This is a genomic window from Winogradskya consettensis, assembly GCF_018332715.1.
GTDB classification, from domain to species: domain Bacteria; phylum Actinomycetota; class Actinomycetes; order Mycobacteriales; family Micromonosporaceae; genus Actinoplanes; species Actinoplanes consettensis.
Window position 1 is genome coordinate 1 of the sequence record NZ_BOQP01000046.1, and the last position, 111,257, is coordinate 111,257.

111 protein-coding genes and 1 pseudogene (1 of these 112 running past the window's edge) are annotated in these 111,257 nt (G+C 69.5%); 62 read left to right on the plus strand and 50 right to left on the minus strand.

The annotated features are described in order from the left end of the window. Positions 1-541 precede the first annotated feature (541 nt). On the plus strand, positions 542-1,540 hold the full coding sequence (locus Aco04nite_RS36945; protein ID WP_213001891.1) for a TerC family protein: 999 nt from the start codon (positions 542-544) through the stop codon (positions 1,538-1,540). A gap of 58 nt (positions 1,541-1,598) precedes the next feature. Here Aco04nite_RS36945 and typA read toward each other — a convergent pair whose 3' ends face one another. Further along, entirely contained in the window at positions 1,599-3,464 is a 1,866-nt protein-coding gene (gene typA / locus Aco04nite_RS36950; protein WP_213001892.1) for a translational GTPase TypA, read from the minus strand. Positions 3,465-3,636: 172 nt separating this feature from the next. Between typA and Aco04nite_RS36955 the strand changes: the two genes are divergently transcribed. Beyond that, complete coding sequence (locus Aco04nite_RS36955; RefSeq protein ID WP_213001893.1) at positions 3,637-4,443, plus strand: lytic transglycosylase domain-containing protein; 807 nt, start codon at positions 3,637-3,639, stop codon at positions 4,441-4,443. 285 nt (positions 4,444-4,728) lie between these two features. Next, entirely contained in the window at positions 4,729-5,151 is a 423-nt protein-coding gene (locus Aco04nite_RS36960) for an uL11 family ribosomal protein (protein ID WP_203834598.1), read from the plus strand. Between the two features lie 182 nt (positions 5,152-5,333). On the opposite strand, the gene Aco04nite_RS36965 is transcribed toward Aco04nite_RS36960, so the two are convergent. The 3 genes from Aco04nite_RS36965 to Aco04nite_RS36975 form a co-directional block, all read right to left on the minus strand. After that, positions 5,334-5,993 carry an ATP-dependent Clp protease proteolytic subunit gene (locus Aco04nite_RS36965; RefSeq protein WP_213001894.1) on the minus strand — a complete coding sequence of 220 codons (660 nt, stop codon included), beginning with the start codon at positions 5,991-5,993 and terminating at the stop codon, positions 5,334-5,336. A gap of 77 nt (positions 5,994-6,070) precedes the next feature. Next, positions 6,071-6,724, minus strand: coding sequence for an MBL fold metallo-hydrolase (locus Aco04nite_RS36970; protein WP_213001895.1), 654 nt, complete (start codon positions 6,722-6,724; stop codon positions 6,071-6,073). A 1-nt stretch (position 6,725) separates the two neighbouring features. Then, a complete protein-coding gene (locus tag Aco04nite_RS36975; protein WP_213001896.1) occupies positions 6,726-7,424 on the minus strand; it encodes a maleylpyruvate isomerase N-terminal domain-containing protein in 699 nt (232 codons plus the stop codon). Between the two features lie 167 nt (positions 7,425-7,591). Here Aco04nite_RS36975 and rsgA point away from each other — a divergent pair, with 167 nt between their 5' ends. From rsgA to whiA, 8 genes are all read left to right on the plus strand, one after another. Further along, on the plus strand, positions 7,592-8,623 hold the full coding sequence (gene rsgA / locus Aco04nite_RS36980; protein ID WP_213001897.1) for a ribosome small subunit-dependent GTPase A: 1,032 nt from the start codon (positions 7,592-7,594) through the stop codon (positions 8,621-8,623). 36 nt (positions 8,624-8,659) lie between these two features. After that, on the plus strand, positions 8,660-10,453 hold the full coding sequence (locus Aco04nite_RS36985; RefSeq protein WP_213001898.1) for a hypothetical protein: 1,794 nt from the start codon (positions 8,660-8,662) through the stop codon (positions 10,451-10,453). A gap of 134 nt (positions 10,454-10,587) precedes the next feature. Beyond that, complete coding sequence (gene uvrA, locus Aco04nite_RS36990; RefSeq protein ID WP_213001899.1) at positions 10,588-13,551, plus strand: excinuclease ABC subunit UvrA; 2,964 nt, start codon at positions 10,588-10,590, stop codon at positions 13,549-13,551. Between the two features lie 277 nt (positions 13,552-13,828). Beyond that, positions 13,829-14,374 (plus strand): Rieske (2Fe-2S) protein, encoded by a 546-nt coding sequence (locus Aco04nite_RS36995; protein ID WP_213001900.1) that lies wholly within the window; start codon positions 13,829-13,831, stop codon positions 14,372-14,374. A gap of 203 nt (positions 14,375-14,577) precedes the next feature. Next, a complete protein-coding gene (gene uvrC / locus Aco04nite_RS37000) occupies positions 14,578-16,743 on the plus strand; it encodes an excinuclease ABC subunit UvrC (RefSeq protein ID WP_244876575.1) in 2,166 nt (721 codons plus the stop codon). 779 nt (positions 16,744-17,522) lie between these two features. Beyond that, positions 17,523-18,419: an RNase adapter RapZ gene (gene rapZ / locus Aco04nite_RS37005; RefSeq protein ID WP_213002063.1), complete on the plus strand. Its 897-nt coding sequence runs from the start codon at positions 17,523-17,525 to the stop codon at positions 18,417-18,419. After that, on the plus strand, positions 18,416-19,426 hold the full coding sequence (locus Aco04nite_RS37010; protein WP_213001901.1) for a gluconeogenesis factor YvcK family protein: 1,011 nt from the start codon (positions 18,416-18,418) through the stop codon (positions 19,424-19,426). The genes rapZ and Aco04nite_RS37010 overlap by 4 nt, the downstream gene beginning before the upstream one ends. Before the next feature lie 42 nt (positions 19,427-19,468). Beyond that, complete coding sequence (whiA, locus tag Aco04nite_RS37015) at positions 19,469-20,449, plus strand: DNA-binding protein WhiA (RefSeq protein ID WP_203834589.1); 981 nt, start codon at positions 19,469-19,471, stop codon at positions 20,447-20,449. A gap of 4 nt (positions 20,450-20,453) precedes the next feature. Here the strand turns inward: whiA and Aco04nite_RS37020 are convergent, their stop codons facing one another. Next, positions 20,454-21,635 (minus strand): MFS transporter, encoded by a 1,182-nt coding sequence (locus Aco04nite_RS37020; RefSeq protein ID WP_213001902.1) that lies wholly within the window; start codon positions 21,633-21,635, stop codon positions 20,454-20,456. Further along, entirely contained in the window at positions 21,632-23,872 is a 2,241-nt protein-coding gene (locus Aco04nite_RS37025; protein ID WP_213001903.1) for a glycoside hydrolase family 3 C-terminal domain-containing protein, read from the minus strand. Before Aco04nite_RS37025 ends, Aco04nite_RS37020 begins: the two co-directional genes overlap by 4 nt. A gap of 59 nt (positions 23,873-23,931) precedes the next feature. Between Aco04nite_RS37025 and Aco04nite_RS37030 the strand changes: the two genes are divergently transcribed. The 6 genes from Aco04nite_RS37030 to Aco04nite_RS37055 all read left to right on the plus strand — a co-directional run bounded on the left by Aco04nite_RS37030 (position 23,932) and on the right by Aco04nite_RS37055 (position 28,670). Next, positions 23,932-24,534: a TetR/AcrR family transcriptional regulator gene (locus tag Aco04nite_RS37030; RefSeq protein ID WP_213001904.1), complete on the plus strand. Its 603-nt coding sequence runs from the start codon at positions 23,932-23,934 to the stop codon at positions 24,532-24,534. 209 nt (positions 24,535-24,743) lie between these two features. Further along, positions 24,744-25,739: a type I glyceraldehyde-3-phosphate dehydrogenase gene (gene gap, locus Aco04nite_RS37035; protein WP_203834585.1), complete on the plus strand. Its 996-nt coding sequence runs from the start codon at positions 24,744-24,746 to the stop codon at positions 25,737-25,739. 6 nt (positions 25,740-25,745) lie between these two features. After that, complete coding sequence (locus Aco04nite_RS37040; protein WP_213001905.1) at positions 25,746-26,942, plus strand: phosphoglycerate kinase; 1,197 nt, start codon at positions 25,746-25,748, stop codon at positions 26,940-26,942. A gap of 4 nt (positions 26,943-26,946) precedes the next feature. Then, positions 26,947-27,741 (plus strand): triose-phosphate isomerase, encoded by a 795-nt coding sequence (tpiA, locus tag Aco04nite_RS37045; protein WP_213001906.1) that lies wholly within the window; start codon positions 26,947-26,949, stop codon positions 27,739-27,741. A gap of 97 nt (positions 27,742-27,838) precedes the next feature. Next, entirely contained in the window at positions 27,839-28,093 is a 255-nt protein-coding gene (gene secG / locus Aco04nite_RS37050; RefSeq protein WP_203834582.1) for a preprotein translocase subunit SecG, read from the plus strand. Positions 28,094-28,325: 232 nt separating this feature from the next. Further along, on the plus strand, positions 28,326-28,670 hold the full coding sequence (locus Aco04nite_RS37055) for an RNA polymerase-binding protein RbpA (RefSeq protein ID WP_213001907.1): 345 nt from the start codon (positions 28,326-28,328) through the stop codon (positions 28,668-28,670). A 51-nt stretch (positions 28,671-28,721) separates the two neighbouring features. Here the strand turns inward: Aco04nite_RS37055 and Aco04nite_RS37060 are convergent, their stop codons facing one another. Together Aco04nite_RS37060 and Aco04nite_RS37065 are read right to left on the minus strand one after the other, a co-directional pair. Next, positions 28,722-29,339 (minus strand): GNAT family N-acetyltransferase, encoded by a 618-nt coding sequence (locus Aco04nite_RS37060; RefSeq protein WP_213001908.1) that lies wholly within the window; start codon positions 29,337-29,339, stop codon positions 28,722-28,724. A gap of 24 nt (positions 29,340-29,363) precedes the next feature. After that, positions 29,364-29,909 (minus strand): hypothetical protein, encoded by a 546-nt coding sequence (locus tag Aco04nite_RS37065; protein WP_213001909.1) that lies wholly within the window; start codon positions 29,907-29,909, stop codon positions 29,364-29,366. Between Aco04nite_RS37065 and Aco04nite_RS37070 the strand changes: the two genes are divergently transcribed. The 3 genes from Aco04nite_RS37070 (at position 29,904) to fliQ (ending at position 31,435) form a co-directional block, all read left to right on the plus strand. Next, on the plus strand, positions 29,904-30,497 hold the full coding sequence (locus Aco04nite_RS37070; RefSeq protein WP_213001910.1) for an RNA polymerase sigma factor: 594 nt from the start codon (positions 29,904-29,906) through the stop codon (positions 30,495-30,497). The two genes, Aco04nite_RS37065 and Aco04nite_RS37070, sit on opposite strands and share 6 nt — an antisense overlap. Further along, complete coding sequence (locus tag Aco04nite_RS37075; RefSeq protein ID WP_213001911.1) at positions 30,494-30,976, plus strand: hypothetical protein; 483 nt, start codon at positions 30,494-30,496, stop codon at positions 30,974-30,976. Before Aco04nite_RS37070 ends, Aco04nite_RS37075 begins: the two co-directional genes overlap by 4 nt. A 186-nt stretch (positions 30,977-31,162) precedes the next feature. Next, positions 31,163-31,435 carry a flagellar biosynthesis protein FliQ gene (gene fliQ / locus Aco04nite_RS37080; protein ID WP_203834576.1) on the plus strand — a complete coding sequence of 91 codons (273 nt, stop codon included), beginning with the start codon at positions 31,163-31,165 and terminating at the stop codon, positions 31,433-31,435. Here the strand turns inward: fliQ and Aco04nite_RS37085 are convergent. Then, positions 31,432-32,544 carry an FAD-dependent monooxygenase gene (locus Aco04nite_RS37085; protein WP_213001912.1) on the minus strand — a complete coding sequence of 371 codons (1,113 nt, stop codon included), beginning with the start codon at positions 32,542-32,544 and terminating at the stop codon, positions 31,432-31,434. The genes fliQ and Aco04nite_RS37085 overlap by 4 nt on opposite strands. Before the next feature lie 84 nt (positions 32,545-32,628). Here Aco04nite_RS37085 and Aco04nite_RS37090 point away from each other — a divergent pair, with 84 nt between their 5' ends. Then, on the plus strand, positions 32,629-32,931 hold the full coding sequence (locus Aco04nite_RS37090; protein ID WP_213001913.1) for a DUF1905 domain-containing protein: 303 nt from the start codon (positions 32,629-32,631) through the stop codon (positions 32,929-32,931). Positions 32,932-33,336: 405 nt separating this feature from the next. On the opposite strand, the gene Aco04nite_RS37095 is transcribed toward Aco04nite_RS37090, so the two are convergent. The 3 genes from Aco04nite_RS37095 to Aco04nite_RS37105 all read right to left on the minus strand — a co-directional run bounded on the left by Aco04nite_RS37095 (position 33,337) and on the right by Aco04nite_RS37105 (position 34,748). Further along, complete coding sequence (locus Aco04nite_RS37095) at positions 33,337-34,035, minus strand: helix-turn-helix transcriptional regulator (protein WP_213001914.1); 699 nt, start codon at positions 34,033-34,035, stop codon at positions 33,337-33,339. Between the two features lie 26 nt (positions 34,036-34,061). Then, entirely contained in the window at positions 34,062-34,463 is a 402-nt protein-coding gene (locus tag Aco04nite_RS37100) for a nuclear transport factor 2 family protein (protein ID WP_213001915.1), read from the minus strand. 78 nt (positions 34,464-34,541) lie between these two features. Continuing rightward, positions 34,542-34,748 carry an NUDIX domain-containing protein gene (locus Aco04nite_RS37105; RefSeq protein ID WP_213002064.1) on the minus strand — a complete coding sequence of 69 codons (207 nt, stop codon included), beginning with the start codon at positions 34,746-34,748 and terminating at the stop codon, positions 34,542-34,544. A gap of 55 nt (positions 34,749-34,803) precedes the next feature. Here Aco04nite_RS37105 and Aco04nite_RS37110 point away from each other — a divergent pair, with 55 nt between their 5' ends. Beyond that, positions 34,804-35,868, plus strand: a complete 1,065-nt coding sequence (locus Aco04nite_RS37110; protein ID WP_213001916.1) for a site-specific integrase — start codon at positions 34,804-34,806, stop codon at positions 35,866-35,868. 22 nt (positions 35,869-35,890) lie between these two features. On the opposite strand, the gene Aco04nite_RS37115 is transcribed toward Aco04nite_RS37110, so the two are convergent. Next, on the minus strand, positions 35,891-36,403 hold the full coding sequence (locus tag Aco04nite_RS37115) for an NUDIX domain-containing protein (protein ID WP_308161715.1): 513 nt from the start codon (positions 36,401-36,403) through the stop codon (positions 35,891-35,893). 318 nt (positions 36,404-36,721) lie between these two features. Between Aco04nite_RS37115 and Aco04nite_RS37120 the strand changes: the two genes are divergently transcribed. Both Aco04nite_RS37120 and Aco04nite_RS50110 read left to right on the plus strand, forming a co-directional pair. Next, the gene (locus tag Aco04nite_RS37120) at positions 36,722-37,927 is read left to right on the plus strand and encodes an MFS transporter (protein ID WP_213001917.1); all 1,206 of its coding nucleotides are present in this window, start codon (positions 36,722-36,724) and stop codon (positions 37,925-37,927) included. Between the two features lie 202 nt (positions 37,928-38,129). Next, positions 38,130-39,146 (plus strand): annotated as a pseudogene (locus Aco04nite_RS50110) (class I SAM-dependent methyltransferase). A 234-nt stretch (positions 39,147-39,380) separates the two neighbouring features. On the opposite strand, the gene pgl reads toward Aco04nite_RS50110, so the two are convergent. The 5 genes from pgl to tkt form a co-directional block, all read right to left on the minus strand. Further along, complete coding sequence (gene pgl / locus Aco04nite_RS37135) at positions 39,381-40,094, minus strand: 6-phosphogluconolactonase (protein WP_213001919.1); 714 nt, start codon at positions 40,092-40,094, stop codon at positions 39,381-39,383. Positions 40,095-40,181: 87 nt separating this feature from the next. Beyond that, on the minus strand, positions 40,182-41,195 hold the full coding sequence (locus Aco04nite_RS37140) for a glucose-6-phosphate dehydrogenase assembly protein OpcA (protein ID WP_213001920.1): 1,014 nt from the start codon (positions 41,193-41,195) through the stop codon (positions 40,182-40,184). Further along, entirely contained in the window at positions 41,192-42,709 is a 1,518-nt protein-coding gene (gene zwf, locus Aco04nite_RS37145) for a glucose-6-phosphate dehydrogenase (protein WP_203834602.1), read from the minus strand. Before zwf ends, Aco04nite_RS37140 begins: the two co-directional genes overlap by 4 nt. A gap of 156 nt (positions 42,710-42,865) precedes the next feature. Further along, a complete protein-coding gene (tal, locus tag Aco04nite_RS37150; RefSeq protein ID WP_213001921.1) occupies positions 42,866-44,005 on the minus strand; it encodes a transaldolase in 1,140 nt (379 codons plus the stop codon). 9 nt (positions 44,006-44,014) lie between these two features. Next, positions 44,015-46,066, minus strand: a complete 2,052-nt coding sequence (tkt, locus tag Aco04nite_RS37155; RefSeq protein ID WP_244876592.1) for a transketolase — start codon at positions 46,064-46,066, stop codon at positions 44,015-44,017. A gap of 338 nt (positions 46,067-46,404) precedes the next feature. Here tkt and Aco04nite_RS37160 point away from each other — a divergent pair, with 338 nt between their 5' ends. The 4 genes from Aco04nite_RS37160 (at position 46,405) to Aco04nite_RS37175 (ending at position 49,246) form a co-directional block, all read left to right on the plus strand. Beyond that, the gene (locus Aco04nite_RS37160; RefSeq protein ID WP_244876593.1) at positions 46,405-47,349 is read left to right on the plus strand and encodes a heme o synthase; all 945 of its coding nucleotides are present in this window, start codon (positions 46,405-46,407) and stop codon (positions 47,347-47,349) included. A 227-nt stretch (positions 47,350-47,576) separates the two neighbouring features. Then, the gene (locus Aco04nite_RS37165; RefSeq protein ID WP_203834567.1) at positions 47,577-47,873 is read left to right on the plus strand and encodes a hypothetical protein; all 297 of its coding nucleotides are present in this window, start codon (positions 47,577-47,579) and stop codon (positions 47,871-47,873) included. A gap of 330 nt (positions 47,874-48,203) precedes the next feature. Continuing rightward, entirely contained in the window at positions 48,204-48,755 is a 552-nt protein-coding gene (locus Aco04nite_RS37170; RefSeq protein WP_213001923.1) for a hypothetical protein, read from the plus strand. Next, positions 48,755-49,246, plus strand: a complete 492-nt coding sequence (locus Aco04nite_RS37175) for a hypothetical protein (RefSeq protein WP_213001924.1) — start codon at positions 48,755-48,757, stop codon at positions 49,244-49,246. The genes Aco04nite_RS37170 and Aco04nite_RS37175 overlap by 1 nt, the downstream gene beginning before the upstream one ends. Before the next feature lie 61 nt (positions 49,247-49,307). Here the strand turns inward: Aco04nite_RS37175 and Aco04nite_RS37180 are convergent, their stop codons facing one another. Next, the gene (locus Aco04nite_RS37180; RefSeq protein WP_213001925.1) at positions 49,308-50,273 is read right to left on the minus strand and encodes a COX15/CtaA family protein; all 966 of its coding nucleotides are present in this window, start codon (positions 50,271-50,273) and stop codon (positions 49,308-49,310) included. A gap of 116 nt (positions 50,274-50,389) precedes the next feature. On the opposite strand from Aco04nite_RS37180, the gene Aco04nite_RS37185 reads away from it, so the two are divergent. The 9 genes from Aco04nite_RS37185 to Aco04nite_RS37225 all read left to right on the plus strand — a co-directional run bounded on the left by Aco04nite_RS37185 (position 50,390) and on the right by Aco04nite_RS37225 (position 57,893). Beyond that, the gene (locus tag Aco04nite_RS37185) at positions 50,390-51,178 is read left to right on the plus strand and encodes a helix-turn-helix transcriptional regulator (RefSeq protein ID WP_438874976.1); all 789 of its coding nucleotides are present in this window, start codon (positions 50,390-50,392) and stop codon (positions 51,176-51,178) included. After that, positions 51,175-52,596, plus strand: coding sequence for a Fe-S cluster assembly protein SufB (gene sufB, locus Aco04nite_RS37190; RefSeq protein WP_213001926.1), 1,422 nt, complete (start codon positions 51,175-51,177; stop codon positions 52,594-52,596). The genes Aco04nite_RS37185 and sufB overlap by 4 nt, the downstream gene beginning before the upstream one ends. A gap of 56 nt (positions 52,597-52,652) precedes the next feature. Next, positions 52,653-53,786 (plus strand): Fe-S cluster assembly protein SufD, encoded by a 1,134-nt coding sequence (gene sufD / locus Aco04nite_RS37195; protein ID WP_213001927.1) that lies wholly within the window; start codon positions 52,653-52,655, stop codon positions 53,784-53,786. Between the two features lie 5 nt (positions 53,787-53,791). After that, positions 53,792-54,124, plus strand: coding sequence for a non-heme iron oxygenase ferredoxin subunit (locus tag Aco04nite_RS37200; protein WP_203834554.1), 333 nt, complete (start codon positions 53,792-53,794; stop codon positions 54,122-54,124). Continuing rightward, positions 54,121-54,885, plus strand: a complete 765-nt coding sequence (gene sufC / locus Aco04nite_RS37205; protein ID WP_203834553.1) for a Fe-S cluster assembly ATPase SufC — start codon at positions 54,121-54,123, stop codon at positions 54,883-54,885. The genes Aco04nite_RS37200 and sufC overlap by 4 nt, the downstream gene beginning before the upstream one ends. Before the next feature lie 25 nt (positions 54,886-54,910). Continuing rightward, complete coding sequence (locus tag Aco04nite_RS37210) at positions 54,911-56,140, plus strand: cysteine desulfurase (RefSeq protein ID WP_203834563.1); 1,230 nt, start codon at positions 54,911-54,913, stop codon at positions 56,138-56,140. After that, the gene (gene sufU / locus Aco04nite_RS37215) at positions 56,137-56,586 is read left to right on the plus strand and encodes a Fe-S cluster assembly sulfur transfer protein SufU (protein ID WP_213002069.1); all 450 of its coding nucleotides are present in this window, start codon (positions 56,137-56,139) and stop codon (positions 56,584-56,586) included. Before Aco04nite_RS37210 ends, sufU begins: the two co-directional genes overlap by 4 nt. Further along, positions 56,583-57,059 carry a metal-sulfur cluster assembly factor gene (locus Aco04nite_RS37220; RefSeq protein ID WP_213001928.1) on the plus strand — a complete coding sequence of 159 codons (477 nt, stop codon included), beginning with the start codon at positions 56,583-56,585 and terminating at the stop codon, positions 57,057-57,059. The genes sufU and Aco04nite_RS37220 overlap by 4 nt, the downstream gene beginning before the upstream one ends. A 90-nt stretch (positions 57,060-57,149) precedes the next feature. Next, positions 57,150-57,893 carry a maleylpyruvate isomerase family mycothiol-dependent enzyme gene (locus tag Aco04nite_RS37225; RefSeq protein WP_213001929.1) on the plus strand — a complete coding sequence of 248 codons (744 nt, stop codon included), beginning with the start codon at positions 57,150-57,152 and terminating at the stop codon, positions 57,891-57,893. Here the strand turns inward: Aco04nite_RS37225 and Aco04nite_RS37230 are convergent. Then, a complete protein-coding gene (locus Aco04nite_RS37230) occupies positions 57,888-58,571 on the minus strand; it encodes a DNA alkylation repair protein (protein ID WP_213001930.1) in 684 nt (227 codons plus the stop codon). The two genes, Aco04nite_RS37225 and Aco04nite_RS37230, sit on opposite strands and share 6 nt — an antisense overlap. Before the next feature lie 30 nt (positions 58,572-58,601). Here Aco04nite_RS37230 and Aco04nite_RS37235 point away from each other — a divergent pair, with 30 nt between their 5' ends. Continuing rightward, a complete protein-coding gene (locus tag Aco04nite_RS37235; RefSeq protein WP_213001931.1) occupies positions 58,602-59,240 on the plus strand; it encodes an acVLRF1 family peptidyl-tRNA hydrolase in 639 nt (212 codons plus the stop codon). A gap of 9 nt (positions 59,241-59,249) precedes the next feature. After that, complete coding sequence (locus Aco04nite_RS37240) at positions 59,250-59,942, plus strand: histidine phosphatase family protein (protein ID WP_213001932.1); 693 nt, start codon at positions 59,250-59,252, stop codon at positions 59,940-59,942. On the opposite strand, the gene Aco04nite_RS37245 is transcribed toward Aco04nite_RS37240, so the two are convergent. The 4 genes from Aco04nite_RS37245 to ypfJ all read right to left on the minus strand — a co-directional run bounded on the left by Aco04nite_RS37245 (position 59,920) and on the right by ypfJ (position 63,785). Next, positions 59,920-61,236: an MFS transporter gene (locus Aco04nite_RS37245; protein WP_213001933.1), complete on the minus strand. Its 1,317-nt coding sequence runs from the start codon at positions 61,234-61,236 to the stop codon at positions 59,920-59,922. The genes Aco04nite_RS37240 and Aco04nite_RS37245 overlap by 23 nt on opposite strands. After that, on the minus strand, positions 61,233-61,793 hold the full coding sequence (locus Aco04nite_RS37250; RefSeq protein WP_213001934.1) for a helix-turn-helix domain-containing protein: 561 nt from the start codon (positions 61,791-61,793) through the stop codon (positions 61,233-61,235). Before Aco04nite_RS37250 ends, Aco04nite_RS37245 begins: the two co-directional genes overlap by 4 nt. A gap of 88 nt (positions 61,794-61,881) precedes the next feature. After that, positions 61,882-62,475 carry a LysE family transporter gene (locus tag Aco04nite_RS37255; RefSeq protein WP_213002070.1) on the minus strand — a complete coding sequence of 198 codons (594 nt, stop codon included), beginning with the start codon at positions 62,473-62,475 and terminating at the stop codon, positions 61,882-61,884. Between the two features lie 422 nt (positions 62,476-62,897). Then, positions 62,898-63,785 carry a KPN_02809 family neutral zinc metallopeptidase gene (ypfJ, locus tag Aco04nite_RS37260; protein WP_213001935.1) on the minus strand — a complete coding sequence of 296 codons (888 nt, stop codon included), beginning with the start codon at positions 63,783-63,785 and terminating at the stop codon, positions 62,898-62,900. Between the two features lie 205 nt (positions 63,786-63,990). Between ypfJ and Aco04nite_RS37265 the strand changes: the two genes are divergently transcribed. From Aco04nite_RS37265 to Aco04nite_RS37280, 4 genes are all read left to right on the plus strand, one after another. Further along, entirely contained in the window at positions 63,991-65,595 is a 1,605-nt protein-coding gene (locus Aco04nite_RS37265) for an ABC-F family ATP-binding cassette domain-containing protein (protein ID WP_203834542.1), read from the plus strand. Positions 65,596-66,125: 530 nt separating this feature from the next. Continuing rightward, entirely contained in the window at positions 66,126-66,353 is a 228-nt protein-coding gene (locus Aco04nite_RS37270) for a helix-turn-helix domain-containing protein (RefSeq protein ID WP_015620263.1), read from the plus strand. Continuing rightward, positions 66,350-67,129 (plus strand): enoyl-CoA hydratase/isomerase family protein, encoded by a 780-nt coding sequence (locus Aco04nite_RS37275; protein ID WP_213001936.1) that lies wholly within the window; start codon positions 66,350-66,352, stop codon positions 67,127-67,129. The genes Aco04nite_RS37270 and Aco04nite_RS37275 overlap by 4 nt, the downstream gene beginning before the upstream one ends. A gap of 92 nt (positions 67,130-67,221) precedes the next feature. Beyond that, positions 67,222-69,153, plus strand: coding sequence for an ABC transporter ATP-binding protein (locus Aco04nite_RS37280; RefSeq protein WP_213001937.1), 1,932 nt, complete (start codon positions 67,222-67,224; stop codon positions 69,151-69,153). Positions 69,154-70,027: 874 nt separating this feature from the next. On the opposite strand, the gene Aco04nite_RS37285 is transcribed toward Aco04nite_RS37280, so the two are convergent. Continuing rightward, positions 70,028-70,606: a TetR/AcrR family transcriptional regulator gene (locus Aco04nite_RS37285; protein WP_213001938.1), complete on the minus strand. Its 579-nt coding sequence runs from the start codon at positions 70,604-70,606 to the stop codon at positions 70,028-70,030. Between the two features lie 85 nt (positions 70,607-70,691). Between Aco04nite_RS37285 and Aco04nite_RS37290 the strand changes: the two genes are divergently transcribed. The 3 genes from Aco04nite_RS37290 (at position 70,692) to Aco04nite_RS37300 (ending at position 72,829) form a co-directional block, all read left to right on the plus strand. Beyond that, positions 70,692-71,129, plus strand: a complete 438-nt coding sequence (locus tag Aco04nite_RS37290) for a nuclear transport factor 2 family protein (RefSeq protein WP_213001939.1) — start codon at positions 70,692-70,694, stop codon at positions 71,127-71,129. Positions 71,130-71,225: 96 nt separating this feature from the next. After that, positions 71,226-71,744 (plus strand): polyketide cyclase, encoded by a 519-nt coding sequence (locus Aco04nite_RS37295; protein WP_213001940.1) that lies wholly within the window; start codon positions 71,226-71,228, stop codon positions 71,742-71,744. Next, entirely contained in the window at positions 71,741-72,829 is a 1,089-nt protein-coding gene (locus tag Aco04nite_RS37300; protein WP_213001941.1) for a barstar family protein, read from the plus strand. The genes Aco04nite_RS37295 and Aco04nite_RS37300 overlap by 4 nt, the downstream gene beginning before the upstream one ends. An 8-nt stretch (positions 72,830-72,837) precedes the next feature. Here Aco04nite_RS37300 and Aco04nite_RS37305 read toward each other — a convergent pair whose 3' ends face one another. From Aco04nite_RS37305 to Aco04nite_RS37320, 4 genes are read right to left on the minus strand one after another with little or no spacing between them, the layout of a single operon-like run. Further along, positions 72,838-75,453 carry a family 78 glycoside hydrolase catalytic domain gene (locus Aco04nite_RS37305; protein WP_213001942.1) on the minus strand — a complete coding sequence of 872 codons (2,616 nt, stop codon included), beginning with the start codon at positions 75,451-75,453 and terminating at the stop codon, positions 72,838-72,840. A 34-nt stretch (positions 75,454-75,487) separates the two neighbouring features. Next, the gene (gene mug / locus Aco04nite_RS37310; RefSeq protein ID WP_213001943.1) at positions 75,488-76,036 is read right to left on the minus strand and encodes a G/U mismatch-specific DNA glycosylase; all 549 of its coding nucleotides are present in this window, start codon (positions 76,034-76,036) and stop codon (positions 75,488-75,490) included. A gap of 3 nt (positions 76,037-76,039) precedes the next feature. Continuing rightward, the gene (locus Aco04nite_RS37315) at positions 76,040-76,795 is read right to left on the minus strand and encodes an SDR family oxidoreductase (protein ID WP_213001944.1); all 756 of its coding nucleotides are present in this window, start codon (positions 76,793-76,795) and stop codon (positions 76,040-76,042) included. A gap of 16 nt (positions 76,796-76,811) precedes the next feature. Further along, positions 76,812-77,567, minus strand: a complete 756-nt coding sequence (locus tag Aco04nite_RS37320; protein ID WP_213001945.1) for a helix-turn-helix domain-containing protein — start codon at positions 77,565-77,567, stop codon at positions 76,812-76,814. 74 nt (positions 77,568-77,641) lie between these two features. Between Aco04nite_RS37320 and Aco04nite_RS37325 the strand changes: the two genes are divergently transcribed. Continuing rightward, positions 77,642-78,025 carry a nuclear transport factor 2 family protein gene (locus Aco04nite_RS37325; protein WP_213001946.1) on the plus strand — a complete coding sequence of 128 codons (384 nt, stop codon included), beginning with the start codon at positions 77,642-77,644 and terminating at the stop codon, positions 78,023-78,025. Between the two features lie 27 nt (positions 78,026-78,052). Here the strand turns inward: Aco04nite_RS37325 and Aco04nite_RS37330 are convergent, their stop codons facing one another. Further along, positions 78,053-78,904: an alpha/beta fold hydrolase gene (locus Aco04nite_RS37330; protein ID WP_213001947.1), complete on the minus strand. Its 852-nt coding sequence runs from the start codon at positions 78,902-78,904 to the stop codon at positions 78,053-78,055. Positions 78,905-78,987: 83 nt separating this feature from the next. Here Aco04nite_RS37330 and Aco04nite_RS37335 point away from each other — a divergent pair, with 83 nt between their 5' ends. Continuing rightward, the gene (locus Aco04nite_RS37335) at positions 78,988-79,467 is read left to right on the plus strand and encodes a MarR family winged helix-turn-helix transcriptional regulator (RefSeq protein WP_213001948.1); all 480 of its coding nucleotides are present in this window, start codon (positions 78,988-78,990) and stop codon (positions 79,465-79,467) included. Here the strand turns inward: Aco04nite_RS37335 and Aco04nite_RS37340 are convergent. Further along, positions 79,464-79,940 carry a cupin domain-containing protein gene (locus tag Aco04nite_RS37340; RefSeq protein WP_213001949.1) on the minus strand — a complete coding sequence of 159 codons (477 nt, stop codon included), beginning with the start codon at positions 79,938-79,940 and terminating at the stop codon, positions 79,464-79,466. The genes Aco04nite_RS37335 and Aco04nite_RS37340 overlap by 4 nt on opposite strands. A 195-nt stretch (positions 79,941-80,135) precedes the next feature. Between Aco04nite_RS37340 and Aco04nite_RS37345 the strand changes: the two genes are divergently transcribed. Then, the gene (locus Aco04nite_RS37345) at positions 80,136-80,462 is read left to right on the plus strand and encodes a hypothetical protein (protein WP_213001950.1); all 327 of its coding nucleotides are present in this window, start codon (positions 80,136-80,138) and stop codon (positions 80,460-80,462) included. 62 nt (positions 80,463-80,524) lie between these two features. On the opposite strand, the gene Aco04nite_RS37350 is transcribed toward Aco04nite_RS37345, so the two are convergent. From Aco04nite_RS37350 to Aco04nite_RS37365, 4 genes are read right to left on the minus strand one after another with little or no spacing between them, the layout of a single operon-like run. After that, complete coding sequence (locus Aco04nite_RS37350; RefSeq protein ID WP_213001951.1) at positions 80,525-80,962, minus strand: SCO6045 C-terminal-like domain-containing protein; 438 nt, start codon at positions 80,960-80,962, stop codon at positions 80,525-80,527. Continuing rightward, positions 80,959-81,777, minus strand: coding sequence for an MbnB/TglH/ChrH family RiPP precursor modification enzyme (locus tag Aco04nite_RS37355; RefSeq protein WP_213001952.1), 819 nt, complete (start codon positions 81,775-81,777; stop codon positions 80,959-80,961). The genes Aco04nite_RS37350 and Aco04nite_RS37355 overlap by 4 nt, the downstream gene beginning before the upstream one ends. Beyond that, positions 81,774-82,679 carry a TIGR04222 domain-containing membrane protein gene (locus tag Aco04nite_RS37360; protein ID WP_213001953.1) on the minus strand — a complete coding sequence of 302 codons (906 nt, stop codon included), beginning with the start codon at positions 82,677-82,679 and terminating at the stop codon, positions 81,774-81,776. The genes Aco04nite_RS37355 and Aco04nite_RS37360 overlap by 4 nt, the downstream gene beginning before the upstream one ends. Positions 82,680-82,712: 33 nt before the next feature. Beyond that, positions 82,713-83,288: a TetR/AcrR family transcriptional regulator gene (locus Aco04nite_RS37365; RefSeq protein ID WP_203834522.1), complete on the minus strand. Its 576-nt coding sequence runs from the start codon at positions 83,286-83,288 to the stop codon at positions 82,713-82,715. A 174-nt stretch (positions 83,289-83,462) separates the two neighbouring features. Here Aco04nite_RS37365 and Aco04nite_RS37370 point away from each other — a divergent pair, with 174 nt between their 5' ends. Together Aco04nite_RS37370 and Aco04nite_RS37375 are read left to right on the plus strand one after the other, a co-directional pair. Beyond that, on the plus strand, positions 83,463-84,110 hold the full coding sequence (locus tag Aco04nite_RS37370; RefSeq protein WP_203834521.1) for an HAD family hydrolase: 648 nt from the start codon (positions 83,463-83,465) through the stop codon (positions 84,108-84,110). 154 nt (positions 84,111-84,264) lie between these two features. Continuing rightward, a complete protein-coding gene (locus Aco04nite_RS37375; protein ID WP_213001954.1) occupies positions 84,265-85,173 on the plus strand; it encodes a serine protein kinase RIO in 909 nt (302 codons plus the stop codon). 46 nt (positions 85,174-85,219) lie between these two features. Here Aco04nite_RS37375 and Aco04nite_RS37380 read toward each other — a convergent pair whose 3' ends face one another. Further along, positions 85,220-85,465, minus strand: a complete 246-nt coding sequence (locus tag Aco04nite_RS37380; protein WP_213001955.1) for a DUF2630 family protein — start codon at positions 85,463-85,465, stop codon at positions 85,220-85,222. Between the two features lie 57 nt (positions 85,466-85,522). Beyond that, the gene (locus Aco04nite_RS37385; RefSeq protein ID WP_213001956.1) at positions 85,523-86,137 is read right to left on the minus strand and encodes a DUF4190 domain-containing protein; all 615 of its coding nucleotides are present in this window, start codon (positions 86,135-86,137) and stop codon (positions 85,523-85,525) included. A gap of 580 nt (positions 86,138-86,717) precedes the next feature. Here Aco04nite_RS37385 and Aco04nite_RS37390 point away from each other — a divergent pair. Then, a complete protein-coding gene (locus Aco04nite_RS37390; RefSeq protein ID WP_213001957.1) occupies positions 86,718-87,341 on the plus strand; it encodes a maleylpyruvate isomerase N-terminal domain-containing protein in 624 nt (207 codons plus the stop codon). A gap of 32 nt (positions 87,342-87,373) precedes the next feature. Here the strand turns inward: Aco04nite_RS37390 and Aco04nite_RS37395 are convergent, their stop codons facing one another. After that, complete coding sequence (locus tag Aco04nite_RS37395; RefSeq protein ID WP_438874975.1) at positions 87,374-87,961, minus strand: TetR/AcrR family transcriptional regulator; 588 nt, start codon at positions 87,959-87,961, stop codon at positions 87,374-87,376. A gap of 140 nt (positions 87,962-88,101) precedes the next feature. Between Aco04nite_RS37395 and Aco04nite_RS37400 the strand changes: the two genes are divergently transcribed. Beyond that, on the plus strand, positions 88,102-88,437 hold the full coding sequence (locus Aco04nite_RS37400) for a hypothetical protein (protein ID WP_213001959.1): 336 nt from the start codon (positions 88,102-88,104) through the stop codon (positions 88,435-88,437). On the opposite strand, the gene Aco04nite_RS37405 is transcribed toward Aco04nite_RS37400, so the two are convergent. The 3 genes from Aco04nite_RS37405 to acnA form a co-directional block, all read right to left on the minus strand. Beyond that, complete coding sequence (locus Aco04nite_RS37405) at positions 88,430-88,705, minus strand: NUDIX domain-containing protein (protein ID WP_213001960.1); 276 nt, start codon at positions 88,703-88,705, stop codon at positions 88,430-88,432. The two genes, Aco04nite_RS37400 and Aco04nite_RS37405, sit on opposite strands and share 8 nt — an antisense overlap. A 143-nt stretch (positions 88,706-88,848) precedes the next feature. Then, positions 88,849-89,550, minus strand: a complete 702-nt coding sequence (locus Aco04nite_RS37410) for a DUF4190 domain-containing protein (RefSeq protein ID WP_213001961.1) — start codon at positions 89,548-89,550, stop codon at positions 88,849-88,851. A 91-nt stretch (positions 89,551-89,641) separates the two neighbouring features. Continuing rightward, on the minus strand, positions 89,642-92,413 hold the full coding sequence (acnA, locus tag Aco04nite_RS37415) for an aconitate hydratase AcnA (protein WP_213001962.1): 2,772 nt from the start codon (positions 92,411-92,413) through the stop codon (positions 89,642-89,644). Between the two features lie 190 nt (positions 92,414-92,603). Between acnA and Aco04nite_RS37420 the strand changes: the two genes are divergently transcribed. Genes Aco04nite_RS37420 through Aco04nite_RS37435 form a run of 4 tightly spaced genes read left to right on the plus strand, consistent with a single transcriptional unit; the run spans position 92,604 to position 97,534 of the window. Next, positions 92,604-92,993: a DUF6841 family protein gene (locus Aco04nite_RS37420; RefSeq protein WP_213001963.1), complete on the plus strand. Its 390-nt coding sequence runs from the start codon at positions 92,604-92,606 to the stop codon at positions 92,991-92,993. 35 nt (positions 92,994-93,028) lie between these two features. Further along, complete coding sequence (pulA, locus tag Aco04nite_RS37425; RefSeq protein WP_244876579.1) at positions 93,029-96,229, plus strand: pullulanase-type alpha-1,6-glucosidase; 3,201 nt, start codon at positions 93,029-93,031, stop codon at positions 96,227-96,229. Then, positions 96,226-96,615 carry a VOC family protein gene (locus Aco04nite_RS37430; RefSeq protein ID WP_213001965.1) on the plus strand — a complete coding sequence of 130 codons (390 nt, stop codon included), beginning with the start codon at positions 96,226-96,228 and terminating at the stop codon, positions 96,613-96,615. Before pulA ends, Aco04nite_RS37430 begins: the two co-directional genes overlap by 4 nt. Positions 96,616-96,670: 55 nt before the next feature. Next, positions 96,671-97,534, plus strand: a complete 864-nt coding sequence (locus tag Aco04nite_RS37435; protein ID WP_213001966.1) for an alkaline phosphatase D family protein — start codon at positions 96,671-96,673, stop codon at positions 97,532-97,534. Between the two features lie 714 nt (positions 97,535-98,248). On the opposite strand, the gene Aco04nite_RS37440 is transcribed toward Aco04nite_RS37435, so the two are convergent. From Aco04nite_RS37440 to Aco04nite_RS37450, 3 genes are read right to left on the minus strand one after another with little or no spacing between them, the layout of a single operon-like run. Next, entirely contained in the window at positions 98,249-98,746 is a 498-nt protein-coding gene (locus tag Aco04nite_RS37440; protein ID WP_213001967.1) for an FBP domain-containing protein, read from the minus strand. Between the two features lie 10 nt (positions 98,747-98,756). Next, on the minus strand, positions 98,757-99,158 hold the full coding sequence (locus Aco04nite_RS37445) for an SseB family protein (RefSeq protein ID WP_213001968.1): 402 nt from the start codon (positions 99,156-99,158) through the stop codon (positions 98,757-98,759). Between the two features lie 26 nt (positions 99,159-99,184). Then, positions 99,185-102,265 (minus strand): MXAN_6230/SCO0854 family RING domain-containing protein, encoded by a 3,081-nt coding sequence (locus Aco04nite_RS37450; protein WP_213001969.1) that lies wholly within the window; start codon positions 102,263-102,265, stop codon positions 99,185-99,187. Between the two features lie 151 nt (positions 102,266-102,416). Here Aco04nite_RS37450 and Aco04nite_RS37455 point away from each other — a divergent pair, with 151 nt between their 5' ends. Beyond that, positions 102,417-102,929 (plus strand): hypothetical protein, encoded by a 513-nt coding sequence (locus tag Aco04nite_RS37455; protein WP_213001970.1) that lies wholly within the window; start codon positions 102,417-102,419, stop codon positions 102,927-102,929. Here Aco04nite_RS37455 and Aco04nite_RS37460 read toward each other — a convergent pair. Both Aco04nite_RS37460 and Aco04nite_RS37465 read right to left on the minus strand, forming a co-directional pair. Continuing rightward, on the minus strand, positions 102,883-103,347 hold the full coding sequence (locus Aco04nite_RS37460) for a hypothetical protein (protein ID WP_213001971.1): 465 nt from the start codon (positions 103,345-103,347) through the stop codon (positions 102,883-102,885). The two genes, Aco04nite_RS37455 and Aco04nite_RS37460, sit on opposite strands and share 47 nt — an antisense overlap. Positions 103,348-103,415: 68 nt before the next feature. Next, positions 103,416-105,056, minus strand: coding sequence for an NAD(P)/FAD-dependent oxidoreductase (locus tag Aco04nite_RS37465; protein ID WP_213001972.1), 1,641 nt, complete (start codon positions 105,054-105,056; stop codon positions 103,416-103,418). Positions 105,057-105,333: 277 nt separating this feature from the next. On the opposite strand from Aco04nite_RS37465, the gene Aco04nite_RS37470 reads away from it, so the two are divergent. Next, positions 105,334-106,002, plus strand: coding sequence for a class I SAM-dependent DNA methyltransferase (locus Aco04nite_RS37470; protein WP_213001973.1), 669 nt, complete (start codon positions 105,334-105,336; stop codon positions 106,000-106,002). Here Aco04nite_RS37470 and Aco04nite_RS37475 read toward each other — a convergent pair. Both Aco04nite_RS37475 and Aco04nite_RS37480 read right to left on the minus strand, forming a co-directional pair. Next, positions 105,999-106,625: an HAD family hydrolase gene (locus Aco04nite_RS37475; protein ID WP_213001974.1), complete on the minus strand. Its 627-nt coding sequence runs from the start codon at positions 106,623-106,625 to the stop codon at positions 105,999-106,001. The two genes, Aco04nite_RS37470 and Aco04nite_RS37475, sit on opposite strands and share 4 nt — an antisense overlap. Further along, positions 106,622-107,773 (minus strand): FAD-dependent monooxygenase, encoded by a 1,152-nt coding sequence (locus tag Aco04nite_RS37480; protein ID WP_213001975.1) that lies wholly within the window; start codon positions 107,771-107,773, stop codon positions 106,622-106,624. Before Aco04nite_RS37480 ends, Aco04nite_RS37475 begins: the two co-directional genes overlap by 4 nt. Positions 107,774-107,832: 59 nt before the next feature. Between Aco04nite_RS37480 and Aco04nite_RS50300 the strand changes: the two genes are divergently transcribed. Beyond that, entirely contained in the window at positions 107,833-108,357 is a 525-nt protein-coding gene (locus Aco04nite_RS50300; protein WP_244876580.1) for a TetR/AcrR family transcriptional regulator, read from the plus strand. A gap of 3 nt (positions 108,358-108,360) precedes the next feature. On the opposite strand, the gene Aco04nite_RS37490 is transcribed toward Aco04nite_RS50300, so the two are convergent. Beyond that, positions 108,361-109,461 (minus strand): glycosyltransferase, encoded by a 1,101-nt coding sequence (locus Aco04nite_RS37490; RefSeq protein WP_213001977.1) that lies wholly within the window; start codon positions 109,459-109,461, stop codon positions 108,361-108,363. A 110-nt stretch (positions 109,462-109,571) separates the two neighbouring features. Here Aco04nite_RS37490 and Aco04nite_RS37495 point away from each other — a divergent pair, with 110 nt between their 5' ends. Continuing rightward, entirely contained in the window at positions 109,572-110,231 is a 660-nt protein-coding gene (locus Aco04nite_RS37495; RefSeq protein ID WP_213001978.1) for a TetR/AcrR family transcriptional regulator, read from the plus strand. Here the strand turns inward: Aco04nite_RS37495 and Aco04nite_RS37500 are convergent. Beyond that, positions 110,206-110,670, minus strand: a complete 465-nt coding sequence (locus Aco04nite_RS37500) for a DUF6174 domain-containing protein (RefSeq protein WP_213001979.1) — start codon at positions 110,668-110,670, stop codon at positions 110,206-110,208. The genes Aco04nite_RS37495 and Aco04nite_RS37500 overlap by 26 nt on opposite strands. A gap of 318 nt (positions 110,671-110,988) precedes the next feature. Between Aco04nite_RS37500 and Aco04nite_RS37505 the strand changes: the two genes are divergently transcribed. Then, a protein-coding gene (locus Aco04nite_RS37505) for a nitroreductase family deazaflavin-dependent oxidoreductase (protein ID WP_213001980.1) crosses the window boundary here: on the plus strand, positions 110,989-111,257 show its 5' portion. Its footprint extends 154 nt past the window's final position; 269 of the gene's 423 nt are visible here — the first part of the coding sequence; the start codon lies at positions 110,989-110,991; its stop codon lies off the right edge, out of view.

Sequence of the window (111,257 nt, forward strand, 5' to 3'; positions counted from 1 at the left end):
CCTGCCGCGCCGTCCTTGGCCCGCCATGCAGTCCCGGGCCCGCACCGCACCCGGTCAGCGTCGGGGCGCGGTGGTGGGGGTGGAATGGGGTGAGGGCGCGGGGCCGGGGGCTCGAGGGTGTGCTGGTCAGGGAGGCCAGGCTTGATTGAGTGTCGATAATCCGGCCGTGGAGCTTGATCGGCGGCTGGGATTTGAGCATCGGGGACGGCGGGCTCGATCCCGGGTGGTCTGATGCTGTGGGGGAGTATGCGGTCGGGCGGAGGGTGTGTCCGGTTTGGGAAGTGCTGGCGGGGAGAGTCTGGACACGGTTGGCTGGGGTCATGTGTCACTACGGGCGGGGATGGGACACAATGGCTTCCGTAGGAGGGGAGTATTCCCTCGCACCGGTGTCGTCAGCACGGTCAGCGTCCGCCAGGATGGGCCCGGGGCCGGTGGTTCTCACGATCGTGGTGAGAGCGGAAGAGACCTCCGACAGTTGCACGTCGCCGTGCCGGACCCCTTATCCGGTGTGGCGATGCCCCGTGCCTGCCGGAGGTTCTCGTTGAATATTTCTGCTTGGGTCTGGTTTGCGACCCTTGGTGCTTTGGTCGTCATGCTCGCCGTTGATCTGCTGATCGTCGGGCGGCGACCCCATGAGCCTTCGATGAAGGAGGCCGGTGGATGGGTTGCCTTCTACATCGGCCTGGCCATCGTTTTCGGGCTCGGGTTGTGGTTGACCGCCGGGTGGACGCCGGCCGCGGAGTTCTACACCGGCTGGCTGACCGAGTATTCGCTCAGCGTCGACAACCTCTTCGTCTTCATGATCATCATGGCTCGGTTCAGCGTGCCGCGGCGGTTCCAGCAGAAGGTGCTGCTCATCGGCATCGTGCTGGCGCTCGTCATGCGAGGTGCCTTCATTGCTGCCGGTGCCGCGCTGATCGAGCAGTTCTCGTGGGTGTTCTACATCTTCGGCATTTTCCTCGTCTACACCGCGGCCACGCTGCTGAAGAACGGTGACGAGGAGGAGGAGTTCAAGGAAAATCTGCTGATCCGCTGGGCGAAGCGGGTCTTCCCGCTGTCCAGCTCGTTCGACAGCGGCAAGATGACGGTGGTCACGGAGACGGGGAAGCGGCTGTTCACGCCGCTGCTGATCGTGATGATCGCGATCGGGACCACGGACCTGATCTTCGCGCTCGACTCGATCCCGGCGATCTTCGGCATCACCAAGGAGCCCTACCTGGTCTTCACCGCGAACGTGTTCGCGCTGATGGGGCTCCGGCAGCTGTACTTCCTGCTCGGCGGGCTGCTCGAGCGTCTCGTCTACCTCAACATCGGGCTGGCGTTCGTGCTCGCGTTCATCGGGGTCAAGTTGTTCCTCGAGGCGTTGCACACCAACACGCTGGCCTTCATCAACGATGGGCACGGCGTGCACTGGGCGCCGGAGATCCCGATCTGGCTCTCGCTGGTCGTGATTCTCGGCACGCTCGGCATCGCGACGGCGGCGAGCCTCGTGAAGTCCTCCCGGGATGCCAAACGAGAGCTGACCGACACCACGGTCTGAGGACAACAAAAACCGCCGGCTCGGGTACGCGTACCCGAGCCGGCGGTTTTTTGGTTTGTCAGCCCTGGTTCTTGCGGCGGGAAGCAGCGCGCCCACGGGTCTGCTGGTCGAGGACGACCTTGCGGATGCGGATCGCGGTCGGCGTGACCTCGACGCATTCGTCCTCGCGGCAGAACTCGAGGGACTGCTCCAGCGACAGCTTGCGCGGCGGGATCACCTTTTCGGTGTTGTCCGCGCTCGCGGCACGCATGTTGGTGAGCTTCTTCTCCTTGGTGATGTTGACGTCCATGTCGTCTTCGCGGCTGTTCTCGCCGACGATCATGCCCTCGTACACCTCGGTGGTGGGCTCGACGAACAGCGAGCCGCGCTCCTGGATGTTGATCATGGCGAACGGGGTGACCACACCGGCGCGGTCGGCGACCAGGGAGCCGTTCTGGCGGGTGCGCAACTCGCCGAACCAGGGCTCGTAGGCCTCGAACAGGTGGTGCATGATGCCCGTGCCGCGGGTCTCGGTGAGGAACTCGGTGCGGAAGCCGATCAGGCCGCGCGCCGGGACCAGCCACTCCATGCGGAGCCAGCCGGTGCCGTGGTTGATCAGCTCCTCCATGCGGCCCTTGCGGGTGGAGAGCAGGGTGGTGATGGCGCCCATGTACTCGTCGGGGGCGTCGATGGTGAGACGCTCGACCGGCTCGTGGAGCTTGCCGTCGATGGTCTTGGTGACCACCTGGGGCTTGCCGACGGTCAGCTCGTAGGACTCGCGGCGCATCTGCTCGACCAGGATGGCGAGGGCGAGCTCACCGCGGCCCTGGACCTCCCAGGCGTCGGGGCGCTCGGTGTTGAGGATGCGGAGCGAGACGTTACCGATCAGCTCCTTGTCGAGGCGGTCCTTGACCATGCGGGCGGTGACCTTGGCGCCCTTGACCTTGCCGACCAGCGGCGAGGTGTTGGTGCCCAGGACCATCGAGATGGCCGGCTCGTCGACGCTGATCAGCGGCAGGGGGATCGGGTTCTCGGCGTCGGCGAGGGTCTCACCGATCATGATGTCGGCGATGCCGGCGACGGCCATGATGTCGCCGGGGCCGGCGCTCTCGGCGGGCTTGCGGTCGAGGCCCTCGGTGATCAGCAGCTCGGAGATGCGCACGTTGCTGATCGTGCCGTCGGTCTTGCACCAGGCCACGGTCTGGCCCTTGCGGATCGTGCCCTCGTGGACGCGGCAGAGCGCGAGCCGGCCGAGGAAGTTGGACGCGTCGAGGTTGACGACGTGTGCCTGCAGGGGGGCGCCCTCGGTGTAGGTCGGGGCGGGGATGGTCTCGAGGATCGTGCTGAACAGCACCTCGAGGTCGGTCGCGTCCTCGGGGACGGTGCCGTCCTTGGGCTGGGTCAGCGAGGCGATGCCGTCGCGCGCGCACGCGTAGACGATCGGGAACTCGATCTGGTGCTCATCGGCGTCGAGGTCGAGGAAGAGCTCGTAGGTCTCGTCGACGACCTCCTTGATCCGGGCGTCGGGGCGGTCGACCTTGTTGATGATCAGGATGATCGGCAGCTTGGCCGCCAGCGCCTTGCGGAGCACGAACCGGGTCTGCGGCAGCGGGCCCTCGCTGGCGTCGACCAGCAGGGCGACGCCGTCGACCATGGTGAGGCCGCGCTCGACCTCACCACCGAAGTCGGCGTGGCCGGGGGTGTCGATGATGTTGATCGTGACAGGCTCGCCGTCGGCGGGCTTGTAGCTGATCGCCGTGTTCTTGGCGAGAATGGTGATGCCCTTTTCCCGCTCCAGGTCCATGGAGTCCATGGCGCGGTCGGCCATCTCGCCCCGTGCGTGGGACTGGCTCCCCTGGCGCAGCATGGCGTCGACCAGGGTTGTTTTGCCATGGTCGACGTGGGCGATGATGGCGACGTTGCGTAGGTCGGTGCGGGTCTGCATAGAGCTATTGTCCCCGGTCTGGGTTGCGATTGTCGCCCCGGGGTCGATCCCTGTGGGATAGCCGGAACCGGTTGCGGCACCTGTTCTTTATGTCCCGTTTGTCGGGCAGCGACGAGACCCCTCCGCTGTTAGCGTTCAGCCGTCGGATCGGCACCGCGGAAGGACCCCGTCGATGGATCGCAAGCTCTCGTGGGTTGCCGCCGGAATTGCCGCGATAGTGATGGTCGGCGGCTGTGGGCTGTTCCGCGACGACAGCGGGCCGGCCTCCTCGCTCGCCGGTCCCGTGGCCGAGACCGCGTCGATCGCAACGGCCTCGCCGACCGAGTCGATCTCGCCGGAACCGAAACCGAAACCGTCGCAGTCGCCGTCGAAATCCAAGAAGCCGAAGCCCAAGCCGTCGAAGACCTCGGCCACGCCGACCGAGGACCCCAACAACTTCCAGCTCCCGGCCTGTGCGAAGCACGAGGGCAAGCTGGTCTCCAAGAGCAAGGCCAAGACGGCGCTCAGGACAGCCGCGGCCAAGACCTACTGGCCGACCTCGGCGCCCGAGCTCAAGGTCCCCAGCCGGCTGGTGATCGCCACTGCCTGGCACGAGAGCGGCTGGCAGTCCGACGTCGTCAACTGTGACGGCGGCCGGGGCCTGATGCAGGTGATGCCCGATACGGAAGCCTTCATCAACAACCGCTTCGCGCAGACGTACGACAGTCACGACTACAAGCAGAACGCCGTGCTCGGCGCCAACTACCTGGCGTGGCTCACCAAGGTCTTCGGCGAGCTCTACTTCAAGAACACCTATGACCTGAGCCCGGCCAAGTGCAGATCGAAATCCGACATGTGCCTGCTCAACATGGTCATCTCCGGCTACAACGTGGGCCGGGGCCCGGTCGAGGAGGCGTACGCGTCCAAGAAGCTCCCCAACCCCGAATATGTCAGCACCGTCCGCTATCTGATGCTGTCCTGTTACTGCGACAAGTACTGACGGGCGCGGGCCGGAGCGCCTGCTCGCAGGACCGGGTCGGTGGGCCTGCCGGGGTCGGCGTATGATGTCAAGTGAACCCGAGGCTGTGCGCCGCTGCTCTTTGCGTCAGGACCGTTCTGTATTTCTGGACCGGTTCGTGTGTCAAGACCGGTTCGTGTGTCAGGACCGATGTGCGTTTTGACCTGTGAACGAGCGCAGTAGTAAAGTCTCGGGGTTGTCGTGCGTCGAGATGCTGGCGAGCTCCTGAATTTGGCCCGTGCAGCACACACTAAGGAGCTTTGCGTAATGCCGCCCAAGAAAAAGACCCATGAGGTAACCCTCGCGCTTGAGGCGGGTAACGCCGCGATGGTGGACCTCGGTAAGATGCTTGGCCCGACCGGTGCCAACATGCGTGCCGTCAAGCTGGAGTACGACGAGGCGACGTCGAAGAACCGTGGCGAGATCATCCCGGTCATCGTCAGCGTCTTCGAGGACCGCAGCCACCAGCTCGCCTACAAGACGCCGCCGACGAGCTTCCTGATCCGCAAGGCTCTGGGCATCCAGTCGGGCGCGTCCAACCCGCTGACGCAGACGGTGGGCACGCTGAGCAACGACCAGATCAAGGCGATCGCGGAGCGCAAGCTCCCCGACCTCAACGCCAACGACCTGGACGCCGCGATCAAGGTCGTGGCCGGCACCGCGCGCTCCATGGGCGTCAAGGTTCCGTGAGCACGCTCGCCTGAGCAGTAAAGCTTCGCCCGACGGCGCGGTTCCCTCCGGGGAGCCGCGCCGTCGGCGTTTCCGCACCCGGAGCACAAGGGCGCCGAGGGCCGACCTCGCCGTTCGACGACCCGCTGTGATGCTGGTCGTCCGTGCCTGCCCGCCTGACCAGGTGAAGCGTCCCTGGGCGGTCACTCTTCGACTGCGCCGCCTTTGCCGACGATGGTGTCGATGAGGCCGTAGGCCTTGGCCTCCTCGGCGGACAGGATGCGGCCCGCGGAGAGGTCGTCCTCGATCCGGCTGCGGGTCTGACCGGTCACCTCGACCAGGCGCAGGACGACTTCTTCCAGCTCTCTGAGGTGCTGACCGGCCGCCGCGGCGACCTCGTCGGCGGTGCCCATCACTCCGGCCGCGCGGGGCTCGGCCAGCCGGAAGCGCGCGTGTCTGTAGGCGGAGCGCTGCTGCGCGGCAGCCAGAACGGCGAGGACCGCGCCGCCGGCCTCGGACGTGACCACGGCGTGCACGGGAGCCGTCATCGCGTCGATCACGTCGATCACCGCGTGGGCCGCGTTGAGGTCGCCCGCGCCGCTGGCCACGTGGAGCTGGATCGGCTCCGGGCCGGAGGCGTCCAGGGTGAGCAGGGCGGCGGCGGTGCTGGAGGCCGTGTGCCCGGTCAACGAGCCTCTGATCATGACGATGCGCTGGTCGAAGAGGCGTTCCTCGAGCCAGCCGGGGATGCCGGGGCCCGCGCCGCCGGGGCTGCCGTTCGGCCACGGGCCGGGTGTCTGCCAGGGCTCGGGGGTGGCGGGCTGGGACGGCTGCCAGCGCACCCTGTCGTAGCGAGGATCCATCGCGACCTCCGGAGGGCTCGGGGTCCTCCGACTCTACGTTCGCCCCCACCGCCCCCAGCAACCGTTTCGCCGAAGGCTTACCAGCCCCGGGCGCGCCACTCCGGCAGGCTGGGACGTTCGGCGCCGAGGGTGGAGTCGTTGCCGTGACCGGGGTAGAACCAGGTGTCGTCGGGGAGCCGGTCGAACAGCTTGGTGGACACGTCGTTGATGAGCGACGTGAACTTGTCCTTGTCCCCGCCCGTGGCGCCGACGCCGCCGGGGAACAGGCTGTCCCCGGTCCACAGGTGAGCGATGCCGCCCGGCTCGCGGTAGAGCAGCACGATCGAGCCGGGGGTGTGCCCCACCACGTGGATCACTTCGAGGGTGCAGTCGCCGACGGTGATCGTGTCGCCGTCGTTGACCGTCTCGGTGACCACCGGGATCGCGGCCGCGTCGTCCGTGCCGGCGATGGAGCGGGCGCCCGTCGCGGAGACGATCTCCTTGAGCGCGCCGTGGTGGTCCCAGTGCTGGTGGGTGGTCACCACCGTGGTCAGGCCGGCGTCACCGATCAGGCGGAGCAGGACCGGGGCCTCGCTCGCTGCGTCGATCAGCAGCTGGCTGCCGTCGGACGCACAGCGCAGCAGATAGGCGTTGTTGTTGTGGGTGCCGACGGCGACCTTGGTGACCGTCAGGCCGGTCAGCTCGCGGATCGCCGGGGCCGAGCCCACGGTCACGTCTCCGGTGTAAGTCATGTCACTTCCATCTTCCTGGTACGGGCAGTTCTCCGTCGGGGGCGACCGTCAGGTCCGCGCCGTCGCCGCGGCCGGCCAGCCAGGCGGTGATCGAGCGGGTCGGGCCGCCGATCACCGGGGTCGTGCCGGTGGCCTCGCCGATGGTCAGCGCGTGGTCGGTGCCCTGCGGGCGCAGGATCATCGGGGTGCTCGCATGGGCGCCGCCGGTGACGATCTCGCGGAGCAGGCGCAGCGCGAATGCGTCGGACCAGTCCTGCGGGGTGTAGTCGCCGCCGAGGTCGACGTGGTGCACGGCGACCTCGCGCAGCCGGGCCCACGGGACCGCCGCCGCGGACTGGCCGGTGGAGGGCAGGACGAACGTCCACGCCTCGGCGGGCATCGCGGCGGCCGCGTCCGCGAACCGTTCGTGGGCTTCGCGGATGTCGTCGAGCTGCTCGGCGAGCGGGCGCCGGCGGCCCGCCTCGATTCCTTCGTCACGCGCGGTCGGCGACGCGTACTGGGGTGTCTCCACGCCGGTCCGCGCCCAGGTCAACAGGTTGGTGTAGGAGTCGGCGTTGCGGGCGACGTGGGTGAGCACGTGGCCGACCGTCCAGCCCGGCAGCAGGGCGGGTGCTCCCGGGTCGAGCTGCTCCGCGGTGCCGAGCAGCAGCTCGGTCGCCTGATCGACATCGGTCATGAGGACCAAGGGATCCATCGTCACGCCACGACCCTAGCGTCCGCGGCGGCCGGAATTCGCTTTCGCGGCGGTGGCGTCGTCCGTACCGTCGGAGCAGACGCGTCGAGAACAACCCGTGGAGGAGGTGGGATCCCGTGCTTGTCCGTGCGTCCCCTCTTCGATCCGGTATTTTTCGACACTAAGGGTTAACCATGTCCGACCTGCCCGCACTGGGTTGGGACGCGACTCTCGCGTCCGCATATCGTCCCTTCGACCGCTCCGACACGTGCGCGGGACGGGTTCTGCGCGCCGACCGTGGCGTCTGCACCGTGCTCACCGACGACGGCGTCGAGCGCGCCAGCCTGGCCGGCAATCTGCTGCTCAGCGCCGTGGGTGATCCCGCCGATCTGCCCTGCGCCGGTGACTGGGTGGTGCTGCGGCGCTGGCCCGACCGGCGAACCACCGTCGAGCTGGTGTTGCCGCGACGGACCGTGCTCATCCGGCGTACGGCTGACAAAGACTCCCGTGGCCAGGTCCTGGCCGCCAACATGGACACGGTCGCGGTTGTCGAACCACTGCACCCGATGCCGGACGACGCACGTGTCGAACGTCTCCTCGCTCTCGCGTTCGAGTCGGGGGCGCAACCACTGATCGTGCTTTCCAAGAGCGACACGTCGGGGGATCCGCAGGCGGTCGCGCGTCAGCTTTCCAAGATCGCTTCTGGGGTACGCGTCCAGCCCGTCAGCACCCGCACCGGCGCCGGCATCGCCGAGCTGCGCGAATACGTCACCGCGGGCCGGACCCTGGCGCTGCTGGGGCGCTCCGGCGCGGGCAAGTCGACGCTCGTCAACGCTCTCGCGGGGACGGACGTGATGGGCGTCCAGGAGATCCGTCGGGCGGACGGCAAGGGCCGGCACACCACCGCGTACAGAAATCTGGTCCTGATCCCTGGTGGGGGAGCCGTGCTGGACACACCCGGCATCCGTGGGGTCGGCCTGCTCGACACGGCCGGAGGTCTTGACCGGGCCTTCGCGGATGTCGCTGAGCTCGCCGAGCACTGCCGTTTCAGTGACTGTGGTCACGACGGCGAGCCGGGGTGCGCGATCCAGGACGCCCTCGCGGACGGCGATCTGACGCCCCGGCGATGGGAGAGCTGGCGCAAACTGCACCGCGAGGTCGCCGTCGAGAGCGGTCGCCGGGCCGTCCGGCTGGCCGGTGCCAACCGCCGTCGCCCGAGACGGTGACGCTGAGGAAACCCGGTCCTCTGGCAAGATGCCGGGATGCCCACGATCGAGGAAGAGGTCAGCCCGGCCCCCGCTGAGCAGCTGACACCCGAGCCACGCACCCGCCGTGGCCTCGGGAGTCTCTGGGCGCTGCTCAGCTATCCGGTGCTCGCTGTGGTCGTCATGATCCAGCTGTGGATCAGCCCATCGGGGCGGGTCCTCGCGTCGAACGACGACGACCACGGCTTCTTCCTGTTCGTGCTGGCGCACGGCGAGCGGGTCGTCTTCCACGGCGACAACCCGTTCTTCACCGACCGGATGAACGTGCCGGACGGCGTCAACCTGATGGCCAACACATCGGTGCTGGCACTGACCGTGCCTTTTGCCCCGATAACCCACTTCTTCGGCCCGGGGCTCTCGCTGGTCCTGCTGCTCACTCTCGGTCTGGCGGGCACGGCGGCGGCCTGGTGGTGGGTCTTCACCCGCCATCTCGTACGGTCCCGGCGCGCAGCCTGGATCGGCGGTTTGTGGTGTGGCTTCGCGCCCGCGATGGTGTCGCACGCCAACGGCCACCTCAACTTCGTGGCCCAGTTCGTCGTGCCCTTCATCGTGTGGCAGGTGCTGCGGCTGCGTGAGCCCGGGCGGATCGTGCGCGGCGGTGTCACCCTCGGGCTGCTGGTCGTGGTCCAGGTCTTCCTCAACGAAGAGGTCCTGCTCTTCACCGCGATGGCGCTGCTCGTCTTCGTCGTCGCCTACGCGTGCTTCAACCTGGCGCAGGCCCGCGACGTCGCGCGGCGGTTCCTGCTCGGGCTCGGTGTGGCGGGTGTCACCGCGCTGGCGCTCCTCGCGTACCCGTTGTGGTGGCAGTTCTCCGGGCCGCAGAGCTACAGCGGGCAGCCGTTCGAGCCGGGCAAGTTCGTCACCGACCTGTTCGCGATCGGTGCTTACGCGCGGCAGTCGCTGGCCGGCAACGGGGCCATCGCCCGGACCCTGAGCGTCAGCCCGACCGAGGACGACTCGTTCTGGGGCGTGCCGATGCTGGTCATGCTCGTGGTCTGCGGGGTGATGCTGTGGCGCAACCTCGCCGCCCGCGCCGCGATGATCGCGGGCTTCGTGCTGCTGATCGCCTCGCTCGGCCCGCGGTTGCGGGTAGGCGGCGTCGACACCGGCATCCCGATGCCGTTCGCGCTGGTCCAGCACGTCCCGATCATCGACCTGGTCAGCGTCACCCGGTTCGCGATGGTGCCCACCACGCTCATCGGCGTGCTGCTCGCGCTGGCCTGCGACCGGGTGCCCGCCCTCGGGCCGAGGCGCCAGGTCGCGTTCTGGCTCGGCATGGTCGCCGCCGTCGTCCCCGTGCTGCCCAAGCCGTTGCCGGTGGTCGACGCACCGCCGCTGCCGCCGTTCGTCGCGCAGGGCATCTGGCGGGAGTACGTCGACCAGGACGAGACCATCGTCACGGTGCCGCTGCCCGAGGTGACCACCGGGCGCACGGGGATGCGCTGGTTCGCGCTCACCGGCCTCGACTACCCCGTGCCGCGCGGATACTTCATGGGTCCGGCGAACTCGTCCGACCGCACCGGTTCGTGGAACGCCGCCCCGCGCCCCACCGCCGACCTGCTACGCATCGCGGGGGCGTACGGTCGGAGGCCGGTCATCAGCGAAGCCGACCGTTCGGCGGCGTTCGAGGACCTCGCCTACTGGCGTGCCTCCGTGGTGGTCCTCACCCCGGACGCGCCGAACCGTGAACTGATGGCCTCGATCCTCACCGAGCTGCTCGGGTTCGCGCCCAAGGAGGTCGGCGGCGTCCAGCTCTGGGACCTGCGGGGGATGCTTCACCCCACGGGATGACGATCGTTTACCCGACGGGGTGACGGGAATGACCGGCAGACCCGCGACGCTGTACCTCGCTGGCGGAAAAAATGTCGTACCCCGAACGTAGGGTGGCGGCGCCCATCGTCTTCACATAAACGGAGTGGCTGGCTGTGGCCGACCGACTGATTATTCGTGGCGCGCGCGAGCACAACCTGCGCGACGTCAACCTTGACCTGCCCCGTGACGCCATGATCGTGTTCACCGGGCTCAGCGGCTCGGGCAAGTCCAGCCTCGCCTTCGACACGATCTTCGCGGAGGGCCAGCGGCGCTACGTCGAGTCGCTCTCGTCGTACGCGAGGCAGTTCCTCGGGCAGATGGACAAGCCCGACGTCGACTTCATCGAGGGCCTCTCCCCGGCCGTCTCGATCGACCAGAAGTCGACCTCCCGCAACCCGCGGTCGACCGTCGGCACCATCACCGAGGTCTACGACTACCTGCGGCTGCTCTTCGCGCGCACGGGCATCCCGCACTGTCCGGTCTGTGGCGAGCTGATCAGCAAGCAGAGCCCGCAGCAGATCGTCGACCGGGTCATGGCGATGCCCGACGGCACCAAGTTCATGGTGCTCGCCCCGGTCGTGCGCGGCCGCAAGGGTGAGTACGTCGACCTCTTCGCCGAACTGCAGGCCAAGGGTTACGCGCGGGCCCGGGTCGACGGGGTGGTCCACCCGCTGACCGAGGTGCCGAAGCTCAAGAAGCAGGAGAAGCACACCATCGAGGTGGTGGTCGACCGGCTCAGCGTCAAGGCGTCCAGCAAGCAGCGCCTGACCGACTCGGTGGAGTCCGCGCTCGGCCTGGCCGGCGGCATCCTGCTGCTCGACTTCGTCGACCTGCCCGAGGACGACGCCAACCGCGAGCGGCTCTTCTCCGAGCACCTGGCCTGCCCCAACGAGCACCCCCTCGCGATCGAGGATCTCGAGCCGCGGGTCTTCTCCTTCAACGCGCCCTACGGCGCCTGCCCGGAATGCACCGGCCTGGGCACCAAGAAGGAGGTCGACCCCGAGCTGATCATCCCGGACGAGGAGCGCAGCCTGCGCGAGGGCGCGATCCAGCCCTGGTCCGGCGGTACGACGCTCGAATACTTCCTGCGCCTGCTCGAGGCGCTGGGCAAGGCCGAGGGCTTCAGCGTCGACACCCCGTGGCGGGCACTGCCCACCCGGGCGCAGAAGACCATCCTGTACGGCTCCGACGACCAGGTCCACGTCCGATACCGCAACAAGTACGGGCGCGAGCGCTCCTACTACACCGGTTTCGAAGGCGTCATGCAGTGGATCGAACGCCGGCACAACGACACCGAGAGTGACTGGTCGCGCGACAAGTACGAGGGCTACATGCGCGACATCCCCTGCCCGACCTGCGGCGGCACCCGCCTCAAGCCCGAGGTGCTGGCCGTCACGATCGACGGCAAGAGCATCGCCGAGGTCACCAACATGTCGATCGGCGACTGCGCCGAGCTGCTGTCCTCGATCGAGCTGGACGACCGGCAGAAGATGATCGCCGAGCGGGTGCTCAAGGAGATCAACGCGCGGCTGCAGTTCCTCGTCGACGTCGGCCTCGACTACCTGTCGCTCGACCGCGGCGCCGGCACGCTCTCGGGCGGCGAGGCGCAGCGCATCCGGCTCGCGACCCAGATCGGTTCCGGCCTGGTCGGCGTGCTCTACGTGCTGGACGAGCCGTCTATCGGCCTGCACCAGCGGGACAACCACCGGCTGATCGAGACGCTCGTGCGGCTCAAGAAGCTCGGCAACACCCTGATCGTGGTCGAGCACGACGAGGACACGATCCGCACCGCCGACTGGATCGTCGACATCGGGCCCGGCGCGGGCGAGCACGGCGGGCACATCGTGCACTCCGGCTCGGTGAAGGGGCTGCTGGCCAACAAGGAGTCGCCGACCGGGGCGTACCTCTCGGGTCGTAAGAAGATCCCGATGCCGCTCGTCCGCCGTCCGCAGGACCCGGGCCGGGAGCTGGTGGTGCAGGGCGCCCGCGAGCACAACCTGCGCAACCTCACCGTGCCGTTCCCGCTCGGGCAGTTCATCGCGGTGACCGGGGTCAGCGGCTCGGGCAAGTCCACACTGGTCAACGACATCCTCTACACCGTGCTGGCCAACCAGGTCAACGGCGCCCGGATGGTCCCCGGCCGGCACCTGCGCATCAGTGGCCTCGAGAACGTCGACAAGGTCGTCGGGGTGGACCAGTCCCCGATCGGCCGGACCCCGCGCTCCAACCCCGCTACCTACACCGGCGTCTTCGACCACGTCCGCAAGCTGTTCGCCGAGACGCCCGAGGCGAAGGTCCGCGGCTACGGCCCCGGCCGGTTCTCGTTCAACGTCAAGGGCGGCCGCTGCGAGAACTGCTCCGGCGACGGCACGATCAAGATCGAGATGAACTTCCTGCCCGACGTGTACGTGCCCTGCGAGGTCTGCAAGGGGGCGCGCTACAACCGGGAGACCCTCGAGGTCCACTACAAGGGCAAGACGATCTCCGAGGTGCTGGAGATGCCGATCGAGGAGGCCGCCGGGTTCTTCGAGGCCATCACGGGCATCCACCGGCACCTCAAGACGCTGGTCGACGTCGGCCTCGGCTACGTGCGGCTGGGGCAGAGCGCCCCGACGCTCTCCGGCGGCGAGGCGCAGCGCGTCAAGCTCGCCTCCGAGCTGCAGAAACGCTCCACCGGCCGGACCGTCTACGTCCTCGACGAGCCGACCACGGGCCTGCACTTCGAGGACATCCGCAAGCTGCTGCTCGTCCTCAACGGACTGGTCGACAAGGGCAACACGGTCATCACGATCGAGCACAACCTCGATGTGATCAAGAACGCCGACTGGCTGATCGACATGGGCCCCGAGGGCGGCAACAAGGGTGGCCTCGTGCTCGCCACCGGCACCCCCGAGGAGATCGCCGAGGTTCCCGGCAGTCACACCGGGCAGTACCTCCGCCCGATGCTGGAGCTCAAGGGCGAACCGGCCGGCTCCCCGGCGGCCGTCGCGCGGGCTGCCAAGGCCAACGGCGAGAAAGCCCCGGCCAAGGCGACGAAGCCACGGGCGCCCCGGGCGCGTACCAAAGCCGCGGTCTGATTTTTTCTTTGCGGCACGTCTGATTTTCTTTAAGACACAGGTAACTCACAGCAACAACGCACGTTCCTCCTCGCGAGGGACGTGCGTTGCTGCTTTCGGCCTGGTTCGGTGCGCTTGACCGCTCCTCACCGGGGAAACGTGCCGGAAATCTGCGGATCCGGACCGATAATTTCCTCGGTGGAGCATGAACCACATCGCCGGAGCGCGCGTATATCCAAGCAACGCCGTGTGACGTCATCACGCGGAACAGCGGGTAATCGAAGGGTTTGGCGAACAGATGACTGACGTGCAGACGAGGCCCGACACCGAGATCACGGGCACCGACGAGAAGGCCGCAGGCACCTCGACGGCCACCTCCCGGCGCGTCGTGCTCGTGGGCGCCGGAGCGCTCGGCGCCGGGTGCCTCCTCGCCGCCTGCGGCACCGACACCAGCACCAGCTCCGGGACCACCGGCTCCAACGGCGGCGACTTCAGCAACAACCCGGCCCCGGCCGGCAGCGCGACCGCGGACCCGGCCACCGGGGGCGACTCCTCGGGTGGCGGCGAGACTCTCGCGGCGGTCGCCGACGTGCCCGAGGGCGGCGGCATCATCAAGGGTGACTACGTCATCACGCAGCCCACGGCCGGCGAGTTCAAGGCCTTCAGCAAGATCTGCACGCACCAGGGCTGCCCGGTCAACAAGGTCGACGGCGGCCAGATCGCCTGCCCGTGCCACGGCAGCTTCTTCTCCATCAAAGACGGCTCGCCGACGGCCGGACCGGCCAAGAAGGCGCTGCCCGAGACCAAGGTCAAGGTGGACGGCGACAACATCGTCGCGGCGTAAGGATCATCGTCGCCGCGGGATGACCATCGTCACGGCGTGAGGACCTGGGACCGGCCATGACCCCTGCCGAGGTGGCCGGTCCCAATTTCTTCGTGCCTTCGGCGCTCTCGCGATCGCCGGGTGGCCGGAGGCCCGACGCCGTGGCGGCGGCAACGGGCCTCCGGTCCGGAAATCATGTCAGAGGGTCGCACTAGTGTGGAGTGGTGCCTGACCCGTCCAGCTACCGTCCGGCGCCCGGGACCATTCCGGACGCTCCCGGTGTCTACCGCTTCCGTGATCCGACCGGCCGCGTCATCTACGTCGGCAAGGCCAAGAGCCTGCGCAGCCGGCTGAATTCCTACTTCGCCGACACGTGGACCCTGCACGCGCGCACCCAGCAGATGGTCACCACGGCCTCCGCGGTGGACTGGGTGACCGTCGCCAGCGAGGTCGAAGCGCTGCAGCTCGAGTTCTCGTGGATCAAGGAGTTCGACCCCCGCTTCAACGTCAAGTACCGCGACGACAAGTCCTACCCGTTCCTCGCCGTCACGCTGAACGAGGAATACCCGCGCCTGCAGGTCATGCGGGGCGCCAAGCGCAAGGGCGTCCGTTACTTCGGGCCGTACAGTCATGCCTGGGCGATCCGGGAAACCCTGGATCTCCTCCTGCGGGTCTTCCCGGCCCGCACCTGCTCGGCCGGCGTCTTCAAGCGGTCCGGCCAGATCGGCCGCCCCTGCCTGCTCGGCTATATCGGCAAATGCTCCGCACCCTGCGTCGGCACGGTCAGCGCCGAGCAGCACCGCGCCATCGTCGACGACTTCTGCGACTTCATGGCCGGGCGCACCGACGCCTTCGTCAAACGCCTCGAGCGCGACATGCTCGACGCCTCCGAGCAGCTCGAATTCGAAAAAGCGGCCCGCCTGCGCGACGACATCGCCGCCCTGCGCAAAGCCATGGAGAAGCAGACCGTCGTCCTCGGCGACGGCACCGACGCCGACGTGGTCGCCTTCGCCGAGGACCCCCTCGAAGCCGCCGTCCAGGTCTTCCACGTCCGCGACGGCCGGGTCCGGGGCCAGCGCGGCTGGGTCGTCGACAAGGTCGAGGATCTCACCACCGGCGACCTCGTCCACCACTTCTGCACCCAGGTCTACGGCGACGAGCACGGCGAGAACGACGTCCCCCGCGAGCTGCTCGTCCCCGAGCTCCCCCCGGACCACGTCGCCCTGGAGAACTGGCTCTCCGAGCACCGCGGCAGCCGCGTCTCCCTGCGCGTCCCGCAACGCGGCGACAAACGCTCCCTGCTCGAAACGGTCGCCCGCAACGCCGCCGAGTCCCTCCAGCGCCACAAACTGCGCCGCGCCGGCGACCTCACCACCCGCAGCAAGGCCCTCGACGAGATCGCCGAAGCCCTCGCCATGGACTCCGCCCCGCTGCGCATCGAATGCTTCGACGTCTCCCACATCCAGGGCACCGACGTCGTCGCCAGCATGGTCGTCTTCGAGGACGGCCTGCCCCGCAAGAGTGAATACCGCCGCTTCTCGGTCCGCGGCAACCCCGACGGCACCGGCCTCGACGACCTCGCCGCCATGAGCGAGGTCATGCGCCGCCGCTTCGGCCGCTACAAAGCCCAGCCCGATCTTGTTGGCCAGCCCGATCTTGTTGCCCCGGCCCCTTCCGGTGACGACGAGGAGATCGCCACCAACGAGCTGCCCGGCATCGACCCGCTCACCGGCAAGCCACGCCGCTTCGCCTACCCGCCACAGCTCGTCGTGGTCGACGGCGGGCAGCCGCAGGTCAACGCGGTGGCCGCGGTGCTGTCCGACCTGGGGATCACCGACGTCGCGCTGTGCGGGCTGGCCAAGCGGCTCGAGGAGGTGTGGGTCCCGGGCGAGGACTTCCCGGTCATCCTCCCGCGCACATCAGAATCCCTCTACCTGCTCCAACGGGTACGCGACGAGGCGCACCGCTTCGCCATCACCTTCCACCGGGAGCGGCGCTCCAAGCGGATGACTGCTTCCGCGCTCGACAACGTCCCCGGGCTGGGGGAGACGCGGCGCAAGGCGCTGCTCCGGCACTTCGGCTCCCTCAAGAAGCTCGGCCAGGCCACGCCGGAGGAGATCACCGAGGTCCCCGGCATCGGCCGCCGGACCGCCGAGGCCGTTCTCGCCTCGCTCGCGGGCGACGCGCCCAAGCCGGGCTCTGACATGCCATCGGCCGGGGAGGCGACGAACGGCGACGACGGTGCGGTGGGTGGCGCCGGGCGGACGAAGGCTGGGGCCAACAGAACGAGGGTTGCCCGGCCATCGGTGCCACCACCGGCACCCGTCCCCGTCATTGCCGAGGACCAACCGGTCCCGCACGCCGTCGAGGCCGCCGACGGTGAGAGCTGAGGGTCGCTGCGGGCGTGAGCTGAGGATCGTTGACGGTGAGGGTTGAAGGTCGTCGCGGGCGATGAGGTGACCGCCGTCGACCGCTAGGGCCGAAGGCCGCTGACGGTGAGGGTCGAGGGCCGCCGCGGGCGGGGGTGACCGTTGCCGACCGCGAGGGCTGAGAGCTGACGCGGGCGCCGTCCAGGCTATCGGCTGAGGGTGCCGGGTTCCGGGGTGGCGTGGGCCCGATGGTGGGGGCGGGGCCGTTGCTGTGGTTGCTGTGTGGCGTTGGTTCGATACGGGTGGTGAGCTGGGCGTACGGAATAGGGATGTCGGGTTTTGCCGTTGAGGCGGTGGGTGGGAAACGCGGCGGTGTGATCTCGGGCGGGCGGTTTGGTCGATCGGGTAGCGGACATCATGTCCGGCGGCCAAGGGTGGTCGCTTCGGCCTAGGATGCAGTGTCCACCCGCGGCGGGTGACCTTCTCGGGTGGCTCAAGCTCAGGGTGGATCACGCTGAGGGTGGCTCATGCTCAGGGTGGCTCACGCTCCGGGTGGGTGGCTCACAGCGAATGCGCGCCCGGGTAGCAAGGCCTGGGTAGCAAGGCCTGGGTAGCAAGGCCTGGGTAGCAAGGCCTGGGTAGCAAGGCCCGGGTCGCAAGGCTGCGGTGAGTAACGCCCGGGTGAGCAAGGCGCGGGTGAGTAACGCTGCGGTGAGTAACGCCGGGGTGGGTAGGGCCGGGTGGGCCGGCAGTCATAGCGGGTAGCAGTTTCGTCCAGGAGGAAGTGCGTGACCGAGTCGATGCCGGAGTTCGCTCCGGAGCCGGCGCCGGACGAGGAGAGTGTCGACCTCGTGGTGGTGACCGGGGTTTCCGGTGGTGGCCGTAGTACGGTCGCCCGTGCCCTGGAGAACGTCGGCTTCTATGTCGTCGACAATCTGCCCCAGGCGTTGATGCTGGACATGGCCCAGTTGGCGTTCGCCGCCGGTGGGGCTGCCCGGCGTACGGCCATGGTGCTGGATGTGCGGAGCCGGGCGTTCTCGACCGACCTGGCCGGGGCCGTGCGGGTGCTCAAGGAGCGCGGTTTCCTGCCCCGGGTCGTGTTCGTCGACGCCGATGACGAGGTGCTGATCCGCCGGTTCGAGTCGGTGCGCCGGTCGCATCCGTTGCAGGGTGACGGACGGTTGTCGGACGGTATCGCCGCGGAACGGAAGTTGCTCGAGGAGGCGCGCGAGCAGGCTGACGTGATCATTGACACCAGCCACCTGAACGTGAACCAGCTCCGGCGGCGGGTGGAGGAGTTGTTCGGCGGGGAGGATGCGCGCCGGCTGCGGATCACCGTGCTGTCGTTCGGCTTCAAGTACGGGCTGCCGCCGGACGCCGATTATGTGCTGGACGCCCGGTTCCTCCCGAACCCGTTCTGGGTGCCGGAGTTGCGGGAGCACACCGGTCTGGAGGAGGGCGTCAGCAACTACGTCCTCGGCCAGGAGGGCGCCAACGACTTCGTGGGCACCTACGCGGGCCTGATCGCCGCCACCGCGCCGGGGTTCGAGCGGGAGGGTAAGCGCTACCTGACCGTCGCCGTGGGCTGCACCGGCGGGAAGCACCGCAGCGTCGCTATCGCCGAGGAGTTGACCTCCCGCCTGCGCGACATCCGCCTGTCCGCCCACTCGTCCCACCGCGACCTGGGCCGCGAATGAGGCCCATCAAGGTGGTCGCGTTCGGCGGCGGGCACGGGCTGGCGGCGTCGCTGCGAGGGCTTCGTCACTGCGAGCCGGCGCTCGACCTCGACATTACCGCCGTTGTCACGGTGGGTGACAACGGTGGTTCCAGCGGGCGGCTGCGTGCCGAGCGGGACGCCCAGCTCCCACCGGGTGATCTGCGGATGGCGCTGGCGGCGCTCGCCGACGAGGAGCCGGGGCATCAGAGCACCGTCAAGCTGATGCAGCACCGGTTCGCCCCGATAAACAACCCGGACCGCCGGCAGAGCGACGTGGATCGCCGGACCGGCTCGTACGACCCGCTCGCGGGTCACGCCGTCGGGAACCTGCTGCTGCTCGGGCTGATGGAGCTCACCGGCGATCCGGTCGAGGCACTGCAGCACGCCGGGTGGATGGTCGGTGCCAGGGGGAAGGTCCTGCCCATGGCCTGCCACGCGGTCGGGATCGAGGCCGACGTCCGTGGGGGAGACCCCGCGCTGCCCGACGATGTGGTCACGGTGAGTGGTCAGCATGCGGTCGCCGTCACGAACGGTCACGTGGAGAACGTACGCATAGTGCCTGCTTCTCCGCCTGCCTGCCCCGACGCGCTGGACGCCATCCGTGACGCCGACTGGCTGATCTTCGGACCGGGGAGCTGGTACACGAGCGTGCTCCCGCATCTCCTCGTGCCCGAGCTGGCGGAGGCGATCGTGGCGAGCCCGGCGCGGCGGCTGGTGACCCTGAACCTCGCGGCCGACAACGAGACGGCCGGGTTGTCGGTGGCCGATCACCTGGCGGCGCTGCACTGGTACCTTCCGGCGCTGCGGGTGGACACCGTGCTCGCCGACGCCAAGTGGGTGGGGGAGCCGGATCCGGTGCACCGCGCGGCCGAGGCACTGGGGGCCCGGTTGGTCCTCGCGCCACTCGCCGTGGCCGATGGCAGTCCCAAGCATGATCCTGAGTCGTTGGGCACAGCACTGGTGCCGGTACTCGGAGTCGATCGTTAAAGCAACTGGCGTACCGCGATACAAGCAAGAGGTGACTTCGAGATGGCGATGACGGCAGCGGTCAAGGACGAGCTGAGCCGGGTCGACGTACCCAAGCCGTGCTGCCGCCGTGCGGAGATGGCCGCCCTGCTGCGTTTCGCCGGCGGGCTGCACATCGTCTCCGGCCGGGTGGTCGTCGAGGCGGAGCTGGACACCGGCGCGGTCGCGCGGCGCCTGCGGCGGGAGATCGCCGACGTGTACGGCTACCCGAGCGAGGTGCACGTCCTCGCATCGGGCGGCCTGCGCAAGGGCAGCCACTACATCGTCCGCATCGTGAAGGACGGCGAGGCGCTGGCACGTCAGACGGGCCTGCTCGACGTCCGCGGCCGCCCGGTGCGGGGCCTGCCCCCGCACGTGGTCTCGGCGAACGTCTGCTGCGCGGTCGCCGCGTGGCGGGGCGCGTTCATGGCCCACGGCTCGCTCACGGAGCCCGGCCGCTCCAGCGCGCTGGAGATCACCTGCCCGGGTCCCGAAGCGGCGCTGGCCCTGCGCGGCGCCGCCCGCCGCATCGGCATCACCGCCAAGGAGCGCGAGGTCCGCGGCGTCGACCGGGTGGTGATCAAGGACGGAGACGCGATCGCGGCGCTCCTCACCCGCATAGGAGCGCACTCCAGCGTGCTCGCCTGGGAGGAGCGACGGGTACGCCGTGAGGTCCGCGCCACCGCGAACCGCCTCGCCAACTTCGACGACGCCAACCTCCGCCGCTCCGCGCGGGCCGCCGTGGCCGCCGCCGCCCGGGTCACCCGGGCCCTGGAGATCCTCGCCGAGGAGGCCCCGAACCACCTGACGTCCGCCGGGCAGCTGCGCCTCGAGCACCGCCAGGCGAGCCTGGAGGAGCTGGGCGCCCTCGCCGACCCGCCGCTGACGAAGGACGCGATCGCCGGGCGCATCCGCCGGCTGCTCGCCCTCGCCGACAAGCGCGCCCGCGACCTGGGCATCCCCGACACCGAGGCCGCGGTCACCCCCGAGATGATGGCCTGCTGACGGCTCAGCCGGTGCGGCGGTTGAGCAGGACGCGGCCGAGCAGCAGGGTGCCCACGCCCGCGATGACGACGCTGAGCAGGCCGACGCGCAGGCTGGAGTGATCGGCGACCAGGCCGACCAGTGGGGGTGAGGCCAGGAAGCCGATCCGCAGCACCCAGCTCACCACCGTCAGCCCCAGCCCGGACGGCAGCCCCGGCAGCTCGTCAGCGGTGTGCATCGCGGCCGGGACCAGCGTCGCCGTGCCCAGCCCCGCCAGGGCGAACCCCACCAGCGCCGACCCCACCGACGGGAAGGCGAGCGCGAACCCCATCCCCGCTGCCGCCACCGCACCGCCGATCCGGGTGACGGTGCGCTGGCCGAAGCGGTCCACGAGACGGTCACCGAGCAGGCGCCCGGCGGTCATGGCGACCTGCAGGGCCACGAACGCGAGACCCGCCACGGCCGCGGTGGCCCCGATGTCCTCCGTCATGAACAGCGCGCCCCAGGATGCCCCGGCGTCCTCCACCAGCGCGCCGAAGAGCGCCAGCAGCCCGAGAGCCGCCAGCATCCAGACCGCGGCCCGGGCGAAGGACCTACCCGCAGCGGCTGCCGGCCGTTCCGCCTCGTCGGGCCCACGCAGCAGATATCGGTACGCCGCGAGCGCCACGATGCTGAACAGCACTCCCGCCACGACCAGGTGGATCAGCAACGGGACGTGCAGACCCGCGGCCGCCGAGCCCATCAGGCCGCCGAGCACGGCGCCGATGCTCCACACGCCGTGGAAGGAGTTGACGATCGAGCGGCCGTAGATGCGCTGGACGCGCAGGCCGTGGGCGTTCTGGGCGACGTCCACGACGGCGTCCGCGGCGCCCGAGCAGAACAGGACCACGGCCAGCAGCCACCAGCTGGGGGCGACGGCGACCAGCAGGAACGCCGTCGCGATCAGCGGGATGCCGAACGACGCCGTGCGTGCCGAGCCGAGCACCCGGATCGCCAGCGGCGCGAACAGACCGCCGGTGAGCGCGCCCAGCGGTCCGGCCGCGAGGGCCGTGCCGAACAGCGCGTTGCTGAGGTCCAGGTGCTCCTTGACCTCGGGATAGCGAGGGACGACGTTGGCGAACAGCGCGCCGTTGGTGAGGAAGACGGCGGCGACGGCCGCCCGGGCGCGCCGGGCCCCGAGCGGCACAGCGACAGCGGCAGTGGTCATGAGAAGCGGGACACCGCGTCGCGGACCTGCGGCTCCGTGACCGGGCAGCCGGGGAAGCGGGAGAGCCGCAGCAGGGGGATGGCCCGCATCATCTGGCCGTTCTTCGGGTCGAACAGCATGGCGTTGAACGGGCCGTCGCCGAGCTGGTCGCGCAGCCACGCGCCCGCCGAAGGGTGGGCGAGCCAGCCGTCGACCGTCGACTCGGCGGTCAGCGGGGTGGTCACCTCGTCACCTGTGAGGGTGATCGTGGCCCGCAGGCGGATGTCGCGGGACGAGGAGCCGACCCGGATGCCGAACTCGCCGCCCTCGACCGTCCAGTCGCGCAGCGCCGGGTGCCAGAACGCGAACGCGCGCCGGTCCAGCTCCACGGTGACCTGCCTGCTCTCCCCGGGCGCGAGGCTGACCTGGGCGAACCCGCGCAGCTCCTGCTCGGGCCGGTAGACGCTGGCCTGCGGGTCGGTGACGTAGACCTGAACGGTCTCGGTGCCGGGCCGGGCTCCGCTGTTGGTCACCGTGAGGGAGACCCGCGCGGTGTCGCTCCCGGTCGTCACTTCCAGATCTGCGTACGCGAACGAGGTGTACGAGAGCCCGTGCCCGAACGGGTACGCGACCTCGAGCCGGTGCGCGTCGTACCAGCGGTAGCCGATGAGCAGCCCTTCGCCGTACCGGACGTGGCCCGCCTCGCCGGGGAACGCGCCGACGGTCGGGTTGTCCTCGTAGCGCACGGGGACCGTCTCGGCGAGCTTCCCGGCAGGGTTGGTCACGCCGAGCAGCAGGTCCGCGGTGGCGCTGCCGCCGGCCTGGCCGAGCAGCCAGCCCTCGAGGATCGCGCCGGCCCGGTCCTGCCAGGGCGCGACGGTGACGACCGAGCCGTTGGAGAGCACCACGACCACGTTGTCGTTGACGTCGGCCACGGCGTTCAGCAGGTCGGTCTGGTGCTGCGGCAGGTCCATGTGGTCGCGGTCGTAGCCCTCCGACTCGTACGACGGCGGCAGCCCCAGGAACACCACGGCGACGCCGGCGTCACGGGCGGCGGCGGCGGCCTCCTCGACCAGCGCCGGGTCGGCCTCCTCGGACTCGATGACGAAGCCGGGCGCGAACACGACGTCGCGGGCGGCCCGGAGCGCGTCCAGGGCGGAGTCGACGCGGGTCGGGTTGACCTGCGACGAGCCGGCGCCCTGGAAACGCGGCGACCGGGCGAACTCCCCGATCACCGCGATCGTGCCGGTGGCGGCCAGGGGGAGCAGGTCGCCGTCGTTCTTGAGCAGCACGGCGCTCGCGGCGGCGGCCTCGCGGGCGAGTTCGTGGTGCGCGTCGGCGTCGAAGGTCTGACCGGGGGTGAGCGCGGGCAGGGACTTGTTCACCAGCTCGAGCACGCGGGTCACGGCGAGGTCGACGTCCTTCTCGCTGAGCGTGCCCGCCTTGACCGCGGCGAGGATCGTCGCCGTGCCGCCACCACCGGAGGAGGGCATCTCCAGGTCGAGCCCGGCATGGACACCCGCGTCGCGCTGGTTGACCGCGCCCCAGTCGGAGACGACCAGGCCCCGGTACCCCCACTCGTCGCGGAGCACGTCGGTCAGCAGCCAGCGGTCCTCGCTCGCGTACACCCCGTTGATCCGGTTGTAGGAGCACATGACGGTCCACGGCTGGGCGCCGGTGACGACCCGCTCGAACGCGGGCAGGTAGATCTCGCGCAGCGTGCGCTCGTCGACGTCGGCGGAGACCGTCATCCGGTCGGTCTCCTGGTTGTTGGCGGCGAAGTGCTTCAGCGACGTGCCGACGCCCTCGCTCTGCACGCCGTTGACCAGCGCTGTCCCGAGAACACCGGCGAGCGCCGGGTCCTCGGAGAAATACTCGAAGTTGCGGCCGCAGAGCGGGGAGCGCTTCATGTTGATGCCGGGGCCGAGCAGCACCGCGACCTCCTCCGCGCGGCACTCGCGGCCCAGCGCGGCGCCGATGCGCTCCAGCAGCTCCGGGTTCCAGGTGGAGGCGAGGCCCGCGGCGGGCGGGAAGCAGGTGGCCGGCACGCTGCCGTGCAGCCCGAGATGGTCGCCCTCGCCGGACTGCTTGCGCAGCCCGTGGGGACCGTCGGTGACCATCACCGCGGGGATGCCGAGCCGCTCGACCCCCTGCGTGTGCCAGAAGTCGGAGCCGTCGAGCAGACCGGCTTTCTCCTCCGGCGTGAGAGCGGTCAACAGGGTCGGGATGTCCAGCTGCGGGACGGCATCAGCACTCATGTTTCCAAGGTAACGCCGAAAACCTCCGTGCGGAAGTTTTTGAGAACTACGATGACCGCGTGACCCAAGAACTTCAGCGCCGCGGCTCGTACGAGAAGGGCGTCCGGCGCCGGCAGGAGATCCTGGACCGGGCCATCGAGGTCTTCGCCGAGCGTGGCGCCCAGGGCACGTCGCTGCGCGCGATCGGGGAGGCGATCGGGGTCTCGCACGCGGCGCTCAAGCACTACTTCGACTCCCGCGAGGAGCTGCTGATCGAGGTCTACCGGGCCGCCGAGGAGCGCTCCACGCTCGGTGATCCCCCGGTGGGCACGACCGGCCCGGTCGGCCTGATGACCCATGCGGCGCGGCGCAACCACGGGGTGCCGGGGCTGGTGCAGCTCTATTCGACCCTGGTGGCCGGTGCCCTGGAGAACGGGCATGACGCTGCCCGCTCCTTCTTCTCGGCCCGCTTCCGCGACCTGCGTGGTCTTCTGGCGGATCGCGTACGCGAGGAGCAGCGCGACGGTCACATCCGCGCCGATATCACCCCGGACGCCGCAGCCGCATTGATCATCGCGGCGTCGGACGGTCTGCAGACCCAGTGGCTCCTCGACCCCTCCGTCGACATCGAGGAGTCGTTGTCCTTGCTGGAGTCCCTACTGCAAGGGCCGGTGCGGTCGTAAAACCGTATGTGCGTACCGTAGGGATATTTTTTTGATGTCACCCTGAAGTAACGATCAGGTAGCGCCCCAGCAGCGACGTCTCGATCCTCCTCGGCTAGGGTCTTGGTGACGGCGACGGAGCCGGGCAGGACGGCCGACGCGGGTTTCTGGGGTCGGCACGAAGACCTCCGCCGGTCGCTTCCGGCGGACCGAAATGAGGAGATCCACCTGTGACCATCCGGGTTGGCATCAACGGCTTCGGCCGAATCGGCCGCAACTTCTTCCGCGCTGTGCAGGCCTCCGGCGCCGACATCGAGATCGTCGGCGTCAACGACCTGACCGACAACGCGACGCTTGCCCACCTGTTGAAGTACGACAGCATCCTGGGCCGCCTCCCCTACGAGGTGAAGGCCACCGCCGACGAGATCACCGTCGCGGGCAAGACCTTCAAGGCGTTCGCCGAGCGCGACCCGGCCAACCTGCACTGGGGCGACCTGGGCGCCGACGTCGTCATCGAGTCGACCGGCTTCTTCACCGACGCCACCAAGGCGAAGGCGCACGTCGACAACGGCGCGAAGAAGGTCATCATCTCGGCCCCGGCCAAGAACGAGGACATCACCATCGTCATCGGTGTCAACGATGACAAGTACGACGCCGCGAAGCACACGATCATCTCCAACGCGTCGTGCACCACGAACTGCCTCGCGCCGATGGCGAAGGTCCTGAACGACACGATCGGCATCGAGCGTGGCCTGATGACCACGATCCACGCCTACACCCAGGACCAGAACCTGCAGGACGGCCCGCACAAGGACCTGCGCCGCGCCCGCGCCGCCGCCCTCAACGTGGTCCCGACCTCGACCGGTGCCGCCAAGGCCGTCAGCCTGGTGCTGCCGGAGCTCAAGGGCCGCCTCGACGGCTTCGCGATGCGCGTGCCGATCCCGACCGGCTCCGCCACCGACCTGACCTTCCAGGCCAAGAAGGAGACCTCGGTCGACGAGGTCAACGCCGCCATCAAGGCCGCGGCCGAGGGCCCCCTCAAGGGCATCCTGGTCTACACCGAGGACGAGATCGTCTCCTCGGACATCGTCACCGACCCGGCCTCCTGCATCTTCGACGCCGGCCTGACCAAGGTCATCGGCAACCAGGTCAAGGTCGTCGGCTGGTACGACAACGAGTGGGGCTACTCGAACCGCCTCGTCGACCTGGTCAAGCTGGTCGGCTGAGCTGACGTGAAGACTCTCGACGACCTGCTCGGCGAGGGTGTCTCGGGTCGGCGCGTGTTCGTACGCGCCGACCTGAACGTCCCGTTCGACAAGAGCGACCCCACAGTCATCAGCGACGACGGCCGCATCCGGGCGGTGCTGCCGACCCTCGTCGCCCTGCGCGACGCGGGCGCGAAGGTGATCGTCGCCTCCCACCTCGGCCGTCCCAAGGGCGCGCCGGACCCCAAGTTCACGCTCGCACCGGTCGCCACGCGGCTCGGTGAGCTGCTCGGCACGCCCGTCGTGTTCGCTGAGGACACCGTGGGCTCATCGGCGACCGAAGCCGCGGGCAAGCTGACCGGCGGCCAGGTGCTGCTGCTGGAGAACCTGCGCTTCAACGCCGGCGAGACCTCGAAGGACGACGCCGAGCGCGGCGCTTTCGCGGACCAGCTCGCCGCGCTGGCCGATTCGTACGTCGACGACGCGTTCGGCGCCGTGCACCGCAAGCACGCCTCGGTGTTCGACGTGCCGGCCCGGCTCCCGCACTACGCGGGCGGCCTGGTCGTTCGCGAGGTCGAGGTGCTGCGCAAGGTCACCGAGACGCCCGAGAAGCCGTACGTCGTGGTTCTCGGCGGTTCGAAGGTCTCCGACAAGCTCGCCGTCATCAAGGCGCTGCTGCCGAAGGTCGACAAGCTGCTCGTCGGTGGCGGCATGTGCTTCACCTTCCTCAAGGCCCAGGGCCACGAGGTCGGCAAGTCGCTGCTCGAAGCCGAGATGATCGACACCTGCGCTTCGCTGCTGGCGGAAGCGGACGGCCGCATCGTGCTGCCCGTCGACGTGGTCGCCGCGACCGAGTTCTCCGCGGACGCCGACCACGAGATCGTCGGCGTGGCGGACATCCCTGCCGAGCAGCTGGGTCTCGACATCGGCCCGCAGTCGGTGGCGCTGTTCGCGGAGGCGATCGGCACGGCGAAGACGGTGTTCTGGAACGGGCCCATGGGCGTGTTCGAGCTCGCCCCGTTCGCCGCCGGCACCCGCGGCGTCGCCGAGGCGATCACCAAGATCGACGGCTTCTCGGTCGTCGGCGGCGGCGACTCCGCGGCGGCGGTCCGCACACTCGGCATCGACGAGTCCGGCTTCGGCCACATCTCGACCGGTGGCGGCGCGTCCCTGGAATACCTCGAGGGCAAGACCCTGCCGGGTCTGGCCGCGCTGGAGAGCTGAGACCATGGCCGGGGCGACTCCCCGCACCCCGATCATGGCCGGCAACTGGAAGATGCACCTCGATCACCGCGAGGCGAATCTTCTGGTCCAGAAACTGGCAGCCAGCCTCACCCCGAAGCAGCTCACCGATGTCGAGACGGTGGTCCTGCCGCCGTTCACCGACCTGCGCACCGTGCAGACCGCGATCGACGGCGACAAGCTGCTGATCAAGTACGGCGCGCAGGACCTGTCGCCGCACAAGAACGGCGCGTACACCGGCGACGTCTCCGGCGTGATGCTGGCCAAGCTCGGCTGCTCGTACGTAGTCGTCGGGCACTCCGAACGCCGCCAGCACCACCACGAGGACGACGCCCTGGTCAACGCCAAGGCGAAAGCCGCCCTGGCGAACGGCCTGACCCCGATCGTCTGCGTGGGCGAGGGCCCGGACGTGCGCGAGGCCGGCGAGCAGGTGGCGCACTGCGTCGCCCAGCTGACCGGTGCGCTCGACGGGCTCAAGGCCGAGCAGGTCAGCAAGATCGTCGTGGCCTACGAACCGATCTGGGCCATCGGCACGGGTAAGACCGCGACCCCCGAGGACGCCCAGGAGGTGTGCGGCGCCCTGCGCGCCGCGATCTCCGGCAAACACGGCGCCGAGGTGGCCGATGTGATCCGCATCCAGTACGGCGGCTCGGTCAAGGCGGGCAACATCGCCGCCATCATGGCCCAGCCGGACGTCGACGGTGCCCTCGTCGGCGGCGCCAGCCTGGTCGCGGAGGAGTTCGTGTCGATCGTCCGGTTCCAGGAGCATGTCAAGCGTTGATCTATTGTGAAGAACCGGTCGCCCTGGGGCGGCCGGTTCTTGGCGCGCCCGCTATTGTGGGGGCGCTGCCGTGCCCTTCGAGAGGATTGACCCGACCATGCCGATCGCGTTCGCCTACACGTTGATCGTGTTGCTGCTCATCACCAGCATTCTGCTGACCCTGCTCATCCTGCTGCACCGCGGCAAGGGTGGCGGCATGTCCAGCATGTTCGGTGGCGGCGTCACCTCCAGCCTGGCCGGTTCCTCGGTGGCGGAGAAGAACCTCGACCGTTACACGGTGCTCGTGGGCATCGTCTGGTTCGCCTGCATCGTCGGGCTCGGTCTCTGGCTGAAGCTGGCCCAGAGCTCCTGAACCAGAGCTCGTGAACCCGTAACCGCTATTTTTCGTGATTCAGGTGTCCTGAAACACATTGTTAACGCACGGTTCCGTACCGTGTGTCGGTAACTCTTCCTGAGTCGCCCTGCGAGTCGTAGACTCTCCCGCGCGGTCCGGTCCCTCCGGGCCGCGCGGCTGTTTTTCACCGCCTACGACCGCCGGACCTTTCCCTCGGCGAAGACGCCCCTGACAGGCAGGAGTGACATCCGTGTCCAGTGGCAGCGCGATCCGCGGCAGCCGCATCGGGTCCAGCCCGATGCGCCCCGACGAGCGCAGCGAACCCGCACCGCGGCGGGAGGTGACGTACTGGTGCGCTGCCGGGCACGAGGTCGAGGTCCGGTTCGCCGCCGACGTCGTCCCCCCGGAGACCTGGGACTGCATCCGCTGCGGTCAGCCCGCCGGTCTCGACCGGGCCAACCCGCCCGGCAAGTCGCGCAACGAGCCCTACAAGTCGCACCTCGCCTACGTGAAGGAGCGCCGCTCCGAGGCCGACGGCGAGGCCATCCTCGCCGAAGCCCTCGCCAAGATCCGTCGCCGCCGCGGCGGAGCCTGATCCTCCTCGCAGCGGCGGTGGCCTCACGGCTGCCGCCGCTGTGGTTCGGGCCTACAGCGGGTCGGTGGTCCGGCCGAGGAAGGTCACCTGGCCGACGTCGGGCACGCTGAGCTCCCGGAAGCCGAGCCGGTCGTAGAAAGCGCGTGCCCCCGTGTTCGACGGCGACATGCCGAGGTGCACCTTGGCCACGCCCGCCTCGCGCAGCCCGGTCAGGAACGCGCCGATCAGACCCCGCCCCTGCCCCTTGCCCTGCCACTCCGGCAGCAGGTCGATGTGCAGATGCGCCGGATAATCGGCCAGCGCGGGCAGCACCATGCGCTCCGGGTGGTGGTGCAGCAGCAACCACCGGTCGTCGGCGGTGACGGGCGGGTCCTGCGGCTCCGGATATCGTCCCGCGGTCGCCGGCAGCCACTCGTCCCGGTAGCGCTGGGCGAAACGCGCCGTGTCGGCGGTGCCGAGCACGTAGCCGACCGCCGCGCCGGTGCCGTCGTCGAGGACGTGGGCGTGCTCCGGTTCGAGGGTCACGTAGGGCACCGCGAAGATGTCGCCCACGAGGCGGTCGGAGGACGTCGTCCCGCGGGAGTCACCGCCGCTGTCGGCGGTCCGTACGCAGATGTCGTAAACGGCGTCGAGGTCGGCAGGGCGGTAGGGGCGGATCACGGGTTGCACGGCCGTGAGTCTAGGTCGTCGCCGCTATGTGACCGGCGTCACTCTCCGGCTGCCAACCTTTCTGGCCGTCACGCGTCCCTCCATGCGAGAGTCCGACATCGACCCCGCAGGAGACCCCCCGATGCGCAAGACCGTCACCGCAGCAGTCGGCACCGCCGCGTTCCTCGTCATCGGCGGCATCTCCGCCGCCGCGTACGCGAGCACGACCTCCGGCTCGACCCCGAAGCCGGTACCGTCCCCGACGGCCGCGACCGCCACCGCGTCCCCCGTGCCCGCATCCACCGCATCTCCCGTGCCCGGGGCCACCAGCACGGCCTCCCCGGTGCCGATCTCGCCCGGAGCCACCGCGGCACCCACGGCCGCACCCGCCTCCCCGGTGCCGAACTCGACCCGCCCCGCGACGGGCGTTCCCAGCCCGTCCCGGTCCGCGACGGCGGCTCCCAGCCCGACCCGCATGGGCACTGCCACTCCCAGCCCCTCCCGGTCGGCGACGGCGGCCCCGAGCCCGACCCGCTCCGCGACAGCGGCTCCCACCCCCAGCCGTTCCACCGAGCCCACGCGCTGATGCACTTCGTCGGGGTCCTGCCGCAACCGCTCATCCGGTGGCTGCGCTCGGTCATGTCCGGATCCGGCACCCCGGTGCGGGACACGGCAGGCCCCGGCGGTTCGGGCCCACCCGCGATCAACGAGCTGTACCAGGCCCGGCGGCTGGGCCTCGTACGCCTGGCGGTGCTCATGGTCGACGACCTGGCCACGGCGGAGGACCTCGTCCAGGACGTCTTCGCCGCTCTCTACCGCCGCCACGGTGCCGAACTGCACACCGTCGCGGACCCGGACGCGTACCTCACCTCCGGCGTGATGAATGCCGCCCGCTCGGCCCTGCGCCGCCGCAAGACCGCCCGCGCCTACGTCCCGCCCCCGCCGATGACCGCCCCGGCGGCCGAGGACCAGGTGCTGCTGGGCGAGGGCGACCGCGCCGTCCTGGACGCGCTCGGCAGGCTGACCACCCGCCAGCGTCAGGTGATGGTCCTGCGCTACTGGTCAGACCTGTCCGAACAAGAGATTGCCGAAGCGCTGCACGTGTCGCGCGGCACGGTCAAGTCGACCGCCAGCCGCGCCCTCACGATCCTGCGCGATCAGCTGGGGGACCGACGATGAGCGCTCTCGAGGCACGCCTCCGCGGTGCCCTGTCCGCCCGCGCGATGCAGGTGACAGCCACCCAGCTGCAGCCGGCCCGCCCGCCGACGATGCAACCTGCCCGCCCGATCCGGCGCCGCTGGCTGTTCGCGCTGGCGGGGGCCGCCCTCACGGCGGTCACCCTGGTGGCAGCGGTCACCCATTTCCTCCCCGTACGCCCTGAGCGTCCCGACACCCCCGGAGTGACCGTCCCCTCCGCCCCACCGTCCCCGTCCCCATCAACACCCCCGAGCCCGTCGCCGGCCGCGATACCCAGATCGCCCTCGCCATCGCGGTTCAGCGTCTCGCCCACCAGAACGTCGCCCACCGTCTCCTCGCAGGCAGGGTCGGAACCGGCCGGGACAGCGTCACCAACCGCGATCCCCGGTGCGAGCCGGGCACCTCGGTCGACGGAAGCCCCCGAACCCACCGTCACCCCGGCACCGAACTCGCCCGGCTGAGAACCCCGGCGAGTCGGCAGGAGCCAGCCTCGCCTGGCCGGGACGGATGACACGATGAGCTGGTGAACGGGACCCTTGAGGTAGTGCAGCAGATCTCGTCGCGCGGACTTTAGGATTCTGGCGTCGCGAACCCGATTGCACCCGTTCTGCACTCGGCGCGGGCGGTCGCCGGCCGAACGGTAGGGCATGACCGATGTGCAGATCGTTGAGCTGGGCATGCAGGCGATGACCATCGCGGCGAAGATGTGCGCGCCGGTGCTGCTGACCGCGCTGGCGATCGGGTTCGCGATCTCGCTGTTCCAGTCCGTGACGCAGATCCAGGAGGCGACGCTGTCGTTCGTCCCGAAGGCGGCGGGCGTCGGCGCGGCCATTCTGTTCAGCGGCAACTGGATGCTGCACGAGATGGTCACCTTCACCACGCAGCTCTTCGAGCGGATCCCCCAGCTGATCGGGAGCTAGATCGGCGCGGCCATGCCGCCGTGGCCCTGGCGCTGCAGGGCGTGCATCTCGTCGCGGCGGCCCTCGCGTTCGGCGCGGCCCAGTGCCACCGAGGTCTCGACCAGGGCCCGGGCGCGGTCGTGGCGGCGGGTGCCGTACGCCGCGAGGGCCTTCTCCACATCGTCAGCGACCGCCATTTCCTCGGCCAGGACCACCGCGTCCTCGATCGCCAGTGCCGCGCCGCTCACCAGCTGGGGCGAGGGGGAGTGGGCGGCGTCACCGGCGAGCACACCCCGGCCCGCGTGCCACGGTCCGTCGACGAACAGGGCGTGCACCGGGCGGCGTACCACCTGGCCCGGTTCGGTGATGGTGTCCCGGACCTCCGCGAGGCGGCCGCTGAACGGTGCCAGCAGCTCGCGCATCCGGTCGGCCAGCAGGTCGCCGGCGAGCGGTTCCGGGTCGTCGAGGCCCTCGGTCAGGAAGACGTAGCCCTTGTCCGCGGAGATCGGGATCAGGCCCGCGGTGAACGTGGGGCCGCCGAACGTGTGGATGTCCGTGGCCCACTCCGGGCGGTCCACCAGCGCCCGCCACACCATCTGACCGGTGTAGCGGGGCTCACCGGTCAGGCCCAGCTGCTCGCGGGTGCGGGAGCGGACCCCGTCGGCGCCGAGGAGATAGTCGGTGGTGCGCGTGGTGCCGTCGTCCAGGCGTACCGAAATCTGATCGCCGTTGGTCTCAGCGGCCCGGACCGAAAGTCCGGTTCTGAGGGTCGCGCCCAGCTCGGCGGCCCGCGCCCGGAGGATCTCGTGCAGCACGGGACGGCCCATGCCGGCCTCGGCGGGCCGGCCGGGACCGAGCACGCTGGGCAGCTCCATGACGTTGTGCACGGTGCCGGTGACATCGCAGTTGAGCGTACGGGAAATGGGGTAGCCCGCCGCGAGACAGACGTCCTCGAGATCGACGGACCGCAGCGCCCGCAGCGCGGGACCGGTGAGGCTGAGACCCCACCCGGCCACGGCCCAGTCGGGGCGGACCTCGACGACCTCGACGTCGAAACCTGCCCGCCGTGCGGCGATCGCGTGGGTGAGCCCCGCGATCCCGCCTCCCACAATGAGCACCGAACGTCGCACGTCAACCACTCCCCGTGTCCTCGCGTCAATGCGATCCAGTGTGGAGGGTGCCGGCCCGTTTGGCCAGGGCGCGATAATCGAGGCGTGATCGTGGACTTCGAGTCTGAGCTGTGGCTCTGGGATGCCCGGCGGATGGACACCTGGACGTTTGTCAGCCTGCCCGCGGACGCCGGCGACGAGATCCGGGAACGGGCCTCGGGGCTGCGCCGGGGGTTCGGCTCGGTGCGCGTGCGGGCCACCGTGGGCACCAGCACCTGGAAGACGTCGATCTTCCCGGACAAGGCCCGCGGCAGTTACGTGCTGCCGATCAAGCGCGCCGTCCGCACCGCCGAACACCTCGACCCGGGCGACACGGTGAACGCCACGGTCGAGCTCATCGACCTCTAGCGTCCTTTCGCGGTCAGGCTCTGGTCGGGACCGGCGGCAACAGACCCGGGTGGTTGCTGTGCGGGCAGGCAGGTTCCCCAGGCTGCAGACCCTGGGCATCCACCGGAAACGATCACCCGGAAGCGTCACGGCAGATCAGGACCAGACCTTCACCGCGAAAGGTCTCCAGTGTCCCGAGTTCGGCACGGGCACGAAGTTGCGCCGAAACCGGCGATGCCGCAATCTTCTGCGGCGTTGGTATCAAGCGTCGGCCAATGACGTCTGGCCAGGAACACAGGTTATGCCGTCAGACATGATTCGCCAGTTTTGGAGAGATAAACCGCAGAAAGTTGTCGGATTCCGGTCTTCAGCGCAACATTCGACCAGGCGGTGCGGACTAGTCACGACCCGCGCCCTGAGGCCGGTTCACGCGAGACGTCGCGTCGGCCACCGCGCGAGGTCCGCCTCGAGGAGCGCCGGGTCGCGGGGTGGTGGGACCTCGTCGAGGATCTCGAGCCGGGTGATCCGCTCGATGCGGAAGCCGCGGATCGCAGCGCGCAGCCGGCACCATCCGGTGAGCAGCCACGCATCGCCCGCGCGGAGAAGTCCCATCGTCTCGACGTCACGGACGGTGCTGGTGGCGTGATCCTCGCCCAGGTAGGTGAGCCGCACCACGCGCCGGGCGGCGATCGCGTCGGAGAGCATCCCGAGCGGCACGGCGCCGTCCGCCGGGGCGACAGCGTCGATGACCTGCATCATCCCGAGCATCTCCTGGACGGGCGCGCGATACTCCTCCGGCATGACGGCAGCGATCTTGGCGTGTGCGCGGCGGGCGGCCCCCTGGTACGGCGAGGACCCGAGCAGCGCGAGCCCGGCCAGCACCGCCAAGGACTCGGCGGCGGACAGGTTCAGCGGCGGCAGCGAATACTCACGCAGGATCGAGTAGCCGCCCGCCGCCCCGTGGTCCGCGTAGATGGGGACCCCGGCGAGCTGGAGTGATCCGATGTCGCGCTCGATGGTGCGCGAGGACACCCCGAACTCGCCGGCGAGCCGAGCGGCGGACCACGGCCGGCGCGCTCCGCGGAGCAGGTCGACGAGGGCGTACTGCCGCTCGGCTCGCTTCATACCTCAAGTCTGGCAGAGACCGTCGGTCACGAGCTCCGCATGCTCCGCTGTCCGCCCACCGACCAGACCCGCCGGATCCGGCCGTCCCCGGCGAAGTCGAACACGTCAACGCCACCCGCGCGCCGGCCGTCCGCCTCCATGTCCCAGAGCAGCCGCCCGTGGTCGCCGTCGATGGCATCGGCGACGCTCGTGAAGACGACACCCGGGTGCTGCTCGTGCCACCCGCCGAGATACCGCGCGAAGTCCTCGGCGGTGCGGATGGCGTCCGCGGGGGCCGACCCGTCGGACTCGGCCATGCTGAAGTGGATCCGGAAGTCGTCGGCGCAGATCCGCCGCGCGATGTCGCCGTCGGTGTTCCACATCGTCAGCCACAGGTCGAGCGAGTGACGGGCGGTGGAACTGGTCGTGGGGTTCGTGTTCGTGGTCATGCATCCACTCTCGGACGCCCGCGCGACAACGGTGTGTCGGTGTTCCCGCCAGGATCGACGTCCATCCGCGCTACCGGGTCACGGGGAACCCGTTCTCCAGGTAGGCCGTGATGCCCTCGGCCCTGGCTCGCACGGCGTGCGGTCCGGTCGTGGCGGCACCCAGTCGGTGACCAGCAGGAGGCCGGGCCTCACCGGCAGGGCGAGCTCCTCCTGGAGCTCCCGCACCACCGCGGCGTACGGCGACTCGCCGGCCTCGACCCCGCCGCCGGGGATCTCCCACTTTATGTTGGCACTTCAGCGGTGTCGCAGATCATGACCGTCCCGGGCGTCGTTGAATCCGGTGTCTTCACCTTCAACCCCTGGATTTGAGGTTGGCTTACTGCTGTTCAAAACGTCCGCGAAGGGTCTCCAAGATCTCGGGGGCCTGCGGCACTCAGGTGTCGGCGGAATCTTCGATCGGGAAGGGATCTCGGACGGGCAGCCCTTCCTCTTGGGTCCGGACGGTTTCTACGATCTGGAGCTGAACCGCTTCGGGCGTGAGCTCGACGGTTGGGGCGTGCGATCGATGCACACCGTCAACGCCTACATGCGGGACCTCGCTCTGTATTGCCGGTACCTTCACGTGTGCCGCAGCGGGCGAACGATCTGGGAGTCCGGTCAAGCGGATCTACGCGGCTATAAGCGTGCTCGACGCCGTACTGATGGGCCGGAGCGGGTATCGGGCGCGACCTGGAATCGGTTCCTCGCTGCCCTCGACAAATGGGCCCGGTGGGCGGTGTCCGAGGGACTGTTGCCGGCGGTGCCCTTTCGCATGGTGGAGCGGACCGTCCGGACGCCGGCTGGCGTGGCGACCGTCCTGGTCAACATCGAGCGCGAGCCGGATGAGGAGGATCAGCGCATCCGCGTCATGCCGTACGAGGAGTATCTGCTGTGGCGCGACGTGGGGCTGCGCGGCCAGCTGCCGGGAGGCGGTCCCGATCCACACTGGCGGGGCCGTCACGGCGAACGCAACGCCGTCTTCGCCGACGTGCTGATCGGTACGGGGATGCGCCTGACGGAGGCGGCGAGCCTGCCCGTCACCGAGTTGCCGACCATCGGTGCCCCTCAAGCGGCGAGCCCGTTGCATCTGCCCGCGACCATCACGAAGCGCAACCGAGCTCGCACGGTCTTCGTGCCGGCGCGGGTGATGAAGCGACTGCACCAGTACGTGCTCAAGCGGACCACGAAGGACGCAAACCACGACACCGCCAAGCGCACCCGGGAACTGGAGGACACGATTCGCGTCTACGCCAACCATATCCAGGTGCTCACACTGCGTAACCACCGCCTAGAGGAAGAGATTCAGCGCCTGCAAGAACAACTCACGCGATCCGACCCGAGCCTCCGGGTCCTTCGACTGCGCTGACACTCGCCAGCAGGGAATGAGGTCAACCCGTAAGCGAGCCGTTCTCCAGGTAGACCGTGGTCGCCGCTTCCTGGGCCTCCAGGCACGACAACAGTCGCCGCGCCAACAAGTCAGGCAAGGCCTGCGCGGCCTCGGCCGCAGGGAGAAACGCATACGAGCGAAGCTCGTCGGCCGGCAGACGAATACCGGCAATCTCCTCCACCGTCAGGCGGCCACCATCGAACACCACGATGAGGCCTTCACTGCGGCCAGGCCGCGGCGGAACCCAATCTATGGCCAACAAGCGGCCGGGGTCCCGATCAAGCCCGAATTCCTCCTTGACCTCCCGAATCGCCGCCTGCCGAGGCGACTCGTCGAGATCAACCGAGCCACCAGGCAGCTCCATAAAATCGACGTACGTCGGTTCCACTACCAGCACCCGATCCAAGTCGTCGAAGAGCAGGACCGTGGACGCCATGCGCTTGCGCGGCAACGCCAAATCGAACGCTGCCACAGGAACGCCCGGACCGGCGTGGGGAGTCGCCTCGGAGGTCATACCGGGCACGCTAGCCGAGCCCCACCCACGCGGGCGGTTCTACCTCGAACGAGCAACACCCGATCGAGCGCGAGGGGCAGGGCAAGCACCGAGCAGGAATTGTCAGCAGGGTCGGTTCCTTCCGGCTATCCTGCCTCGATAGTTGATCCACAGTTGGGAGTTGGCATGCGCCTCTTCAAGGTCACGGTCACCGCTTCGCCGCGAGAGCACACCGCGCGTTAGTCGGTCCACCGTCGGGCTCTGGCCCACGGTGTGGTGCTCCTCGCCGCGAAGCGGTCGCTCACGCGACGACCGTTTCCCCTTGCTCGAGGAGCTATTTTGCGTGCCCTTCTTACCGCGCGTCTCGGCGCGGACTTCGCCAAACTCTGGACCGCCTCGGCCGTCTCCAACATCGGTGACGGCATCACCATGGCGGCCGGCCCGCTGCTGATCGCCTCCATCACCACCGACCCGGCCCTCGTCGGCGGCGCTGTCTTCGTCCAGCAACTGCCCTGGCTCCTGTTCGCCCTGATCAGCGGCGCCTACGTCGATCGCCTCGACCGTCGCATGTTGGTCATCGCCGTCAACATCCTGCGTGCGCTGCCCCTGGCCGCGCTGACCATCGCCGTCGCCACCGACACCGCCACGGTCGCCGTGGTCTACGCCGTGTTCTTCCTCCTCGGTACCGGGGAGACGTTGGCCGACACCGCCTCCGGCGCGTTCCTGCCTGCCATCGTGGCACCGGACCGGCTGGCCGCCGCCAACGCCCGGCTGATGGCGACCTTCACCATCGCCAACCAGTTCGTCGCCAAACCGCTGGGCGCGTGGCTGTTCGTGATCGCCGCCGCCGTGCCGTTCGGCGTCAACGCGTTGACCTTCGCCGTGGCCGCGGCACTGGTGGCGACGATCAAACCGATCCCCACGCCGCCGTCCCCACCACGTCGGGCCCTGCACGCGGAGATCGCCGACGGTGTCCGCTGGCTCTGGGAACACCGCCTGCTGCGCACGCTCGCCGTGAGCATGGGACTGGCGAACGTGGCGTTCTGCGCCGCCTTCGCCACCCTGGTCCTCTACGCCCGGCAACGACTGGGCCTGTCCGACGTCGGCTACGGCTTCCTGCTGACCACCTTCGCCGTCGGTGGGCTACTCGGCACCGTCCTCGCGCCGCGACTGCAGCGAGTATTCGGGGCCGGCACCCTGCTCCGCGCAGGCCTCGTTGTCGAGGTCATCACCCACACCACCCTGGCGATCACCACGACGCCGCTCGTCGCCGCCGCCATCCTGATCGTTTTCGGGATACACACCATGGTCTGGGGCGTCATCGTGGTGACCCTGCGCCAACGCGTCGTGCCTCAGAACCTGCTCGGCCGGGTCGGCAGCGTCTATACGCTGCTCGATGTCGGCGGCGCCGCCCTCGGCTCACTCCTCGGCGGCGCCCTCGCCCACGTCTGGGGCCTCACCACACCGTTCTGGATCGCCGCCGCCATGATGACGCTCATCGCCACCGCCGCCTGGCGACCGCTGCGTCAGGCATCAGCCGCCTGACATATCTGACGGGTTTCGCCTGGCCAAGCGCCTACCCGCCAGGCGGAACCCGGCCTCACGGCAACGCGATCGGTGATTCGCACCCATTGACCTATCGCGGCGGACAGCGGAGGGCCTCGCTCCTTGCTGTCGACGCGACCAACCGAGAACGGGCACACCTATGGCAGGCTTCACGGCCATGGCGAACCTCATCCGTCATGCAATGAACCACAACGAACTCCAGCGTGCCGTCCTCAGCGGAGCGGCGCATGGCACGCAGAATCCCTGGCGGCGCGTCATCGTGCGGAAAGTCGCCCTCCAAGACGCAGTGCAAACGCAGGTCACCTGGCACACCGAGACAACCGCGGTGACACGCAACTACCCGGCCTCCGGCGCGGTCGCCGACGAACTGGCCGACGTCCCGTTCCGCGACTCCCACGTCGACCTACGTTCGGCCACCATCGAAGCTTGCGTCACCAAACGCGGCAAGCTGCTGGTCTCCCAACGCAACGCAACGAACGTCCAACCCCTCTCCCACGACCGCGTCCGAGACCGACCCATCCCGGAAGACGCGCCGTTCCTCGAAGCCCTCGGCGTCAGCCACGACGGCATCGTCAAACCGACCGCGCAACGCAAGTACCGCCAGATCAACGAGTTCGTCCGGATCCTCGACGCCGCCCTCAAAGGCCGCCCCGGATCGGCCGGGACGCTGCGCGTGCTGGATCTTGGCTGCGTCAACGCGTACCTGACGTTCGCCACCGTTCACTACCTATGGCAGAACGGCGTCCGTTGCACCGTCACCGGAGTCGACTGAGACGCCCAAGTCATCACCCGGAACAACGAACGTGCGCAGCGACTCGGCTGGCAGGACCGGCTCACGTTCACCACCTCGGCGATCGAGCGATACACACCCACCGAGAACCCGGACCTGGTGATCGCATTGCACGCCTGTGACACCGCCACCGACGACGTCCTCGCGTTCGCGGTCAACCACGACGTGAACTACGTACTCGCATCACCGTGCTGCCACCACGACCTGCAGCAACAGCTACGGCCCCGAACGATGCCGACGGCTTTCCGTGACCTCGCTCGCGGCGGGATCCTCAAGGAACAGTTGGGCGATGTCATCACCGACGCGCTCGTGAGTCCGCGCCTCGCCACGCTGCTGCGAAACCGGCTCCCTCAAGGACTGCTAGCCCACGGCCCGAAGCTAGCCGAACCGTCCAACGAGATTCGGTAGAACGCGACTTCGCCCCAGAACAGGATCGCATCCCGCAGCTTCGCTTCGGGCATGGGTTTGCGAGTCGAACCCGGCTTGGCCGCTGGTCGCCCATCGGCCAAGCCGGGACACTCGTCCGCACTCCAGCCGGCTCGACCAGCAGGACCCGGCCGGCGTCGTCCGTCAGCAGCAACCCGGCAGCCAGTCGTCGGTCACCGCGACAGGATAAGGGGGCCGCCGGGAGCGCTGCTGGTCCTAACGCTTGGCGGCTGCTGCCGTGTCGAGCAGCCAGAGCGTGCGGGACGTGCCCGTCGCGCGGGCGGCCGGGAGGGACTGGTCGCCACCGAGGGCCGCGCCGACCGAGACCGCCTTGTCGGGGCCGGCCGCGACGAGCCAGACCTCCTTGGCCGACCGGATCGTCGCCAGGCTCAGCGAGATGCGCGTCGGCGGGGGCTTCGGGCTGTTGTGGACCGCGATCGCCGTGCCGGTCTTCGCGGCGTCCGGGTGGCCGGGGAAGAGCGACGCGACGTGGCCGTCCTCGCCGACTCCCAGCATGAGCACGTCGAACTGGGGGGTGCCGGCCTCGGCGCTGTAACGGGCGGCCGCGGCCTCCGCGTCGTCGCCGTCCGGGCCGTCCGAGGCGGGCATCGCGTGCACGCGGGCCGGGTCGAGCGGGAGCGCGTCGAGCAGGGCCTCGCGGGCCTGGGTCTCGTTGCGGTCCGGGTCGCCGGCCGGCAGGAAACGCTCGTCGCCCCACCACAGGTCCACCCGGGACCAGTCGATCGCGGCCGAGGCGGGCAGCTCCTTGACGGCGCGCAGCACCTTCGCCGCCACCCGGCCGCCGGTCAGGACGACGTCGGCACGGCCCCGGACCGCCTGCGCGTCGATGATGGAAGTGACCAGACGGGCGGCCACGGACGACGCCAGCACGTCGGCGTCGGGAACCACCACGACAACGGTCTCGCTCATGAAAAATCCTCCGGAACGTTGAAAGGGCCGCCCCGCCCAGGCGGAACGGCCCCATCGATCTTAGTTATCGCTGAATGCGGCGGTGCGTCAGGCGGCAGAACCGCCGGGGCCGGCCATCGCGGCCTCGTCGCCCGCGCGGGCGGCCAGGGCCGGGTCCTTCCACACGTGTACGCGCATCGGCGGCTTCGCGTCGAGGTTGCGGATGCCCGCCATCGCACCCAGGGCCTCGCCGTAGATCTGGTCGGCGTCGAGGCGGCGCAGCTCCTCCGCGAGCTCGTCACCGACCGGGCGCTTCGGCAGCGGCATGTAGCGCGGCTCCTGGCCCGTCCGGCTGAACAGCGCCGTGCCCTCGTCGCGGGTGACCGAGACGCAGTCGCCGTTGGCGCACCTGAGCTCGACCGAGTGCATCCGCGGCGCGCGGTCGGTCTGCTCCCAGACCGGCTCGATGCCCAGGCGGGACTTGAGCCAGCCGCACATCAGGGCGGCCGTCGGGTCGTCCTTGGGGGCGGTGACGGTGGCGCCGACAACCCGCTCGTCGGTGGTGTCGAACGCGCCGGCGACCAGGGTGCGCCACAGGGTGATCCGGGTCCAGGTGAGGTCCGTGTCGCCGGGGGCGTAGTCGAGGGCACGCTGCTTCAGGGCCGCGACCGGGTCCTTGGCGAGCTTGCTGTCGGTGATGCGGCGGTCGGCGACGACGCCGAGGAAGTCGTTGGCGATGACGTCCGGCGGGGCGCTGTGCCACCAGGTGACCACCGGGACGTCCGGGGCCAGCAGCGGCATGACGACCGACTCGGCGTGCAGGGCCAGCCGGCCGTACATGCGCATCACGACGGCCTCGGCCGGGCCGAGCCGGCCACCGACGACGATCTCCGCGTCGAGGCGGCTGCGGCCCTCCAGGTCGGAGCGGACCACGATGAGCAGCCGGCACGGGTGGGCCGAGGCGGCGATGGTGGCCGCTGCCTCCGCCTCGCGGACCTGCTTCTCCTCGACCACGGCGACCAGCGTGAGGGCGAGCCCGGAGGCCACACCGCCCGCACTGCGCCGTTCGGCGGCGAGGGCCTTGACGACCTCGTTGCCGGTGGTGTCCCACAAGCCGATCATGCTCGCCTCCAAGCACGGCCCTCGCGGGCCAGCATCTCGTCCGCGGCGCGCGGACCCCACTCGCCCGAACGGTACGGCTCGGGTTTGGTGCCGGCCCACGCCGCTTCGAGCGGGTCGATGACCTTCCAGCTCTGTTCGATCTCGGCGGCGTCCGGGAACAGCGACCGGTCGCCGACCAGCACGTCCAGGACGAGTCGCTCGTACGCCTCGGGGCTCGACTCGGTGAACGCCTCGCCGTACTGGAAGTCCATCGCGATGTCGCGGACCTCCATGGTGGTGCCCGGCACCTTGGAACCGAACTTGAGCACGACGCCCTCGTCCGGCTGCACGCGGATGACGAGCTGGTTGTTGCCCAGCATCTCCACGTCGGCCGGGTCGAACGGCAGGTGCGGCGCCTGCTTGAACAGGATCGCGATCTCCGTCACCCGGCGCGGCATGCGCTTGCCCACGCGGACGTAGAACGGGACCCCGGCCCAGCGGCGGTTCTGGATGCCCAGCCGGACCGCGACGTACGTCTCGGTCTTGGAGTCGGCCGGAATGTCCTTCTCCTCGAGGTAGCCCACGGCGCGCTCGCCGGCGACCCACCCGGGGAGGTACTGCCCGCGAACCGAGCCCTCGTGGATGTCGGCGGGCAGGCTGATGGCCTTGAGGACCTTCAGCTTCTCGGCGCCGATGTCGATGGAGTCGAAGCTCGTGGGCTCCTCCATGCCGACCAGGGCGAGCAGCTGCAGCAGGTGGTTCTGCAGCACGTCGCGGGCGGCACCGGAGGCGTCGTAGAACGCGGCCCGGGTGCCGATGCCGACGTCCTCGGCCATGGTGATCTGCACGGAGTCGACGTACTTGGAATTCCAGACCGGCTCGAACAGGCTGTTGGCGAAGCGCAGCGCCAGAATGTTCTGGACCGTCTCCTTGCCGAGGTAGTGGTCGATCCGGAAGACGTCCTCCGGGGTGAACACCTCGTCGACGAGCTGGTTCAGCGACTTGGCGGTGGCGAGGTCGTTGCCGAACGGCTTCTCGACCACGACCCGTCGCCAGCCGCCGGATTTCGCGTTGTCGGCCATCCCGGTGCGGTTCAGCTGGTTGAGCACCAGCGGGAACGCGGCCGGCGGGATGGAGAAGTAGAAGGCGACGTTGCCCGCGATGCCGTTGCGCTCGCGCAGGTCGTCGAGGGTCTCCGCGAGGTGGTCGAACGCCTCGTCGTCGTCGAACGAGCCGGGGACGAACTGGAACTGGCTCGCGAGCCGCTGCCAGACATCCTCCCGCCACGGCGTCCGGGCGCCCTTCTTGGCGGCGGCGTAGGCGAGCGACTCGAAGTCGCCGTCACCCCAGTCGCGCCGGGCGAAGCCGAGCACGACGAAGCCCGGCGGCAACAGACCCCGGTTCGCGAGGTCGTACACGGCCGGGATCAGTTTCTTTCGTGACAGGTCACCGGTGACTCCGAAGATCACCAGAGCGCACGGCTCCGGGATCCTGGGCAGCCGTCGGTCCTGTGCTGTGCGCAGCGGATTACCCACGTGTCCCATCCTGCCAGCTTTTTGTCGTCCCGAAGGGTTACAAGCAAGGGTCGGGTCCGCAACTTGTTGGGGACCGCCCCGTCGAAGTGGTGCGGCCGCCGGGTGGAGCATGACCTGCCCGCGGCCGGGGTGAACCGGCCGCGGGCAGGTCAGTGATCACTTAGCGGCGTCGCTCGGGTTGCTCGCACCCTTGGCGGCGGCCTCGAGGGACTTCTTGACGTCCTCGAGCAGCTCGGACCAGCTGGCCTCGAACTTCTGCACGCCCTCGTCCTCGAGGACCTTGAAGACGTCCTCGAGGTCGACACCGATGGCGGCGACGTCGTCCATGACCTTCTGGGCCGTGGCGTAGGAGCCGGTGACGGTGTCGCCCCGGGTGTCGCCGTGGTCCTCGTACGCGCGGATGACCGCTTCCGGCATGGTGTTGACCACACCGGGAGCGATGAGCTCCTCGACGTAGATGGTGTCCTTGTAGGCCGGGTTCTTGGTCCCGGTCGACGCCCACAGCGGACGCTGCGGGAGGGCACCGGCGGCGGCCAGCGTCTTCCAGCGGTCGGTCGCGAAGACCTCCTCGTACGCCTGGTACGCGAGCTGCGCGTTGGCGACGGCGGCCTTGCCCTTGAGCGCCTTGGCCTCGTCCGAGCCGATCTTGTCGAGGCGCTTGTCGATCTCGGTGTCCACGCGGGAGACGAAGAACGAGGCGACCGAGCCGATCTTGCTCAGGTCGTGACCGTTCGCCTTGGCCTGCTCGATGCCGGCCAGGAACGCGTCCATGACGGCCCTGTAGCGCTCGAGCGAGAAGATCAGCGTGACGTTGACGCTGATGCCCTCGGCCAGGGTCGCGGTGATCGCCGGCAGACCCGCCTTGGTGGCCGGGATCTTGATGTAGACGTTCGGCCGGTCGACGAGCCACCAGAGCGTCTTCGCCTCGGCCTGCGTCTTCTCGGTCAGGTGCGCGCTGCGCGGGTCCACCTCGATGGAGACCCGGCCGTCGACGCCGTTGGTCGCGTCGTACTGCGGGCGCAGCACCTCGGCGGCCCAGCGGACGTCGTACGAGGTGAGCAGGCGCACGGCCTCCTCGACCGTGACGCCCTGCGCGGCGAGGTCCTTGAGCTGGTCGTCGTACGCGGAGGCGTCAGCCAGCGCGGACGCGAAGATGCTCGGGTTGGTGGTTACACCGGCCACGTGCTGCTCGTTGAGCAGCTTGGCGAGCGAACCGGTCTGCAGCCGGACGCGGGAGAGGTCGTCGAGCCACACCGCTACACCCGCGGCGGAGAGCTCAGCCAGCCTGTCAGTCATCGGTACTCCTCAGTTTCCGGTCGTGTGACCGGTGATCTCGCCGACCTTGGCCAGGGCGGCGTTGGCCTTGGCCACCACGTTGTCCGCGGTGAAGCCGAACTGCTCGAAAAGAATCTTGGCGGGGGCGCTCGCGCCGTAGTGCTCGATGCTGACTGCCTCGCCGGCCTCGCCGAGGATACGGTCCCAGCTCATCCGGATACCGGCCTCGACGGTTACCCGGGCCTTGACACCACGCGGCAGGACTTCCTGCTGGTACGCGGTGTCCTGCTCGTAGAACCACTCGAGACACGGCATCGACACGACCCGGGTCGGGGTGCCCTCGGCCTCGAGCCGCTCCTGCGCGGTGAAGCAGAGCTGCAGCTCTGAGCCGGTGCCGATCAGGATGACCTTCGGCTCACCGCCGGTCGCCTCGGACACGATGTAGCCACCCTTGAGGGTGCCCTCCGCCGACGCGTACTTCTCGCGGTCGATGGTGGGGAGGTTCTGCCGGGACAGCGCCAGGGCGGTCGGGCGGTCGTTGTGCTCCATCGCGCCACGCCAGGCCCACGCGGTCTCGTTGGCGTCCGCCGGGCGCACCACGTCGAGGCCGACGATCGCGCGCAGCGCGGTCAGCGTCTCGATCGGCTGGTGGGTCGGGCCGTCCTCGCCGAGGCCGATCGAGTCGTGCGTCCACACGAACGTGACCGGGAGCTTCATCAGCGCGGACAGCCGGACCGAGCCGCGCATGTAGTCGCTGAAGACGAGGAACGTGCCACCGTACGGGCGGGTGCCGCCGTGCACGGTGATGCCGTTCAGGATCGAGCCCATGCCGTGCTCACGGATGCCGAAGTGCAGCGTGCGGCCGTACTCGTTGCCGGGGAACGCCTTCGTGGCGTACTCGGCGGGGATGAAGGACGGCTCGCCCTTCATCGTGGTGTTGTTGCTCTCCGCGAGGTCGGCCGAGCCGCCCCACAGCTCCGGCAGCACCGGCGCGAGCGCGTCGAGCACCTTGCCGGAGGCGGCGCGGGTCGCGATGCCCTTGGCGTCGGCCGGGAAGACCGGCAGCGCCTCGGTCCAGTTCTCGGGCAGCTTCTTCGCGGCGAGCCGGTCGAAGAGCGCCTTGCCCTCGGCGTTGCCCGCTGCCCAGGACTCGAACGCCTTGGTCCACTCGGTGTGCGCCGCGCGGCCCCGCTCGACGACCGTGCGGGCGTGCTCGAGCACCTCGGGAGCGACGTCGAACGTCTTCTCGACGTCGAAGCCGAGGATCTCCTTGGTGGCCTTGACCTCGTCGGCGCCGAGCGCGGAGCCGTGGATCTTGCCGGTGTTCTGCTTGTTGGGCGCCGGGTAGCCGATGATCGTGCGGAGCACGATGAACGACGGCTTGTCCGTCACGGCCTTGGCGGCCTCGATCGCGGCCCACAGCTCGGGGACGTCCTCGGTGTATTCGCCCTTCTCCGGGTCGCCCTTGCGCCAGTCGACGGTCTGGACGTGCCAGCCGTAGGCCGCGTAGCGCGCGCCGACGTCCTCGTTCTTGGCGATCCGGGTGTCGTCCTCGATGGAGATCTCGTTGTCGTCGTAGATCACCGTGAGGTTGCCGAGCTTCTGCACGGCGGCGACCGCGCTCGACTCGTGGCTGACGCCCTCTTCGATGTCACCATCGGAGCACAGCGCGAAGATCTGGTGGTCGAAGAGCGAGTCGCCCTCGGCCGTCGGGTCGAACAGGCCACGCTCGCGGCGGGCGGCCATGGCCATGCCAACGGCGTTGCCGATGCCCTGGCCCAGCGGGCCGGTGGTGATCTCGACACCGGGGGTGTGGCCGTACTCGGGGTGACCCGGGGTGAGCGAGTCCCACTGGCGCAGCGACGCCAGGTCGTCCAGCTGCAGGCCGAAGCCGTTCAGGAACAGCTGGATGTAGAGGGTGAGGCTGGAGTGGCCACAGGACAGCACGAAGCGGTCCCGGCCGGCCCAGTGCGGGTCCGTGGGGTCGTGCCGCATCACCTTGTTGAACAGCAGGTAAGCGGCGGGGGCGAGGCTCATGGCGGTACCGGGGTGGCCGTTCCCGGCCTTCTCCACGGCGTCCATAGCCAGGACCCTTACGGTGTCGACCGCACGGCGGTCGAGATCAGTCCAGTTGAAGTCGTCTTTGGCCACGTCGGCTGTGCTCCTCGGGGCATGGTGTGGGAACCCTTTTGAGGTTGACCCTATCCAGTCCGCGTAAACCCCCGTCAGCGGAACGGTGCAGGCCCATACGCTGAGAGCGGACATCCCCCGCTCCGCGCTGTGACGGCGTGCACCCTCGACGGGGCGACCGAAGAGCTGCCCAGGCTGCGCGTAGTCTGTCCCGACGTACCGCCCGGTCGCACCGGCAACGGTTTACGCAATACCCCCTCGCCGATGCCGGAAGGTGGCTGTCCGTGAGCATGATCACCGAGCGACTCGCCCAGGAGCAGCCGCCGGGCCCGGATGAGGCGAGGCCGCGTCCCGGTTTCCGCGCCCTCTTCGCGGGCTACCTCTCGCTGACCAAGCCGCAGATCGTCGAGCTGATCCTCGTGACGACCATCCCGGCGATGATGTTCGCCGCGGGTGGCTGGCCGGATCTCGGCCTGATGGCGGTCGTCCTCATCGGTGGCGGTCTCGCCGCCGGCGCGGCCAGCACGTTCAACTGCTACATCGATCGCGACATCGACCAGCTCATGCGCCGCACCAAGCGCCGCCCGCTGCCGTCGCACACGATCACCCCGCGCGCGGTCCTGATCTTCGGCACGATCCTCACGGTGGTGTCGCTCACTCTCATGGCGACGTTCACCAACTGGCTCGCCACCGGACTGACCGCGGCCTCCATCTTCTACTACGACGTGATCTACACCATCTGGCTGAAGCGCCGCACCCCCACGAACACGTTCTGGGGCGGCATCTGCGGCGCGGCCCCCGTGCTGATCGCCTGGGCAGCCGTCACCGGCACCGTCGGCCCGGTCGCCTGGGCCCTCTTCGCGGTCGTCTTCTTCTGGCAGATGCCGCACTTCTACCCGCTGGCCATCAAGTACAAGGACGACTACGCCCGCGCCGGCATCCCCATGCTGCCCGTGGTCCGCTCGGCCCGCCGGGTGAACACCGAGATCCTGCTCTTCACCGTCCTCACCCTGGTGTCGTCCCTGGCCGCCTGGCCGCTGGGCGCGAAGGACGGCATGGGCCCGATCTACGGCATCACCGCCATCGTCTCGGGCGCCTTCTTCCTCCTCGAGGCCCTCCGGCTGGCCGGTCGCTCCCGCCGCGGCGAGCCCCTCAAAGCAATGCGCCTGTTCCACTGGTCCATCACATACCTGACGATTCTTTTCATCGCAGTGGCAGTCGACGCCCTGATCTGAGATCTACATTGAGTGACGACAATGGAGTGACGTCGCACACGGTGCCCGTTTTTGAACCCCGTAGCGGTAACGCATCGTCACTCGATAGACGGAAAGCGTGACCGGGTCGAAACCGGACAATATCGGGTCATAACAATGCTTCGTCGAGGTAAACCCGCAGGTAATAGCCATCACAAAAGCGCCCGGTCACTGCTTGCTACGGCCAAAAGCGTGCCTACGCTTCAGTCATGGCAGAAGGTTCCGATACGACACTGAGCGCGGGCATCAAGTCTTTCGCCACCGGTCACGGCGGCGCCAAGGCGGTCATCGAGTACGTCGGCAAGCGCGGAGCCCGCATCGTCCTCGTGGGCGAGGACGGTGAATGGACCGACCAGTTCGCCGCCGGCGGCACGGACGTGGCCCGCAAGGCCTGCGACGCAGCCGGCGTCCAGGTGGAGAACGAATGGGAGCGCGAGCTCCTCGAGCAGATGCGCCCCAGCAACGACCTCTGGCGGTCGATGTCCCGCCGCAGCATGGCGCGCTGACTTTGCCGACCTGACTTTGCCAACCTGGCTCTCGCACCCTTTCCCACCCGCCGCGGCCCGGACCATCTCCGGGCCGCCCCCATATCCGGCGGCAGGGAAAGATCAACATCAATACCCGGCTGTCGTAGCCGGGTGGTGTGTACAGACCGCCGCTCCCGCCGAGGTCGGACCCGGCGACCCCAGGCGCCTGGCGGCGCCAGACCGGGCTCCCCAGGCCCTCGGCCTGCGTAAATGGTCACCCCGTCAAACCCAACGGCAACTGCTCACCCCGAGGCACGCGCCCCGGCAAACCCGGATGCGCCCCGGCCCGCGACCCGCCACGATGATCCCGTGACCCCTGGCCAGACCCGCGACACCGTTCTCCGGCGCATCCGGCTGACCGAGACAGCCATCGTGACCGGCTACGGCTTCCGCACGGATCAGCTGATCAACTCGGCTCAGCTGATCGAGCTGGGCCTCGACGCGCTGCTCGCCGGAGTCGACACGCCGTCCCTGGCCGAGCTGGCGGGTCTCACCCGTGCCGAGGAACCCGAGGCCACCGAGCTGTTCCGCCGCGTGGCCGACGAGCTGGGTCTGGCGGTGAGCCTTCCGGTGACCTCGGAGGGGCGCGACCGGGCCCTTCTGCTCCTCTGGGCGCAGCTGCTGCTGGACGGGACGCTCGACACAGTTGACGCCGCCGCCCGTCTGTACTGGGCCATCTCAGCCCTGGGGCACCCCGAGTCGCTCAGCGATCTGCTGACGGCCGTCGTCCGCTACGAGGACCGGGTGTCGTCGTTCGACATCATGGACGCGGACCGCACCCGCGACCTGGCCGAACTCGCAGGCCACCTCGTCGCGGAGGCCCGCACACTCCTGCGGGCCGAGGATCGCGGGCCGGGCTGATGACCGGCCCGGAGAGGCGCGACGAGGTGCTCACCCGGATCCGCCTGGCCGAGCTCGCTGTGATCACCGGGCACGCGCCCGGTTCGGATCAGCTCATCCGGCTGGGTGTCGAGGCGCTGCTCGCCGGGGTCGACTCACCCACGCTGGCCGAGCTCGCCGGTCTCACCCGCGCGGAGGAGCCGGAAGCCACCGCCCTGTTCCGCCGGGTGACCGACGAGCTGGGTCTGAACTGGGATCTCCCCGACGATCCCGCCGAGCGGAACCGGGCTCTCCTGCGTCTCTGGTCCGGCATGCTGCTCGACGGCACGCTCACCCCGGACGACGCCGCCGAACGCCTCTACTGGCCCCTCTACGACCTCGGCCCCGTCGACGCGCTCACCCCGCTGCTGACCGCCGTGCTCCTCCACGAGGACGGCCAGTCGGCGTCGCCGCACGAGCTCACCAGGGATCTGGTCACCCAGGCCCGGAAGTTCCTCGACTCCGCTGCTTAGGGGACGGGAGCGCGTTGCTCAGCGACGGGCGCGCGCTGCTCAGGCGACGGGCGCGCGCTGCTCAGGCGACGGGCGCGCCGGTCGGGGGCTGGGCCGGGACGGTCGTGCTGTGAGCCGGTGTTTCCGATGAGCCGTTCGCTGCGGTGAGGGCCGGGCGTTCGCGGAGTTTCCAGAGCATGTTGAGCGTGGCCGTCCAGACGAGGGCGGCGCCGAGGAGGTGGGCGCCGACGAGGAGGACGGGGAGGTGGGTGAAGTACTGGACGAAGCCGATCAGGCCCTGGGCCAGCTCCACCACGATCAGCAACCCGGCCGCCCGCACAGCCGCAGCGGGGGCGTTCGCCGCGCGCAGGGCGAACCACAGCGCGACCGACAGGCCGATGAGCAGCATGACCAGGTCGGCGTGGGCCTGGGCGATGGTCTGCGGGTCGAGGCCGTTGCGTTTCGCGCCGGCGTCGCCCGCGTGGGGGCCGCTGCCGGTGACGATCACGCCGACCAGGATCACGGCGATGCTGGCCAGGGCGGTGAGGCCGGCCAGGTGGCGCAGGGGGCGGACCACGAGGGGCCGCGGGTCGCCATCGCCCTCCTTGGTGCGCTGCCAGAGGGCGTACGTGTAGGCGATCAGGGCCATGGAGAGCAGGAAGTGCAGGCCGACCACCCACGGGTTGAGGTCCGTGAGGACCGTGATGCCGCCGATGACGCCCTGGCCGGGGATGCCGAGACCCGCGATCAGGGACAGCGTGACCAGCGAGCGGCGGCGCGGTTTCCGCAGCATCGCCGCGATGAAGGTGGCGAGCGCGATCACGCCGAGCAGGATGCCGAGGACGCGGTTGCCGAATTCGATGACGCCGTAGACGCCCATCTCCGGGGTTGTCACATATGACTCGTCGGTGCACTTCGGCCACGTGGGGCACCCCAGCCCCGAGCTGGTCAGCCGGACCGCCGCACCCGTGACGACCAGGGCGATGTTGGCGATCAGGGACGCTAGGGCCAGCCGGCGCAGAAGGGTGGTCTTGCTCACCCCGGGCATGCTACGCCGGAATTTGATCGTCGAATCGGGCGGCTCCGGAGCGCTATGTCCTGGATCACCGGGGTGCCGGTTTGCGGGGGCGCGCGGAAATACGTAACGTTGCCGTAGTGAAATACATGGTGGGGTCGGGGAGCAGTCAGGTGGCCGACACGGCTGCCGGCTTCCGCACACCCACCACACCCTTGACGCGGCTCGTGCCCGTCGACGGTAAGGCAGCTGACGGGCGTACCCGTGATCGGGTGGCGCAGTTGCTCTTCGATTGTGGCGGTGCCACCGCCGCGGAGCTCGGTGCGCAGCTGAGCCTGAGCCCCGCCGCGATCCGCAAGCACCTCGACGCCATGCTCGCCGACCACCTGGTCGAGGCGCGGGAGACGCCGCAGCGCGGCCCGCGCGGCCGGGGCCGGCCCGCGAAGGTCTTCGTGCTCACCGCCGCCGCCCGCGAGGGATTTCCGCACTTCTATGACGGCATCGCCACCGCGGCACTGCGCTGGATCGCCGAGACCGGCGGTCCCGAGGCTGTCGACGCGTTCGCCGCGGCCCAGGTCGCGGCCCTGGAGGAGCGCTGCCGCACGGCCATGCTCGAGGCCGGCGACGATCCGCTCGCGCGGGCCGAGGCACTCGCCGAGGCCCTCTCCGCCGAGGGTTACGCTGCCAACGCGACCACGATCGCGTCCGGCGGGCAGCTGTGCCAGCACCACTGCCCGGTGGCACACGTGGCCGCCGAGTTCCCTCAGCTGTGCGACGCCGAGACCGCGGTCATCTCGCGGCTCATCGGCACCCACGTGCAGCGCCTCGCCACGATCGCGCACGGCGACGGGGTGTGCACCACGCACATCCCCGCGCCGCAATGCGTTACCAGCCCCACCACCGCTCCAATCGCAATCACGGTTAGGACAGATACATGACTGACCAGATCGTCACCCAGGAAGAGCATCTGGCCGCCCTCGGTAAGTACGAGTACGGCTGGTCCGACGCCGACGCCGCGGGCTCGATCGCGCAGCGTGGTCTGTCCGAGGACGTCGTGCGCAACATCTCCGCGCTCAAGAACGAGCCGCAGTGGATGCTCGACCTGCGCCTGAAGGGCCTGCGCCTGTTCGGCCGCAAGCCCATGCCCAACTGGGGCGCCGACCTCACCGGGATCGACTTCCAGAACATCAAGTACTTCGTGCGGTCGACCGAGAAGCAGGCCGCGACGTGGGAAGACCTGCCGGCCGACATCAAGGCGACGTACGACAGGCTCGGCATCCCCGAGGCGGAGAAGCAGCGCCTCGTCTCCGGTGTCGCGGCCCAGTACGAGTCCGAGGTCGTCTACCACAAGATCCGTGAGGACCTCGAGGAGCAGGGCGTCCTGTTCCTCGACACCGACACGGCGCTGCGCGAGCACGAGGACATCTTCAAGGAGTACTTCGGCACGGTGATCCCGGTCGGCGACAACAAGTTCGCCGCGCTGAACACCTCCGTGTGGTCCGGCGGCTCGTTCATCTACGTGCCCAAGGGCGTCCACGTGGACATCCCGCTGCAGGCCTACTTCCGGATCAACACCGAGAACATGGGCCAGTTCGAGCGGACGCTGATCATCGCCGACGAGGGCAGCTACATCCACTACGTGGAGGGCTGCACCGCGCCGATCTACTCCTCGGACTCGCTGCACAGCGCGGTCGTGGAGATCGTCGTCAAGAAGAACGCCCGGGTGCGTTACACGACCATCCAGAACTGGTCGAACAACGTCTACAACCTGGTCACCAAGCGCGCCACCTGCGAAGAGGGCGCGACCATGGAGTGGGTCGACGGCAACATCGGCTCCAAGGTGACCATGAAGTACCCGGCCGTCTACATGACCGGCCCGCACGCCAAGGGCGAGGTCCTCTCGATCGCCATGGCCGGCGCGGGTCAGCACCAGGACTCGGGCGCCAAGATGGTGCACGCCGCCCCGCACACCTCCAGCACGATCATCAGCAAGTCGATCGCGCGCGCCGGTGGCCGCACGTCCTACCGCGGCCTCGTGCAGGTGCTCGACGGCTCGCACCACAGCGCCAGCACGGTCAAGTGCGACGCGCTGCTGGTCGACACGATCTCCCGCTCGGACACCTACCCGTACGTCGACATCCGCGAGGACGACGTCAACATGGGTCACGAGGCGACCGTCTCCAAGGTCAGCGACGACCAGCTCTTCTACCTGATGAGCCGGGGCCTGACCGAGGACGAGGCCATGGCGATGATCGTGCGCGGCTTCATCGAGCCGATCGCCAAGGAGCTCCCCATGGAGTACGCCCTGGAGCTCAACCGCCTCATCGAGCTGCAGATGGAGGGAGCAGTCGGCTGACCTGCCGCTGCTCTCGCTTCTCGCTCACCCATACGCCCGCGAAGAACTAGGAAGACATGACTACCGAGGCACTGGCCCCGCCGAGCACCAAGTCGCAGGTGCTGCGCTCCTTCGACGTCACCGAGTTCCCGGCCGTCAACGGCCTGGAGGAGGAGTGGCGCTTCACCCCGATCAAGCGGCTCGGCTCGCTGATCACGGCCACCACGCTGACCGGCGCGGCACCGGGGTTCACCCCCGGTGACCTGCCTGCCGGCGTCTCGGTGACGCAGGTCGACGCGGGCAAGGTCGATCCGGTGCTGACCCCGTTCGACCGGGTCAGCGCCCTGGCGTTCGGTTCCGCGGCGGCGGTCACCCTGATCGACGTCGCGGCGGACACCGTCTCCGACGTCCCCGCCGTCATCAAGGTGGTCGGTCAGGGCGGCGAGGCGGCTGCCGCGCGTACCTATGTGCGGGTCGGGAATTTCGCCCGCGTCACGATCGTGCTGGAGCAGTCGGGCACGGCCACCCTCGCGGACAACATCGAGGTCGTGATCGGGGACAGCGCCAACCTGACCTTCGTCACGACCACCGAGTGGGACGCCGAGTCCGTGCAGGCCCAGCACCTCAAGTTCCGGGTCGGCAAGGATGCGCGGGTCCAGCACGTGCAGGTCTCCCTGGGCGGCTCGCTGGTGCGCCAGTTCGCCTCGGTCGAATACGCGGGCCGCGGCGGCGACGCCGAGCTGTGGGGCCTCTACTTCGCCGACGCCGGTCAGCACATCGAGCACCGCCAGCTCGTCGACCACTCCGTTTCGGATTGCCGCAGCTACGTCGGTTACCGCGGCGCGCTGCAGGGCGACTCCGCGCACACCGTGTGGGTCGGCGACGTGCTCATCCGGGCCACGGCGACCGGCACGGAGACGTACGAGATCAACCGCAACCTGGTGCTCAGCGACGGTGCGCGCGCCGACTCGGTGCCCAACCTGGAGATCGAGACCGGCGAGATCGTCGGCGCCGGTCACGCCAGCGCCACCGGCCGCTTCGACGAGGAGCAGCTGTTCTACCTCATGGCCCGGGGCATCCCGGAGTCCGAGGCGCGCAAGCTCGTGGTCCGCGGCTTCTTCGCCGAGCTGATCAACAAGATCCCCGTCGAGGAGCTGCGCGAACGGCTCGGCGACGCGATCGAGGGCAGGCTCGCCGAGGCAGGAGCCTGATCGTCATGGGCTTCGAGCTGGTCGGTGCCGTGGCCGACGTCGCGAAGGGCACCGCGATCTCGATCGAGGTCGAGGGTGTCGACGTCGCCGTCGTGCACGCGGACGACGACAACTTCTACGCCGTGCGCGACGAGTGCAGTCACGCGGCCGTGGCCCTCTCCGAGGGTGAGGTCGACGGCTGCACGCTCGAATGCTGGCTGCACGGCTCCCGGTTCGACCTGCGCACCGGTGAGCCCTCCGGCCTGCCCGCCACCGAGCCGGTGGCGACCTTCCCCGTCGAGATCCGCGACGGCGACATCTACGTTTCGACGACACCGAGTAATGGAGTAAAGCCGTGAGCACCCTGGAGATCCGCGACCTGCAGGTTTCGGTCAAGCTGCCCGAGGGCGAGCTGAAGCCGATCCTGGCCGGGGTCGACCTCACCGTGAAGTCGGGCGAGACCCACGCCATCATGGGCCCCAACGGCTCCGGCAAGTCGACCCTGGCGTACTCCATCGCCGGTCACCCGAAGTACCAGATCACCGGCGGCCAGGTCACCCTCGACGGCGACGACGTCCTCGCGATGACCGTGGACGAGCGCGCGCGGGCCGGCCTGTTCCTGGCCATGCAGTACCCCGTCGAGGTTCCCGGCGTATCCGTGGCCAACTTCCTGCGCACCGCGAAGACCGCGATCGACGGCGAGGCGCCGAAGCTGCGCACCTGGGCCGCCGAGCTGCGGACCGCGATGGAGCGCATCCAGATGGACCCGGCGTTCGCCCAGCGCAACGTCAACGAGGGCTTCTCCGGCGGTGAGAAGAAGCGCCACGAGATCATGCAGCTCGAGCTGCTCAAGCCGAAGATGGCGATCCTCGACGAGACCGACTCCGGCCTCGACATCGACGCGCTGCGCGTCGTCAGCGAGGGCGTCAACCGGGTCCGCGAGACCGGCGAGACCGGCCTGCTGCTGATCACCCACTACACCCGCATCCTGCGCTACATCAAGCCGGACCACGTGCACGTCTTCGTCGCCGGCAAGATCGTCGAAGAGGGCGGCCCGGAGCTGGCCGAGCAGCTCGAAGCCGAGGGTTACGAGCGGTACGTCGCCGGCGCCCGCGCCTGATTCCCCCTCTTTCTTGGAGCGCATGATGACTCTCGATCTGGTCCAGGTTCGCGCGGACTTCCCGATCCTGACCCGGGAGATCAACGGGCACCCGCTGGTCTACCTCGACAGCGCCAACACGTCGCAGAAACCGCGGCAGGTGCTCGAAGCCATGCAGGACCACCAGGAACGGCACAACGGCAACGTGTCCCGCTCCGTGCACACGCTCGGCACCGAGGCGACGGCCGCATACGAGGGCGCCCGCGAGAAGATCGCGGCGTTCATCGGTGCGGCCCGCCCCGAGGAAGTGGTCTTCACCAAGAACTCCACCGAGGCGATCAACCTCGTCGCATGGACGGCGAGCGACTTCCTGTCGCTCGGCCCCGGCGACGAGATCGTCGTCTCGGAGATGGAACACCACTCCAACCTCGTCCCGTGGCAGCTGCTCTGTCAGCGCACCGGGGCGACGCTGCGCTGGTTCGGCGTCACCGACGAGGGCCGGCTCGACGAGTCCCAGCTCGACGAGCTGGTCAACGAACGCACCAAGCTGGTCTCGGTCGTGCACATGTCCAACATCCTGGGCACGATCAACGACCCGGCCCGCATCGTGGCCCGCGCCCACGAGGTCGGTGCGCTGGTGATGCTCGACTGCTCCCAGTCGGTGCCGCACTTCCCGGTGAACGTCGCCGACCTGGGCGTCGACTTCATCGCGTTCACCGGCCACAAGATGCTCGGCCCGACCGGCATCGGCGCGCTGTGGGGGCGCTACGAGCTGCTCGAACGGATGCCCCCGTTCCTGGCCGGCGGTTCCACGATCGAGACCGTCACCATGGCGGGCACGACGTTCGCCCCGCCGCCCGCGCGCTTCGAGGGTGGCACCCCGCCGATCACCGAGGCGATCGGGCTCGGCGCGGCCGTCGACTACCTGAACAAGCTCGGCATGGAGAACATCCACCGCCACGAGCAGGAGATCACCGCGTACGCGCTCAAGGCGCTGGCCGACGTACCCGGAGTGACGATCTTCGGTCCCGGCACCCCCGAGGGCCGTGGCGGCACGGTGTCCTTCGCCGTCGACGGGGTACACCCGCACGACGTCGGGCAGATTCTCGACGATCTCGGTGTTGAGGTACGAGTGGGCCACCACTGCGCACGACCGGTGTGCACGCGGTTCGGAGTCCCGGCGATGACCCGGGCCTCGTTCTACCTCTACACGACGACGGATGAGATCGACGCCCTCGCGCGCGGTCTGGAGCAGGTGCGGAAGGTGTTCGCCTGATGATCGATGCTCTCTACCAGGACATCATCCTGGACCATTACAAGCACCCGCACGGGCGAGGTCTGCGCGACCCGTTCCAGGGCGAGGCGCACCACGTCAACCCCACCTGCGGCGACGAGATCACCGTGCGGGTGACCGAGGACCTGTCGGAGATCTCGTACGACGGCATGGGCTGCTCGATCAGTCAGGCGTCCGCCTCGGTGCTGCACGAGCTGCTCAAGGGGCGTACGCCCGGCGAGGCCTTCGAGATCCACGAGGCGTTCCTGGCTCTGATGCAGGGCCGTGGCCAGGTGGAACCCGACGAGGACGTCCTCGGTGACGGCATCGCCTTCGCCGGGGTCGCGAAATACCCGGCCCGCGTGAAATGCGCGCTGCTGCCGTGGATGGCATTCAAGGACGCCGCGGCCCGCGCCGGCATCAGCGTCAACCCGGAGGTTTCGGCATGACTGAGAAGACCATCGAAGCGATCGCGGAGACCGCGGCGGATACTGCCGCGCCCGACGACGCGACCTCGCCGCTCGTCGCTACGGACGCGCCCGCTGCTACGGACGCGCCAGCCACGGACGCGCCCGCCGCGGACAAGGCGCCCGTTGCCAAGGCTTCCGCTGCGGACATCGAGGAGGCGATGAAGGATGTCGTCGACCCCGAACTCGGTATCAACGTGGTCGACCTCGGCCTCGTCTACGACTCCTTCGTCGACGACGACAACGTGGTCACCCTCGACATGACGCTGACCTCGGCGGCCTGCCCGCTGACCGACGTCATCGAGGACCAGACCCGCCAGGCCCTCACCACCGGCCCCGGCGGCGGCATCGTGAAGGACTTCCGGATCAACTGGGTGTGGCTCCCGCCGTGGGGCCCGGACAAGATCACCGACGACGGCCGCGAGCAGCTGCGCGCGCTCGGCTTCAACGTCTGAACCACACTCACGCAGGAGAACGCCGGCCGCTCACGCGTCCGGCGTTTTTTGTGCGCCGTTTCTGTCACAGGGTGGTGATAGAAATCGGGTATGACTGGCATCCCGCCGTACCCGGAGCTCCTTGACCTGATCGATGAGCGCGCCACTGCCTTCCGCGAGGCGGCGACGGCAGCCGACCTCGACGCGCAGGTCCCCGGCTGTCCCGACTGGACGGTCCGTGACCTGATCGCGCATCTCGGCGCGGTCCACCGTTTCTGGGCGACCGTGATCGACGCCGGCCCCGCCGACACCCCGCCCACCCCCGAAGCCCTCGGCGACCGCGAACCCCACGGTGACCTCCTCGAATGGTCCGCCGCCTCGGCCGCGCTGCTGCTCGAAGCGCTGCGCGCCGCCCCCGCCGACCGTGGTTGCTGGACGTGGTGGGAGCCGTCCGGCGCCCCGATGAACGCCGCGTCGGTCGCCCGCCACCAGGTCCACGAAACCGCGATCCACACGTATGACGCCCAGGAGTCCGCGGGCCGGCCCCAGAGCCTCCCGGCGTCGATCGCCGTCGACGGCATTCCGGAGTTCCTCGAGGTCACCCTCGCCTCCCAGGGCACCTGGCCATACCGCCCGACCCGGTTGCAGCTGTCCGCGACGGAGGGCCCTTCCTGGCTCTTCGACCTCTCCTCGACAGCCATCACCGTGGCCCCGGCCCAGAGTGGTGAACCGGTCGCCACCCTCCACGGCCCGGTCAGCGACCTGCTGCTCTTCCTCTACGGCCGGATCCCCGAGACCGCGTTGACCATCACGGGCGATCGGAGCGCGGTGACCGAGCTCCGGGCGTACTCATAGATGCTTGGTGGCTTCTCGCACTGAAAGTGGTGACAGCATCCCAGCGTGCCGGGCCACATAGGACCGCACGGCGTCCGGGTCGGTGCGGGCGTAATGGCGTAACGCCCAGCCGATGGCCTTGCGGACGAAGAAGTCCGGATGCCCGGCCTGCCGCGTGCAGTAACCGAAGAGCCGGTCCGTGCCGGTGGCCGCGCCGTAGTGCAGCTGGTGCAGGATCGCCGTCCGGACCAGCCACAGGTTGTCGTCCCCGGCCCAGTCGTCCATGGTCGTGGCAAGCTCGGGATGCAGGCGGACCAGGTCGCCGACGAACCGGGTGGCGAGCGGGTCGATCGTGTCCCACCAGGACTTCGTCACGATCAGCGTGCGCGTGGTGGCGAGGAATCCGGGACCGGCCACGGCCACCCGGGCACGCAGCACGTCGCAGGCGAAATACTGGTATTCGCGCTCGGGCAGCTCCCAGCACGCCACCACGACGTCCCGCAGATCGTCCTCGCCCGGTGCGGGCAGCCCGGCCGTCACGGTCCGGCCGAGGCTGCGCTGCCCCGGGATCGACAATCCGAGAAAAGGAAACCGATTCCGCATGTACGCCGCAGCGCGCACAGCCCGTTCCGGATCTTTCGCCGCGCTGTACGTCCTGACCAGGCGTTCGACCACGATGTCGGCATACGTTCCCGTCATGGCCCGATCCTGCCACCGTAGGGTGTCCCCATGAGCGCACGACCTGCGGCGGGTGGCGGGCAATGGGTGGACGTCGCCCCGGAGCGGCTGACCCGCTGGCTGGAGAATTTCGCGTCCCGCCACGACGGCTACACAGCCGAAGGCCTGACCATCACGGGTACGGACGGAGCCACCGCCGAGTTGTCGCCGCCCCCGGGCGCCCCCGCCGTGGCCGACCTGATCGAGCTGGCCGCCGTCGCCGCCGAACCCCGCCGCGTCGGCCTGCTCCTGGCCCGCAAGGGAGCGGTCGCCGTAGGAGTCGCCAACGGTGTGAAGCTGATCGCCTCGAAGGTCGACACCCACTACGTCCAGGGCCGCACGGCCGCGGGCGGCTGGTCGCAGCAACGTTTCGCCCGCCGCCGTGACAACCAGGCCAAAGCAGCCGCCGCCGACGGCACCGCCATCGCCGCGCGCATCCTGCTCCCCGAGGCCCGCACCCTGACCGCACTGGTCACGGGCGGCGACCGGACAGCCGTCGACGCGGTGCTCGCCGTCCCCCAGCTCGCCGCCCTGAAACCGCTACGCCACGACCGCTTCCTCGACGTCCCCGAACCCCGCAAGACCGTCCTCGAGGACGCCATCGCCCAGGCCCGCGCCATCCTCGTCCTCGTCCGCGAACCCGTTGGCTAGGCTTCGATCATGGGTGTTGTCGCCGAGCTGATCCTTATCCGTCACGGGCAGAGTGCCTCGAACGTCGCGTTCCCCAAGGCCGACGCCGCGGGCCTGCTCGAATCCGGTCTGACCGGCCGTGACACCGACGTGGAGCTGACCCCGTTCGGAGTCCGCCAGGCGCAAGCCGTAGGACACTGGCTCGCCGGTCTCCCCGTCGGCCAGGTCCCCGAAGTGGCGATCACCTCGCCCTATCTGCGCGCCCGGGAAACCTGGCGCATCGCCGCAGCGGCCTCGGGTCTCGACCTGCCCGCCCCCGCCACCGACGACCGCCTGGTGGACCGGCTGCTCGGCGACCTGGAGATGCTCACCCGCGCCGCGGTCGCCCGGCAATTCCCCGACGAACCGGGCCGCTTCGAAGCCGCCGGTGAGTATCAGTACAAGCCCCCGAACGGCGAGTCCTTCGGAGACATCGCGGTCCGCCTCGAGTCGTTCCTGACCGACGTCAACCGCGAGCACGCGGGGAAGCGGGTCGTCGTCGTGGCCCACGACTCGGTGGTCCTGATGATGCGCTACGTCATCGAGGGCCTGGACTGGCCCGCCATCGCCGCGGTCGCCGCCACCGGCCACGTCCGCAACGCCTCGATCACCCGCTTCGACGGCGCCTCGGGGGCATTGGTACTCGATCACTACAACACGGTCAGCCACCTGCCGGTCGAGTAGCGCGGGGAAGCAGCACGACGGCGAGGACAGCCGCTGCGGCGTACGCACCGGCCTGGACCTCCAGCAGCGGCAGGGTGCCCACGCTGTCGTGCAGCAGACCGGCGGCCAGCAACCCGATCGCCTGCCCGACCGCCTGCCCGAGCCCGAGCGCGGCGAACGCACTGCCACGCCGGGCACCGGCCGCGGCCCGCTGGATGAGGCTGGTCAGCCCGGCGCCCATGAACACCGCCGGCACACCCATCGCGGCGAACAGCACCGCGTACACCGGAACCGAGTGGGTCACGAACGACAGATTCCACGTGATGGCGGTGACGACGGTGAAGGTGACCACGCCGGCGAGCGTGAGACGCAGAAGGTTCAGTCGCGCGCCGAGCACACCCAGGACGGTGCCGGCGAGAATGGCGCCGACCGCCTGCACCCCGCGGAGCAGCCCCACGTCGGCGGCGGTCCCATTGATGACATCGGTCACGAAGAAGACGAACAACACGACGAACAGCCCCTGCGCGATCGAGGCGACGACATCGACCACGATGAGGGCACGCGTCGCCGGATCGGCCAGGGCACCCAGGATGCCGCCGGTCTCGCCGCCCTGCCTCCGTGGCGCGGGCGCGGGCGCGGGTGCGGCCTTCTGCCGGGGCAGGCCGAGAAGTGGCGCGGGCGTGCCCTCCTGCCGCGTGAGGCTCAGACGCTCGGCGGGTGCGGCCTCCTGCCGGGGCAGGCTCAGGACGAGTGCGGCCGCGATCAGGTAGGTGCCGATGTCGGCGAGCGCGACGACGCTGAGGCCTCCCATGGCGAGCAGGACTCCGCCGAGCGGCCCGCCGATGATCCGTCCCACGTTGTTGTTGAGCCCGACCAGTGCGTTCGCGGACGTGACCCGCTCCGGGCCGACCAGGGTGGGGAGCAGGGAGCTCTTCGCCGGCTCGAAGAACGCGGCGAAGACCGCCTGAGCGACGATGACCCCGTAGACGACGTGGAGGTCGGACCGGTCATGCACCGTGAGCAGCGGGAGCAGGGTCACCGCCTGGGCGAGCATCGCCACGAGCATGACGCGGCGGTGCGGCAGCCGGTCCGCGACGCGGGCGACGACGGGCGCGAGCAGCACCGGCGGGAGCAGTTCGAGCAGGAACGCCAGCGAGGTGCCGACGGCCGACCCGGTGAGTTGCAGCACCATCAGGGGCAACGCGATGAACACCAGCCAGTCGCCGGCATCCGAGATGAGCCCCGCTCCCCAGAGCCGCCGGAACGCCGGCACGCCCATCGCGGTGCCTTCCTTCAGCGCCAGGCCGGCACTCACCGCTCCCGTCCGTACCCGGCCCGCGGAAACGCGCTGACGGTCAGGTGCACATGCTCGGCGTCGGCCGGAACGTCCGCCCGCGTCGCCTGAAGATAGGGCCGGACCACGTCATCGATCCGCCGCACGAGCTCGGCCAGCTCGCCGGGCGACAGCGCGAGACCGTAGGACGAATGCGTGTCGGCCTCCCGCCACGGCTCCGGCACCGCATCACGCCCCCGCAGGTACTCGCGGGCCAGATGATGATCCAGCTCTACGGCCGCCTCGCGCATGTGAACAACGCCCGCGGGGTCGTTCGCATCAATCGTGAAACCCGTGATCGTCGCCCGCCACGGACGCGACCGCCCGTCCCCGGACTCATCCGGCTCCACCAGCCCGTGCGCCCCGAGCACCCGAAGGTGGTAGCTGCAGTTCGACGGGGTGTCCCCGACCGCGCGTGCACACTGCGACGCGGTCGCCGGGCCGGTCGACATGAGGTAGCGCAGGACATCGAGCCGCACCGGGTGCGCGAGCGCATCCAGGACCGCGGGGTCGGTGAGCCTCGGGCGACGTTCCTGCACAGCAGCTCCCTACGATCTGAAAGGGTCTTTCAGATTCAGAGTAGGAGGTGACGGCGAAACCTGCAACGCTCTTTCAGATCGCACTGCTCTACGTGACCAGGTTGATTGCCAGGACGGCGATGACGGCGCTGGAGATGAGGGCGGTGAGGCGGCGGGCTCGGGGGGTGGTGAGGAGCCTGCCGGCCAGGGCGCCGGATGCGGCGATGAAGAGTTGCCAGCTGGCTGAGGCGATCAGAGCGCCGAGGACGAACCAGATGCCGCCGCCCTCGCTGCCGCGGCCGAGGACCAGGGCGGCGAAGTACACGATTGTCATCGGGTTGAGCAGGGTTAGAGCGAGGATCGCCAGGTACGCCCCGAGCGCCGTGGTCTGCTTCGTCTCGCGGACGGTGGTGCCGGGGTGCAGGGCTGAGAAGGTGGTGTGGGTGGCCAGGGCGAGCAGGGCGGCGGCGGCGAGCCAGCGCAGGGGAGTGGCGATCGGGGTGATGGCGCCGGCGAGGGCCGCGCCGCCCAGGACCGCCAGGGCTGCGTAGATGCCGTCCGCGGTGGCTGCTCCGAGGCCCGCTGCCGCTCCGACCTTGAAAGACGTGCGGGCGCTGAGGCCGGCGATCAGAATCCCGATGGCTCCGACCGGGACCGCCACGCCATAACCGGCGATCACCCCGGACCACAAAGAGCCGATCATGACACGGGTACGCACGCCGCCCGGCCGCCGTCGCAACGCTGCTTCCACGAAACCGCACCCAGCGCCGTCCGACCCGGCGCCGTCCGACCCGGCGCCGTCCGACCCAGCGCAGCCCGACCCGGAGCGGGACAGGTGAGGGTGGTGCGGGCCGTGGCTCTGGGTGACGTCGTGGTGATCACGCCGACAGCATGAGTCGTCGCGGCGGAGGGTCGCCACCGATTTCCGGGCCGGCTCGGCAGGCCGGAGCGGGGGTGGTTTGTGGCTTTTCGGGGTGAGGTTGGCCACTTACTCAGAATGAAGGGCCCGGGGATCCGGTTTGGAGCGCCAGCTCCTGGATCCTCGGGCCCGGCCTCGGCGGGAGCGACGGTCCGTCACCCACCACCGAGCTACGACATCCTGATTGTGACGTTGATTCTTGTTTTCTAGACCGCGCCGGCTTTGAAGGTGTCGCAGTTCTTCGGGGTGCCGCTGTTGTAGCCCTCGCTGAACCATTTTTGGCGCTGGGCGCTGGTGCCGTGGGTGAATTCGGCGGGGTTGACGGTGCCGCCGCTCTTTTTCTGGAGGGTGTCGTCGCCGATCTGGCCGGCGGTGTCGATTCCCTGCTTGATGTCGTCGGCGGTGATGCTCTTGAAGATTTTCTGACCGCTGCCGTCGTCGGTGCCGGTGGCGTTCTTGGCCCAGACGCCGGCGTAGCAGTCGGCCTGGAGTTCGAGTTTGACCGATCCGGCGTTGGTGCCGCCGGTTTCCTGGCCTGCGAGATCCTGGATGTGGTGGCCGTACTCGTGCGCGAGAACGTACGGCTGTGCGAACTCGCCAGGCGCTCCCAGCTGCTGTGACAGGACCTCGTAGAACGTCAGGTCGATGTAGACCTTGTCGTCGGCGGGGCAGTAGAACGGGCCGACGCCCGAGTCGGCGGCGCCGCATTTGGTCTGGACCTGGCCGGAGAAGAAGTCGGTTTTCGACGGCTCGTACTTGCCGTTGAAGTATTGCGGGTACGCGTCGGTCCAGTAGTCCTGGATCGAGTTGACGTAGAGCACGTTGCGGCATTCGAGTTGCTTGATGGCGTCCGACTGGGAGCATTTCTCGGACAGCGCGGTGTTGTCGGCAGGTTTGCTCGAGCTGCTGCCGCCGCCGAGGTTGTTGATGCCGAAGTAGCCACCGACGAGCGCGATCAGAACGGTCACGACGATGCCGACGAGGCCTCCGCCGCCGATCGGCAGGCCGCCTAGTCCGCCGCCTCCGCCGCCGCCCGAGGAACGCTCGTCGTCGATCTGGCTCGTGTCGATGCGGGCGTTCTCGTTGAGTTCCATCCAGTCCTCCCGGGCGTGTGTCGCCGTTCTTACCCGGTGATCTTCCCGGCTAATCGGTTGGGAGCTCGCAGGGGGCAGCCGGTACAATCGTTGGGTGCTGCTCTGCGAAGGCTGACCTGCCCCGCGCCGAACCGGAATTCTTCCGTCGTCCGGCGCGTTCGTGTGCCTGAGCCAGCCTTCTTCCCGAGAGCGAGAGCCTTCCCCCATGATTACCGCCACTGGACTCGAACTGCGTGCCGGGTCCCGGATCCTGATCTCCCCGACGACGCTGCGGGTGCAGGCCGGTGACCGGATCGGCCTGGTCGGCCGCAACGGCGCCGGGAAGACGACGACGCTCAAGGTCCTGGCCGGCGAGGGCTCGCCCTACGCCGGTGAGGTCACCCGCACGAGCGAGGTCGGCTACCTCCCGCAGGACCCGCGCACCGGCGACCTGAGCGTCACCGCCCGCGACCGGGTGCTGTCGGCGCGGGGGCTCGACACGATCCTCGCGGAGATGCAGAAGCTCGAGGTGGAGCTCGAGGAGAGCGCCGACGAGAAGCTGATCCGCCGCTACGGCGTGCTGGAGGACCAGTTCTCCAGCCTCGGTGGGTATGCCGCCGAGGCCGAGGCCGCCCGGATCTGCTCCAACCTGGGGCTGCCCGACCGCGCGCTGGCCCAGACGATCGGCACCCTCTCCGGCGGTCAGCGCCGCCGGATCGAGCTGGCCCGGATCCTCTTCCAGAATTCGGGGCAGAACGGCAAGGGCATCCTGCTGCTCGACGAACCCACCAACCACCTCGACCACGACTCCATCACCTGGCTGCGCGGCTACATCGCCAACCACAAGGGCGGCCTGATCGTGATCAGCCACGACGTCGAGCTGCTCGACGCCGTGGTCAACCGGGTCTGGTATCTCGACGCCAACCGGTCCGTGGTCGACATGTACAACCTGGGCTGGAAGGCCTACCTCGAGTCCCGTGAGACCGACGAGCGCCGCCGTCGCCGTGAGCGGGCCAACGCCGAGAAGAAGGCCGGTGCCCTGATGGCGCAGGCCGACAAGATGCGCGCGAAGGCCACCAAGACCGTCGCCGCGCAGAACATGGCGAAGCGCGCGGAGAAGCTGCTCGGTGGTCTCGAGGAGGTCCGCAGCTCCGACAAGGTGGCGAAGGTCCGCTTCCCGAGCCCGGCGCCCTGCGGCAAGACCCCGCTGACCGCCCAGGGGCTGTCGAAGTCCTACGGTTCGCTGGAGATCTTCACCGACGTCGACGTGGCGGTCGACCGGGGCTCGCGGGTCGCGATCCTGGGCCTCAACGGCGCCGGCAAGACGACTCTGTTGCGCATTCTGGGTGGCCACCTTCAGTCGGACACCGGTGAGGTACGCCCGGGGCACGGTCTGCGGCTCGGCTACTACGCCCAGGAGCACGAGACCCTCGACGTCGACCGCTCGATCCTCGACCACATGCGCAGCGCCGCGTCGGAGCAGACCGACACCGAGCTGCGCAAGATCCTCGGCGCGTTCCTGTTCTCCGGTGACGACGTCGACAAGCCGGCCGGTGTGCTCTCCGGCGGCGAGAAGACCCGGCTCGCGCTGGCGACCCTGGTGTGTTCCGGCGCCAACGTGCTGCTGCTCGACGAGCCCACGAACAACCTCGACCCGGTGAGCCGCGAGCAGGTGCTCGACGCGATCGCCAATTACCCGGGCGCGATCGTACTCGTCACCCACGACGCAGGTGCCGTACAGGCATTGAAGCCGGACCGCGCGATTCTGCTGCCCGACGGCGACGAGGACGCGTGGAGCGACGATCTGCTGGAGCTCGTCGAACTCGCGTGAGTAGGCCCTGAGTAGGCCCTATTGCCCATTCGGCTGAGTAATTCCGGCTGGGTAGATCCAGAATCATCGGCATCGTCAGTTGTCAACAGGTGCCCACACAGACAGTGCGACATGTGCCCGGCACTGGTCACAGCGCAACCGCATCCGGGCGCCCTGCCTACGTGGCAGGGTGCCCGTTCGGGCAGTGGATCGAGCCCCAAAGTGAGGGTTTGATGCACTCTGAGTGACATCGTTGTCGGACCGCCAACAAGATGATGTTTGTGCAGGTCATCCTGGCTTGATCGAAGTCGAACAGTGCCGTCCGCCGCCGCTATACGCATGCCGCGGAAAGGCTCCCACCCGGAACTAAACACGACCGAACGGGCTCGCGCCTCATCTGTCTGACATTGATGAGCATGGTCATCGTCGGGTTCCTGACACTGATAAATGGGCACGTTCACTAAGCCGAGATGCCTAGCGCATGATCGTTGGAGGCGGTCTAATAGGTGGGACCGTATCGAACCGCACAGTCTGGGACGTGAGGATTCAACATGGCAGCCACCGGCACAGCCACCAGCACTGAGAAGGGTCGTCGAATCGTCGGCAGCGAGCGGCAGACTCTCGCCAAGGACCTGGTGAAGCGTTACACCTCCGGAGAGAGCATTCGCGCGCTGGCGGCCTCGACCGGCCGCTCCTACGGATTCGTGCACCGCGTGCTCACCGAGTCCGGCGTGCAACTGCGCCAGCGGGGCGGCGCCCGCCGCCGCAAGAAGGCGTGACGACCAGCGCAGCCTCTACCTACGAGGCCGGAATTCGCTACTCACAGGACGGGCCGGTGGCGTCAGTGACGCTTGACCGGCCCGATGTCCTCAATGCGCAGACACCGGCCATGTGGGCCGAGCTGGGCAACATTTCGCGGAAATTACCGGGTGACGTGCGAGTCGTCATTGTCCGCGGTGAGGGGCGCGCCTTTTCCGCCGGACTCGACTTGTCGGTGGCGCGCGGTGAGGGCGATTCCTCGCTCGCCGAGTTGGCTCGCTTGTCACCGGAAGAGAGTGCCGATCGGATTGCCGGGTTCCAGGATGCATTCACCTGGTTACGACGTCCCTCTCTCATCACCATCGCGGCGGTCCAGGGACATGCCATCGGCGCCGGATTCCAGCTCGCACTGAACTGCGACATGCGAGTGCTCGCGGATGACGCGCGGTTCTCGATGGCCGAGGTGACCCTCGGGCTGGTGCCGGACCTCGGTGGCACCAAACGCCTCACCGAGCTGGTCGGGCCGTCGCGGGCCCTGGAGATCTGCGTCACCGGCCGCCGGTTGCCGGCGGACGAGGCCGATCGGCTCGGCCTGGCCACCACCGTCGTGCCCCGCGACGAGCTGGATGCCACGGTGCGCGACCTGACCGCCGCTGTCCTGGCCGCACCCGCCGGGGCCGTCGCCGAGATCAAGGCGCTGCTCGCGGGCGCCGTCACCCGTTCCTACGACGATCAGGACCGGGCCGAGCGGGAAGCGCAGACCCGTCGCCTGCGCGACCTCGCCGGCCTGGAATAGGAACACCCGGGCGGCTCCGGAAGTTGTCATACCCGGCAGGCAGACTGTGCCTGCCGGTTACGACACCCCCGGAGGTGAACGAGGTGGGACCCATGTCCAGCAGCTCCAACTGGACGATGCTGCGCTCGATCCAGAACTCCGAGCGGGTGAACAAGCACGAGGTCCCCAAGGGCACCACCCGGCGGATCCTGCGCTTCGCCGAGCCCTATCGGCGTGACATCACGGTCTTCCTGATCACCGTGGTCGTCGCCGCCGGGATCGGCGTGGCCACCCCGGTGCTCGCCGGGCACGTCATCAACACCATCACCGCGGGCGGGCCGGACGCCGCCGCCACGATCGTCCGGCTCGCGCTCACCATCGCCGTGCTCGCCGTCGTCGACGCGCTGCTCTCCCTGGCCCAGCGGTGGTATTCCGCCCGCATCGGCGAGGGCATCATCCTCGACCTGCGCACACGCGTGTTCGACCACGTGCAGCGGATGCCGCTGCAGTTCTTCACCCGCACCCAGACGGGCGCGCTCGTGAGCCGGCTCAACAACGACGTGACGGGTGCGCAACGCGCGTTCACCTCGACACTGTCCGGTGTGGTCAGCAACGTCATCCAGCTCGTGCTCACCGCGGCGGTGATGTTCAGCCTGTCCTGGCAGATCACCGTGCTGTCGCTCGTGATGCTGCCGCTGTTCATCATTCCGGCGCGCCGGGTCGGCAAGCGCCTCGCCGAGATCACCCGGGAGTCCTACAACCTCGACGCCCAGATGAACGCGACGATGACCGAGCGCTTCAACGTCTCGGGCGCCCTGCTCGTCAAGCTCTTCGGCCGCCCCGACGTCGAGGCCGGCCGCTTCGGTGAGCGGGCCGGCCGGGTCCGCGACATCGGCGTGCAACAGGCCATGTTCTCCCGCACGTTCTTCGTCGCGATGCTGCTGGTCGCCTCGCTGGCCCAGGCCCTCACCTACGGCCTCGGCGGCTGGCTCGCCGTCACGGGCAGCGTCACCGCCGGCACGGTCGTCACCCTGGCGCTGCTGCTCAGCCGGCTCTACGGCCCGCTCACCGCGCTCAGCAACGTGCGCGTCGACGTGATGAGCGCCCTGGTCTCCTTCGACCGCGTCTTCGAGGTCCTCGACCTCAAGCCCGGCATCGAGGAGAAGCCCGGCGCGGTCGCGATCGCCCCCGGCGCCGGCCGCATCGAGTTCCGCGACGTGCACTTCCGCTACCCCAGCGCCGACGAGGTCTCCCTGGCCACCCTCGAGGACGTGGTCGCCCTCGACCGCACCGAGAACGCCCCGGTCCTGCGCGGCGTCGACTTCACCGTCGAGCCGGGCCAGATGGTCGCCCTGGTCGGCCCGTCCGGCGCGGGCAAGTCGACCACCTCCATGCTCGTCGCCCGCGTCTACGACGCGACCGAGGGCGCCGTGAAGATCGGCGGCATCGACGTCCGCGACGCCACCCTCGACTCCCTGCGCGACACCATCGGCGTCGTCACCCAGGATTCCCACCTCTTCCACGAGACCATCGCGGAAAACCTCCGCTACGCCCGCCCCGAGGCCACCGACGACGAGATGTGGGAGGCGCTGCGGGCAGCCCAGGTCGCCGACCTCGTCCGCTCCCTGCCGCTGGGCCTGGACACCGTCGTGGGCGAGCGCGGCCACCGCTTCTCCGGCGGCGAGAAGCAGCGCATCGCCATCGCCCGCATCCTGCTCAAACACCCCTCGATCGTCATCCTCGACGAAGCCACCGCCCACCTCGACAGCGAATCCGAGGCGGCCGTCCAGCGCGCCCTCTCAGTCGCCCTCCAGGGCCGCACCGCCCTGGTGATCGCCCACCGCCTCTCCACGGTCCGAGCCGCCGACCTCATCCTCGTCCTCGACCACGGCCGCATCGTCGAACGAGGCCGCCATCATGACCTGGTCGCGGCAGGCGGGCTGTACGCCGAGCTCTACCGCACCCAGTTCGCCGACAGCACACCGCTGATCCCATCCGATGTGGAACCGATCGTCCTCGCGGTCCCGGAGAAGATCGAGCCCTAGACCGGCGGTCCCGCTCCCGCCTGCTGTCGCGCCGCGTCGCCGCCGCCCCGTTCGGGCTGTGCCGTGGCGGGTCGGGCTGCGCAGTCCCGAGTCGGGCTGTGCCGTGCCGGGTCGGGATGCGCAGTCCCGGGTCACGCTGCGCTGCCCCGGGCCACGCAGGGTTGGGCCGCCCCGGGAGCTCTGCGCCCCGCGGGGTCGCGCCCCGCTGTCTTGCCCTGCCGCGTGCCGCGTTGCACTGCGCCGCGTTGCACTGCGCCGCGTTGCACTGCGCCGCGTTGCACTGCGCCGCGTTGCACTGCGCCGGGTCGCGTTGGTCTGCGTTGCCCTGTGCTGTGCCGTGCCGTGCCGCGCCGCGTTGCGCCTATTCCGCCCCGCCCTGCGCCGGGTCGCGTTGCCCTGTGCCGCGTTGCCCCGGCCTATTCCGCCCCGTCCTGCGCCGGGTCGCGTTGCCCTGTGCCGCGTTACCCCGGCCTGCGCCGCCCCGCCCTGCGCCGGGTCGCGTTGCCCTGTGCCTGCGCCGCGTTGCCCTCCTCCGGGTTGCGTTGCCCTGCGCCGCCCCGCCCTATGCCGCGTTGCCCCGCCCCGCGCCGCGCCGCGCTGCCCTACGCCGCCCCGCGCCGCCCTGGCCTACGCCGGGTCGCGTTGCCCTGCTCTGCGCCGCCCCGCCCAGTGCCGTGCGGCCCTGCCGTGCGCCGTGCGGCCCTGCCGTGCGCCGTGCGGCCCTGCCTTCCCGCCCTGCCGCCCTGCTGTGCGCCGTGCCGCCCTGCTGTGCGCCGTGCCGCTCTGCTGTGCGCCGTGCCGTCCTGGCCGGCGTCGTGCCGCGAGGTGCGGGACTGGGTGGGGTGCAGTTGTTGTGGATTGCGAGGTGCGGGGCTCAGGCCGGGTGGTCCGGTGGGGTGGTGGTGAGGCTTTCGAAGCAGGGGCGGAGCAGGGTGATGATCTGGTCGGGTGAGGCGTCCGCGAGGGTGGTGAGGCGTAGCAGGTACCGCTCGGCGAGGACGCCGTGGATGATCGCGCTGAGGAGGCTGGCGCGGAGGGCGGCGTCGGGGGCTGGGATTGCGTTGGTGAGCTGGTCGAGCTGGGGCTGGGCGGCGGTCCGGTAGCGGTCGGCGGCGTCGGCGTTGGTGAGCATTGAGCGTAGTACTGCCAGGGAGGCTTCCGGCTCGTCGGTCAGGCGCTGGCCCAACGACGTCAGCAGCGCCTCGGTGGCGCCGCCGGGTCCGATTTCGCCGAGGTCGTCGGCTGTCTCGGTGGCCCGGGCGAACAGCAGGTCCTTGCTGCCGAAATAGTGCATGACCAGGCCGGCGTCGACGCCGGCGGCTGATGCGACGGCGCGGATCGTGGTGCGGTCGTAGCCGAGTTCGGCGAAGAGCTGCCGGGCTGCGGTGAGGATGCGGTCCTCGGTCAGGCGGCGCTGCTGTGCGCGGGTGGGGCGGGCCGTCGGTTCAGTCACGCGTTCATTCTACGGGCGTTGACTGATGGGGCTATTTCGTTCTACGCTCGTTCAATCAACAAGCGTTCAATGAAGGAGAGCTGATATGACCGCCACGTCACGGGAAGTGGTTGAGCAGGTGCTGGCTGCGGGTCTCGCGCAGGACACCGGGAGCTTTGTCGACCTGTTCGCCGAGGATGGCTACGTCGAGTGGCCGTACGTTCCGGCTGGTATTCCGGGGCGCGTCGAGGGTCGTGAACAGCTTCGGGAGTTTTTGACCGCGCAGGCCGGGGGGCTCGTCAAGTTCGAGGAGTACCGCAACACGGTGATTCACGAGACCACCGATCCCGAGGTCGTGATCGTCGAGTACGAGGCGCACGGCACCGTGATCCCCACCGGCGCACCGTTACGCCAGACGATCATTGCCGTGCTGCGGATCCAGGCGGGCCTTGTCGTCTCCTATCGCGACTATCTGAACCCGCTGGTTCTGGCCGAAGCCCTGGCCGCCGCCGATAGCGCGGGACCCGCAACGGCCGGCTCGTGAAAACAGCGTCAGCCGGCTCGTGAGGACAGTGTCAGCCGGCCGATGACGGCAGGGTGCGGGGCCGCGACGGACGGCTGATGGTGGCAGGATCGGGGCATGCTCGGTGACCGGTGGGGCGTGACCGATGATGAGGTTGCGCGGGCCTATCCCTGTGATGATCTGGTGGATGCGCCCGCTCTGCAGGCGTGGCGGGGTGTGGGGATCGATGCGCCGGTCGCCGCGGTGTGGCCGTGGGTGACGCAGATCAGGCTGGCGCCGTATTCCTACGACTGGATCGACAACCTCGGGCGCCGGTCACCGCGGGAGCTGGCGGGGCTGCCCGAGCCCCAGGCCGGCGAGACGTTCACCGCCACGGCCGGCCGCAGTCTGGGCAGGATCGTCGCGGTCGGCCCGGGGCATCAGCTCACCGGGGTGATCATGGGGGCCTACATGTCGTATGTCCTGGTCGCGCAGCCGGACGACACGACGCGCCTGCTGCTCAAGGTTGTCATGCGCGCGAACCGCTGGGTCGCCCTCGGCGTGTCCGTCGGTGATCTCGTCATGGCACGTCGTCAGTTGCTCAACCTGAAGCACCTGGCGGAGAAGACCCACGCGGCGGGTACGGTCGGGGCGTGACGCTGCCCCGCTGGTCGCTGGCCGGCACCGACGATGTGCTGCTGGCCGTGTGTGCCGACATCGACGGGCTCTTCGCCGATCTGCCGCCCCGGCCGCGGGAGCGTTTCACCCTGCTGGGCTGCGAGCCGGCCGGGGCCCTGCGGGAAGGGGCGTGGCTGGGCAACGTGTGGCTCCTGGCGCGGCCCGACCATGCGGCGATGCTGCGCGACTGGGGCGGGGAGCAGTTGGTGGACACGGCGGTGCTCGGGCACCGGCCGTCGGCGGGTTCTCCGGGCCTCGTCGACGTCGACCTGGAGGGCCTCGTCAGCGTCTACGACCGTACCGACAATGTGGACCGGCCCGATGATGTCACCGGCTTCGTGCTGTACGGCTCCGGCGATTCCTTGCTGGGTAGCTGCGCCGACGTCACCGGCGTCTTCCGGGAGCGGGCGGCGCCCCCGATTCCGCAGGTCACGTTGATCGGATGCCGGGCCGGCGAGACCCTGAAAGTGGGGCAGCGTATCTCCGGGAAGGTGGGGGCCATCGCGGCCGACGGCTCGGCCATCGGCCTGATCGACAGCTGGGTCACCGGCACGATCGTGGCAAGTGTGCCGTCCGCTGACGGGCTCCTGAAGATCACCGTCGACAGCGACAGCCACGAGCCCAGTCCCACGGGCTTACGGGACATCGTGGACATCTGGCGCGCGGGCCGGCCCACCGAGAACAACCTGTGGGCCGGCTATGACCGGGACCTGCGCGAGGAGTGGGCGGGTGTGGCGCTGGCCAACCATCCCGGTGCCGCGAAGAAGGAGCCGTTCGATCTGGACGGCCGGTTCGTCACCGATGTCGAGGGTTTCTACTGCGCGCTCGGCGAGGCGGTCAACGGGCCGGGCGGCTACTTCGGCTGGAACCTCGACGCCCTGGAGGACTGCCTGCGCGGACGCTGGGGTGCCCAGCCTCCGTTCCGCCTGCGGTGGCACGACTCGGCGGTGGCCCGCGAACACCTGGTCGCCGGGTACGACCGCCACCGCTCCAGCCCCACGGTCACCCTGGACTACCTCCTCGAAACGTTCGCCGAGCACGGCGTCGACGTCGATCTGCGCTGACCCACCCGTCAAGGCAGCGGGGTGAAGGTGCTGGTGCCGGCGCCGGCGGTGTAGATCGCGAAGCCGTCGTGGATGCCGGTGAAAGTCACCGCGCCCGTGGCGAGTGGCCGGCGGGTTCCCGCGATCGGGACGTGGATCTCGGCCGTGACGTTCGTGGGGATGCCGGCCACGATGGCCGTGCCGCCGCGGACCGTTCGCCAGCGGAGGGCGAGGGTGCCTGACGGGGTCCAGGTGGTGCCTTCGGCGTGGGTGAGGGTGGTTCCGGTGGGTGGCGATATGCGTACGGTGCGGGCGGCCGGACCGGTGACCGTCACGCCGAGCAGGTCCTGCTGGAGTTCGACGAGGGCGGTGGCGCCCCAGCCGTGGGACATGCTGTCGCCTCGTTCCGGGGCTTCCCAGGATTCCCAGGTGAACGTGCCGCCGCGGGCGAGCACGTTGGCCCAGCCCAGGGACGTGGGGTCGGTGAGGCGGGCGAGGACCTCGTCGTCGCGGCCCGCGCGGTGCAGTGCGGCCAGGAGCAGGTCCGCGGTCATCGGGCTCATCTGCAACTTGAGCGAGGCGATGTAGTCGGCTACCTCGGTGCCGGCGCCCAGGAACGCCAGGGCGTACGCGTTGGCGATCTGGGAGGCGTGCGTCGAGCCCAGGCCGTCGACGTAGATGCCGTCCGGGCGCCGCAGCTGGGTGGTGATGGCGTCCGTCAGGCGGTCGGCGTCGGCGAGCAGGTCCGCCGAGGGGAGGCCGAGGGCGGCTGCCTGCTGGGCGGTGCTGCGCAGGACGTCGACGGCGAGGATGTTGACCGTGGTGCGGGCCGCCGGGGTCGTGTCGTAGCCGTAGCGGTTGGGCCAGTCGATGATGCCGTAGAGGTACGCGCCGCTGCCGCCGGCCAGGTTCGTGACGAGGCCGGTGGCCGGGTCGATGTAGCGGCGGACGTAGTCGGCGATCGCGAGGTTCACCGGGTAGGCCTGGGCCAGCAGCGTACGGTCGCCCGACGCCAGGTAGTAGTCCCACGTCCAGCCGGGGAACATCTCGGTGAAGTCGGGGATGTCGCGCTTGCCGTCACCGTTGGGGTAGACGGCGTTGAGCCTGCCGTCCGGCCAGTAACGCTGCTGGGAGGCGATGAACTCGCGGATCGCCTTGGCGGTCATCGCGTAGTCGCCGGAGCCGCCCATCAGCGCGCGGGAGATGTTCACCGAGTCGGCGAGGAACTGCCCCTTCTCGCGGGTCGGGGTGTCGAGGAACTGCTCCTGCGCGGAGTAGAGCGCCGACCGCTGCATCAGCGTGAACACGTCGTCCAGCGTGGGGTCCGAGCTGCTGAAGGTCGCAGAGTGGGAGATCGAGGTGTGCTGCACGACGGCGGCGATGTCCGCGGGTGTGGAGACCTGGAGGTAGCGGAACCCCTCGTAGGTGAAGGCCTCGTAGGTCTGGTCGCCGGCGCTCTGGGCGTACGTATAGGAAAGGTCTGTGCTCTGGTTGTCCTGGCTCGTGTTGGAGACCGAGCCGTCCGCGTTGAGCAGGTAACCGGCCACCATGGACACCGTCGTGCCGGCGACCCCGTCGCGGAAGCGCACGCGGGGCATCGCGGGGATGACCTTGCCGAAGTCGGCGACCACGGCACCGGACGCCAGCGTGGTCACGCGCACCGGCTTGACGGTCTCGTAGCTGAGGCGGGTCTGCTGCGCCTGCAGATGCGGTGACGCCGCGACGACCGGAGCCTGCCACGCCGAGTCGTCGAAGCCCGCCCTGGTCCAGGCCATGGACTGGGGGAGCGCGTTCTCGATGTAGTCGCGGCCGTCGCCGTTGCGGTACGCCGCCGCCAGCCACGGACCGCGGGTCACCTTCCAGGTGCCGTCGGAGAGCACCACCTGCCGTGACCCGTCGGCGTGGTCGATCACCAGGCGTGCCTGCAGCCCGGGTTCACCCGCCGGTCGTCCCTGCCCGGGGCCGTACCAGTGGTAGAGCACGCCGAGTGCCGCGTCGGTGCCGGGCCGTAGCCGCGACGTGACATCGGTGACCTGGTAATACCCCTCACCCGGGTACGCGTACGCCTGACCGCGGTCGACCAGCGCCCCGTTCACGAACGCCTGATACTGCTGCGAAGCCGACACGTAGAGTCGCGCCCGCACCACGCGCCCCGCACCGACAGTGAACTCCGTGCGCGCCTGTGTGTAATCGTCCTTCTCGGCCGTCGTACGCCGGATCCAGCTCGCCTGCCAGTCGGCGTCCGCGATCCCCGTGTCGAACGTGGACGCCGACCAGGGGGACACGGCGCCGGCGCGGTCCCAGGTGCGGACGCGCCAGCGGTAGGTGGTGCCGTTGATCAGCGCCGGGCCCGCGTACGGAACAAAAGAGCTCTCGCGCGACGCGACCTTGCCGCTGTCCCAGACCTCGCCGGCCGCGAAGACCTTGATCTGGTACGCGCTCTGGCGCTCACCGGCGTCGAGGTCCCGGGGCCGCCAGCCGAACAGCGGCGCACCCTCGACCCCCAGCGGTTCCGCCCGGTCACCGATCGTCAGGCCGGCGGGGCTGAGCGGGGCCAGATTGCCCGCGGCTCGCGCCGGGGTGGCCGCGCCGAGGACGGGCAGGAGCAACGCGACCGCGAATGCTCCGATACGGGTGACGTTCATGCTGCCTCTTCCGGAGAAGGAAATCGGCGAGCATCTATGTAAACACAGATCGCAGCTCGGCGTACGCGGAGCCGAGGGTTTGCTGGGTGTAATGGGCGTTGAGGCCGCTCGGGTTGGGCAGGACCCAGACCGTGACCCCGCCGATGGTCTCGCTCTGCGGTCCGGTTCTCGCTTTCGGCCGGTCGAATGCTGATCGGTACGCCGTGACGCCCAGCACCGCCAGGCATTGCGGCCGCCACCGCTCGACGAGCCCGGTGAGAATCTCCCCGCCGGCCTTGAGCTCGGCGGCGTCGAGCTCGTCCGCGCGGGCCGTGGCCCGGGCGACCACATTGGTGATGCCCAGCCCCATCGCCGGCAGCAACCCCTGCTCCGAGGGGTGCAGCACACGCGGGGTGAACCCGGCCAGGTGCAGGGCCGGCCAGAACCTGTTGCCCGGCCGCGCGAAGTGGTGCCCGGTCGCCGCCGAGTAGAGGCTCGGGTTGATCCCGGAGAACAGCACCTTCAGGCCCGGCCCGACCAGGTCCGGGATCGTCCTGTTCCGCGCCGCGGCAACCTCGTCCGGCGTGGGCCTCGAAAATTCCATACCTCAGATCATGCGCGTGGAGCCGCCGTCGATCGGAATCTGGATGCCGGTGAGGAACCCGGCGGCGGGGGAGAGCACGAACGCCGCGACCTTGCCGAACTCCTCGGGCTGGCCCATGCGCTTCAACGGCACCGCGGCGGTCGACGTGGCCTCGGCCTGCGCCGGGTCGTCACTCGCCGCGAACAGTTGCCGGTTGCGGTCGGTGAGGATCCGGCCCGGCAGCAGGCTCACCACCCGGATCCCGCGCGGCCCCAGCTCGTCGGCCATGTCCTTGGCGACGCCGGCCAGTCCCGGGCGCAACCCGTTCGACAGTCCCAGGCCCGGCAACGGCACCCGGGTCGACGTGGACAGCACGAACGCGATGGCGCCGCCCTCCTCCAGCACCGCGGCGAACGTACGCGCCGCGCGCACCGAACCGAGAAAGACCGTCTCGAAGGCCTCCCGCCAGTGATCGTCAAGCTGCTCGAGCGCTGTCCCGAGGCTGGGCCCGCCCACCGAGATCAACGCCCCGTCCAGCCGCCCGAACGTCTCCTTCGCCGTCCGCAGCAGCAGCTCCGGCGTGGCGGGATCGGTCAGGTCGGCGGCGACCCCGACGGCATCGGCACCCAGCTGCTCCACGGCGGCGTCGACACTCGCCTGCGACCGCGAGGAGATCACCACCCGCGCGCCGTCGGCCACGAGCGCCTCGGCGGTGGCGAGCCCGAGCCCCTTGGAGGCGCCGGTCAGGATATAGACACGTTCGGCCAGACCAAGATCCATAGTCCTGATCCTGCCACTACTCGCCCGTTTCGCGCCGCAGGTAACGCGTCGTCGCATCATTCGCCGGAAGGAACGACTCGACCGCCAGCTCCGCGAGGGTGACATCGAGCGGCGTCCCGAGCACCGACGTGACGCTGAAGAACTCCAGCTCCCGGTCGCCCGCCCGGATTCGCAGCGGCACCACCGGCCCGGTCACGGCGTGAACCTTCCCTCCGGGCAATTTGGACAATTCCGCATGCAGGTCGCGCAGGACCGGATCGCCGGTCACGCCCGCCTGGTGGTCCAGCCGATGCAATACATGGGTACGCCACTGAGCGAAGTTCACGATCCGCCCCGCCACGCCGTCGGGGTGCAGCGACAACCGCAGCACGTTGACGGGTGGCTCCAGCAGCTCCGCCCTCGCCCCCTGGGTGAGCAGCCCCGCGGCCCGGTTCGCGTCGACCAGCGTCCAGTGCCGGTCGACCAGGATCGCCGGGTACGGCTCGTGCCCCGCCAGCACGTCGCGCAGCCCGGCCAGTATGACGGCGATGTCGGGGCCGCCCTCGGCGTACTCGGGAGCGAACCCGCCCGCGAGCAGCAACGCGTTCCGCGCCCGCAACGGCACGTTCAGCTCCTCCGCCAGCCGCAGGATCATCTCCCGCGTCGGCCTGGACCGCCCGGTCTCCAGAAACGACAGATGCCTTGCCGACACCCCCGCCCGGTGGGACAGCTGGAGCTGACTCAACCGCCTGCTGCCCCGCCACTCCCGCAGCAGCCCGCCCACCTCAGCCATGCCCCGATCGTAGGGCCGCCCCGCTTACCTGCGAGGTAATCGCCACCCCTACCGCTGCGGGAGAAGGTCATCGCATGACAGACATCGCGACCACGGTCGAGCAGTACCTGTCCCTCTGGAACGAACCCGACCCGGCAACGCGCCGTACGCTGATCGCCGACCTGTTCAGCCCCGGGATCCGCTACACGGATCCGCTGGCGTCGGTCACCGGCCACGACGCCCTGAACACGCTGATCGGCGCCGCCCAGCAGCAGTTCCCCGGCCTGGCCTTCACCCCCGGCGACCCGCCGGACGCCCACCACGACCAGGCCCGCTTCACCTGGCACCTCACCCCGTCCGCCGATCTGTCCGCCGGCTCGGCCGCCGAACCCGTCGCCACCGGTTTCGACGTCATCGAACTCGGCCCCGACGGCCGTATCGTCACGGTGCTCGGCTTCCTGGACAAAGTCCCGGGCTGACCGGGCCGAGCTTCCGGCGGGGCTTGGCTACACAGCGTCCACGAACGTCAGGAGGGCGGCGGCGAGGGCTTCGGGTGCTTCCTGGGCCACGAGGTGCCCGACGCCATCGAGCTGGACGGCGGTGACGTTGCCCCTGGTCACCTGGCGGAGGGTCTGCGCGGTGAAGCCCGCGTTGACGCCGTCGACGGCGAGGACCGGGACGGTCAGCGGGTGCGCCTCCGCGATCGCCCTGGTCGCGCCGTTGTCGGTGAAGATCGACCGGTACAGCCCCGAGGTGCCGGCCCAGCCGTCCGGCCCGGCGTACGACCGCACGAACTCGTCGAGGTCGGCTTCGGTGACGGCGCCCTCGGTCCTGCACATCATCGGGTACGCCCAGCCGGCGATCAGGTCCCGTTCGTGCCCGGACAGCAGCAACTGCGGGATGCCGGGGGCACCGAGGAAGCCGACGTGCCACGAGCCACCGTGGTTGACGTCGGCGAGCAGCTCCAGCCCGTACCCCGTGAGGGTGGTCTCGACGCCGGTGAAGCTGAGCACGTCACCGGGGTGGGTCGCGGCAAATTGAAAGACCGGCGGCCCGCTCGCGTCCTGGCACAGCACATGCACCGGGCCCGCACCGAGCTGCGCGACCAGGTGGTGCAGGTCCTCGGCGAGCGTGGCCGCCGAGAAGTCATCGCCGGCGTGGCTCGAGTCGCCGAACCCGCGCAGGTCGACGGCGAAGACCCGGTGGGTTTCGGCGAGCAGCGGGATCAGCTTGCGGAACGCCCACCAGGTCTCCGGCCAGCCGTGGACGAGCAGGATCGGCGACCCGGTCGTCCCGGCGGCGACGTAGTGCAACCGGGTGCCGTTCACGTCGGCGGTGTGGTGGGTGACGTCGGGCATTGGTATCTCCTCAAATGGACAACCTGGCTGTCCGAAATTTAGACAGCCAGGTTGTCCATGTCAAGGACTTATACGCTGATCACATGTCCCGATCCGGCGCCGACCTGGCCCTGCTCCTCCTCGGCGGCTTCCGAACCCTCGCCGACCGCGCGGCGGTCGAGTTCGCCGCCCGCGGCTACGAGGACATCCGCCCGGTCCACGACTTCGCCCTCCAGGCGATCCTCACCGGCGCCGACAATGCCTCCGAGCTGGGCCGCCGCATGTCGGTCACCAAACAGTCGGCCGCCAAGACGATCGCCGTCCTCGAAGCCCGCGGCTACGTCGAACGCCGCCCCGACCCCACCGACCGCCGTCGCATGCACATCGAGGTCACCGATCGCGGTCACACCCTGCTGCGCGAAGGCGCCGCGATCTTCGACGACCTGCGCCGGCAATGGGAGACCCAGGTCGGAGCCGGCGCCGTCGAACAGCTGGAACGCACCCTGCGCCAACTGCTCGGCGACACCACCACCCGCCTCGACACCCCTGGCTGGCTCGTCCAGGACCTCGGCGGCGATTCCTAGACCCAGAACGTGTCGTGCCGCAGGAAGAACTCGGTGCGTTCCTCGTCGGACATCTGCGGGGTCGTCGCCACGCGTTCGAAGTAGTCCTCGCGCGGGGCGCCCGGCGAGAACAGGATGAGCATCGACGCGGGCTCACCGGACTCGTTGCGGAAGCCGTGGAGACCGCCCTCCGGCACGTACAGAAAATCTCCGGGGTTGCCCTCGATCCAGCGTTTGCCGTCGTAGAGCTGGACCGACCCGGAGATCACGAAGAACGACTCCGACAGGGACCGGTGGAAGTGCGGGTCGGGCCCGCTCCGCGGCCCCTTGAAATCCCACCGGTAGAGGCCGAACTTGCCGCCGGTGCTCGCACCGGTAGCCAGATAGCTGGCGGCCGTGGTCCGCTGATCGAGCTCAGGCGCGGCACCGGCCAGCCGGACCGTCGCCGACACCTCGCCGCCGTCGCCGAGATACTGCGCTTCGGGATAAGACATCCCCCGACGCTAGCCGCACCCCCTGACAAAATCCGACCGGCACGATCGTGATCGTTCGTCCGGACCTGAGTGCCGGGCTTTATCCGTTCGGCACGTGGCAGGTGGCTATTCGACTCTCTGCAGTGGCTGTTGAGGTGAGAGCAAGTCAGTCGTGTGTGAGTTGTTTTGCGGCTGCGTCCAATGCAGAGTGTGCCGGTGGCTTACCAACAGTCCTATATGCCGAAAAAGACGAATCATGTTCTGCATCTGCTTCTGACCCTGGTGACGTGCGGGTTCTGGGCGCCCGTGTGGCTGATCCTGGCGATCGTCAACGCGAATTCGAAAGGCGTCGTGACGACCTATACGACGGGCCAGCCGCCGCTGGCTGCCCCGTATCCGCCCCAGCAGTACGCGCCGCAGCCGTATCCGTCACCGCAGTACCAATCTCAGCCGTACCCGCCACAGCCTTACCCGTACCCGCAGCAGCCGATGCAGGCTCTGCCTCCGGCACCTCCCGCGCCTCCGCAATACCCGCATCAGTAGCCGGATATATGTCGCGCGGGAGCCCGGCGTCGTGCTGAGAAATGGCATGGGGTCGGGTGTTGTCAGTTGCGGTACAACACGCGTACCCGGCCCAGGATTTGCAGAGCGACCGTGCCCGCCGCGCTCCGGATAGCCGGTAGGCGACGGGCCCGCGGTGAGGTTTTCCCGTCGTATCGCAAAGCTGCCTCGCGGGAGGCCAGCTCAGCCCCGGCCTCGCGCGGCAGTGCATCCCGCGAAAGCAGATCCCGTGCGAAATCCCAGCCGTCCCGCAGTGAGCCGTTGGTGGGCCGGGTTTCGGCCCACGCCGACCATTCCCGCAGCCAATCAGTGCCGAGGGCGGCGGACAGTGCGGGCCACTGCCCCGCGACCTCACCGGCACGCTTGCGCAGCAGCGCGACCCGCGCGATCTCCACCATCCGGCCGTCGAAACCGGCGGGCACCGGTGCTCCCGAGGTCAGCGCCGCTACCAGCGCGGCCTGCCGGTCGGCGAGCGAACTCACCGCGTGACCGCCGGATAGCCCGAGGCCGCGGCGATGGCGTCCAGCTCCGCGGTGAGCTCGGCGGCCGGTGGGTAGTCGCCGTCGCGTTCCAGCATCAGGGCGGGAGGCCGGTGCAGGGAGCAGAGCGAGGCGACAAGATCAAGGACTTCCTGGGGTACGGCCGCAGTGTGCGTGTCGTGGTAGACCCCGTCGTGCAGCGAGCCGCCCGCCACGTGGCAGTACGCGATTCGCTCGAGCGGGATACGGGAGAACAACGCGAGCGGGTCCGTGCCGCGGTTGAGTGCGTTCGCGTAGACGTTCGCCACGTCGAGCAGCAGGAGCGCGTCGGTCCGGTTCAGGATCTCGGTGAGGAAGGCACCCTCGTCGAGGTCGTCGTCGGGCCAGTCGAAGAGGGCCGCGATCGGTTCGAGGGCGAGGGGGATGTCGAGTGCGGCTTGCGTACGTTTCACGTTTGCCACCACCGCGTCGACCGATTCGCGGGTGCGGGGGACCGGCAGCAGGTGACCGGCCTCGACGCCGCCGGCGCGGACGAAGGCGATGTGCTCGCTCACCAGGGGCGCGCCGAGCAGGGCGGCCGCCGCGGCCAGGTGTTCCACACGGGCGGGGTCGACCGGCTCGGCGCCGCCGAGGGACAGCCGGATGCCGTGCGGGACCACGGTCACCCCGCGGGAGAGCAGGGTTTCCAGGCCGGGAGGGAGGACGTCGTGGACCGACTCGGCGACCACCTCCACGAAGCGCAGGCCCGGGAGATGCTCCACGTAGCCGGCGATCTCGGGCCGCCAGCCGATGCCCACGCCGTACTCAACCGGTGTCATCCGCCGCACCCGCCGCCACCACAGCCGCCGCCGCCACCGCAGGAGCTGGAACCGGAGCTGCAGCTGGAGCCGGAGTTGTCGGAGGTGAAGTTGCTGCCGCTGCCCGAGGAGCCGATCCCCAGCACGGACTGCCGCTGCACCTCGGCCTCCGCGGCGAACGACGGGTCCATGTCGTAGAGCGACGCCGCCCCGAACAGCGCCACGCCCATCGCTGCGCCGGTCGCGCCGTATGTCGCGTACGACGGCTTCTGCCCGGGGTTGAGGTAGCTGTGCTGACCGCGCAGCTTGATCATGTCCTTGATGGCCGCCTCGGTGGCCCAGCGGTTCTTCTTACGCATCGTCAGGGCGAGCGCGGTCGCTGCGAAGACCAGGACGAACAGGAACGCCGTCGGCTTGTGGTTGATCTCGCCGGCGATGAGCCGGGCGACGCCGATCACGACCAGCGCGACCGGGGCGAACACCCAGAGCCGGGCGGCCTTCACCTGGGCCGGGCTCACCGCGTGCCCACTCTGTTCCAGACCGGACTGCAGCTGGTCGAGCGCCGACGCGACCCACTGGTCCTTGTCCAGGTCACGGGCGCGCAGGCGATGCCCGGCGGCGTTCCAGACGGCGGTGTCGAGCGGGGTCACACCCGCCGGTAGCCGCTGCGTCTGCGCCAGCGTCTTGTCGGGCGAGGTGCCGAGCACGCCCGCCCCGCGCAGCCCGGCGAGCGAGGAGTAGAGCGCCAGCCGCCGGCCACCGTTGAGATAGGCGACCTGCTGCGGGCCGAGCGCGGCCACGGAGGTGTGCCGGCTGCCCCCGAACAGGACCTTGCGGTGCGCCGCCGCTAGAACGCCCACCGCGACGAGGGCCACGACATACCAGAGCAGGAAGGTCGGACCAGAGATCCCCCACGTGTCCATGCCCTCATTGTGCAGGTCAGTGCAACAGCGAGGTCACGACCGCCTGACAGCTTCCTCCACGACGTCCAGGACGCGGCTCAGCTCGCCGGCCGGGCGGCCGGTGGCGAGGTGCAGGACGAGGCCGTCGTACGCCAGCTCCAGGAACTGGGTCAGGACTTCTACGGGTACGTCGTCGCGGAGCACACCGGCGTCACGCTGGCGTTCCAGGCGTTCGCGGGTGGCGGAGGCGATGGCGGCGGAGCGTTCGGCCCAGCGTTTGGCGAACTCGGGGTCGGTGCGCAGCCGGCGGGATACCTCCAGCTGGCTGCCGAGCCAGCCGGCGGTGTCACCGCTCGCCCCGGCACGATCGAGAAGATCCCTCATGACCTGGACCAGGCCGTTGCGGGCGACCGTCTCGACCATCGCGGCGGCGTCGTCCTCGGCCACCGCGAGGAAGAGGGAATCCTTGTCACGAAAATGGTGGAAAATCGCGCCGCGCGAGAGGCCGGTAGCCTCTTCGAGACGGCGGACGGTCGCACCCTCGTAGCCGTAGCGCGCGAAGCAGCCACGGGCCGCCCCGAGGATCTCGTGGCGGCGGGCCTCTAGCTGGTCCTGGCTTACCCTGGGCACGCGTCCGATGGTGTCACGCCGGTGACGGCGCTTGCAATCCGTACGTACGGCTTGGCATCCGCGTCACACCGGGGCCGCAGCCACGTCACATCGTGCGAAAAGTGCCTTGTCGGCCTGGCGTTGTTAACACTCACGGGCTGTTCGCTGCCGTATTCACTCACGTACAGTGCGCGGGTGCCTCTCGTCTTCCTCGCACTGGATGACACCCTGCTCGACCGCAGCGGTGCGTTCAAACTGTGGGCGAAAGGCTTCCTCGACGAGATCGGCGCCCCGCACGCGGACCTCGACTGGCTGCTCTCCGTCGACGCCGACGGCCTCACCTCCCGCTGGGACCTCGCCGACTCGATCCGCGACCGTTACCAGCTGGACATCCCCTCGATCGACCTGCTGGACGAGCTGCACGAGGGCCCGGCGGCGTACGAGAGGCTCGATCCGCTCGTCGCCTGTGCCCTGCAGATCGCGGGCGACGCGGGCTGGGTGCCCGTCGTGGTCACCAACGGCCCGCACGAGCAGCAGGAGGGCCGCATCCGGCGCACCGGCCTGGACCGCTATGTCGCCGACTGGGTGATTTCGGAGCAGGCCGGCGTCAGCAAACCCAACCCGCGGATCTTCGCCCTCGCCGCCCAGCGGGTCCGGATGCGCCTCGGCGGTGCCTGGATCGTCGGCGACAGCCCCGAGGCCGACATCGGCGGCGCCGCGGCCATGGGCCTGCCCAGCGTCTGGCTGCACCGCGGCCGCGACTGGATCGACAAGCGGTTCGCCCCCACGCGGGTGGTCGGCAACGTGATCCAGGGCCTCTCCGCGATCATGATCCCGCGCTGAATTAAATCGGTTGCGCGCCGATCGGGCGGCTCGCTAACTTGATCGCGTCGACCCAATGCGTCGACTCGGAGATGAAGGAGGTGGGACCCATGGCTGTCTTCTCGCTGTGCCGTGCCCAGACAAACCCTTGCTTCATCTCTGAGGAGACCCTCCAGTGCGAGAGCACGACTCTTTCGGCCCGGCAACGATCCGCCGCGGCCGCCGCAAGTTCGACGACGACGAGCCTCGTTCCGTAAAACGCGAGCCGCGTTTGACCGAGGACCCCGACCTTCCCGACACCGGCGATCGCTGGTCGACCTGGGATTCCGCCCTGACCGGCCCGGAGCCGTACCCCGACTGGGTCCGCACCGAGCACGGGGCGACCGACACCGAGCTCGGGATGCTCAAAACCGGCAAGGAAGCCGACGTCTTCCTGGTCCGCCGCGAGCTACCCGCCACGGGCCAGACCAGCATGCTGGCCGCCAAGCGATACCGCGACGGCGACCACCGCCTCTTCCACCGCGACGCCGGCTACCTCGAAGGGCGCCGGGTCCGCCGCTCCCGGGAGATGCGGGCCATGACCAACCGCACGGCGTTCGGCAAGGAACTGATCGCCGGCCAGTGGGCGGCCGCCGAGTTCGACGCGCTGTCCCGGCTGTGGCGGGTCGGCCAGGAGGGCGGCACGATCTCGGTGCCGTACCCCGTGCAGCTGATCGGCACGGAACTCATGCTGGAATTCATCGGCAACTGGGAGACCGGTGAGGCGGCACCCCGGCTCGCCCAGGTCCGCCCGGACCCCGACGGTCTCGCCGACCTCTGGCGCCAGATGGTCGACGCCCTCAGCGTCCTCGCCCGCGCCCAGATCGCCCACGGCGACCTGTCGCCCTACAACACCCTGGTCCACGACGGCCGCCTGGTCATCATCGACCTGCCCCAGGTGGTCGACCTGATCGCCAACCCCCAGGGCGCCGACTTCCTCACCCGCGACGTCCGCAACGTCGCGGCGTGGTTCACCGCCCGCGGCCTGCACCCCGACGTCGACGAACTGGTCGAACGCCTGCAGTACGAAGCCGGCCTGCGCTGAACGCCGGTCCCGGCCCGCTCTTGTCACAAGGCGGGCCGGGTCTGCGTCACTGCAGGTAACCCTCGACCTCACCGGCACTGTGCGCCTGCTCGGTGTCCGGGTTGTTCCCGAACTCCCGCGCGGCCCGCCGCCGGCGCAACAGATCCCAGCACTGGTCCAGCGCCACTTCGAGCTCCTGCAACCGGGCGTGCTCCTCGGTGGCGCTCAGCTTGCCGTCGGCCAGCTGCGTGCGCAGCGTATGCTCCTCGTCGACCAGGCCGTGGATCCGGCCCAGCACCTCTTTGTCATCCATGCCGCGAAGCCTAGATCAAAGTCAAGATCAGGAGCCTGCGACCACTGCGATGTGAGTTCAATCCATCAACGACGAGGTACGCGTTCCGGCCGGATCCGCCGCGACACAGGTCACGGCGCGGTCGGCGAGCCAGGACTCCTTCGACGGGTACGTGTAGTAGATGTCCATGCTTTCGTTGCCATCTTTGGCGGCGTACGGCTCGAACGCCTGGCTGCAGTGCTCATCCGCCTCGGCTTCGATCGCCGTCTCACCGGGATACGCACCGGGCGGGAAACTGAAGATCGTGTAGACCTCGGCGGTGTGCGGCTTCCCGCAGTCGACCACCGGCATGTTGTTGGGATCGAAGGAAGCCCCGAGCTCCCGGACACAATCCCCGACCGCCAGCGAAGGCCGCGCGAACGGCGCGGCAACGGCAACGTCGGCCTGCGCCGGCTTCCTCGCCGCCAGCACGACCCCGACGGCCCCCACCACGCTCGCAGCCACCACCAGGACACAGGGAATCACCACACCCGCGATGGCCAGCCCGCGGCCGCGCTCCCCACGCTCCCTGATCTGGCGCAGCGCAAAGATCCCCACCACGAAACCGACAAGCCCCACCCCGGCCAACGACAACGCCAGCGACACCACGGCCAGGTTGTTGGTCCTGGCCGGCGCCGGAGGAATCGGCTCCATCGGCACATACCCCTGATATCCGTGACCCCCGTACGGAATCTCCTCGGCCGACCCGGCATCAGGCACCCCCACCGCCCCAACCGGCGATACTCCGGCCGTCGCGTCAGGTGCCGACCCTGCTGCGTCACCTGCCGGCACTGCATCACCTGCCGACGCTGCGTCGGGTGCTGGTGGCGCCGCGTCGGGTGTGGGTGTTGTTGCTTCGGGTTGTTCGGCGGTGGGCGGCTTGGTGTCGGGTGCTTCCGGTGCTGGGGTGGGGGTCGGGGGTGTGGTGTCCTGGGCGGGGGTGGGGGCGCTCGGGGTGGGTGTCGAGGGTGGATCGGCTGGGGCTGGAGGTGTTGCGGCGTCAGGCTTTGCGATATCGGTGACGTCCTCGGCCTGGGCGGGCTGAGGCGGATTTTGATCATGCACGCGGAGGAAGGTATCAATCTCCTGGCCGCCGGGGACAGCGGGTTCGCGGTGCGTCCGCCGACTTGTCCCGGTCCAGCCGGCGTCGGCGTTCTCGCCGCGGACAGCGCGATAGGCGGCGGCGGACAGCGGGGCTGTCGGCTTGTGGATGATCAGCGGGCAGTATTGGGGTATGGATTTTCGCTGGGCGTACAAATCTGCTGTCACCGTTTTTACGGATCTTGTGATCCGGATTCCGGGGGACCGGTGGGAGGGGGCGGGGCTGGGTGAGTGGAGTCTGCGGGACCTGGTCGGGCATACGGTGAGTTCGGCGTTGCATCAGGTTCCCGGGGTGCTCGCCTCACCGGCGCCGTCGGTGACGCTCGAATCGCCTGAGGCGTACTGGGCGCTCGCTCGCACGGTCCCACCCGAGGTGTACGCGGCGCACAGTGTTGCCTCGTCGGAGGATGCGCGGAAAGCGGGTGAGGCACTCGGGGACGATCCGGGCGCTGCGGTGATCGACTTCGCCCGGAAGGCCACCCAGGCGCTGTCCGCGGCGGGGGACGCCGACGTGGTGGCGAGCCCGGGTGGCGGCATGCGGGTGCGGGACTGGATTCCGACGCGCACGTTCGAGTTGGTGGTGCACGGGTTGGATGTGGCGGCCGCGGCGAACGTACCCGTCGAATTTGCCGCTCAGGTTGTCACCGACGTCACCCTGCAGGCCGCGAAGACGGCCGCGACCGGTCCGGAAGCCGCTTTCCTCCTGCGGGCCCTGACCGGCCGCGCGACCCTGCCGACCGGCTTCTCCGTTGTCTGAGCCCGGTCAGGTGGGCGGGTCAGGCGGGCGGGTCAGACGGGCGGTTTCTGGAGGAGGCCGGCGATGAGCAGGGCGACCATGCGGCGGGCGTTGTAGGTGGGGTCGTCGCCGATGCAGAGGTTGCCGACGGCGCGCATGAGTTCCAGGGGTGTGATGCCGGGCTGAATCTCTTCGGCGGCGACGGCGGCGTCGATCAGCCGGCCCGCTACGGGCAGGAGGCGGTCCAGGAAGTAGTGGTGCATCGCGTCGAAGCCCGTGTTGTCGGCCTGGAAGGCGACGGCTAGGCCGTGCTTCGTGACGAGGAAGTCGACGAAGAGGCCAATCCACTCCCTCAGCGCGAGGTAGGGGCTGGCGCTGCTCTCCAGCAGGGCCGGTCCGGCCTGGGCGCAGGCCTCGATCTGGTGGCGGTAGACCGCGATGATCAGGTCCGCGCGGGTGGGGAAGTGGCGGTAGATCGTGCCCGTGCCGACGCCGGCCTTGGCGGCGATGTCGCGCACCGGGGCTTCGACGCCCGAGGTGACGAAGATCGCGGCGGCGGCGTCCAGCAGCGTCTTCTCGTTGCGCACGGCGTCTGCCCGCTTGCGCTGAGGGACGCGGCCCGTCTCGTCCGAGGTCATCACTCGCCCCTCCTGTCCTGGTCAACGCGGAGCAACGTTCCGTTTGCCCACGATGATGCCAGAGCAGCAGGCCGGAACCAAGCCGCCGGCGCTGTGACGTGGGAAGCCCTGACAGCCCGGGCCCCGGGGCGAAGACTCGCACCATGACCTCGAACGACGGCTCCGAGACCGCACCCCGGTGGTTCGGCGTGAGGTGCGTCTACCACGATGCGGTCCGGAACGCGTACGAGGAGCGGGTCACCGTCTGGCAGGCCGATTCGGTCGAGGCCTCCATCGCGCTGGCCGAAGCCGAGGCCGGGGAGTACAGCGCGGGCATCGACTTCTCCTACCTGGGTCTCGCGCAGGCCTATCTGCTCGTCGAGCCACCCGGGCACGGCGCCGACGTGTTCTCCCTGATCCGCCGGAGCGACCTCGACCCGCACGCGTACGTGACCAGCTTCTTCGACACCGGGCACGAGATCACCGGCGAGATCAGCTGACGGTGTGGAGGAGGTCCGCGTGGCCGTCGCGGCCGAACGCGTGGAAGATGTTCTCCAGCACCCCCGCCAGGCGTACGTCCAGAAGTCCGGCGCCCAGCTCCTCCTGCAGCTCGCGCCGCACCGCGGCCTCGGCGGCCTCGCCGAAGGCGATGCCGCCGCCGAGCGGGCGGTAGAACGTCTCGCCCTTGGTCAGGTCGTGGTATTCGAAGACCAGCAGGTCATTGCCGCGACGGGGGACTGCCAGGGCGATCGGGCGAATTGGCGGCATGGGCTCGACGATATCCGGCCGTTCGAGGCCGGCCCGGGATCGCACCGGCCCGTCCGATCCCGGGTGAGGGGTCACTCCGTCCGCATCGGCCTCGATCTTGGCGTCGCCGGGGTGGGGCCGGGCGGGGTGGGGCCGGCGACCGCTTAGTTGATCAAAGAGCCGGTGCGGAGGCCGTCAGGGTCGGTGGCGATGCAGGTGACGGTTCGGTTGATGACCCAGGAGCTGCGGGAGGGGTACGTGTAGTTGATGTCCATGTTCTCGTTGCCGTCCTTGGCGAACGGGGTGAACGAGCGCATGCACCGTTTTTCGGTCTCAGCCTCGATCTCCGCGTCGCCCGGGTAGTCGCCGCGCGGGAAGGTGAAGACGGTGTAGACCTCGGCGGTGTGCGGTTGCGTGCACGGGACCTTGGGGAGCTCGTCCACCCTGGTGGATTCGGTGAGTTCGCGGATGCAGTCGCCGGGCGCCAGGCTGGTTCCGTCGGCTGCAGCGGCGGCGAATGCGGGTGTCGCGGGTGCGGGGTCGGTGCTGGGCAGCAGGGCGGCGATGACGCCGGCGATCAGGCCCAGGACTACGGTGCAGCAGGAGATGGCCAGGCCGGCGATGGCGAGGCCGCGGCCCTTCTCGCCGCGGTCGCGGACCTGGCGGAGGGCGAAGAGGGCGACGACGGCGCTGATCGGGCCGGAGCCGAGCAGGGCGAGGACCAGGGATCCCACGGCGAGACTGTTGGTCTTGACGGGTGGCGGGGCGTCCGGCTGCATCGGCACCGGGCCCTGATAGCCGTGCCCGCCGAACGGAATCACGTCCGCCGAAGCAGGGGTCGCGGGTGAAGGGGATTGATCATGCACGCGGAGGAAGGTAGCAGCGGGGTGTGACAGCGAGGCGCCCCGCTGTCCAGGAGGGACGGCGGGGCGCGCTCAGGGCGTACTCGTCAAGGATTTAGCTGTTGAGCATTTTGCGGAGGACGTACTGGAGGATGCCGCCGTGGCGGTAGTAGTCGGCTTCGCCGGGGGTGTCGATGCGGACGTCGGCGTCGAACTCCACGCCGGTGTCGGTGCGGACCTTGACCGTGGAGGGGATGCCGCCGTCGTTGAGGGCGGTGACTCCGGTGATGGTGAAGGTTTCCGTGCCGGTGAGGCCGAGGGATTCGGCGTTGGTCTTCGGCGGGAACTGCAGGGGGAGGACGCCCATGCCGATGAGGTTGGAGCGGTGGATGCGCTCGTAGGACTCGGCGATGACGGCGCGGACGCCCAGGAGCATCGTGCCCTTGGCGGCCCAGTCGCGGGAGGAGCCGGAGCCGTATTCCTTGCCGGCGAGGATGACCAGCGGGATGCCGGCTTCCTTGTACGCGACCGAGGCGTCGTAGATGCTCGACTGGTCGCCGGTGAGGTGGTTGACCGTGAAGCCGCCCTCGACGCCGGGGACGAGCTGGTTGCGCAGCCGGATGTTGGCGAACGTGCCGCGGATCATGACCTCGTGGTTGCCGCGGCGGGAGCCGTACGAGTTGAACTCGTGGCGGGGGACGCCGTGGTCGGCGAGGTACTTGCCGGCGGGGGAGTCGGCCTTGATGGAGCTGGCCGGGGAGATGTGGTCCGTGGTGACCGAGTCGCCCAGCTTCGCCAGCACCCGGGCGCCCGAGATGTCCACGACGTCCGACGGGGTCGGTGACATGCCCTCGAAGTACGGGGGCTTCCGCACATAGGTGGAATCCGAAGCCCACTCGAAGGTCTGGCCCGCCGGGGTAGGCAGCGACTGCCACTGCTCGTCACCCGCGAAGACGTCCTGGTACGCCGTGGCGAACCCGGAAGCGCCGATCGCACCCGCGATGGTGTCGTCGATCTCCTTGGCGCTGGGCCAGATGTCGGCGAGGAAGACGGGCTTGCCGTCGGAGCCGGTGCCGAGGGGCTCGGTGGTGATGTCGAGGTCCATCGTGCCGGCGAGGGCGTAGGCCACCACGAGCGGCGGCGACGCCAGGTAGTTCATCTTGATGTCCGGGTTGATCCGGCCCTCGAAGTTGCGGTTGCCGGAGAGCACGCTGACCGCGGTGAGGTCGGCCTCGTTGACCGCCGCGGAGATCTCCTCGGGCAGCGGACCGGAGTTGCCGATGCAGGTGGTGCAGCCGTAACCGACAAGATTGAAACCGAGCTTGTCGAGGTACGGCGTGAGCCCGGCCCGCTCGTAGTAGTCCATGACCACCTTGGAGCCCGGCGCGAGCGTGGTCTTGACCCACGGCTTGCTGGTCAGGCCGCGGTCGACGGCGTTGCGGGCGAGCAGTGCCGCGCCGATCATGACCTGCGGGTTCGAGGTGTTGGTGCAGGACGTGATGGCGGCGATGCCGACGAAGCCGTGGTCCAGTTCGTACTCGACGCCGTCCGCGCCGACGACCCGGGTGGGCTTGGACGGGCGTCCTTCAGAGCCGGTCGCGGCCGAGAAGACGTGCGGCTTGTCCGCATCGGACGACTGGCCGTTCGCAGGCGCGTCGCTGGCCGGGAACGACTCCTCGCTCGCCTCGTCAGCGGGACCTTCGGACTGGACGTAGTTGGTCAGCGCGTCGCGGAACATCTCCTTGGAGTGGGAGAGCGGCACGCGGTCCTGGGGACGCTTCGGCCCGGCGAGCGACGGCACGATCGTCGACAGGTCGAGTTCGAGCCGCTCCGAGTAGTCCGGCTCCGCCTGCGGGTCCAGCCACAGGCCCTGGCGCTTCGCGTACGCCTCGACGAGCGCGACCTGCGCGTCGGAGCGCCCGGTCAGCTTGAGGTACTTGATGGTCTCGTCGTCGATCGGGAAGATCGCGGCGGTGGAGCCGTACTCCGGGGACATGTTGCCGATGGTGGCCCGGTTGGCGAGCGGCACGGCGGTGACACCGGGGCCGTAGAACTCGACGAACTTGCTGACCACGCCGTGCTGGCGGAGCATCTCGGTGATGGTCAGCACGAGGTCGGTGGCGGTGGTGCCGGCCGGCATCTCGCCGTAGAGCTTGAAGCCGACGACCCGGGGGATCAGCATGCTGACCGGCTGGCCCAGCATCGCGGCCTCGGCCTCGATGCCGCCGACGCCCCAGCCCAGCACGCCCAGGCCGTTGACCATGGTGGTGTGCGAGTCGGTGCCCACGACGGTGTCGGGATAGGCCTGGCCGTTGCGCTCCATGATCGTACGAGCCAGGTATTCGATGTTGACCTGGTGCACGATGCCGGTGCCGGGCGGCACGACCTTGAACTCGTTGAACGCGGTCTGGCCCCAGCGCAGGAACTGGTAGCGCTCGCGGTTGCGCTGGTACTCCAGCTCGACGTTGCGCGCGAACGCGTCCTCGCGGCCGAACAGGTCGGCGATGACCGAGTGGTCGATGACCAGCTCGGCGGGGGCGAGCGGGTTGACCTTGGTCGGGTCCCCGCCCAGTTCCTTGACGGCCTCGCGCATGGTGGCCAGGTCGACCACGCAGGGCACGCCGGTGAAGTCCTGCATCAGCACCCGCGCGGGGGTGAACTGGATCTCCACGCTCGGGTCGGCGCTGGAGTCCCATCCGCCGAGCGCGCGGATGTGATCGGCGGTGATGTTCGCGCCGTCCTCCGTGCGCAGCAGGTTCTCCAGCAGGATCTTCAGGGAGTAGGGCAGTCGTGCAGAGCCCTCCACCTTGTCGATCGTGAAAATCTCGTAGCTCGCGTCATCGACGCGTAGCTCGCTCTTCGCACCAAAGGTGTCCAGGCTGGCCACGTCAAACTCCCTCTCACCCAGCGACCGTGAGTAGTCCTCAGCAGTCTTGCGCACCGGCGACCGCAGCTCGCCGGTTAGGCATACCTAACTCAGCGTTCACATCGTCGTGTAAACCGTACGTCCGTCTTGCTAGGCCGCGCAACCCGCCCCGCTGGTTTACCGGCGGGGGCGGCGGGTTACAAAGAGAGGTGTGCAGGCACCCACGGATCTGGAGCACCTCACAGACTTCTTCGACCGCTACGGCTCGGCCCTGACCAGGGGCGACGTGTCCGGGATGGCGGGCTGCTACGCGCTGCCCGGGATGGTGGTCGCCGACTCGTACAGCTTCACGTTCACCTCGCCGGCGGCCGTCGCGCTGTCGTTCCTGGGTGCCGCCCCGGCGTACAGCGATCAGCAGATCGTCGCCGCCCACGCCCAGCTGCGGGATGTTCAACGACTGAGCGCGGCACTCGCCATGGTCGAGGTCGAGTGGGAATACCTCGACAGCTTCGGCAACGCGGTCCCCGGCGAGCGCTACCGCTATCTGATCCGCTCGGACGCCGACGGTCCCCGGATCACCACAGTGATCGCGGCACGCTGACGCCAGTGAGTTGATCCCAGTGCCATCATGTGCAGGTGACCTCCCCGCAATGGCTTCTTGTGCACTATCAGCGCGACGACTCTGCCTACGCGGACTGGTCACTGCACGCCTGGGGTGACATCGACCCGGGTGCTGTCACCGGCTTCCCGGACGGGCACCCGTTCGCGGGCGAGGACGCCTACGGCCGGTTCGCCTGGGTGCGGCTCGCCGAGGACGCCCGCGAGGTCGGTTTTCTGGTCGCGCATCGCGACGGCACCAAGGACATCGCCGAGGACCGGTTCGTGGACCCCGGCGTCACGCCCGAGATCTGGCTGCGGGCCGGCGACCCGGACATCGCGCTCACCCGGGAGCACGAGGAGGACACCACCGCCGGCTACGCCGTCATTCACTTCCGCCGCCCCGACGGTGATTACGCAGGGTGGGGCGCGCACGCCTGGGAGGGCACCCCTGCCAAGCCCCGGTGGGGTACGCCCACAGCGCCGGCCCGGTTCGACAGCTTCGGCGCCGTCTTCGAGGTCCCGGTGCGCGACGACGCGGTCGGCGTACGTTTCGTGCTCCACAACGGTGACCGCAAGGACCTGCCGGACGACCAGCGCCTCGACCTGACCGTGAGCCGCGAGGTGTGGCTGATCTCCGGCGAGCCCGCGCCCGTGCGCCCGGACCTGGGAACCCTCGGCCCCGAGCTCGACCCGGCCCGCGCGCTGGCGGTCTTCGTCGACCGCACCACGATCGCCCTGCCCGCCGCGCTGGCCGGCCTCGCCGCGTCGTTCACGCTGGTCGCGTCCGCCGACGGTAGCCTGCGCCGCGACGGCGACGAGCTGACCGGCGAGCACGAGACCCTGCCGCTCGTCCCGCGCCCCGGCGGGCTGTTCCAGGCGCAGAGCCGCAAGTTCCCGCACCTGCGCGCGTACCGCGCCTTCGCCGTGCCCGAGCTCGCCGACGCCGGCCTCGGTCACGTGCTGCGCGGCCAGCTCCTCGTGACCGGCCGCGACCACGACGGCCGGGTCGTCGCCCTGACCGCGGTGCAGCTGCCCGGCGTCCTCGACGACCTGTACGCGGACGCGTCCGACGCCGACCTCGGCCCGTTGCGGGTGTGGGCGCCGACCGCCAGGTCGGTGGCGCTGGAGCTGACCCGCGTCCCCGGCAGCGACGAATTCCGGATCCTGCCGATGGAACGCGACGCCGCCACCGGCATCTGGTCGATCGACGCCAAGCAGAAATGGCTCGGCCGCTACTACCGCTACCGCGTCGAGGTCTGGCACCCCGCCGCGCAGCGGATCATCACGACGCTGGTGACCGACCCGTACTCGCTGTCGCTGTCCATCGACTCGACACACAGCCAGCTCGTCGACCTGGACGACCCCGCGCTCCAGCCGCCCGGCTGGGACACCCTGGTCAAGCCCGCCCCGGTCGCCCCGGCCCGGGCCCTGGTCGCCGAGGCGCACGTCCGCGACTTCTCGATCTCTGACACCACCGTCCCCGAGGAGCACCGCGGGACGTTCCTCGCCTTCACCGACGAGGACACCGCGGGCATGCGGCATCTGCGGATGCTCGCCGACGCCGGGCTGACCCACCTGCACCTGCTTCCCGCCTTCGACTTCGCGACTGTTCCGGACAGTCGCGCAGCTCAGGGCGTACCCCGATGTGATCTGTCCGCTTTTGGTCCTGACTCGCCGGAGCAGCAGGCGGCGGTGATGGCAGTGGCCGACACCGACGGTTTCAACTGGGGGTACGACCCGCTGCACTACACGGCGCCCGAGGGCAGCTTCGCGAGCGAACCGCACGGCAGCGCCCGGATCCTGGAATTCCGGCGCATGGTCGCCGCCCTCAACGCGGCCGGGCTGCGCGTGGTCATGGACGTCGTCTACAACCACACGATGGCCGACGGGCTCGCCCCGCTCAGCGTCCTCGACCGGATCGTCCCCGGCTACTACCACCGGCTGCTCGACGACGGCACGGTCGCCGAGTCCACGTGCTGCTCCAACACCGCGCCCGAGCACATGATGATGGGCCGGCTCGTGGTCGACTCGATCCTCACCTGGGCCCGCGACTACAAGGTGGACGGCTTCCGCTTCGACCTGATGGGCCACCACCCCCGATTCAACATCCTGGCGGTCAAGGCCGCCCTGGGCCCGGACATCTATCTGTACGGCGAGGGCTGGAACTTCGGCGAGGTCGCGTACGACGCCCGGTTCGCGCAGGCCACCCAGGTCAACATGGCCGGCACCGGGGTCGGCACCTTCGACGACCGGCTGCGTGACGCGGCCCGGGGCGGCGCCGCGCACGGCAACGACCCCGGCACCCGCGGCTTCGCGACCGGTCTCGGCTCGGACACCCCGCTGCACGTCCACGACCGGATCAAGGTCGGGCTGTCGGGGGCGCTGGCGTCGTACCGTTTCGTCACCCACACCGGGGCCCCGCAGTGCGGCTCGCAGATCGACTACAACGGCTCCCCGAGCGGCTACACCGCGAGCCCGGCCGAGTGCGTGACCTACGTCGACGCCCACGACAACGAGATCCTCTACGACGCGATGGCGTTCAAACTGCCGCACGACCTGCCGATGGACGAGCGGGCCCGGATGCAGCTGCTCGCCCTCTCCCTGGTGATCCTCGGGCAGGGCGTCGGCTTCTTCGCCCTCGGCAGCGAGCGGCTGCGTTCCAAGTCGCTGGACCGCAACTCCTACAACTCCGGTGACTGGTTCAACCAGATCCGCTGGGACAGCGCCACCGGCAACGGCTTCGGCACGGGCCTGCCCCCGGCGCCGGACAACGAGGAACGCTGGCCGTGGGCGCAACCACTGCTCGCCGACCCGTCCCTCATCCCCGCCGCCGCGACCATCGACGCGACCGCGGCCCGCTTCGCCGAACTGCTCAGCATCCACCGCTCCACCCCGGTCTTCGGCCTGCCCACCGCGGACGAGGTCGAACGGCGGCTCACGTTCCCGCTCGGCGGCCCCGGCGAGACCCCGGGCGTGATCGTCATGTGCCTCGACGGCACCGGCCTCGACCCGCGCTGGAGCACGGTGGTCACGGTCTTCAACGCCACCGCCACGGTCGCGGTCGAGAAAGTGCCCGAGCTCGCCGGGCTCCCGCTCACGCTGCACCCCTCGCTGGAGGCGTCGGTCGACCCGCTGCTGCGTACGGCCACCGCCGACCCATCAACCGGCACCCTCACCGTGCCACCCCGCTCGGTGGCCGTGTACGTCGCCGCGCTCCCTGCGACGATGAACACATGACCTCCTACATCTCACACACCACGGTGGACAGCACCAACGCCTACGAGCAGTCCGTCTTCTGGCGCCAGGTGCTCGGCTACAACGAGGACCCCGCCGACCCCAACCTCCCCGGCCACGAGGAATGCATGATCTTCTCCCCGGACGGCACCCACCGCGTCCTGTTCATCGAGGTCCCGGAGAAGAAGCAGATCAAGAACCGCATCCACTTCGACCTGCGCCCCGTCGAGGGCGACCGCGACACCGAACTCGCCCGCCTCCTCGAAATCGGCGCCACCGAGCTCTCCGACCTGCGCAAACCCGACGGCAAGGGCTGGGTCGTCCTCGCCGACCCCGAAGGCAACGAGTTCTGCATCCTGCGCAGCGAAGGCGAGATGGCCGCAGCGTAGCCGCCTGTGGATCCGGTTGCGCGGCGCCGGCGGCTGGTCGCGGCACCCCGTCGAGGTGAGCTGGCAGATCGCGCGGGACGAACGCTTCCGGCACCGTGCGCTCCGGTCGGGTCCAGCCCCGGCCGGGCGTACCGAAACTGTCCCTACCAGGAGTGCCCGCGGTCAGCTGAGCTTCGGCATCGTCAACTGCCAGGACTTCCAGAACGGATACTGGCAGGCCTACCGCGCCCGGCACGCCCAGTACAAGAGCGACCCCGCCCTGCGGGCGTCGCACGCGGCGTTCCCGTGGATCGTCATGTGGGATGACCACGAGACCGAGAACAACTACGCGAGCCTGGTCGACGAGATTGACGACACCGGCGCCGCCCACCAAAACACCCACCAGTTCGCCCGCCCGCGCGTCGCCGCGTACCAGGCCTACTACGCGCACATACCGATCCGCGCGAGCCTCCGCCCCGGCAGCCCCGACCTGCGCATTATTCAATCTACCTGGCTCAGCGAACTCCACCTCGACTTCGACCACCCCGACCGCACCCCGGTCGCCGTCGAAATCACCGCCACATCGATCAGCTCCGACTTCCCAGCGGCCTACGACGCCCCCATCAAGGCCATCAACCCGACCCTGAAACCCCAACGTCCGCTACTTAGACGGCTCCCGCCGCTGCTACCTACGGCTGCTCCCTCGACACGGGCACTTGGCGCACCGACGCCAGCACGGTGGAGACGATCGCCGTCCGCACGGCCCCGGTCACCACGACCGCGTCATACATGGTCGAGGCTGGCTCCTCCCGCCTGCACACAAGCTGATCTACGCACGCTTCAGGTCCGCCGGGCACTCGCAGCCAGGAACGGACAACGTTTCGCGGTATATCGGCTTTGCCGTCTGTGTGCCTCGGGTGCCTCGCGCCGGCTCGTGTGATCAAGCCGTCATTGCTGTGTCGGAGGGCCGGTGGGCTCAACGTGGAGCCGGACGACTGCAGCGACGGGTGGAATTGGTAGCGAAATCGACCCCGAGACGGCCGTTGCCGCCTGAGACCCGCAGGAACAAGGCGTGACTGTGGGGCTCGCCGCCGTGCTGGTACCAACGGCTTTCTCAGCAGATTTATGAATTTCCCGCACATGCGTCTCCAGGCGAACAGAGGCGCCGATTGTCATCGCCGATGCTGTCCACAGAGCAGTGAGGCCAAAACCTAGCAACGCCACCGCGAACGAAAACTGGCCATCCGTGTTGTTATCTGCCGACGCCATCAATCGGCCACCCAACCATCCCGCCACCAACGCCGCGATCGCAGCGCCTACCGCCCAGATTCTCTGGTGAAGGATCCACTGAGCGATCGCGGTCTCCGGTGCCTTGATCTTGAGATCGCAGTCCTTGCACGGGCAACTCTTCTCCATGTAGGTAGCGTCATCCGAAGGCAACGCGCTTGCGGGCCGGATTGTCGTCGGGCACCCCATACGGATTAAATTCCTTCAAAACCACACATGACGGGCGGCTGGCAGGTCTACAGGGCGCCCAACCGTGAGCCGGTAGGGAGCTGGAGCCTTGCTTGGGTACGAAGAAGCCCCGCCGATCGGGCGGGGCTCGGTCTCACACGGGCTGCTGTGGTGCCGCGTCTCGCGGCTTGTGTGGTCATCAGCCCGCTGCGACCCGGTCGGTGAAGGCGGTCAGGTTGGTGAGGGCGCGGTCGATGCGCTCCTCGAGGCTGAGGGTCTCCTCGCGCCTGATCAGACGCATCTTCGGCTGCCGCTTGCCCCGCAGGTAGAGAGAGCACGCGAGATCAGCGCAGATGTACTGACCGACCGTGTTGCCGTTGCGTCCTGAGGCGCCGGCGAGCGGGGCCACGAAGAGGGCCACCCCCGAGCCCGCGTGATCGGTCAGGCATACCTGGCACATGCTGGATCGCATCGCGCTGACCCGCCGTGCTTCCGGGCGGCGCAGCACCAGGCCGACCGGCCCCTCCGTTCCCGGCACGACCAGCAGGGACCGCAGTGGGGCGCCCGGGTCGGTCCAGGCGAGGAAGTCCAGGTCGTCCCAGGCCACGGTGCCGGTCGGCAGCTTGATCCGGCTTGCCTCGCCCTTGCTGCAGTTGATGAAGGAGGCCCGGATCTCCTTCTCTTCGATTGGTTCCATGCCGCGCAAGCTAGCCGACCTTGCCGCGCTTCCACCACGGAGTTTTCTTCGGGGGCGGGTCGAGCGCTGCCCGGGCGGTGTCGCGGTCGATGACGAGGCTGATCTCGCGGGTGGCGCAGTTGACGAGGATGCCCTCGCACGGGTTGTCAGCCGCCATGCGGAGCAGCACTGCGCCCTGCACGCCCGCGTTGTAGCGCCCGGCGGCCCACCGGGAGCGGGCGTCCGGGTCGGCGAAGGAGAGGATGCGGCTCTTGCCGTCGCCGTACGTGGTCATGCCTGCGCCCAGCTGCTCGCCGTGGGTCACGATGCCGATGGTGGAGCCGGCGAAGAGCTCCACGAAACGGGCGAAGGTCTGGGGGTCCTTGGTGTCCGCGTACTCTGCCATGACATCCGACAGCGGCGTGTCGCTCACCGGCGCACGTTAGCTTGCCACGCCGGTCAGGGCAGCAGCCGGGCCAGCAGATCGCCCGCGCCGACGGCTGTCCATGCTTCACCCGGCGTGCCCGTCACGGTCAGCGCCATCGATCCGGGACCGGGCCGGTGCGGGATCAGGCGATGCAGGTCGGCGGCGTCGGACGTGCCGGCCAGCACGCGCAGGCCGGTGAGATCGGGTAACCCGGGCAGCGGGCCGGTCGCGGCGGCGGCTGCCGCGCGGATGGCGGAGGCCTCGGGAGCCACCTCGGAGCAGGTCTCGTCGCGATGCACCACCAGGACCCGGCCGGCGCCGGCGGCCGCGTGCCAGGACGTCAGGTCGAGCAGGGTCGTGCGGTGGCCGCCCAGGAAATGGTCCCACTGGTCCGCGGCGGCCCGGCCGAGCTGGTCACCGTGACGGCCGACGCTGTGGCCGTACCCGATGCCGTTGAGGGTGAGGTCCGTCCAGAGCAGCCGGCGGTCGGTGAGGTCGACGACCATCGGCATCAGCATCCGGGCGTTGCCTTGCAGGTCGAAGCGTTGCGCGACGCGGGCACCGTCGAACTGCCGGCCGCGGGGGAGCGGCAGCATCAGCCCGGCGAAAGCCTCTCCGAGCGCCTCGAAGGGCACTGCGTTGAAGCTGAGGACGACGGGTACGGCGAACTGGGCGCCCTTCGCCGTCAGCTGCTCCAGGTTCAGGTCGAGGTACTCGGTCGCGCCGAGCGGGGGCGGCGCGGAGGTCAGGTCGCCGGAGTGCACCGCGGCATCATCGGCGAAGCGCAGGTTGGTGTAGTCGCAGTGCCCGATCCGCCGCCACTCGCTGTCGAAGAACGCGCAGGACAGATCCAGGTCGACCCGGTTCCTGCCCGCGTCCTGCCAGTGCAGGAAGAGCCGCAGCACGTTGCCGGTGGGCAGGCGCCGGATGCTGCCGCGTGGCCAGCCCGCGAACTGGGCCGAGGCGCCGCGCTCGCGCATCGGGGCGGGAACCTCGGCGAGGGCGGCATCGATGACGGCGACATCGAAGCGTTCGTTCCCGTCGCGGGTGGCTCGGCGGGTCAGCTCGGTGTCCACCAGTGCGCGGACGGCGTCGATCGCTTCGGCGGGCAGGGGTTTGCGGCGTTCCGGCTCGGTCCACGTCGTGACCACACCGCCGCTGGGGAAGAAGATCCGCCGCGGCATGCCCATCACCGCAGCAAGAGCCGGCTGGTCGGGCAGCCCCTGCTCGTGGGGAAGCGCCGGCTGGTCGGGAAGCGCCTGCCCGTGGGGGAGCGCCTGCTCGTCGGGAAGCGCAGCGTCGGTGTGGGGTGCCGGCCCGTCTGCGGTCGGCGTTGAAGGCGTTGGAGGGGCAGCCGTTTCGGGGTGGTAGCCCAGGCGTTCGGCGGCGGCGCGGAGGGCGGCGCCCAGTGAGCCGAATGTGTCTGCTGTAGCGGCGGGGCGGGCCACGGAACCGGAACCGGTGCGCAGTGCCTGTGCGGCGGCTCGGGCTCGGGTGACTGAGGCGAGTTGGGCGGGCGTTGCGCGTACCGTGAGATTGCGGTTGTGGAGCTCGGCCGAGGTCGCCGTGAGGACAGCGGGTGCCACCCGGGCCGCGGTTTTGTGCAGTGCGGCCAGGACTGCGGCGTGCGTCGAAGGGCCGCCGCGCAGGAGCTGGTCGGTGCGGCGCCACAGGTCGCCGGGGCGTTCCGTGAGCAGCCGGGTGGCAGCCTCGATGTCGCCGCCGGTGAACGCTTGCTCCACAAGGGACGCGTGGGTGCGCAAGGTGACGGAGATCGTGCCGCCGGGGTGTTCGGTGCGGATCAGGTGGCGGGGTTCGCGGGCGCAGGCTTCGGTGATGGCGGTGCCCAGGGCGCCGATCGGGGAGGTGCGGGTGCCTCGCAGCGCGGCGAAGGCGACCGCGGCCCGGGGGTGCGCGACGATCTTCTCGTGGGGGTGCAGCTTTTCGCCGAGCCGCTTCCACACCGTCGGATGCCGCCGCATGTTCTCCGCCGCGACAGCGACGCCGAGGGAGTCGAGGTGTGCCAGCACGGCACGGCGCAGCGGCCGGGGCAGCGCCCGGACCCGCACAACCGGCACGGTGACCGGAGGCTCGCCGAGGGCGAAGTCGAAGGCAGGGCCGGAAGCGAAGGCGGAGGACTCACCGCGAGGCAGGACCAACCCCGGATCCCCACCTGAGTACGCCCACAGCGCCCGAGCCACATCCGTCGCCGTCCCCCACCGCTCCCGAGCAGCAGCCAGCACAATCGGGAAGTCGTCGGTGAGCGCCGAAGCGTGCAGCGCCCACGCTATGAGCAACGCCAGCGTCTCGCGAGCGGGCACCACCTCGGGCAGCCAGCCCAGGTCGCCGGGGGCCGTGGCGGTGACGAGCACTTTGAGGTCGGCGCGGTCGGCTTCGCCCAGGGCGCCGGGGCGGCCGACGATCGTGTCGCGCAGATCGGTGGCGGCGCGGTCCGGGGCGGGTTCGAGTCCGATGATGCGTACCGCCTCGGGGGCCACGGGCCGGGGGCGCGCGTCGTCGTCATCGATCAGTGCTTCGTCGTCGGCGGTCGTGGACCGGCCCTGCGGGAGCCGGGGCAGGACGCGGCGCAGCAGGGGGCGTTCCTGCGGCTGCGGTTCGATCGGCAGGTAGTGCGATTCCGCGGCGACCCGGCGGCCGCAGATCGGGCACGCGGAGAACTCGGCCGGCGGGAAACAGCCGGTGCAGACGAGGTGTCCGCACGGGTCCAGCGGGGCGCCCTCGTCCGGGCGGCCGCACAGCACGCAGGGAGCGCCGGGCACGGCGAAAAGATGGGTGAGCAGGCGGCGTACGTACACCGCTTCGGGGTTGCGGGGTGTGTCGGGAAACGACCGGTAGAGCGGCAGCATCGGACGGTCCGCGCCGACCAGCTCGTCGACGGTGGCGAGCAGCCAGTCCGCCCACTGGACCCGGACCGTCGCGGGCAGGCGCGCGGCGGCGAGCCGGAGGTCGTTGCGCAACAGCCAGCCCCGCCCGGCCAGATCGGCCTCCAGCGCGGCAACCCAGGCACCCCCATCAGCCGGCCCGTCGGCGGTGCCGGCGGTGATGGCCACCCGGCTGGTTCGGCGGAGCAGGACAACGGCCAGCGGATCCATAAAACGCCCCCATGAGACATGCGAAGCGGTGGGCGGAGAGTCGCGACGCTAGTTGCCAGTGAGAGTGGAGAAGGAAGCACCGCGGGGAGCCGCCCACCGCTGCCGGAGACCATAAATGAATCTCCGGCCGCGTGCGATGGAATAATGCGGCGTGAGTGAACAGCAGTCAGCCCAGGACAAAGTACGTGAATTCGGTGGTTTGCAGGGCAGGCGTGTGGTCGCCTGGTCGGGTGTCGAGATGGCGTTGCGGAACAGCGCCGGACCGCAGTTCACCGATCCGGCGGTGCCCTGTCTGCAGCTGCTGATGGTCGAGCTGACGTTCGATGACGACGCGCGCCTCGTCATCGCCACGTACCAGGCCGGTGACGTGTGGGGCCTCGAGCTCGAGCCGGAGCACCGCGAGGGCACCGGCAACTGGAACGGCATCTACCGCCGCCGCGCGCTGCGGGAGCTCCCGGTCGGCCCGATCGAGCACGTCGCGGCGTTCGTGGAGGCCGGGGTGGTGGCGCGGGTCGACCTGACCGTCGACGGCACGCCGCTGCTCCTGCTCGCCGGCGAGGTCTACGACGAGGAGGCGGGCTGGAAGTTCGTCCGGCTCGACGAGTCGGTGCTGGTCTTCACCGAGCCGCAACTGGCGGAGAAACTGCCGTGGGCAGGCGCCTGATCAGCCGCCGCACGTACAGCAGCGGCGCGATCCCGAAGACACCGAACGAGATGTCGATCAGCGTCCACCAGAACGGCAGCCCCCGCACCGGCCCGGCGATCAGCGCCAGCGGCACGATCGCCACGCAGCAGATCATCCCCCATTCGATCACCCAGACGTTCCGTACGGGATCCCGCCACGGCCCGACGAACGCGATCGCGATCACCAGGTGGGCAAAGGCCAGCCAGTCCGTTCCGTACGCGATGAAGGGGTAATGCTCGGAGGTCGTCACGAGGCCGTCGCGAACGTGGTCGATGAACCCGGTCGGCCCGAGCAGCCACGCCAGCAGCCGGACCTCGGCGACGAGCGGGAACGCCGTCACGCCGCTGAGCACCAGCCCGATGATGAAAATTGCCAGCCAGGCGCGGATTGCTCTCATGATCGCAACGTACGTGCGGGGCGCCCCGAGGAGCGCCCCGCACACACAACCTGCACAGAACCCCTACATCATGAGGCAGCGAGCACCTCGGCGGCGGCCTTGGCGATCGTGGCGCGGTCGTAGTCGAAGTAGGGGCGCAGGGGTAGCGGGGCGGCGGTGCGGCCCCAGTCGTAGAGGAGTTTCTGGGTTTCCATCGAGCCGTCGTGCCAGCGGCGCAGGACGTCGTGCAGGTTGAGCGGGGACGGGGAGGCCTCGCCGTCGCCGAGCAGCCGGGCCAGCTCCGGCACCGCGTCGGCCGGGGTCAGCTCGCCGCGCTGGACCCGGCGCATGACCTCGAAGCACGCGTTGAACTGGACCTGGGCGCTGGGCAGCTCGGGGCAGAACGAACCCGGGACCGGACCCTGGTGCAGCCGGTCGAACACGGCCGGGTCGTTCTTCTCCAGATACTGGTAGTACGAGCCTGCGACGCGGATGACGCCCAGATTCCAGGCGAGATACCACATTTTCGACCAGGCCCGCCACAGATCGAATTCCTGGAACGCGATGTACGAGCCGGCGATCAGCTTGTCGTTGTTGTCGAGGATGCTCTGGTTGAGCACGTCGAGATACTCGAAGCGGGCCGCGGAGAAATCGCCGTCGGCGCGGGCGGCGAGGAACGTCGGCACGAACGCCTCGATGACCGCCAACGTGTTGGCCATGCCGCGGCTGAAGAGCGCGTCGATCGCCCCGGCTGCGTGGCTCATCAGGACCCACCGATCCCCGACCGTACGCGAGGACGAGAACTGGGTGCGGCCCGTCGAGATCCACGGGAACGCCGTGGTCGCGTCGGCGAACTGGCGCCCGATCGCCGGGAAGCGCTCGAGGAACTCGGCCCATTCCTGGTCGGGGGTGACCCCGTCGCGTTTCGGGAAGCGGCTCGTGTCCAGGTTGAGCCCGACGCTGACCAGGTCGGACTCGCTGGAATCGGTGTTGTCGAACGGGATGACCCACATCCAGCCGCCGTCGAACAGGTGGTGCAGGGTGCCCTGGTGCCACAGGTTGGGCTGCCCGCTCGACTCCTCGACGCTGTCGTAGGGGCGGACCCCGCGCATGTGCGTGAAGATGGTCCGCGAGTCCGTCAGGAAGCGGCACGGCTCCTCGCGCAGGCCGTACGCGTTGGCCAGCACCGACGTGCGCCCGGTCGCGTCGATGACGTAGTCGCTGTGCACGGTCTCGCCGTTGGTCAGCTCGACGATCGCGTGCTCGGCGGTGATGTCGACGTTCGCGACGCGTACGCCCTCGCGGGCCACCGCTCCGTACCTCACCGCGGCGTTGAAGAGGTACTGGTCGATGTCGGCACGCATCAGGTGCGACTCCGGGCCGAACGGGCCCTCGGAGACACTGCACTGCGTCACCTCGTACGGGTCGTGGTCCTGGTCCGGCCGGTGGTAGACGAAGCCGAAGTTGGTCTTGATGCCGCACCGGCGGCTGGCGTGCTGCCGGATGCCCCCGGACGTCGACACCTGCGCGAGCTCCGGCACGTCGTAGCGGGCCGCGAGCAGTCGCATGAGGAACGACGTCTCGCCGATGGTCGACTCGCCCAGCGCGAACCGCGGATGCCTGGCGCCGTCCACGAGCGCGACCGACACGCCCTGCCGGGCCAGGATCGCCGCGACGGTGCTGCCACCGATGCCGCTCCCGAGGACGGTCACCTCGACACGGATGTCCATGAGTTCTCCTTGATATCGGTACGGGCCGCGCGGCGACGCCCGAGCAGCCGGTGCGAGACTCAGCAGGGCCTGCGACAGCACGCTTCTGGTCATGACGCACGCCGTTCGTTCAGCCGCCGTTCGTTCAGCTCTCTCGAGTAGTCGACGCCCGCCTTCGCCTGCGCCGCGGGTCGGATGGTCGAGCAGGATGATCCGGTCGAGCAGCAGGAACGGCTGGTGGCACATCTGTGACGTACGGTCTGGTATGGACACACCTTCGTCCTCGGCGCGAGTGTGCGTGGAACGGCCCTTCTACGACCTGCACGCCGAGGCCTACGACCTCATCATCAACGACTCCGTCAAGCCCTGGTGCGACGCGGTGGATGCGCAGTTGGCGCACGCGTCGTCCATTCTGGACGCCGGCTGCGGGACGGGGCGGCACGCCGCGGAGATGATCGCGCGCGGGCATCGTGTGGAGCTCGCGGATGCCGCACCGCGGTTGCTGGCACAGGCGGCGGCGCGGTGCCCGTCCGCGCGTACCCAAATGATTGATCTTTGTATGTTGCCGGCTTCGGACTATGACGCGGTGATGTGCCGGGGTGTTCTCAACGACATGATCTCGGACGGTGAGCGGGCGGCGGCGATCGCTGCTCTGGCCCGGTCGCTGCGCCCGGGCGGGAAGCTGTTCCTCGACGTACGGGAGGCGGGGGCGTCCCGGGAGCGGGCCGACGGGAAACCTCGGACGCGGGCCGGTTTCACCAGCCGCACGACGTGGGACAACGGGCTGCTGCGGGTGCGGGAGACCTACGCGATGGGCGGCGACGTCACGGAATACCACTTCACCATGCGGCCGTGGACGGTCGAGTCGCTGACCGGGCTGTTGCGGGACAACGGATTGCGGGACGTGGCGGTCGGCGGGGGAGCCGGGCGGCGTACCCCGGACCGGCTTTTTGTTGTCGCTTCTTAGAGTTCTACGTCGAGCAGGCGGGCGGCCAGGGCGAGGCGTTCCTGGCGGGGGTCGGTCAGCGGCGGGAGCAGCAGCGTGGGTATGCCCAGGTCGAGGGCGGCGCCGTCCCATCCCGCGCGGTCCCCGACCATCAGCGTCTGCTCCGGCTCGGTCCCGAGGGCGTCCAGGGCCAGCCGGAAGATCGCCGGGTCCGGCTTCTGCACCCCATGCTCGAACGACAATATGTACGCGTTCACGACATCGCCGAGCCCCGCCGCCGTGAACGCTGGCCGGATGTCGAAGTGGATGTCGCTGAGCACGGCGATCGTTGTCCCGTGTGCGGCGATGGCTCGCAGCACCGGAACCGCGTCGACGGCGAAGTGGTTGTGAGCGGGGTCGGACTCCACGGCGTACAGGGCGTCGGCAAGGTCGTCATCGAGCCCGGCGTCGGCGAAATACCGGTAGTAGGCGGCGCGATGCCTTTCGGCGTCGGTGTCGTCGCCGGGCGGCTCTTCCTCCAGCGCGGGAATGGGCCGGGCCGGCCTTCGCAGCCGCTCCATTGCCGCCCCTGCCCACTCCTGCGGCGTCAGGGTGGTGACCAGAGTGCCCCGCCAGTCGAAGATCACCGCTCGCAGTTGCGTCATGCGTCCATCTTCACCGGCTCCGGGAGGGTGATGCCGGCGGGTGGGGTGCTCCGGCGGTGGAAACGGGAGAGCAGCGGCATGAGGCGGAACGCCTGGTTGCGCAGCCACAGCTCGGTGCCGGTGCGGGGCACGATCATGGCGGGGCCGCGCCCGAGCGTCTGGGTCCGGGTGACGTAGCCGCGCATCGCCTGCTCGTAAGCGTTGCTGTCGCCGAGGTTCTGGGCCAGGAGGTACGCGCCGACCAGGGCGAGGGTGGTGCCCTGGCCGGTCAGGAACGACGGGGCGTAGGCGGCGTCGCCGAGGAGGGACACCCGGCCGGTGGTCCACGCGGGCATGCGGATCTGGCTGACGGTGTCGCTGTAGAGGTCGTCCGCCTGCTCCAGGGCGTCGAGCAGGCGAGGTGTCTCACCGCCGAGACCTGCGAAGACCTCCCGCACGCGAGCTGTCACGCTTTCGCGCGGCGTGGGCTCCGGTGTCGCGTACGCCAGCAGGGCATGGATCTTCTCCGGAGCGTCACCCACCGCGTAGAGGGCGGCGAGCCGGCCCGGCGTGTTCTGCAGCAGAGCCTCGTGGGAGAGGCCGCCGGTGTTCGCGACCTCGAAGCCGGCGAAGCAGTAACCGAGGTAGTGGTGGTAGTCGCGCTTCGGCCCGAACGCGAGGCGCCGCGTGGTGGAGTGCAGTCCGTCGGCGCCGATCACGTGGTCGAAGGTCCGCGGCGCGCCGTGCTCGAACGTGACGTCCACGCCGCCGGGATGCTGGTCCAGGGTGGCTACGGAGTCGCCGAAAACGTACTCGATGCGGTTCCTGGTCAGGCCGTAGAGGATCTCGCCGAGCTGGCCGCGCGGGATCTCGATGTCGTCGTTGCTGTTGCCGGCGGCCAATTCTCCCGGGCTGAGCGACGCGACGGTCCGGCCCGTCGCGTTGACCACCGAGATCCGGCGGGTGTCGATGTGGGCGGCCCGCAGCTCGGGCAGGACTCCCATCCATGCCGCGACCTGTACGGCCGGACCGCGGACGTCGATCGGATAGCCGCCGGTGCGGATGCCGCGCGCGCTCTCGACGAGCGTCACATCGAAGCCGTAACGGTGCAGCCAGTAGGCGAGCGCGGGGCCGGCGACGCCCGCCCCGGAGATCAGCGCTGTAGTCATGGTTGAAGATGCTTACTGACCGCCCGGTAAGTAGTCAAGGGTCGACTATGCTTCGGGGCATGCCACGCCTGAACACCGACACCCGCGAAGAGGTCAAGGCGGTGGCATTGGAGCTGTTCTCGGACAACGGCTTCGAACAGACCAGCCTGCGGGAGATCGCGGAGCGCCTCGGCATCACCAAGGCCGCGCTCTACTACCACTTCGCGTCGAAGAAAGACCTGCTCAACGCGCTGCTCGAGCCGTTGCTCAAGGATGTGGGCGCGTTCCTGGACGAGCTGCCACCCGAGCCACGCGGTGCGTTGGAGGCCTACTTCGACCTCTGCTACACCCACCGCAGGCTGTTCCTCGGGCTCCTGCGCGACGTCCAGGTGATGAACCAGCTCGACCTGGTCCACGCCGTCATCGGCTGGCGCACCCGCCTCGACACCCTGCTCGCGGGCCCGGAACCAGCCGACCGGGTGCGCGCCGTGGTCGCCCTCGGCGGCCTGCAGGACACGGTCATCCTCTTCGCCGACCACCCCGACCTGCTCACCGGCATCCGCACCCAGGCGATCGCCGCCGCCCTGCGCGCCCTGCAACCCTGAGGGTTACCGCAGGCCGGCGATCAGTTTTGTGAGTACGGCGGCGGGGCTGTCGATGGCCCTGATCTCGTCGGCCATGCGCTGAGCCGCGGCGCGGAAAGCGCCGTCGTTCAGCACCTTGGCAACCGCGTCGCTGATACCGGCCGGATCGGTGACGACGTACGCCGCGCCGGCCGCGGCGGCGCGCTCGGCATTGACGGGCTTGTCCAGCCCGAGGGGTAGCAGCACCATCGGCAGCCCCGCGGCGAGGGTGGACAGGACCGTGCCGGCTCCGGCGGCCGAGACCACCAGATCGCTGGACCGCAGCAGGTCACGCATCGCAACGAAGCCCGCGACCTGGACCTGCGCCGGGTTCGCCAGGTCCTCGGTGGTGTGCGGCGCCACCAGAACGTTCACGTCGAGAGCGCAGGTCGCGGCGACCGCACGCCTCAGCACCTCGGGATCGTCGACCACGGTGCCGAGGGTGAGCAGGACGGTGGGGCGGTCCTCCCGGCCGGGGAACGGAGCCCGGGTCCAGGCCGGCCCCTCGCCCTCGTGAGGTTCCGGGCGGATCGGGACGCGCGGGGCCGGATAGCGGTCGCCGGCCCGGATCAGGCTGTCCGGCCACGGGTCGACGTAGGCCAGGGCGGCGCTGGGCGTAACGCCGTGCTCGCCGAATTTGGCGATCGCGCGCAGGTCGAACTGAGCTGCCAGCGGCTCGATCAGCGGGAGCGTCGCGCCGTGCGCCACCCACGGGACCCCGAGGGCCGCCGCTACGAACTGGCCGAGGTAGTCGGACATCTCCGCGACGGCCAGGTCGGGACGGAACTCCCGGGCGGTGGCCAGAGCGGCCTGAGCCCCGCTGGTGAGCCTGGTCTCGACGAAGAACTCCACCGCGAACCGCAGCATGTCCTGCATCGGGTCGCTGCTGGTGCGCTGGGCGACGTCGGCGAGGGTTTCCGCGACGCTGGGGCCGGCGGGCAGGAGCGGGATCGACGGCGCCGCCTCACCCATCGACGGATGGGTCTGCAGGGCCACCTCGTGACCGGCGCTCCGGGCCGCCTTGGCCAGCGGGAGCAGGGGCAGCACGTGACCGAACGCGGGCACGGCGGTGAACAGGATGCGCACGGCAACTCCTAGGACCGGTTCTTCGATGACCGGTGGACCGTAGTACACAAACTAGAGACCAGTCTAGTGAATCTTTCACGAGGAAGCCGGGGCTTCGTTAGGATGCCGAGGTGGAGTCGAACCCGGCAGCGCCGGCTACGAAGAGCCGGCGAGCGGAAAACGCCGAGCTGACCCGGCAGGCGATCCTCGACGCCGCTCGGGCACTGTTCACCGAGCGGGGCTACTTCCAGACGAAGGTCGGGGACATCGCGAGCGAGGCCCGGGTCTCCGTGGCCTGGGTCCACGCCGTGGGTGGAGGCAAGAGCGGCCTGCTGAGAACGCTCATCGAGGACGGCGTCACCACCCAGGACAACGCACGGGCAGTCGACAGCATCGGCTCGATCACCGACCCGGAGGAACTCATCCGGTTCATCGTGCGCGCCACCCGGGAGCGCTTCTCGCAATGGTCGGAACTGATGCGACAGGTCTCCGCGGCCGCGACTCAGGACCCGGGGGTGCGCAAGACTCAGGAGATCGCGTACGAAGGCCTCCGCGGCGCACTGCACCTGACCGCGGGCCGGCTGGCGGAGCTCGGCGCACTGCCGGACACCATGGACGTGCCACACGCCACCGACCTGCTGTGGCTGCACCTCAGCAACACGGCGTACTTCCTGCGGACCGACGAGCTCGGCTGGTCGCTCGACGAGTCCGAGACCTGGCTGAACGAGACCCTCGGCACCGCGTTGCTCAGCCGTCCCGCGGACCCTAACCGAGCGAATACTCCGAGATGACGAAGCAGGTGTTGTCCTCGTTGTCGCCCGCGTCCGAGACGTCGAAAGCGATCACCACCGGGTGCCCGTCGGCAGGGTCGGAGCTGGTGGTCATCTTGCCGCCGTCATCGGCCGCGGTCTGGGCCAGCTCGACCAACCCACCCAGCGTCGGCAGCTCGATCTCCTCCTCGCCGGTGGCCGTCCTGCCATCGGTCCGGTCGATCTTCGACACCTCACCCCCGGCAACCGTCACCCGGTAGACGCCGAGCGACTCCTTGCCGTCGCACTTCCGCTCGACGGTGTAGGTGTAGTTGGCCGGCTCGGTCCACGGCGGCGGCGACCCGGCAGTCACCGCGGGCCTGGCATCGGGCTTGCCCTCATCCGCGGACGACGTACATCCGGCGGCCAGAGCCAGCAGAACCACACCGCACAACACCGGCACCGTACGCACGTCGGCCACTCCCGCTCATCCCTTCGACGACCGCGCTCACGGTCGTCACCGGCCCGCCATGATCCCGCAAGTCGCCGCTGCGCTCAACCCGGCCCAGGCTCATGCCGTACCGCTGGGGCGATCAGATGGATATCACCTGACCAGAGGTCTCACCGTCGGCCGTGCGATGCGCTGACCCGTTCCTGCTTCTTCCTGCGAAAACCTGGCTGCCTGAGTGCGGTCCGTTGATTCGCATCTGCATTTTCTCACTGCGCGAATGATTCCTTTGGCATGCGCTTTTCCGCATTCCAGCTCTTCGCGCGCCCATTCAACGGCAAAGGAATGCCCGTGGAAAGCGACGCCACAGCAACGGATTTCAACCAGCCCGTCATCGACGAGTTCCGAGCCCACGGCGGCCGGGTGGGCGGCATGTTCGAGGGCGCCACCCTCGCCCTGCTGACCACCACCGGAGCCCGCACCGGCCGGCGCCGCAGCAGCCCCGTGGGCTGGGTCTCGGTGGACGGCCGCCACGTCGTGGTCGCGTCAGCGGGCGGCGCCCCCGCGAACCCGTCCTGGTACACCAACCTCGTCGCCGACCCCCGGCTCACGGTGGAGAA

What these genes read in the sequence shown, in the direction of transcription:
- typA (WP_213001892.1), bottom strand. Translation starts at nt 3,464, where the DNA reads ATGCAGACCCGCACCGACCTACGCAACGTCGCCATCATCGCCCACGTC.
- Aco04nite_RS36955 (WP_213001893.1), top strand. Translation starts at nt 3,637, where the DNA reads ATGGATCGCAAGCTCTCGTGGGTTGCCGCCGGAATTGCCGCGATAGTG.
- Aco04nite_RS36960 (WP_203834598.1), top strand. Translation starts at nt 4,729, where the DNA reads ATGCCGCCCAAGAAAAAGACCCATGAGGTAACCCTCGCGCTTGAGGCG.
- Aco04nite_RS36965 (WP_213001894.1), bottom strand. Translation starts at nt 5,993, where the DNA reads ATGGATCCTCGCTACGACAGGGTGCGCTGGCAGCCGTCCCAGCCCGCC.
- Aco04nite_RS36970 (WP_213001895.1), bottom strand. Translation starts at nt 6,724, where the DNA reads ATGACTTACACCGGAGACGTGACCGTGGGCTCGGCCCCGGCGATCCGC.
- rsgA (WP_213001897.1), top strand. Translation starts at nt 7,592, where the DNA reads ATGTCCGACCTGCCCGCACTGGGTTGGGACGCGACTCTCGCGTCCGCA.
- Aco04nite_RS36985 (WP_213001898.1), top strand. Translation starts at nt 8,660, where the DNA reads ATGCCCACGATCGAGGAAGAGGTCAGCCCGGCCCCCGCTGAGCAGCTG.
- Aco04nite_RS36995 (WP_213001900.1), top strand. Translation starts at nt 13,829, where the DNA reads ATGACTGACGTGCAGACGAGGCCCGACACCGAGATCACGGGCACCGAC.
- rapZ (WP_213002063.1), top strand. Translation starts at nt 17,523, where the DNA reads ATGCCGGAGTTCGCTCCGGAGCCGGCGCCGGACGAGGAGAGTGTCGAC.
- Aco04nite_RS37010 (WP_213001901.1), top strand. Translation starts at nt 18,416, where the DNA reads ATGAGGCCCATCAAGGTGGTCGCGTTCGGCGGCGGGCACGGGCTGGCG.
- whiA (WP_203834589.1), top strand. Translation starts at nt 19,469, where the DNA reads ATGGCGATGACGGCAGCGGTCAAGGACGAGCTGAGCCGGGTCGACGTA.
- Aco04nite_RS37020 (WP_213001902.1), bottom strand. Translation starts at nt 21,635, where the DNA reads ATGACCACTGCCGCTGTCGCTGTGCCGCTCGGGGCCCGGCGCGCCCGG.
- Aco04nite_RS37025 (WP_213001903.1), bottom strand. Translation starts at nt 23,872, where the DNA reads ATGAGTGCTGATGCCGTCCCGCAGCTGGACATCCCGACCCTGTTGACC.
- tpiA (WP_213001906.1), top strand. Translation starts at nt 26,947, where the DNA reads ATGGCCGGGGCGACTCCCCGCACCCCGATCATGGCCGGCAACTGGAAG.
- secG (WP_203834582.1), top strand. Translation starts at nt 27,839, where the DNA reads ATGCCGATCGCGTTCGCCTACACGTTGATCGTGTTGCTGCTCATCACC.
- Aco04nite_RS37070 (WP_213001910.1), top strand. Translation starts at nt 29,904, where the DNA reads ATGCACTTCGTCGGGGTCCTGCCGCAACCGCTCATCCGGTGGCTGCGC.
- Aco04nite_RS37075 (WP_213001911.1), top strand. Translation starts at nt 30,494, where the DNA reads ATGAGCGCTCTCGAGGCACGCCTCCGCGGTGCCCTGTCCGCCCGCGCG.
- fliQ (WP_203834576.1), top strand. Translation starts at nt 31,163, where the DNA reads ATGACCGATGTGCAGATCGTTGAGCTGGGCATGCAGGCGATGACCATC.
- Aco04nite_RS37095 (WP_213001914.1), bottom strand. Translation starts at nt 34,035, where the DNA reads ATGAAGCGAGCCGAGCGGCAGTACGCCCTCGTCGACCTGCTCCGCGGA.
- Aco04nite_RS37100 (WP_213001915.1), bottom strand. Translation starts at nt 34,463, where the DNA reads ATGACCACGAACACGAACCCCACGACCAGTTCCACCGCCCGTCACTCG.
- Aco04nite_RS37115 (WP_308161715.1), bottom strand. Translation starts at nt 36,403, where the DNA reads ATGACCTCCGAGGCGACTCCCCACGCCGGTCCGGGCGTTCCTGTGGCA.
- pgl (WP_213001919.1), bottom strand. Translation starts at nt 40,094, where the DNA reads ATGAGCGAGACCGTTGTCGTGGTGGTTCCCGACGCCGACGTGCTGGCG.
- Aco04nite_RS37140 (WP_213001920.1), bottom strand. Translation starts at nt 41,195, where the DNA reads ATGATCGGCTTGTGGGACACCACCGGCAACGAGGTCGTCAAGGCCCTC.
- tal (WP_213001921.1), bottom strand. Translation starts at nt 44,005, where the DNA reads ATGACTGACAGGCTGGCTGAGCTCTCCGCCGCGGGTGTAGCGGTGTGG.
- tkt (WP_244876592.1), bottom strand. Translation starts at nt 46,066, where the DNA reads ATGGACGCCGTGGAGAAGGCCGGGAACGGCCACCCCGGTACCGCCATG.
- Aco04nite_RS37160 (WP_244876593.1), top strand. Translation starts at nt 46,405, where the DNA reads ATGATCACCGAGCGACTCGCCCAGGAGCAGCCGCCGGGCCCGGATGAG.
- Aco04nite_RS37165 (WP_203834567.1), top strand. Translation starts at nt 47,577, where the DNA reads ATGGCAGAAGGTTCCGATACGACACTGAGCGCGGGCATCAAGTCTTTC.
- Aco04nite_RS37175 (WP_213001924.1), top strand. Translation starts at nt 48,755, where the DNA reads ATGACCGGCCCGGAGAGGCGCGACGAGGTGCTCACCCGGATCCGCCTG.
- Aco04nite_RS37180 (WP_213001925.1), bottom strand. Translation starts at nt 50,273, where the DNA reads ATGCCCGGGGTGAGCAAGACCACCCTTCTGCGCCGGCTGGCCCTAGCG.
- Aco04nite_RS37185 (WP_438874976.1), top strand. Translation starts at nt 50,390, where the DNA reads ATGGTGGGGTCGGGGAGCAGTCAGGTGGCCGACACGGCTGCCGGCTTC.
- sufB (WP_213001926.1), top strand. Translation starts at nt 51,175, where the DNA reads ATGACTGACCAGATCGTCACCCAGGAAGAGCATCTGGCCGCCCTCGGT.
- sufD (WP_213001927.1), top strand. Translation starts at nt 52,653, where the DNA reads ATGACTACCGAGGCACTGGCCCCGCCGAGCACCAAGTCGCAGGTGCTG.
- Aco04nite_RS37200 (WP_203834554.1), top strand. Translation starts at nt 53,792, where the DNA reads ATGGGCTTCGAGCTGGTCGGTGCCGTGGCCGACGTCGCGAAGGGCACC.
- Aco04nite_RS37210 (WP_203834563.1), top strand. Translation starts at nt 54,911, where the DNA reads ATGACTCTCGATCTGGTCCAGGTTCGCGCGGACTTCCCGATCCTGACC.
- Aco04nite_RS37220 (WP_213001928.1), top strand. Translation starts at nt 56,583, where the DNA reads ATGACTGAGAAGACCATCGAAGCGATCGCGGAGACCGCGGCGGATACT.
- Aco04nite_RS37225 (WP_213001929.1), top strand. Translation starts at nt 57,150, where the DNA reads ATGACTGGCATCCCGCCGTACCCGGAGCTCCTTGACCTGATCGATGAG.
- Aco04nite_RS37230 (WP_213001930.1), bottom strand. Translation starts at nt 58,571, where the DNA reads ATGACGGGAACGTATGCCGACATCGTGGTCGAACGCCTGGTCAGGACG.
- Aco04nite_RS37235 (WP_213001931.1), top strand. Translation starts at nt 58,602, where the DNA reads ATGAGCGCACGACCTGCGGCGGGTGGCGGGCAATGGGTGGACGTCGCC.
- Aco04nite_RS37240 (WP_213001932.1), top strand. Translation starts at nt 59,250, where the DNA reads ATGGGTGTTGTCGCCGAGCTGATCCTTATCCGTCACGGGCAGAGTGCC.
- Aco04nite_RS37255 (WP_213002070.1), bottom strand. Translation starts at nt 62,475, where the DNA reads ATGATCGGCTCTTTGTGGTCCGGGGTGATCGCCGGTTATGGCGTGGCG.
- ypfJ (WP_213001935.1), bottom strand. Translation starts at nt 63,785, where the DNA reads ATGGAACTCAACGAGAACGCCCGCATCGACACGAGCCAGATCGACGAC.
- Aco04nite_RS37265 (WP_203834542.1), top strand. Translation starts at nt 63,991, where the DNA reads ATGATTACCGCCACTGGACTCGAACTGCGTGCCGGGTCCCGGATCCTG.
- Aco04nite_RS37270 (WP_015620263.1), top strand. Translation starts at nt 66,126, where the DNA reads ATGGCAGCCACCGGCACAGCCACCAGCACTGAGAAGGGTCGTCGAATC.
- Aco04nite_RS37280 (WP_213001937.1), top strand. Translation starts at nt 67,222, where the DNA reads ATGTCCAGCAGCTCCAACTGGACGATGCTGCGCTCGATCCAGAACTCC.
- Aco04nite_RS37290 (WP_213001939.1), top strand. Translation starts at nt 70,692, where the DNA reads ATGACCGCCACGTCACGGGAAGTGGTTGAGCAGGTGCTGGCTGCGGGT.
- Aco04nite_RS37295 (WP_213001940.1), top strand. Translation starts at nt 71,226, where the DNA reads ATGCTCGGTGACCGGTGGGGCGTGACCGATGATGAGGTTGCGCGGGCC.
- Aco04nite_RS37305 (WP_213001942.1), bottom strand. Translation starts at nt 75,453, where the DNA reads ATGAACGTCACCCGTATCGGAGCATTCGCGGTCGCGTTGCTCCTGCCC.
- mug (WP_213001943.1), bottom strand. Translation starts at nt 76,036, where the DNA reads ATGGAATTTTCGAGGCCCACGCCGGACGAGGTTGCCGCGGCGCGGAAC.
- Aco04nite_RS37315 (WP_213001944.1), bottom strand. Translation starts at nt 76,795, where the DNA reads ATGGATCTTGGTCTGGCCGAACGTGTCTATATCCTGACCGGCGCCTCC.
- Aco04nite_RS37320 (WP_213001945.1), bottom strand. Translation starts at nt 77,567, where the DNA reads ATGGCTGAGGTGGGCGGGCTGCTGCGGGAGTGGCGGGGCAGCAGGCGG.
- Aco04nite_RS37325 (WP_213001946.1), top strand. Translation starts at nt 77,642, where the DNA reads ATGACAGACATCGCGACCACGGTCGAGCAGTACCTGTCCCTCTGGAAC.
- Aco04nite_RS37330 (WP_213001947.1), bottom strand. Translation starts at nt 78,904, where the DNA reads ATGCCCGACGTCACCCACCACACCGCCGACGTGAACGGCACCCGGTTG.
- Aco04nite_RS37335 (WP_213001948.1), top strand. Translation starts at nt 78,988, where the DNA reads ATGTCCCGATCCGGCGCCGACCTGGCCCTGCTCCTCCTCGGCGGCTTC.
- Aco04nite_RS37340 (WP_213001949.1), bottom strand. Translation starts at nt 79,940, where the DNA reads ATGTCTTATCCCGAAGCGCAGTATCTCGGCGACGGCGGCGAGGTGTCG.
- Aco04nite_RS37355 (WP_213001952.1), bottom strand. Translation starts at nt 81,777, where the DNA reads ATGACACCGGTTGAGTACGGCGTGGGCATCGGCTGGCGGCCCGAGATC.
- Aco04nite_RS37360 (WP_213001953.1), bottom strand. Translation starts at nt 82,679, where the DNA reads ATGGACACGTGGGGGATCTCTGGTCCGACCTTCCTGCTCTGGTATGTC.
- Aco04nite_RS37380 (WP_213001955.1), bottom strand. Translation starts at nt 85,465, where the DNA reads ATGGATGACAAAGAGGTGCTGGGCCGGATCCACGGCCTGGTCGACGAG.
- Aco04nite_RS37385 (WP_213001956.1), bottom strand. Translation starts at nt 86,137, where the DNA reads ATGGAGCCGATTCCTCCGGCGCCGGCCAGGACCAACAACCTGGCCGTG.
- Aco04nite_RS37390 (WP_213001957.1), top strand. Translation starts at nt 86,718, where the DNA reads ATGGATTTTCGCTGGGCGTACAAATCTGCTGTCACCGTTTTTACGGAT.
- Aco04nite_RS37400 (WP_213001959.1), top strand. Translation starts at nt 88,102, where the DNA reads ATGACCTCGAACGACGGCTCCGAGACCGCACCCCGGTGGTTCGGCGTG.
- Aco04nite_RS37405 (WP_213001960.1), bottom strand. Translation starts at nt 88,705, where the DNA reads ATGCCGCCAATTCGCCCGATCGCCCTGGCAGTCCCCCGTCGCGGCAAT.
- Aco04nite_RS37430 (WP_213001965.1), top strand. Translation starts at nt 96,226, where the DNA reads ATGACCTCCTACATCTCACACACCACGGTGGACAGCACCAACGCCTAC.
- Aco04nite_RS37440 (WP_213001967.1), bottom strand. Translation starts at nt 98,746, where the DNA reads ATGGAACCAATCGAAGAGAAGGAGATCCGGGCCTCCTTCATCAACTGC.
- Aco04nite_RS37450 (WP_213001969.1), bottom strand. Translation starts at nt 102,265, where the DNA reads ATGGATCCGCTGGCCGTTGTCCTGCTCCGCCGAACCAGCCGGGTGGCC.
- Aco04nite_RS37460 (WP_213001971.1), bottom strand. Translation starts at nt 103,347, where the DNA reads ATGAGAGCAATCCGCGCCTGGCTGGCAATTTTCATCATCGGGCTGGTG.
- Aco04nite_RS37465 (WP_213001972.1), bottom strand. Translation starts at nt 105,056, where the DNA reads ATGGACATCCGTGTCGAGGTGACCGTCCTCGGGAGCGGCATCGGTGGC.
- Aco04nite_RS37475 (WP_213001974.1), bottom strand. Translation starts at nt 106,625, where the DNA reads ATGACGCAACTGCGAGCGGTGATCTTCGACTGGCGGGGCACTCTGGTC.
- Aco04nite_RS37480 (WP_213001975.1), bottom strand. Translation starts at nt 107,773, where the DNA reads ATGACTACAGCGCTGATCTCCGGGGCGGGCGTCGCCGGCCCCGCGCTC.
- Aco04nite_RS50300 (WP_244876580.1), top strand. Translation starts at nt 107,833, where the DNA reads ATGCCACGCCTGAACACCGACACCCGCGAAGAGGTCAAGGCGGTGGCA.